The organism is Enterococcus canintestini, from assembly GCF_001885735.1.
In the GTDB taxonomy this organism is placed as follows: domain Bacteria; phylum Bacillota; class Bacilli; order Lactobacillales; family Enterococcaceae; genus Enterococcus_C; species Enterococcus_C canintestini.
The window spans coordinates 57,672-173,014 of sequence record NZ_JXKG01000003.1; the positions used below are offsets into that span (position 1 = coordinate 57,672).

The 115,343-nt window shown below is 36.1% G+C and carries 103 protein-coding genes (1 of these 103 only partly in view); 34 read left to right on the forward strand and 69 right to left on the reverse strand.

The genetic code is table 11. The annotated features are described in order from the left end of the window. Positions 1-344, reverse strand: partial view of an aldehyde dehydrogenase family protein gene (locus RU96_RS03115; protein ID WP_071864092.1) — the 5' end (the start) only. The gene continues 1,120 nt to the left of window position 1, outside the view; 344 of the gene's 1,464 nt are visible here — the first part of the coding sequence; the start codon lies at positions 342-344; its stop codon lies off the left edge, out of view. Positions 345-652: 308 nt separating this feature from the next. On the opposite strand from RU96_RS03115, the gene rsxC reads away from it, so the two are divergent. From rsxC to RU96_RS03130, 3 genes are read left to right on the forward strand one after another with little or no spacing between them, the layout of a single operon-like run. Next, positions 653-1,978, forward strand: a complete 1,326-nt coding sequence (gene rsxC / locus RU96_RS03120) for an electron transport complex subunit RsxC (protein WP_071864093.1) — start codon at positions 653-655, stop codon at positions 1,976-1,978. Then, positions 1,968-2,966 (forward strand): RnfABCDGE type electron transport complex subunit D, encoded by a 999-nt coding sequence (locus RU96_RS03125; protein WP_071864094.1) that lies wholly within the window; start codon positions 1,968-1,970, stop codon positions 2,964-2,966. Before rsxC ends, RU96_RS03125 begins: the two co-directional genes overlap by 11 nt. Positions 2,967-2,978: 12 nt before the next feature. Next, on the forward strand, positions 2,979-3,554 hold the full coding sequence (locus RU96_RS03130) for a hypothetical protein (RefSeq protein WP_071864095.1): 576 nt from the start codon (positions 2,979-2,981) through the stop codon (positions 3,552-3,554). Between the two features lie 317 nt (positions 3,555-3,871). Here the strand turns inward: RU96_RS03130 and RU96_RS03135 are convergent, their stop codons facing one another. Together RU96_RS03135 and RU96_RS03140 are read right to left on the reverse strand one after the other, a co-directional pair. Then, positions 3,872-4,426, reverse strand: coding sequence for a chromate transporter (locus RU96_RS03135; protein WP_071864096.1), 555 nt, complete (start codon positions 4,424-4,426; stop codon positions 3,872-3,874). Continuing rightward, a complete protein-coding gene (locus tag RU96_RS03140; RefSeq protein WP_071864097.1) occupies positions 4,427-4,981 on the reverse strand; it encodes a chromate transporter in 555 nt (184 codons plus the stop codon). 140 nt (positions 4,982-5,121) lie between these two features. On the opposite strand from RU96_RS03140, the gene RU96_RS03145 reads away from it, so the two are divergent. Then, positions 5,122-5,976 (forward strand): LysR family transcriptional regulator, encoded by an 855-nt coding sequence (locus tag RU96_RS03145; RefSeq protein ID WP_071864098.1) that lies wholly within the window; start codon positions 5,122-5,124, stop codon positions 5,974-5,976. A 53-nt stretch (positions 5,977-6,029) separates the two neighbouring features. Here the strand turns inward: RU96_RS03145 and RU96_RS03150 are convergent, their stop codons facing one another. The 7 genes from RU96_RS03150 to RU96_RS03180 form a co-directional block, all read right to left on the reverse strand. Beyond that, a complete protein-coding gene (locus tag RU96_RS03150; protein ID WP_016173456.1) occupies positions 6,030-6,878 on the reverse strand; it encodes a MurR/RpiR family transcriptional regulator in 849 nt (282 codons plus the stop codon). Positions 6,879-6,919: 41 nt separating this feature from the next. After that, the gene (locus RU96_RS03155; RefSeq protein WP_071864099.1) at positions 6,920-7,801 is read right to left on the reverse strand and encodes an ROK family protein; all 882 of its coding nucleotides are present in this window, start codon (positions 7,799-7,801) and stop codon (positions 6,920-6,922) included. Positions 7,802-7,868: 67 nt separating this feature from the next. After that, entirely contained in the window at positions 7,869-9,203 is a 1,335-nt protein-coding gene (locus RU96_RS03160; protein WP_071864100.1) for an ABC transporter substrate-binding protein, read from the reverse strand. Between the two features lie 26 nt (positions 9,204-9,229). Then, entirely contained in the window at positions 9,230-10,045 is an 816-nt protein-coding gene (locus tag RU96_RS03165; protein WP_071864197.1) for a carbohydrate ABC transporter permease, read from the reverse strand. A 33-nt stretch (positions 10,046-10,078) separates the two neighbouring features. Then, positions 10,079-10,975 carry a carbohydrate ABC transporter permease gene (locus RU96_RS03170; protein ID WP_051113729.1) on the reverse strand — a complete coding sequence of 299 codons (897 nt, stop codon included), beginning with the start codon at positions 10,973-10,975 and terminating at the stop codon, positions 10,079-10,081. Positions 10,976-11,052: 77 nt separating this feature from the next. Beyond that, positions 11,053-11,745, reverse strand: coding sequence for an N-acetylmannosamine-6-phosphate 2-epimerase (locus RU96_RS03175; protein ID WP_016173451.1), 693 nt, complete (start codon positions 11,743-11,745; stop codon positions 11,053-11,055). Positions 11,746-11,766: 21 nt separating this feature from the next. After that, positions 11,767-12,636 carry an N-acetylneuraminate lyase gene (locus RU96_RS03180; protein WP_071864101.1) on the reverse strand — a complete coding sequence of 290 codons (870 nt, stop codon included), beginning with the start codon at positions 12,634-12,636 and terminating at the stop codon, positions 11,767-11,769. Between the two features lie 253 nt (positions 12,637-12,889). Here RU96_RS03180 and RU96_RS03185 point away from each other — a divergent pair, with 253 nt between their 5' ends. From RU96_RS03185 to RU96_RS03200, 4 genes are all read left to right on the forward strand, one after another. Beyond that, positions 12,890-13,351 carry a NanQ anomerase/TabA/YiaL family protein gene (locus RU96_RS03185; RefSeq protein WP_071864102.1) on the forward strand — a complete coding sequence of 154 codons (462 nt, stop codon included), beginning with the start codon at positions 12,890-12,892 and terminating at the stop codon, positions 13,349-13,351. Positions 13,352-13,527: 176 nt separating this feature from the next. Beyond that, positions 13,528-14,022, forward strand: a complete 495-nt coding sequence (locus RU96_RS03190; RefSeq protein ID WP_071864103.1) for a GNAT family N-acetyltransferase — start codon at positions 13,528-13,530, stop codon at positions 14,020-14,022. Between the two features lie 25 nt (positions 14,023-14,047). Then, positions 14,048-14,596 (forward strand): GNAT family N-acetyltransferase, encoded by a 549-nt coding sequence (locus RU96_RS03195; RefSeq protein WP_159429694.1) that lies wholly within the window; start codon positions 14,048-14,050, stop codon positions 14,594-14,596. 289 nt (positions 14,597-14,885) lie between these two features. After that, entirely contained in the window at positions 14,886-16,502 is a 1,617-nt protein-coding gene (locus RU96_RS03200; RefSeq protein WP_071864104.1) for an FAD-dependent oxidoreductase, read from the forward strand. Positions 16,503-16,652: 150 nt separating this feature from the next. On the opposite strand, the gene RU96_RS03205 is transcribed toward RU96_RS03200, so the two are convergent. Next, positions 16,653-17,255, reverse strand: a complete 603-nt coding sequence (locus RU96_RS03205) for an ECF transporter S component (protein WP_071864105.1) — start codon at positions 17,253-17,255, stop codon at positions 16,653-16,655. A 96-nt stretch (positions 17,256-17,351) separates the two neighbouring features. Here RU96_RS03205 and RU96_RS03210 point away from each other — a divergent pair, with 96 nt between their 5' ends. Then, entirely contained in the window at positions 17,352-17,951 is a 600-nt protein-coding gene (locus tag RU96_RS03210) for a TetR/AcrR family transcriptional regulator (protein WP_071864106.1), read from the forward strand. A 149-nt stretch (positions 17,952-18,100) separates the two neighbouring features. Here the strand turns inward: RU96_RS03210 and RU96_RS03215 are convergent, their stop codons facing one another. Further along, complete coding sequence (locus RU96_RS03215) at positions 18,101-18,979, reverse strand: alpha/beta hydrolase fold domain-containing protein (protein ID WP_071864107.1); 879 nt, start codon at positions 18,977-18,979, stop codon at positions 18,101-18,103. Positions 18,980-19,041: 62 nt separating this feature from the next. Between RU96_RS03215 and RU96_RS03220 the strand changes: the two genes are divergently transcribed. Beyond that, the gene (locus RU96_RS03220) at positions 19,042-20,040 is read left to right on the forward strand and encodes an acyltransferase family protein (protein ID WP_071864108.1); all 999 of its coding nucleotides are present in this window, start codon (positions 19,042-19,044) and stop codon (positions 20,038-20,040) included. Positions 20,041-20,420: 380 nt separating this feature from the next. On the opposite strand, the gene RU96_RS03225 is transcribed toward RU96_RS03220, so the two are convergent. From RU96_RS03225 to RU96_RS03300, 16 genes are all read right to left on the reverse strand, one after another. Then, a complete protein-coding gene (locus RU96_RS03225; RefSeq protein WP_071864109.1) occupies positions 20,421-21,782 on the reverse strand; it encodes an MFS transporter in 1,362 nt (453 codons plus the stop codon). Positions 21,783-22,083: 301 nt separating this feature from the next. Beyond that, a complete protein-coding gene (locus tag RU96_RS03230; protein ID WP_071864110.1) occupies positions 22,084-22,380 on the reverse strand; it encodes a hypothetical protein in 297 nt (98 codons plus the stop codon). Between the two features lie 4 nt (positions 22,381-22,384). After that, a complete protein-coding gene (locus RU96_RS03235) occupies positions 22,385-22,972 on the reverse strand; it encodes a TMEM175 family protein (RefSeq protein ID WP_071864111.1) in 588 nt (195 codons plus the stop codon). A 13-nt stretch (positions 22,973-22,985) separates the two neighbouring features. Further along, positions 22,986-23,498 carry a GNAT family N-acetyltransferase gene (locus RU96_RS03240; protein ID WP_071864112.1) on the reverse strand — a complete coding sequence of 171 codons (513 nt, stop codon included), beginning with the start codon at positions 23,496-23,498 and terminating at the stop codon, positions 22,986-22,988. Further along, positions 23,488-23,715: a hypothetical protein gene (locus tag RU96_RS03245; RefSeq protein ID WP_245812993.1), complete on the reverse strand. Its 228-nt coding sequence runs from the start codon at positions 23,713-23,715 to the stop codon at positions 23,488-23,490. The genes RU96_RS03240 and RU96_RS03245 overlap by 11 nt, the downstream gene beginning before the upstream one ends. A 147-nt stretch (positions 23,716-23,862) precedes the next feature. Further along, complete coding sequence (locus RU96_RS03250) at positions 23,863-24,471, reverse strand: PepSY domain-containing protein (RefSeq protein ID WP_071864114.1); 609 nt, start codon at positions 24,469-24,471, stop codon at positions 23,863-23,865. Between the two features lie 142 nt (positions 24,472-24,613). Then, complete coding sequence (locus tag RU96_RS03255; protein ID WP_071864115.1) at positions 24,614-25,711, reverse strand: lactate oxidase; 1,098 nt, start codon at positions 25,709-25,711, stop codon at positions 24,614-24,616. Between the two features lie 474 nt (positions 25,712-26,185). Next, positions 26,186-27,733 carry a bifunctional metallophosphatase/5'-nucleotidase gene (locus tag RU96_RS03260; RefSeq protein WP_071864116.1) on the reverse strand — a complete coding sequence of 516 codons (1,548 nt, stop codon included), beginning with the start codon at positions 27,731-27,733 and terminating at the stop codon, positions 26,186-26,188. 225 nt (positions 27,734-27,958) lie between these two features. Next, the gene (locus RU96_RS03265; RefSeq protein ID WP_071864117.1) at positions 27,959-29,245 is read right to left on the reverse strand and encodes an ABC transporter substrate-binding protein; all 1,287 of its coding nucleotides are present in this window, start codon (positions 29,243-29,245) and stop codon (positions 27,959-27,961) included. A 3-nt stretch (positions 29,246-29,248) separates the two neighbouring features. Then, positions 29,249-30,550 (reverse strand): MBL fold metallo-hydrolase, encoded by a 1,302-nt coding sequence (locus tag RU96_RS03270; RefSeq protein ID WP_071864118.1) that lies wholly within the window; start codon positions 30,548-30,550, stop codon positions 29,249-29,251. Continuing rightward, entirely contained in the window at positions 30,534-31,352 is an 819-nt protein-coding gene (locus RU96_RS03275; protein ID WP_071864119.1) for a carbohydrate ABC transporter permease, read from the reverse strand. Before RU96_RS03275 ends, RU96_RS03270 begins: the two co-directional genes overlap by 17 nt. 1 nt (position 31,353) lies before the next feature. Beyond that, positions 31,354-32,238: a carbohydrate ABC transporter permease gene (locus RU96_RS03280; RefSeq protein WP_071864120.1), complete on the reverse strand. Its 885-nt coding sequence runs from the start codon at positions 32,236-32,238 to the stop codon at positions 31,354-31,356. Next, complete coding sequence (locus tag RU96_RS03285; RefSeq protein WP_071864121.1) at positions 32,238-33,311, reverse strand: ABC transporter ATP-binding protein; 1,074 nt, start codon at positions 33,309-33,311, stop codon at positions 32,238-32,240. Before RU96_RS03285 ends, RU96_RS03280 begins: the two co-directional genes overlap by 1 nt. A gap of 561 nt (positions 33,312-33,872) precedes the next feature. Further along, positions 33,873-34,583: a B3/B4 domain-containing protein gene (locus RU96_RS03290; RefSeq protein WP_071864122.1), complete on the reverse strand. Its 711-nt coding sequence runs from the start codon at positions 34,581-34,583 to the stop codon at positions 33,873-33,875. Position 34,584: 1 nt separating this feature from the next. After that, positions 34,585-35,124: a GNAT family N-acetyltransferase gene (locus RU96_RS03295; RefSeq protein ID WP_071864123.1), complete on the reverse strand. Its 540-nt coding sequence runs from the start codon at positions 35,122-35,124 to the stop codon at positions 34,585-34,587. Then, positions 35,108-35,572, reverse strand: a complete 465-nt coding sequence (locus tag RU96_RS03300; RefSeq protein WP_071864124.1) for a MarR family winged helix-turn-helix transcriptional regulator — start codon at positions 35,570-35,572, stop codon at positions 35,108-35,110. Before RU96_RS03300 ends, RU96_RS03295 begins: the two co-directional genes overlap by 17 nt. A 187-nt stretch (positions 35,573-35,759) precedes the next feature. Here RU96_RS03300 and RU96_RS03305 point away from each other — a divergent pair, with 187 nt between their 5' ends. Next, a complete protein-coding gene (locus RU96_RS03305; protein WP_071864125.1) occupies positions 35,760-36,170 on the forward strand; it encodes an Ohr family peroxiredoxin in 411 nt (136 codons plus the stop codon). Between the two features lie 215 nt (positions 36,171-36,385). On the opposite strand, the gene recQ is transcribed toward RU96_RS03305, so the two are convergent. Beyond that, on the reverse strand, positions 36,386-38,131 hold the full coding sequence (gene recQ, locus RU96_RS03310) for a DNA helicase RecQ (RefSeq protein ID WP_071864126.1): 1,746 nt from the start codon (positions 38,129-38,131) through the stop codon (positions 36,386-36,388). Positions 38,132-38,357: 226 nt separating this feature from the next. Between recQ and RU96_RS03315 the strand changes: the two genes are divergently transcribed. The 10 genes from RU96_RS03315 to RU96_RS03360 all read left to right on the forward strand — a co-directional run bounded on the left by RU96_RS03315 (position 38,358) and on the right by RU96_RS03360 (position 52,288). Further along, positions 38,358-39,389, forward strand: a complete 1,032-nt coding sequence (locus tag RU96_RS03315) for an ABC transporter ATP-binding protein (RefSeq protein ID WP_071864127.1) — start codon at positions 38,358-38,360, stop codon at positions 39,387-39,389. Positions 39,390-39,441: 52 nt separating this feature from the next. After that, the gene (locus RU96_RS03320; RefSeq protein ID WP_071864128.1) at positions 39,442-40,719 is read left to right on the forward strand and encodes an ABC transporter substrate-binding protein; all 1,278 of its coding nucleotides are present in this window, start codon (positions 39,442-39,444) and stop codon (positions 40,717-40,719) included. Then, positions 40,712-41,584 carry a carbohydrate ABC transporter permease gene (locus RU96_RS03325; protein WP_071864129.1) on the forward strand — a complete coding sequence of 291 codons (873 nt, stop codon included), beginning with the start codon at positions 40,712-40,714 and terminating at the stop codon, positions 41,582-41,584. The genes RU96_RS03320 and RU96_RS03325 overlap by 8 nt, the downstream gene beginning before the upstream one ends. Then, on the forward strand, positions 41,585-42,403 hold the full coding sequence (locus RU96_RS03330) for a carbohydrate ABC transporter permease (RefSeq protein ID WP_071864130.1): 819 nt from the start codon (positions 41,585-41,587) through the stop codon (positions 42,401-42,403). Continuing rightward, positions 42,400-43,347 (forward strand): prenyltransferase, encoded by a 948-nt coding sequence (locus RU96_RS03335; protein ID WP_071864131.1) that lies wholly within the window; start codon positions 42,400-42,402, stop codon positions 43,345-43,347. The genes RU96_RS03330 and RU96_RS03335 overlap by 4 nt, the downstream gene beginning before the upstream one ends. Then, a complete protein-coding gene (locus RU96_RS03340) occupies positions 43,347-44,177 on the forward strand; it encodes an ABC transporter substrate-binding protein (protein WP_071864132.1) in 831 nt (276 codons plus the stop codon). The genes RU96_RS03335 and RU96_RS03340 overlap by 1 nt, the downstream gene beginning before the upstream one ends. 697 nt (positions 44,178-44,874) lie before the next feature. Then, positions 44,875-45,279 (forward strand): (deoxy)nucleoside triphosphate pyrophosphohydrolase, encoded by a 405-nt coding sequence (locus tag RU96_RS03345; protein WP_071864133.1) that lies wholly within the window; start codon positions 44,875-44,877, stop codon positions 45,277-45,279. A 21-nt stretch (positions 45,280-45,300) separates the two neighbouring features. Beyond that, entirely contained in the window at positions 45,301-48,156 is a 2,856-nt protein-coding gene (locus RU96_RS03350; RefSeq protein ID WP_071864134.1) for a DEAD/DEAH box helicase, read from the forward strand. A 162-nt stretch (positions 48,157-48,318) separates the two neighbouring features. After that, a complete protein-coding gene (locus tag RU96_RS03355) occupies positions 48,319-49,989 on the forward strand; it encodes a DUF2075 domain-containing protein (protein WP_071864135.1) in 1,671 nt (556 codons plus the stop codon). Positions 49,990-50,533: 544 nt separating this feature from the next. Further along, positions 50,534-52,288 (forward strand): LTA synthase family protein, encoded by a 1,755-nt coding sequence (locus RU96_RS03360; protein WP_084035450.1) that lies wholly within the window; start codon positions 50,534-50,536, stop codon positions 52,286-52,288. Between the two features lie 168 nt (positions 52,289-52,456). Here RU96_RS03360 and RU96_RS03365 read toward each other — a convergent pair whose 3' ends face one another. The 5 genes from RU96_RS03365 to RU96_RS13170 form a co-directional block, all read right to left on the reverse strand. Continuing rightward, positions 52,457-52,873, reverse strand: a complete 417-nt coding sequence (locus tag RU96_RS03365; protein ID WP_071864137.1) for a DUF2871 domain-containing protein — start codon at positions 52,871-52,873, stop codon at positions 52,457-52,459. A gap of 4 nt (positions 52,874-52,877) precedes the next feature. Then, positions 52,878-53,297, reverse strand: coding sequence for a hypothetical protein (locus RU96_RS03370; RefSeq protein WP_071864138.1), 420 nt, complete (start codon positions 53,295-53,297; stop codon positions 52,878-52,880). Between the two features lie 87 nt (positions 53,298-53,384). After that, complete coding sequence (locus tag RU96_RS03375; protein ID WP_071864139.1) at positions 53,385-53,939, reverse strand: TetR/AcrR family transcriptional regulator; 555 nt, start codon at positions 53,937-53,939, stop codon at positions 53,385-53,387. Between the two features lie 631 nt (positions 53,940-54,570). Next, positions 54,571-55,539: a tRNA dihydrouridine synthase gene (locus RU96_RS03380; protein WP_071864140.1), complete on the reverse strand. Its 969-nt coding sequence runs from the start codon at positions 55,537-55,539 to the stop codon at positions 54,571-54,573. 157 nt (positions 55,540-55,696) lie between these two features. Then, positions 55,697-56,413, reverse strand: a complete 717-nt coding sequence (locus RU96_RS13170) for a DUF6287 domain-containing protein (protein ID WP_249024141.1) — start codon at positions 56,411-56,413, stop codon at positions 55,697-55,699. A 260-nt stretch (positions 56,414-56,673) separates the two neighbouring features. Between RU96_RS13170 and RU96_RS03390 the strand changes: the two genes are divergently transcribed. Continuing rightward, positions 56,674-57,267 (forward strand): NAD(P)H-dependent oxidoreductase, encoded by a 594-nt coding sequence (locus RU96_RS03390; RefSeq protein WP_379924312.1) that lies wholly within the window; start codon positions 56,674-56,676, stop codon positions 57,265-57,267. 378 nt (positions 57,268-57,645) lie between these two features. Here the strand turns inward: RU96_RS03390 and RU96_RS03395 are convergent, their stop codons facing one another. Beyond that, positions 57,646-58,737, reverse strand: coding sequence for an ABC transporter permease (locus RU96_RS03395; RefSeq protein WP_071864142.1), 1,092 nt, complete (start codon positions 58,735-58,737; stop codon positions 57,646-57,648). Further along, positions 58,734-59,462, reverse strand: coding sequence for an ABC transporter ATP-binding protein (locus RU96_RS03400; protein WP_071864143.1), 729 nt, complete (start codon positions 59,460-59,462; stop codon positions 58,734-58,736). The genes RU96_RS03395 and RU96_RS03400 overlap by 4 nt, the downstream gene beginning before the upstream one ends. 148 nt (positions 59,463-59,610) lie before the next feature. Between RU96_RS03400 and RU96_RS03405 the strand changes: the two genes are divergently transcribed. Beyond that, positions 59,611-60,174, forward strand: coding sequence for a TetR/AcrR family transcriptional regulator (locus RU96_RS03405; protein WP_071864144.1), 564 nt, complete (start codon positions 59,611-59,613; stop codon positions 60,172-60,174). 386 nt (positions 60,175-60,560) lie between these two features. Here RU96_RS03405 and RU96_RS03410 read toward each other — a convergent pair whose 3' ends face one another. From RU96_RS03410 to RU96_RS03435, 6 genes are all read right to left on the reverse strand, one after another. After that, complete coding sequence (locus RU96_RS03410) at positions 60,561-61,049, reverse strand: isochorismatase family protein (RefSeq protein WP_071864145.1); 489 nt, start codon at positions 61,047-61,049, stop codon at positions 60,561-60,563. A 10-nt stretch (positions 61,050-61,059) separates the two neighbouring features. Continuing rightward, complete coding sequence (locus tag RU96_RS03415; protein ID WP_071864146.1) at positions 61,060-61,305, reverse strand: GlsB/YeaQ/YmgE family stress response membrane protein; 246 nt, start codon at positions 61,303-61,305, stop codon at positions 61,060-61,062. 26 nt (positions 61,306-61,331) lie between these two features. Next, positions 61,332-61,937: an Asp23/Gls24 family envelope stress response protein gene (locus tag RU96_RS03420; RefSeq protein ID WP_071864147.1), complete on the reverse strand. Its 606-nt coding sequence runs from the start codon at positions 61,935-61,937 to the stop codon at positions 61,332-61,334. A 37-nt stretch (positions 61,938-61,974) separates the two neighbouring features. After that, on the reverse strand, positions 61,975-62,175 hold the full coding sequence (locus RU96_RS03425; protein ID WP_071864148.1) for a DUF2273 domain-containing protein: 201 nt from the start codon (positions 62,173-62,175) through the stop codon (positions 61,975-61,977). Positions 62,176-62,185: 10 nt separating this feature from the next. Then, positions 62,186-62,755: an alkaline shock response membrane anchor protein AmaP gene (amaP, locus tag RU96_RS03430; RefSeq protein ID WP_071864149.1), complete on the reverse strand. Its 570-nt coding sequence runs from the start codon at positions 62,753-62,755 to the stop codon at positions 62,186-62,188. A gap of 177 nt (positions 62,756-62,932) precedes the next feature. Beyond that, positions 62,933-63,826, reverse strand: coding sequence for an SDR family oxidoreductase (locus RU96_RS03435; protein WP_071864150.1), 894 nt, complete (start codon positions 63,824-63,826; stop codon positions 62,933-62,935). A 179-nt stretch (positions 63,827-64,005) separates the two neighbouring features. Here RU96_RS03435 and RU96_RS03440 point away from each other — a divergent pair, with 179 nt between their 5' ends. After that, a complete protein-coding gene (locus tag RU96_RS03440) occupies positions 64,006-64,950 on the forward strand; it encodes a magnesium transporter CorA family protein (protein ID WP_071864151.1) in 945 nt (314 codons plus the stop codon). Positions 64,951-65,102: 152 nt separating this feature from the next. On the opposite strand, the gene RU96_RS03445 is transcribed toward RU96_RS03440, so the two are convergent. After that, positions 65,103-67,256, reverse strand: coding sequence for a hypothetical protein (locus RU96_RS03445; RefSeq protein WP_071864152.1), 2,154 nt, complete (start codon positions 67,254-67,256; stop codon positions 65,103-65,105). Next, positions 67,246-70,734, reverse strand: coding sequence for a hypothetical protein (locus RU96_RS03450; RefSeq protein WP_071864153.1), 3,489 nt, complete (start codon positions 70,732-70,734; stop codon positions 67,246-67,248). The genes RU96_RS03445 and RU96_RS03450 overlap by 11 nt, the downstream gene beginning before the upstream one ends. 336 nt (positions 70,735-71,070) lie before the next feature. Here RU96_RS03450 and RU96_RS03455 point away from each other — a divergent pair, with 336 nt between their 5' ends. Then, complete coding sequence (locus RU96_RS03455) at positions 71,071-71,604, forward strand: putative immunity protein (protein ID WP_071864154.1); 534 nt, start codon at positions 71,071-71,073, stop codon at positions 71,602-71,604. A 359-nt stretch (positions 71,605-71,963) separates the two neighbouring features. On the opposite strand, the gene RU96_RS03460 is transcribed toward RU96_RS03455, so the two are convergent. The 4 genes from RU96_RS03460 to RU96_RS03475 all read right to left on the reverse strand — a co-directional run bounded on the left by RU96_RS03460 (position 71,964) and on the right by RU96_RS03475 (position 78,849). After that, positions 71,964-72,521 carry a GNAT family N-acetyltransferase gene (locus tag RU96_RS03460; RefSeq protein ID WP_169818339.1) on the reverse strand — a complete coding sequence of 186 codons (558 nt, stop codon included), beginning with the start codon at positions 72,519-72,521 and terminating at the stop codon, positions 71,964-71,966. A gap of 645 nt (positions 72,522-73,166) precedes the next feature. Next, positions 73,167-75,473: an ATP-binding protein gene (locus RU96_RS03465; protein ID WP_071864156.1), complete on the reverse strand. Its 2,307-nt coding sequence runs from the start codon at positions 75,471-75,473 to the stop codon at positions 73,167-73,169. A gap of 1 nt (position 75,474) precedes the next feature. Beyond that, complete coding sequence (locus tag RU96_RS03470) at positions 75,475-76,740, reverse strand: DNA methyltransferase (protein ID WP_084035451.1); 1,266 nt, start codon at positions 76,738-76,740, stop codon at positions 75,475-75,477. A 1,296-nt stretch (positions 76,741-78,036) separates the two neighbouring features. Further along, positions 78,037-78,849: a helix-turn-helix domain-containing protein gene (locus RU96_RS03475; protein ID WP_071864157.1), complete on the reverse strand. Its 813-nt coding sequence runs from the start codon at positions 78,847-78,849 to the stop codon at positions 78,037-78,039. Positions 78,850-79,010: 161 nt separating this feature from the next. Here RU96_RS03475 and RU96_RS03480 point away from each other — a divergent pair, with 161 nt between their 5' ends. The 3 genes from RU96_RS03480 (at position 79,011) to RU96_RS03490 (ending at position 81,706) form a co-directional block, all read left to right on the forward strand. Beyond that, positions 79,011-80,267, forward strand: coding sequence for a replication initiation factor domain-containing protein (locus tag RU96_RS03480; protein WP_071864158.1), 1,257 nt, complete (start codon positions 79,011-79,013; stop codon positions 80,265-80,267). 89 nt (positions 80,268-80,356) lie between these two features. After that, positions 80,357-80,554 (forward strand): DNA-binding protein, encoded by a 198-nt coding sequence (locus RU96_RS03485; protein WP_067626993.1) that lies wholly within the window; start codon positions 80,357-80,359, stop codon positions 80,552-80,554. Positions 80,555-80,659: 105 nt separating this feature from the next. Beyond that, positions 80,660-81,706, forward strand: coding sequence for a tyrosine-type recombinase/integrase (locus tag RU96_RS03490; protein ID WP_002406514.1), 1,047 nt, complete (start codon positions 80,660-80,662; stop codon positions 81,704-81,706). A gap of 59 nt (positions 81,707-81,765) precedes the next feature. Here the strand turns inward: RU96_RS03490 and rpsI are convergent, their stop codons facing one another. Continuing rightward, positions 81,766-82,158 (reverse strand): 30S ribosomal protein S9, encoded by a 393-nt coding sequence (gene rpsI, locus RU96_RS03495; protein ID WP_071864159.1) that lies wholly within the window; start codon positions 82,156-82,158, stop codon positions 81,766-81,768. Between the two features lie 15 nt (positions 82,159-82,173). Beyond that, positions 82,174-82,620 carry a 50S ribosomal protein L13 gene (gene rplM / locus RU96_RS03500; protein ID WP_308618381.1) on the reverse strand — a complete coding sequence of 149 codons (447 nt, stop codon included), beginning with the start codon at positions 82,618-82,620 and terminating at the stop codon, positions 82,174-82,176. 473 nt (positions 82,621-83,093) lie between these two features. On the opposite strand from rplM, the gene RU96_RS03505 reads away from it, so the two are divergent. Beyond that, positions 83,094-84,308 (forward strand): argininosuccinate synthase, encoded by a 1,215-nt coding sequence (locus RU96_RS03505; RefSeq protein ID WP_071864160.1) that lies wholly within the window; start codon positions 83,094-83,096, stop codon positions 84,306-84,308. A 192-nt stretch (positions 84,309-84,500) separates the two neighbouring features. Beyond that, positions 84,501-85,898, forward strand: coding sequence for an argininosuccinate lyase (gene argH / locus RU96_RS03510; protein ID WP_071864161.1), 1,398 nt, complete (start codon positions 84,501-84,503; stop codon positions 85,896-85,898). A 290-nt stretch (positions 85,899-86,188) separates the two neighbouring features. Here argH and RU96_RS03515 read toward each other — a convergent pair whose 3' ends face one another. The 14 genes from RU96_RS03515 to RU96_RS03580 all read right to left on the reverse strand — a co-directional run bounded on the left by RU96_RS03515 (position 86,189) and on the right by RU96_RS03580 (position 100,301). Further along, positions 86,189-86,941: a TIGR03915 family putative DNA repair protein gene (locus tag RU96_RS03515; protein WP_071864162.1), complete on the reverse strand. Its 753-nt coding sequence runs from the start codon at positions 86,939-86,941 to the stop codon at positions 86,189-86,191. Positions 86,942-86,977: 36 nt separating this feature from the next. Then, complete coding sequence (locus tag RU96_RS03520; protein ID WP_071864163.1) at positions 86,978-88,297, reverse strand: putative DNA modification/repair radical SAM protein; 1,320 nt, start codon at positions 88,295-88,297, stop codon at positions 86,978-86,980. A gap of 168 nt (positions 88,298-88,465) precedes the next feature. Then, positions 88,466-88,993: a GNAT family N-acetyltransferase gene (locus tag RU96_RS03525; protein ID WP_071864164.1), complete on the reverse strand. Its 528-nt coding sequence runs from the start codon at positions 88,991-88,993 to the stop codon at positions 88,466-88,468. A 139-nt stretch (positions 88,994-89,132) separates the two neighbouring features. Further along, complete coding sequence (locus RU96_RS03530) at positions 89,133-90,596, reverse strand: helix-turn-helix domain-containing protein (protein ID WP_249024142.1); 1,464 nt, start codon at positions 90,594-90,596, stop codon at positions 89,133-89,135. Further along, the gene (locus tag RU96_RS03535) at positions 90,586-91,176 is read right to left on the reverse strand and encodes a hypothetical protein (RefSeq protein ID WP_071864165.1); all 591 of its coding nucleotides are present in this window, start codon (positions 91,174-91,176) and stop codon (positions 90,586-90,588) included. Before RU96_RS03535 ends, RU96_RS03530 begins: the two co-directional genes overlap by 11 nt. Positions 91,177-91,187: 11 nt before the next feature. Further along, a complete protein-coding gene (locus RU96_RS03540; RefSeq protein ID WP_071864166.1) occupies positions 91,188-91,952 on the reverse strand; it encodes a class A sortase in 765 nt (254 codons plus the stop codon). Then, positions 91,927-93,021: a WxLIP family cell surface protein gene (locus tag RU96_RS03545; RefSeq protein ID WP_071864167.1), complete on the reverse strand. Its 1,095-nt coding sequence runs from the start codon at positions 93,019-93,021 to the stop codon at positions 91,927-91,929. The genes RU96_RS03540 and RU96_RS03545 overlap by 26 nt, the downstream gene beginning before the upstream one ends. A gap of 165 nt (positions 93,022-93,186) precedes the next feature. Further along, positions 93,187-93,924, reverse strand: coding sequence for a WxL domain-containing protein (locus RU96_RS03550; protein ID WP_071864168.1), 738 nt, complete (start codon positions 93,922-93,924; stop codon positions 93,187-93,189). 19 nt (positions 93,925-93,943) lie between these two features. Continuing rightward, entirely contained in the window at positions 93,944-94,726 is a 783-nt protein-coding gene (locus tag RU96_RS03555; RefSeq protein ID WP_071864169.1) for a WxL domain-containing protein, read from the reverse strand. Between the two features lie 47 nt (positions 94,727-94,773). After that, the gene (locus RU96_RS03560) at positions 94,774-95,448 is read right to left on the reverse strand and encodes a WxL domain-containing protein (RefSeq protein WP_071864170.1); all 675 of its coding nucleotides are present in this window, start codon (positions 95,446-95,448) and stop codon (positions 94,774-94,776) included. A 25-nt stretch (positions 95,449-95,473) separates the two neighbouring features. After that, on the reverse strand, positions 95,474-95,827 hold the full coding sequence (locus RU96_RS03565; RefSeq protein ID WP_071864171.1) for an EF2685/EF0750 family sortase-dependent surface protein: 354 nt from the start codon (positions 95,825-95,827) through the stop codon (positions 95,474-95,476). Positions 95,828-95,835: 8 nt separating this feature from the next. Beyond that, on the reverse strand, positions 95,836-98,490 hold the full coding sequence (locus RU96_RS03570; protein WP_071864202.1) for a pectate lyase-like adhesive domain-containing protein: 2,655 nt from the start codon (positions 98,488-98,490) through the stop codon (positions 95,836-95,838). A 446-nt stretch (positions 98,491-98,936) separates the two neighbouring features. Then, positions 98,937-99,404 carry a Dps family protein gene (locus tag RU96_RS03575; RefSeq protein ID WP_071864172.1) on the reverse strand — a complete coding sequence of 156 codons (468 nt, stop codon included), beginning with the start codon at positions 99,402-99,404 and terminating at the stop codon, positions 98,937-98,939. A gap of 189 nt (positions 99,405-99,593) precedes the next feature. Next, on the reverse strand, positions 99,594-100,301 hold the full coding sequence (locus RU96_RS03580; protein WP_071864173.1) for a DUF5105 domain-containing protein: 708 nt from the start codon (positions 100,299-100,301) through the stop codon (positions 99,594-99,596). A gap of 191 nt (positions 100,302-100,492) precedes the next feature. Between RU96_RS03580 and RU96_RS03585 the strand changes: the two genes are divergently transcribed. Continuing rightward, on the forward strand, positions 100,493-101,182 hold the full coding sequence (locus RU96_RS03585) for a prepilin peptidase (protein WP_071864174.1): 690 nt from the start codon (positions 100,493-100,495) through the stop codon (positions 101,180-101,182). A 124-nt stretch (positions 101,183-101,306) separates the two neighbouring features. Next, positions 101,307-101,720, forward strand: a complete 414-nt coding sequence (locus tag RU96_RS03590) for a helix-turn-helix domain-containing protein (RefSeq protein ID WP_071864175.1) — start codon at positions 101,307-101,309, stop codon at positions 101,718-101,720. Positions 101,721-101,893: 173 nt separating this feature from the next. Here the strand turns inward: RU96_RS03590 and RU96_RS03595 are convergent, their stop codons facing one another. From RU96_RS03595 to rpoB, 3 genes are all read right to left on the reverse strand, one after another. Continuing rightward, on the reverse strand, positions 101,894-102,607 hold the full coding sequence (locus RU96_RS03595; RefSeq protein WP_249024143.1) for a PTS sugar transporter subunit IIB: 714 nt from the start codon (positions 102,605-102,607) through the stop codon (positions 101,894-101,896). A gap of 180 nt (positions 102,608-102,787) precedes the next feature. After that, a complete protein-coding gene (gene rpoC / locus RU96_RS03600) occupies positions 102,788-106,438 on the reverse strand; it encodes a DNA-directed RNA polymerase subunit beta' (RefSeq protein ID WP_071864176.1) in 3,651 nt (1,216 codons plus the stop codon). Between the two features lie 121 nt (positions 106,439-106,559). Next, the gene (gene rpoB / locus RU96_RS03605) at positions 106,560-110,174 is read right to left on the reverse strand and encodes a DNA-directed RNA polymerase subunit beta (RefSeq protein ID WP_071864177.1); all 3,615 of its coding nucleotides are present in this window, start codon (positions 110,172-110,174) and stop codon (positions 106,560-106,562) included. Positions 110,175-110,790: 616 nt separating this feature from the next. On the opposite strand from rpoB, the gene RU96_RS03610 reads away from it, so the two are divergent. Both RU96_RS03610 and RU96_RS03615 read left to right on the forward strand, forming a co-directional pair. Continuing rightward, positions 110,791-111,045 (forward strand): hypothetical protein, encoded by a 255-nt coding sequence (locus RU96_RS03610; protein WP_071864178.1) that lies wholly within the window; start codon positions 110,791-110,793, stop codon positions 111,043-111,045. An 11-nt stretch (positions 111,046-111,056) separates the two neighbouring features. After that, positions 111,057-112,016: a biotin--[acetyl-CoA-carboxylase] ligase gene (locus RU96_RS03615; RefSeq protein WP_071864179.1), complete on the forward strand. Its 960-nt coding sequence runs from the start codon at positions 111,057-111,059 to the stop codon at positions 112,014-112,016. Between the two features lie 620 nt (positions 112,017-112,636). Here the strand turns inward: RU96_RS03615 and menA are convergent. Further along, a complete protein-coding gene (gene menA, locus RU96_RS03625; protein ID WP_071864181.1) occupies positions 112,637-113,593 on the reverse strand; it encodes a 1,4-dihydroxy-2-naphthoate polyprenyltransferase in 957 nt (318 codons plus the stop codon). Between the two features lie 249 nt (positions 113,594-113,842). After that, positions 113,843-114,925: an FAD:protein FMN transferase gene (locus RU96_RS03630; protein ID WP_071864182.1), complete on the reverse strand. Its 1,083-nt coding sequence runs from the start codon at positions 114,923-114,925 to the stop codon at positions 113,843-113,845. Positions 114,926-115,343: the final 418 nt, after the last annotated feature.

Sequence of the window (115,343 nt, forward strand, 5' to 3'; positions counted from 1 at the left end):
ATCACTAAAGGAATATCGGCATTTTTTGTTTCACGTAAGGGCTTGCCGTTATCATACGTTTCAACCCACGCTAATTTTTCAGCATTCTCTTCTAAAACATCGGCAATGTCTAAAAGAATTTGGCTGCGTTCTTCAACGCCAGTTTTACTCCACTCAGGAAAAGCAGCACTAGCAGCGGCTACCGCTTGGTCCACATCTTCTTCTTCAGCACTAATAAAAGTTGCTAAGGTTGTTCCATCACTTGGATTTTTAGAAGTTAATGTTTCGCCTTTAACCCCTTTGGTCCATTCACCATTAATGTACATCAAGTATTTTTCGTCTAGCAATTCTGCAGGTTTCTTCATCGAATTCCTCCTCATTTAATTGTTGTCGAAAAGTTACATTAAAACTTTGTTACATCTGTTAACTCCAGTATAAAGAAAAAAGATTGTTATCTTCAAACGTTATGTATCCGCTTTCTTTTTTAGCGTGGTATTCTTCTAATAATTTAAGTCCTGATCGTGGATTAACGTTCATTTTTCAAATTATTAAATTTTTATTAAGGGGATCTTCGAATCGTTAAAACTTGTCCTCCTTTCCCATATTTCTTTTGTGATTTTTTTCATTATGTTACGATAAAAATATAAACCGTTTGCAAAGGAGGGACAAAAAAATGCAAATACAACGATTTTCCGGCGGCTTCTTTTTTGATGACAGTAGCAATCGTTTAAAAGAATTGTTCAAAGTAAATCAAACAGAAGTTGTGCGTTTTGAACCTGAGTTTGTTGCTATTCCTTTTGATCAGCACATTGGCGCTCCCAATAAACTGGTGGTAGCAATAGGCGATCAAGTCCAAAAAGGCCAAATTATTGCTAAAAGTAGCGCCGATATTAGTGGTCATGTTCACTCTTCAATTACTGGAACAGTGGTGGAGGTATGTGAAGTTCCTGCGCTGGGTGAGAATACTCAGACGGCCGCAATCATAAGACGTAATCAAAGCAAAGATCATACCGAAAGTTTAATTGACGCAAATTTTTCTTATGAAAAAACCGTGCGGGCAGCAGGAATTGTCGGCTTGGGCGGTGCCACTTTTCCCACCCACGTTAAATTAAATCCCGCCGATCATATTGATGTTCAAACAATTATTCTAAACGGAGCTGAATGTGAGCCGTTTATTGCCTCTGATGATTTTTTAATGCAAAAAGAAAGCCGCAAAATTTTACGGGGTGGCGAAATCGCACGGGAGATTTTAGAAGCTAAAGAAATTTTAGTTGGCATTGAAAAAGACAAGCCAAAAGCCATTGCTGCGATGGAAAAAGCCGCAAACAAAGTTAAAAATTGTCGAATTGTCCCTTTACCAGTGAAATATCCCCAAGGTGGTGAAGGACAGCTTTTAGAAACCTTAATTGCCGCTGAATCTCCGCTTGATGGTCGTTCAGTGGAAACAGGTGCTTTTACGATTAATGTTGCAACGGCTTTTGCGATTGCCGAAAGTGTGGATGAACGCAAATCATTGACGCACCGCTATGTGACAATTACAGGAGATGTGAAAAAGCCACAAGTTATTTATTTTCCTTTAGGCACTAGAGTCAAAGACTTAATTGACGCTTGTGATGGATTTTACGGTACACCTTCTCGTATTATTCACGGCGGGCCGATGATGGGAAAAACGATTACGGATTTAGATTTTCCCTTAACTAAAGGCAGTAATGCCATTATCGTGTTTAATGAAGAACACGACGGCAAAGTAACGGAATCTCCTTGTATTCGCTGTAATCGCTGTGTTGAAGTTTGTCCGGTTCGTTTGGAACCGCAAAATATTGATCTGGCTTATCGCAACGATGACCTATTCACTTGTGATCAGCTGCTGGCAACGGCCTGTATTAATTGTGGCTGTTGTACCTATGTCTGTCCGGCCCGCCGTAATTTAGCAGCTAATATCACGAAAGCAGGCGCCGCTATTAAAAATGAGAAGGAGGCGTTAGAAGATGCAAAATAGTAATCTGTTAAAAACAGCCGACTCGCCCCATTTATTAGGAGATACGACTACTCGTAGTATTATGAAATGGGTCTTAATTACGCTATTGCCAATAATATTGGTAGCTGGTTACTTGTTTGGCTGGCGCATCTATCTGCTCTTTTTAATCGCGATCATCACCGCTCAGTTAGCTGAAATTATTTGGTTTAAATGCTTAAAAAAAGAATTAACTTGGGATTTAAGTGCGATTGTTACTGCGGTGTTAATGACCATGAACCTCCCTCCTTCTGCACCTTGGTATTTTCCTGTCATTGGCGCTATTTTTGCCATTATTGTCGTAAAAGAATTTTTTGGCGGGCTAGGCTATAATTTTTTAAATCCCGCATTAGGCGGAAGAGCATTATTAGTCGGTTTATTTTTCCAAGATATGTTTAAAATCAGTTGGCCAGCACCCCCTTTTGCAAGTATTGCCCCAGATGTTGTCACCAAAGCTACGCCACTGGCCCAAATGAAAACAGAAACCTTAAGTCAGAGCGAATTGTGGCAGACATTTATCGGTTTTACTGGTGGCCGAATTGGAGAAACGAGCAGTCTTTTGATTTTAATTGCCTTCTTTGTTTTATGGCGCAGAAAAATTATTAGTTTGCATATTCCCTTAATCATTTTAACCACAGTAGGTATTGGTGCTTGGATTTTCGCTGGTGACGGTACTTTTGCCCCTTGGCAAACGGTAGTTGGTCATTTATTAAGTGGCGGCTTATTATTAGGAGCGGTTTTTATGGCGACTGATTATGCTTCAAGCCCCTCCACTAAAGCAGGAGAAATATTCTATGCGCTTAGCATTGGCTGTTTAATTGTTGTCTTTCGTTTTTTTGGCCCAACTCAAGAAGGAGTCAGTTATGCCATTTTAACCATGAACTGTGCTACCCCTTTTATTGATCGTGTTTTACGGCGCCGCGTTCTAGGTGAAAAAAAGACACTGCCCTTTGATTTGAAATTCAGGAGATAGGAGGAAAAACAGATGAATTTAACGATGCGTTTAGTATGTTTTTTCACCATTTTACTCTTGCAAAGCGTAATCACACACATGCCAGTAAAAATTGGTCAAACAAAAACAACCCCCTTTTCAAGTCAAGTTCAATTAACTTGCCTAATTACTAGCGCCGCTTTAGGTGGTACAGCTTTATTTTGGGGAATTGAGCAGATTTTTGGAAACATTGGTGGTAACAAAGTCGTGCTGCTTCCATTTTTAGTCGGTTTGATGAGTTTTGTAGTGTCTTTTTCAGTCCTTCTTTTAGTCAAAAAAAGGTTAGCGTGCGCCTTACAATCTTGTTTATTACTAATGCCAATGCTATTAAATTTGGCCCTTGTTCCAGGACTTTTAGCAGACAGTAAAGCTGAATTTTGGTACACCTATCTCTTTAGCTTGCTTTTCTTTTTTGTCGTCAGTTTATTTTCTGCCGGTATTTTAGAACGATTAAAAATCGCCCCGATTCCACCACTCTTACAGGGATTTCCGATCCAATTAACCGTCTTAATGCTGATATTTTTGAGTTTATCCTTTTTCAAAGGTGTTTTCTTTGACGAATTATTTTAAAGAGATTTTTCAAACTGACCCAAAGAGTTATTGGCTATGATGGACCGCACGAAAAAGTTTTCCAAACTCGTCTAGTTCTCAAGCAAAAAGATGGAAGCTGTGGTCTAACGGCTTATTTCTAAAATCCTATAATTCCTTTACCTAACAAAAAAGAAGAAGATGTGACAAAAGTCTTGTTACATCTCCTTTTTTTCGAATAAACGGTGTGACAGAAGCAGCTTCTGTCACACCCTCAATATAATCCAAAAAAATTAGAGGGAAGAATCAGTCGTCACTGACTCTTCCCTCTAATCTTAGTATGTTTCTTTTAGCGATGCCTAAATATAAATAAAGCCACCAATCACGCCAGCTACAATCATCAATAAAATAGGATTTAGTTTCGTCTTACGCATCACAAAAAGGGAGGCAGCCATTAAAATTAATGCAATAAAATCCAAGTGGTCAATTTGAAAATTCGTTACATCACTACTATTAAAAAGCGTCAATAATAAAATGGTTAAGCCCGCAGACATGATTAATCCAACTGAAGATGCTTTTAAACCTGCTAATAACCCTTGGACAATTTTTGATTCTCTTTTCCGCTGAAAAAAAGCAGCTAAACCAAGCGAAATACTCACGCCACCAAAAATGCAGCCGACTGTCGCGACAATTGCTCCGGGAATACCAAACAACTGCATCCCAACAAACGTTGACGTATTGACAGCCAAAGGGCCGGGAGTCATTTGCGAAATCGTGATAATATCGGTAAATACTTTTTCTGAAAGCCAGTGGAGTTCATTGACAATTTGTTCTTGAATCAAGGGAATAATGGCATAGCCCCCACCAATACTCAAAAAACCGATAGTCAAAAATCGCCAAAATAGCTGCAACATTTAAATTTCCCCCTTTTGCCAAACCACTAGCATACATAAAACTGCCGTAATGCCTAAAATTACCAAAACATTCACTTGGAAAAAGGCATTGGCAATAAAACTAAAAGGAATAAGTAACGTCAATAGCAGTTGTTTTTCACTTACAATTAACTGCACCATATCGATTAACAAATCCACAATCATTGCCGCTACACAGGCTTGCATCCCTCTTAACACCGCCATCACTATCAGATTTTGGCTAAAAGCAACATAAAAGCTCGAAATGATTGCTAAAATTACAATTGGCGGAATAATCCCACAAATTGCGCTTAAAAGTGCACCAACATAGCCCCCCGCTTTTTTTCCAGCCAAGACACCCAGATTAATGGCAATCGCTCCTGGGGAAGATTGTGCAATTGCCGCCATTTCCATTAAATCATCTTTTGAAAAACACGCTTTTTCATCAACATAAAATTTACGAATCATCGGAACAACCACATAGCCCCCGCCAAAAGTAAACGCGCTGATATATAAATTTACCCGACAAATCCAAGCGTAAAACTTTAATTTTTCCATTGTATCATCCCTTACAACCTTATTTCGTTTACACCGTTTTTTTTCCTTTCCTTTAAGTATACGATTTGTTTTAACATGTGTGAAATGCTATTATTTGCTTAATAACATGCATAAAATTCATGTCAAAAAAGGAGATTATCATGCAATACCGGCAATGTTTCATTTTTTATACTGTCGCCAAAGAAAAAAGTTTTACTCAAGCAGCTACCAAACTTTTTATGACGCAATCGGCTATTTCCCATGCCATGAAAGATTTGGAAACAGAAGCTGGCGTAGCGTTGTTTGAACGTTTGCATCGTAAAATTGAACTAACAACCGCAGGTACTGCCCTCCTTGCGACTGTCACGCCGTTAGTAGAAAAATTTCAACAAGTCGAAATGCAGTTACAAAATTTAGAACAAGTAGCACCTTTACGTTTGGCTTCTTGTATCACGTATGGCGAAATTACGTTGCCTCAAGTTTTAGCGCAATTTAAAAGTCAATTTCCCCAGCAACAAATTAACGCCCAAATTTCCCCAGCAGAAGAGTGCTACAAAAAATTAGCCGCTGGAAAAGTGGATTTTGCCATTTTAGAAGGCCAGGTGCCAAAGGGAAATTATCAGCAAAAAGTAATCGCCAACTACCCACTAGCTTTTGTCGCCGCCCCTGATTTTTTACCTACTACCAAATTAACTTTAACAAAACTTTTGAGCCAACCGCTGCTTTTACGAGAAAGAGGTTCTGCGGTACGAGAAACCTTTGAAGCCTTCTTAACACTAAAAGGGCTACGCTGTTATCCAACGTGGGAAAGTACAGATTCGGCTAGTTTAATCGCCGCCACAAAAAACAAACTTGGCATCAGTTTATTACCACGACCCTTGGTTACTAAAGCTTTAGCTAAAAATGAATTGGTGGAACTTACCGTCACCCAGACAAAGCTGCATAACCAAATCACCGCCTTACGCCCGAATCGCAATAACCCATCTGCCTTAGAAAAATTGTGGACATTTTTGTAAAGTATTGACTTTGTACCTATAAAATAAGCAGGAAATCCTCTCGGATTTCCTGCTTATTTTATATTATAACTTTTCGACATAATATTATGCTTATCGTGTCTGTTGCGCTTAGTCATCATTTCATCTACTTCTTCATAGTTTTTTTCGTATTCTTCTTCGCCACTCATTAAAATAGTCGTAATAATATCTAATAAATAGATAATTGCAAACTGCGTATTCACAAACTTTTTTTCATCAGCAAAATTACTACTGAAAACAACGAGCGAAATATCGCTAATCTCAGAAATATAACTATCGGCAAACGAAGTAATAGAAATAATTCCTGCACCTTGTTCTTTACATATATCCAAAGTCTCCACAATTTCATCTGTTGCTCCAGAAGAAGAAATTGCAATAACTAAATCATCCTCTGTCAACGAACGACTACCAATTAGCATTAAATGCGTATTGGTCAAACAGCGTGCAGTCATTCCCATTTTTAAGAAGCGTAAATTTAATTCTTCGGCTGTAAAACCTGAACTACCCAATCCATAAATATAAATTCGTTTGGCAGTTTTTATTTTTTTTATAGCCTCATAAATAAGTTCTTTATCCAGGCTTTTATTTGTTCGATCAATAATTTTGTTGTAATAATAATAAATTTGATCAAAATAATCATCTTGTTTAACTTCAAATTGATTAGAAATGGAGTTAATTTTCATCTTCATATCGACATAAGAAGCAGCTCCCATTTTGCGACAAAAACGCGTAATTGTTGAAGTCGAGGCGCCAGTTACTTGGGAAAGACTGGTAATATTCATATTTTGCAAACTACTATCATTTTGTAGAACATAGTTTGCAATAGCTTTTTCTTTATCAGATAAGTCATTATATTTCTGCTGTATTGTTTGTAAAATATCCATGTTGCGCCCCCTTTTCTTATTGTCAATTTAACTTATAAAAATTAATTTTGCTGGGTTAAAAAGTGGTATAACGCCCCAACCATACCGGCTTTATTTCCAAGTTTTGCAAAATATAATTCACTTTTATCAAAAATTGGTGATATTAATTGTTCGGCAATTTTTGCTTCTAGGTGAGGCTTAATAAAATCAACTTGCTCCATAATACCACCTCCTAAAATAATCTGTTCAGGATTGAGTAAATACATAATAGTAGTAATCCCTTTAGCCAAATCTTGCAGCCAATCATCTAATACCTTTAAAACTTTAGGGTTTCCAGTTTCAGCTAATTCCATAATCTGATGGCCATTTAAATTTTGTTGCTGTAAAATTTCTTGCGCCCGCATGTTTAAAGCATTTGTTGAAGCAAGGTCTTGAAAATTTTTTCCCTCTACCTGTAAATAGCCCACTTCCCCTGCACAAAAATTCGTACCTCGCACAAGTGCACCATTTTGATAAACAGCACCACCCACGCCGGTACCCACAGCTAAACAGACAATATTTTTTTGGGTTAATAGCTTTCCCTGCCAGGCTTCAGCTAGTAACACGCAATTGACATCATTTTCTACCTCGCAAGGTAAATTAAAACTATCTTTAACGGCTTTTTTAAAATTTGTGCCCTGAAAATTAGGAATAGTGTAGCCTGCATAAACAACTTCTCCTTTTTCGGGGTCAATAACACCTGAACTAGAGATTGCAACACCGACTATGCTATATTCTACTGATATTCGTTGGATTAAGTCAAGAACTGTCTTTAAAATCATATTTTGCTTCTTAGTATTTTGACAAGGTGTTGTTTGACTGGGAGAAACAGCTTCTCCCATTTCATTATACACGCCACTTTTAATACTAGTACCGCCAATATCAATACAAAAATAATTGGACATTTAAAAAATTCCTTTCATAAAAGAGTATTATAAGCCGTAAGTCAACAGACTCGCGGCTTATAGCTTATTATTCCAAAGCTTTAGAGCGGCGCAATCCACGGTCTATAACTTTATTCCCAGTGTTTACAAAGTTATCTAAAGCGGCTTTTGGTGTTTTATCACCTGTCATTACAGCTTGTAGCTCTGGATATAAAGCATTACGTATTTCGGCATAGCCAGGACTATTATTAGAAAAATTTACAACATACTTATCATTATCTAAATAAGCAGCAAGATAAGGTAGATCTGCTTTATGTGCATCCGCTACACTCTTACGGATGGGAAGGAATTTAATACTTGCTTCTACTAATTCTTTATTCTCGGAATAAAATTTAACGAAATCTTGTGCCAAATCTTTGCGCTTTTCACCATTTGTATTAAATACCCCAGATCCCAATACATAAGTAAAGGAAACTGGCACTTTTTTCCCTGGCACATTTGCAAGTCTTGCATCAAAATTTTCTACTGTACCATCTTTCATAGCTCCTAACATACCATTAAACAACATTGCATTCGTAAAACTAACAGCTACTTGTTGATTTTGAAACATCGCATTAACATCGTTACTTACTAAAGACTCCGGACCTGAAGCCATCAATTGTTCTTCGTTTAATTTTTTCAAAAAACTTAACGCTTCTACACCAGATTTTTCATTAACATTCAACTCTCCGTTTTCATCAAAGAATTGATTACCAAACATCCGCAAATACATCATATTCCATGTATCACCTTGATTATTTTTACAAAAAAATCCTAAAGGTGCCGCTTTATTATTAGCTTCTTTTAGTTTTGTCAAAATTTTATAAAATTCATCAGTCGTCCAAGTTGCAATATCATGTTTACCACTAATATATTCTTCTAATCCTGCAGCTTTAAACATATCCGCATTGTACGCTAGCGTACCAGGATTTTGAGCAAAGGGATAAAAATATGTTTTATCATCAATTTGAACATTATTCCAAATTGCTTCTGAAATATCCCCTTCATTCTTACTATCAATGACTTCATTGAAAGGTTCCAATAAACCTTGATGAGCAAATGTGGATAAAACAAATGTGGAATCAAAAAACACATCTGGTAAAGTATTAGTTTGTGTTGCTACACTCATTTTACTATCTCGTTCATCACCAGGAACAACCTGTACATTAATTTTCACATCTGGATGTTCTTTTTCATACATGCTGGCAGCGGTTTTTAAAAAACTATCGTAATCTGCACCTTTTTCATCTGCGCTGAAAGTACCTTTCCATTGTGGAGTCAACCAAACATCAATTTCATTTTGTGCTTTTGCATTAGCTGATCCACAACCAGACACAGTGAAAAGGGTAACGCTCGCTAATAAACCTAAGAATAATTTTTTCATAATTATAGTCCTCTCTTTCACAGGTGCTATTCTTTAACCGCGCCTGCAGTAGCCCCTTTCGTAAAGTATCGTTGGAATAAAATGAAGATAATTAACATTGGCAAAGCAGCTATAGCAGCACCTGCAACGCGCAAGCCAATATTAGGATTAATATCTTGTTGCAAACTAGCCACCCCAATAGTTAGCGTTTTCATTTCTTTGCTGCGTGCCATTAACAATTGCCACAAATAATCATTCCAAGCAGTAACAAAATTCAAAATGAATAATGCTCCAATTCCAGGTTTTACAATTGGCAACATTAATTTACTAAAAATTGTCCACTCGTTGGCGCCATCCAACTTGGCAGATTCTCGCAGTGATTCTGGGATATCTTTAAAGAAGGAATATAGCATAAATGTACCAAAACCAGTCGCTAAGTTCGGGACAATCATTGATTGATATGTGTCAATCCAATTTAGCCCAATAATAACATCAAATAACGGGACAATAAATGTTTCTTTAGGCACCATAATGGAAGCAATCACTAAAACAAAGAGAACAGTTCTACCTTTGAAATGTAATTTGGCAAAACCATAAGCTGCTAAAGCCGAAATCAAAACACTGAATAAACCGGTCAGAAATGATACTACAAAACTATTCCAAATCCATTGAAAAGCTGGCTGACCCTGAAACAATTCCGATAAATTTCCCGTAAACCAATTTTTAGGCAAAATGTCTGGTGGCATTTTATAAATTTCCGGCGAAGTTTTAAAGGTATTGGTTAACAACCAAAACAGTGGTAGTAAGAAGCATAGTGCTAGGAAAAAGACGATAATATTAGTGACTAAGTCAAATTTTTCCATTCGTTTTAATTTAGCAAACACGAGATACCCTCCTTATTTATCTGATTTTAAAAATGTCTTTAATTGTGGCAAACTAAATAGCATTGCGATAATAAACATTAAAACTCCAATTGCAGAAGCAGCCCCTGTATTGTTGTAGATGAAAGCATTTTGATATAAGTAATACATCATTGTTACAGAAGCATTGTTGGGTCCCCCACCTGTTAATAATTGAATCACAACGAAAATTTTCAATACGGCAATAATATTAATAATTGTTAAATAAATCGTCGTAGGCCGCATCAAAGGAACTAAAATGTGACGAATTCTTTGCCATCTAGTTGCCCCATCCAACTGTGCTGCTTCAAATAAATCAGCTGGTAGCCCAATCATGGCTGCAATATATAAAATAATGGCTTGTCCCACATTTCCGACAAAGGTAACAAAGATAATCACTGGCATAACAGTTCGACTATCTCCCAATAAATTAACATTTTCAACGCCTATATTATTTAAAGCATAACTAATCAATCCATTAGAAGGATTTAGGAGAAAATTCCAGATAATACTCATAACTACCATGGAAACAATTACAGGCAAATAATAACTACCACGAATAAAGGAAACATATTTTGGATTTTTATCGTAAACTGTAGTTGCAACAAATAAAGCAAACACAATAGTAGCTACGACAATCGCAACAACAAAGAAAATTGTATTAAAAATTGATTTTACAAAGATAGGATCTTGGAACAAATCTATGAAATTCTGGAAACCAACAAAATATTTATCCATACCATAAACTTCGTAAAGACTCATCTTAAAACCTTTTAACACAGGATAGACAATGAAAACTAACATTAATAGAACTTGTGGTGCAATAAACAAATAACCAGAAATTGGATTTTCAATCCCACGAAATTTTTTCTTCGTTTGTGTATTTTTCCCAATATCTAAGCGTTGTGCTTTTTCCAATTTTTTTATCCTCCTTTAGTTAAAATCCGACGAAAAATCGTCGGATTTTATCATTAGCTTTCAAGGGCAGCAACAAATTTTTTCGTAATTAATTGTGGTCGTGTAATAGCACTCCCTACTACCACAGAAAAGACACCTTTTTTCATAACTTTGGCTAATTTTTCTGGGGTATCAATATTTCCTTCTACAATAATCGGCTTAGTGATTACTCTTAATAAGTCATCTACTAAAGAAAAATCATCATTTGCAATATCTTGTCCTTTTGTTTCAGCAGTGTAACCGTGAAGCGTAGTCGCAATGATATCAAAATCCAAATCTTGACAGTACAGTGCATCTTTTACAGTAGAGCAATCTGCCATTAACAAAATTTCAGGATATTCTTTTTTTATTTCTGCTACAATATCTGCTAACTCTTCACCATTTGGGCGTTTTCTTAGCGTACCATCCATAGCTACCACTTCACAGCCAATACTACAAAGTGCCCGTACCTCTTTTAAAGTCGGGGTAATAAAAACCGGGTTGTCGCCATATTCTTTTTTTATGATGCCAATCACAGCTGTGTCATTTACATCTTTGATACATTGAATATCTGCAATTGTATTCGCTCTAATAGCTTTAGCACCCGATTCTAAGGCTGCTTTAGCCATCCGACTCATAATGAAAGGGCTAAAAAGTGGTTCATCTGGTAAAGCTTGGCAGGATACAATTAAATTTCCTTTAACTTCTGACAAAAAATCTTTTTTCATTTCTTATTCCTCCAAAGCAGCTTACATGTAGTCTTTAACAAGTTTTTGGGCTACTTTCACTTGATTGTCGGTGTAATGTTTCATCGGCAAGTGGCAATATCCCATATCTACTCCTTTTTCAGTAAGCATAAGTTTTAAGGTATTGTATAAACCGTTATCTAATATTTTTTGAATTAAATCATTAGTTTCCGCTTGTAGTTTGCGCGCTGTTACAAAATCATTTTGTTCAACAGCTTCTAGAATTTGGCGTGCTCGTTTTGCATTGACATTAAAGGTCGAACCAATTGCTCCATCAATTCCCACAGCCGCCGCTGGTAAAAGCATTTCATCAAATCCGGAATACATCAATTTATTAGGAAAACGGCTACGTAAACGTTCCATTAAATAAAAGTCACCTGCAGTATATTTGACTCCAGTAATTTTAGGATTTGCAAATAGTTCTCCAAATTGATCTTCACTGAAGTTGACACCTGTTAGGGCTGGAATGGAATAGACAATCAGCTCAGTTTCAACATCCTTAACAATTTCAAAATAATAGTTTTTGATTTCTTCAAAGTCAAACTTATAATAAAAAGGTGTCACAGAAGAAATTTTAGAGTATCCTAGTTCATTCACAACGTACGCCGCTAATTCTTTTGCTTCATATATATTTAATGAACCTACTTGTGCAATCAATTCGACTCTATCTTCTGCAACCTCTTTAACAATTCGGAAAATATTTTTTTTCGTTGCTGTATCCAACATAAAATTTTCTCCAGTACTACCGCCAACATATAATCCATCTACGTTATTTTCTGAAATATTATATTCTACTATTTTTCTTAAGCTTTCTTCCATTAATTGACCACTCTTATCAAACGGAACTAATAATGCTGTTATTAAATTTACCATGATAACGCCTCCATATTTTTGATAAATCCAATATATCACGATAATTTTTTTCTTGTATTATTTTTTGATGAAAATATTTTTCTTTAAAGAACATTTATTAGCTATTTTTATATAAATTCTATTTAGATAAAAATTATGAAAATAATTTTATATAATAAAACAATTGATAAAATCATTTTCTTGCGGTACATTGAAAGCGATTTACATTTCTGGTTTTAATTAGAAAAATTTAATAATAATTGGAGGAATTTTTTTGTTACTCACAACTAGCAACGATGTTATGAAACTGAATGCAATACAACCGCAGTTAAAAACCATTAGCGACTTTATCAACAACTGGCAACAAGAGCCCTGGCAATTTAAAGAAGAACGTTTAAGTGATAAAGTTATAGTTCGGCTTTTGAGCTATAAAACTGATACTTTTACAAATAGAAGTTGGGAAGCCCACAATCAAGAGATTGATCTCCACTTCTTATTAGAGGGAAATGAACGTATCTACTTAGCAGATTCATCTCCTCTAAGTGCTGGTGAGTATCATGAAGAAGAAGATTATTACCTATTAGAAGGAACAAGCGCTCGCTATATTACTTTAAATAGCGAGTCCGGGAAAGAAAACTTTCTCTTACTTTGGACCCAAGAAGCACATAAAACTGGAGTTCAAGATATGCCTATTGCGAATACAGTCAAAAAAATGGTATTCAAAATTAGAAACTAATTATCTTTTAGAAAAAACGAATACTTTAAAAGTAAGTAATTTTATTTTCAAAAAATGTTTTCTCTTTGTTTTCTTTGTTATTTATAATTGTCAACATCCATGCTACAATGGAATGTATTGTTGGTTTTTTAAATTGAATTAATTTATTTTTATTCACTAAAGGAGTTTTATGAAACATGGATTACAAATTGAAAATTTTAACTGAACAAGATTTACCGATAATTGCCACGCTTTGTGAAGAAGCAAGTGATTATATGGTATTAGCCACTGGTGAAACCAATCCAAAAAAAGAAGCGCTGGATTTATTAACCTCATTTCCACCGCAAAAAAGACTAGAAGATAAAACACTTTATGGTATTTTTGATGCCCATAACAATTTAATTGGTGTGCTGGATCTTATCCGCAACTATCCGACTACCAAAGCGTGGATGATTGGCTTACTTTTATTGTCGCCAACTACGCGGGGACAACAAATCGGTGAGCAAGTTCATGCCCAAATTGTCACACAAATCAAATCAGAAGGTGGCACCGAAATTCGCTTAGGTATTTTGAAAAATAATCCCCGAGCGCAAGAATTTTGGCAACGTCTTGGTTATACTTTCCAAGAAGAAAAAATTGGAACTGTCGCTGGCGTTTTGATGCCTGTTTATGCATTTAAACTTTCTCTTTAATATCAAACTAAAACTAGGTGATAAAATGACACAAAAAAACGATGATTTATCCTTAGATACTTTATTAATAAGCCAAGATTTTTTACCAATTACTACTAAAGCAAATGATAATCTCAACTCTACATTTTATGTCATCCCTAAAAATAAGCGGACAAAGCAACTCCTTCAACAATTAACGCTACTATGGCATCAGAGTGTTCTTACCAGTCATGATTTTTTGACACCGACAGATATTGTGGCGATTAAACCAGAAGTCACACAAGGTTTAAGTCAAATTGAAACACTGATTCTTGCAATCAAAGATCACAAGCCACAAGCCTTTATGGGTATTGCAGAAAATAAAATTGAAATGCTTTTTATCGCACCTTCTTTTCAAGGTAAAGGACTAGGAAAAGCATTGCTAAATTTAGCTGAAACAAACTATCAGGTCCAATTTGTGGATGTAAATGAACAAAATAAATCCGCTGTCGCTTTTTATCACAAGATGGGCTTTCAAATTATGAATCGCTCACCTTTAGATGATGCATCGCGACCTTTTCCAATCTTACATTTAACAAACAAAACTTCATTTTAAGCAAAAGTGGTTGTGATAGAAGCGACTAGCTTTAAGAAATAAGAGGAAATTCCCTAAAATTGTTTTTCAAATTTTTGGGAGTTTCCTCTTATTTTCGAAGAAGCTGCTTTTGTCATTCCGTTTATTCAGAAACAGGAGGTGTGACAAGACGTCACACCTTCTTTTTAACAACAAATGAACAGACCATTCATCTCATTTTTTGCTTATTTTTGGTAAGTGTTTTTCTTTGCCCCCCTTTGTTAAAAAAGGTACTATACAAGTAAGTTAGAAAAAAAAGGAGCTGTTGTTTGTGAAAATTATCGTTGTTGGTGGCGTAGCCGGTGGCCCTTCTTTTGCCACGCGTTTACGTCGCTTGAATGAAACTCACGAAATCGTTTTATATGAACGAGGAGAAAATATTTCTTTTGCTAGTTGTGCGCTACCTTATTATTTGGGTGGTGTAATTAAAGATCGTGATAGTTTGATTGAACGGACCCCTGCCCAATTAAAAGAAAAAAATAATATCGATGTTTTTATTGAACACGAAGTTACCAGTATTGATCCTGTCAATAAAACAGTCAATGTCAAAAATTTGGCAGACGGAACGAATAAAACCGATCATTACGATCGTCTAATCCTTGCTTCAGGTGCTCGTCCAACTTTGCCACCAATTAAAGGGGCACAAGAAGCTAAAAATGGATTTATTTTACGTAATGTTACTCATGCAGACAAAATTATGAACTTCTTAGAGGCTGAAAATCCACAAAGTGTAACAGTTTTAGGCGCTGGTGTTATGGGCTTAGAATTAGCAGAAAACTTTAAAGAACGCGGTCTTGACGTGACATTAATTGATCAATTACCACAAGTTGCATTCCCATATGATACTGAAATTGCTGATTTAGTTTACGATCATTTAGTTGAACATGGTTTACATGTAATTTTAAATACAACCGTCACTGAAATTAGCGATAACGGCCACACTGTCCACTTATCAAATGGCGATACATTGAAAACCGATATGATTATTTTCGCCACCGGTGTTGCGCCAAATAATGAACTAGCGGCTTCTGCTGGGATTGATTTATCCAAATCTGGTCAAGTAAAAGTAGATAATCGCTTGCAAACAAACGTGGAAGATATTTACGCAATTGGTGATATTATCGAAACTACAAGTATTGTCACTGGTCTACCAACACCAAGTATGCTTTCCAGTGCCGCTAATCGCCAAGGCCATTTACTTGCGGATATTATTAATGGTGCGGACTTACATTACCGTGGCTATTTAGGTAGTGGTGTAGCGAAAATTTTTGACTATACTGCAAGTTATACTGGTTTGACTGAACATATGTTAAAAGCAGCTGGGATTACCAATTATAAAACAATTTTTATTACACCATTTGATCATGCCTATTTCTATCCTGGGGCGGAACGATTAAACTTGAAATTAATTTTTGACGGAGAAACTGGTAAAATTTTAGGAGCGCAAGCAGTTGGTAAAAAAGGCGTCGACAAACGAATTGGTCAATTATCAGTTGCCATCACCGGCAATTTGACTGTCTTTGATTTACCAGACCTTGAAATTCCTTATTCACCGCCTTATTCTTCTTCCCGAGATGTGGTGAATATCGCCGGTTACGTTGGAATTAACCAAGTAACGAAAGTCGCTGAAACAATTGATGTTGCTGAAATTCCAGCAGAAGACTTTAAAACTGCTTATTTCTTAGACGTTAGAGAAGCAGGCAAAGCCAAAAGCGGTAGTGTCGAAGCGACCGCCAATATTCCATTAAGTGAATTACGCGAACGTATCACTGAAATTCCCAAAGATAAAAAAGTCTATTTGACTTTCCGTAAAGGATTAAATACGTATACTGCTGCCCGTATTTTAGCTGGCTTTGGTATTAAAGCGATCATGATTGAAGAAAATTAAAATAACTTTTGGGGCTGTGGCATAAACTTGCTATAGCCCTTTTCATTAATACGTAGCTTTTGGTTATAAAAAAACAGTGGCTAAAAGGAAAACTCGCTCTTCTTACAGATGAGTAAATTTCCTTTTATACCACTGTTTTTATTCTATTAACTAACGATAAACCGGTTTTAAATGGGTAGCAGTAAAGATTGCTTTAACTAAAATCGGCGTTAAAATTACCGCCCCAATCACTTCACTTACCCCATTTGTTGCCACAATTGTTGCTAAAACTTTTAATAAACCAGAAGGATCAACACCATAAGCGGATGCGACTGGTCCTGTGTAAATCGTCCCCATAAAAGTTAAAACTAAAATTGTATTGGTTAGTGTACCACCAATCGCTGCTAAAATAGAAGCGACATAAAGATTTTCATTTTTCTTATACCACCAGTGGAACAAAAATCCTGCCACTAACCCCACTAAAACTCGAGGTACAACAGACACAATTGGATTAGTAAAAACCATTGTATCTAAAGGTGTGGTAGGTGAAGTGAAAGCACGAATAATCGTGCAAATTCCCCAAACTAATCCAACAAACATGCCGTCTTTTGTTCCTAAAACAATTGCAGCTACAATAACCGTAATATGAATAATCGTTAAGCTTGTAATCCCCAATGGAATAAAGCCTAAAAAAGGTACCATCGCTTGTAAAATAATAATAGCAATTAAAATGGCCCGAATGGCAATGCGATAACTTTTACTTTTCGTATTCATTTGAGTTCTCCTTTTGATTCTATTATAATGACACTAGTGTCATTGAAATGATTATACAAGAAAATGACACACGTGTCACTAATTTGAGGTGAGAAAATGAAAAATTTATCTAATGCCGAACGCAAACGGCAAAAAAGAGAAGCCATTTTAACTAGCGCCCGTCAAGTTTTTCGCCAAAAAGGCTTAATAGACGTGACGATGAAAGACATAATCGAAGCCACCGGTATCAGTCGGGGTGGCATTTATTTGTACTTTGATTCTGTGGATCAAATATTTATGGAAGTCATTAAACAGCGGTCCAATCGCAAATTTGATGACATTCGCCAAGCTATCACTAAAAATCCGCCCTTTGAAGAATTGTTAAATGACTATTTTACAAGTCATGAAGATCGGTTGTTAAATCAAATGGATAACAGTTTATTACGCTCCATGTATGAATATTATTTTACCCATAAAACAGCAGCTGATCATAAATTCCAACAAGAACAACTCGCCGCAACTAAAAAAACCATTCTGGCTATTTTGGAATTAGGAGTTACTCAAGGCGTTTTAAAAGATGAAAAAATCGCAGAAATTGCGGAAAATTTTATGTTTATGATTGAAGGCATGAGTGTGATGGCCCTCACTGGTGGTATCACCCAACAACAGTTAGATGAACAATTTGACTTGATGAAAAAAATGTTACCCAAAGTTTAATAAATTAGGAAAACAAGTTAAAAAGACCGATGACAAAACAAACATTTTAACGTATCACTAAAGGGCTTGCCTTCAAAAGATACTTTAAAACTTTTTTGTCATTGGTCTTTATTTGAAACTTTTATTTTTAGGCAACACTTTTCTGACTACTAATCAGCAGCAAAAAATTCGCCCATTTCATCCACATAAGGTAACGATTCTTTTAAAGGATACACGACAAAATCATGCATCATATCTGGAACAATGACTAAATTTAGCGTTGTACCTTTAACGTGGGCTACTTTTTCTTTTAAACGTAAAACATCGGGATATAAAATTTCGGCTGTGCCACTGATCACGAAAAGCTCCCCTAAGTCTTGAAATGTTCCATAAATAGGAGAAACAAGTGGATTATCTACCGCTAAATTGCCCGCATAAGTAGCGCCAGCTTGCATCAATAAATCTTTTTCCAACAAAACATCTTTTGCTTCTAATTCATCTGAACGAGGATCGCTCACTGAAACATCAAGCCAAGGAGAGGCTAAAGCTAATTTTTGCGGACGTCTTAGGGTACCTTCATCTCTTAGATGCTGTGCCAAACTAACGGCCAACCCCCCACCAGCAGAATCACCAAAGAGATATATTTCATCATCTGGGTATAATTGACGCAAATGATAAAAAGCAGCTTTAGTGGCAGATAGCGTTTTTTCTGCTGTCGCTTCTGGTGCTAGAGGATAGTCAAAGTAACTAACTTTCAAATTAAAACGGCTAACAAAACGTTCTTGAATTTGTTTATGAAAAGGAGACGCTTCTAAGGCATAACCTCCACCGTGTAAATACAGCACGTGTTTTTTAGTTACATGTGGGGGGAAAAGCGTAATCAATTCTCGCCCGCTAATTTGACTGCGTTTTTGCGGAATGTCGCTATTTTCTAATTGGCGAATGTTAATTTTACGTCGTTTTGGTGGCGTCACCATGGCGATACCCACAAGCTTTTTCATTTGAATTACTTTGAATACTTGTTTAACCAATTTGGCAGAATAACGCATCTCACCCCTCCTTTAAAAATGGTACAATAGTAATATCTCTAGCATAACTGACGGACTAGGAGGTGTCCATTATTTCAAAACAACGGGAATTACTTTTTGACAATTTAAGAGGTGTCCTAATCTTTTTAGTCGTTTTAGGTCACGCTTTAGAATATTTTCGCTTAACAAATCAAACAGCAGAATTTTTCTATGTCTTTATTTACCTGTTTCACATGCCGGTCTTTATTTTTATTTCTGGCTATTTTTCTAAACAGGTCCAAAAAGGACGGAAAACAGCGGTCAAAACATTTCTGATTCCGTATCTTATTTTAAACTTCATTTTAAGTATCATTTTGTTAATGATGGGTAAAATTGAAACTATCACGATTTTAAATCCCGGATGGACGCTGTGGTATTTGTATTGTATGTTCATCTGGCGCCTATTATTACCAGATTTAATTAAAGTACGGCACATTTTAATTTTTAGCTTTATCATCGGTATTTTTTCTGGTTTTTTAACTGAGTTTGGCACTTACATGGCGCTGGCTCGGACATTAGGTTTTTTGCCGTTCTTTTTAGCAGGTTACTATACTGATCGCAAAATGATTGAAAAATTACGCCACTTTCCTTTTGCGCGTTTACTGGGCTTTATGGTGATTATATTAGGTTTAGTAACTGCTTTTCTTTGGGTCAAAGCTCCTTTACCACCGGAAATTTTATGGGGAGATCGTGCTTATAATTTATTTGAAATCCCGCTGTGGCAAAATATTTTGGCTGATTTATACCTTTATGGGTTGGGATTTGCTTTTGTTTTCGCCTTTTTGGTGATGGCGACTGAAAAACGACACTTTTATACTGTTTGGGGACAAAATACATTAGCGATTTATCTTTTACACATTTATCTAATTGCGCCGATTGTCCAAATTGGCGAATTTGTAGTAAACCCCATCTTACATGCTTTAATTTTAATCGGCGGCTCCCTTTTAACCGTCTATATTTTATCTCGCCCGAAAGTGACACATCGTCTAAGTATCGTCTTAAAACAAATCAATCATTGGATTATGCCCGATAAGAAAAGCTAAATGAACTCGCACAACTCGCTAGCAATAAGATGGAATTTTAATAAATTGTTTCCCAAATTTCTTGAAATTTCAGCTTATTGTCGCAGCGAGTTAGTTCATTTTGCTAGACACCTAGAAAAGCTACGCAAACGCGCTTAACTCTTCAGCATTAAGGCGGAATGATACGAAATTGCTCCTCAAATTTCTTAGCATTTCGACTTAATGTCGCCAAGAGTTCGTTTGTGTGCTGGATCAAAAGAAAAGCTAAAGACAGTGGGTAACTCTTTTTTAATCCGAGCAAATTCACCCAATTGCTTATGATAATCAAATATCTCCATTATCAACTAAAAAACTGACACAAACTGCCAACTGAAAATTCAGTGCAACTTGTGTCAGTTTTTTTAATTTTGTTTAACCTTAAAGTAGCGTACACAACTAATTAATACCAGCAGTACTAAAACAAATAAGAACAATAATGCTATTTGTGAGCCAAATACTGTCCCGGCTTCATAATTAGACTGACTTTTTTGGGCCAAATTAATAATAGTCGCCACAATCGCAGTGGCTACAGCGCCAGAAAATTGTTGCAACGTGTTGAAAATGGCATTACCATCGGCAAACATTTCTGTTGGAATTTGGCTCATTCCTGTAGTCATCATATTACTATACGAAAAACCAATCCCAATCATGTAAAAGACGTGGGCGGCCACAAAACCGAATAAAATAGGTGCTTGTAACAGTAATGTTAAAGCTAGCCAACCAATCGTAACCAGACTTAGGCCAAATAAAATTGGTTTTTTCGCGCCGTGATTATCCAACACTCGACCTGAAATAGGCGCCAAAATAGCACCGACTGCAGCCCCCGGTAACATGACTAATCCTGCGATAAAAGCGTCTTTTCCCATCACAATTTGAACAAAATTTGGTAAGACAAAAGAAATTCCCAGCAATAAAAATTGGCAAACTAAAAAGCCTAATAAAAATAAGCGGAACCCTTTATTTTTTAAAACAGTTAGGCGAATTAACGGATCTTTGACACTAGTCGAACGATGATAAAAGAGACCTAAACCTGCTAGTCCCACAACAAGTGGAATCACACTCACAAGTGTTCCTACTTGATTTAAGAATAATAAAAAGCCACTGAACATTAAAACAATCCCCGCCATACTTGGAATGTCCAACTTGCCACCTTTTTTTACAGCCATGTTTGGAATCGCATATAGTCCTAATCCTAGCGAAAGGAACAATACCGGTACTAAAAATAGAAAAATATAGTGCCACGTTAAAGCAGAAGTCAATACACCCCCATAGGTTGGCCCAATTGCTGGTGCGATGGAAGTTGTTAAATTTCCAATCCCAATCATAGCGCCACGTCTATCAATCGGTGTATAAGTTAAAATAATATGAAACATTAACGGTAGTGCAATTCCTGTACTAATCCCTTGCAACAGGCGTCCTAATAACAAAATCAAAAAACTTGGTGACCAAAAATCAATTAATAATCCTGTCATAAATAAAAGATTAGAAGCCAAAAACAACGTCCGAATTTGAAAATTTTTCAATAAATACGTTGAAAAAGGCACAATAATAGCAATAACTAAAAGATAAATTGTTGTCACCCATTGAACCTGACCTGTCGTAATCCCAAACTCACTAATCAAAGTAGGAAAAGTGACATTCATCGCCGTTTCAATTAAAACCCCCGCAAATGACATCATACCAGTTGCCAATACGGCTAATAATAAGTGAATTTTTTTCTCCATCAAATTCCTCCTTGTTTTTCATCCCGTACAAAAACTTAGGCAAAAGACGTTACTCGCTAAAAGTTTACATCATTGCATTAATTGCCTCATTTTATTTACTTCAAGTAACTTTAGGCCTAAAAAAAGAGAAGCAGTTTCTATCGAAATAGAAACCGCCTCTCTCTCGACACGTCAAAGGACGTGTTATCTGTACGATTTGAAAATATTCACAAAAGATATTGTACCTATTTTTATTAAAAGGGTCAAGCATTCTGACTAGTTTAAGTGCTTTGATTTTTTCTTGTTTACTGGTGCAAAAAAATTATTCTTTTTCTCCAAAAGAAAAGCCATCAAAAGTTTCACCATCATAATATTTTAGTAGCTGCTCTGCACTTAGTAGCGAGGTTGTTTGCGCCTCTTCACTGCTTTGTTCTTCTAAACGTTGGCGATAGGCGGCATATTTTTCAGCCAATTCACGATATAACGCTTGGCGAGAGTGTCCTTGCCCCGCAATTTGTGGTAACTCTCGTAAAAAGCCACGATAAACCGGACGATTTTCTTCTAATTCCACTGGCATTTCTGTGACATGTAAATTTAATTCAGCAAAAATTTCAAACATAAAATCACTTTCTTTCGTTTGAACTTAGATGTTCAATCTTTTTCTCTGGAATAAACCACATGATTAACATTAACGCATTGACCACTAACACACTCATAGGATGAATCAACCAACCGGCTAATAAAGCAATCACATTTAAGATAAGTGTCAGCCTCATCTTAGGATAATGGGCAAAAAGTTTTCCCACCGGCGAATTTTTTCCATTAACTCGCACTAACGTATAACCTAAAAGGCAATAGGCTAAGTCCGTACCAAAAATTATTGCCCCATATAATAACTGCGGTGCCAATTCAACAGGATAATCCCCAATCCAAGCGGTAGCAAAAGGAAAGAGTGTCATCATTAAAATAAATAAATTATTGGCCCATAATACCCAACCGTCAACTTTTTTGACAATATTAAATAGATGATGATGATTATTCCAATAAACCGCTAATGAAATAAAACTGATTAAATAAATAGCAAATTGATGTTCTACTCCGGTAAAAGCTCGCCATGTACTGCCATTTGGCTCATGTAATTCTAAAACCAAAATAGTCATAACAATCGCAATTACCGCATCTGTAAATGCCTCAATTCTAGTTTTGGGCATTTTAACCACTTCCTTATTCTTTAATTTCCAATTCACCTTCAAGGTCTTCTAATACACCAGAAATTAATTCTTGACCTAAAATAAATTGATCCGGAATATCACTTTTGTTTTTCATACCAAAAGTAGCAATTTGGCGGAAACCATAGCGGGCATAATAATCTGGATTTCCCACTAAGAAGACAGCATGATGTTCCATTGCCACAGCTTTTTTAAAAGCTGCTTCCATTAAGGCACCGCCAATCCCTTGATTGCGGTAATCAAAAGAGACACTTAACGGAGCTAAAAGTAAAAAGTTACGCACACCGTCTTTTGCTTTAACTTCTTGCTCACTTAACATAACATGACCGACAATTTTTTCATCGGCTACCGCTACAAGTTCTAATTCGGGAATAAATGTTTCTTTTTGGCGTAAGGCAACCACAAAATCCTGTTCGTTTCCGTCTGAAACTTGCGCTGTTTTAAAAGCCTCTTTAACTACCTGATAAATTTCGTCGTAGTCATTAGGCGTTGCCACTCTAATTTTCATGATTATTTTCCTCTTTTTCTTCATCGTATTGATTCATTACTTTAGCCAAAACATCTTCTAAGATATCTTCTTTGGAAAGTACCGTCAATGCCTGAGCTAATAAAGTTTCATCTATTTTTACGATACTATCTGCTTTCAAATTGTTCTTGACTAAAAATTCTTCACTTAACGGTAACACAACTTGATTTTCCACTTGCATTAACCGTTTTTTTCGCATAATTGGCAACGGACTCCCCCCTTTTTTACGTATTATAACAAATATTTGCAAAAATTATGGCAATTTAGTTTAAACCCGCATTCTTATTAGGTTTTATCATTAAAAAAACAATGCTTAACATTACTATGCTAAACATTGTTTTTTTACTTAATCGTCAACATCTTTATTTAAAATTTTGCCACCTTGGGCATCTAAAGTTAATTCAATCTCTTGATTGGTGTGGAGTAGCTTGACTTCCCATTTTGTAACACCATCGTCTTTTTCTAATTCTGCTGAAGTAACAGATCCTTCAGTATCAGCTTGGGCTTTTTCAATCGCATCTAACAATGAAATAACAGCATCAGTTTTCACTTCATCTTCTTGCCAATTTTTATCGTCGTTCACTTCACTCGTATCTCCCAGTAATTTACCACTGGCGTCAAAAATCATCTGATATTCTTGACTACTATCTTTTCCTTCAATCTCAACTTGTCCATTTGGTCCTTGGGCTTCCCATTTAAAACTTGTGATAACTGCCTCTGTATGAGCGGACTGAAATTTTGTTATCGTTTCATCAAATAATTCTGCTTTTGGGACTGCAATCCCATTTTGATCAGTAACCTTTGAACTTGTTTCACTTGTTGTAGTGGCTGTTGTGGTGGTTGTAGTTGTATTAGTTGTCTGAGCTGTATTCCCATTTTGATTTTCGCTATTTTGCTGACAAGCGGCTAAAAGTAAGCTACTACCTAAAATGGTCATTAAGATTAATTTTTTCATCTTCTTTCCTCCTCGGCTTTAAAATATCAGTTAATTTTATGTTACCTGTTTTTAAGAGGAATTGCCACTAACAGAGCAGAGTAAAATTTTTTTGTGCAAAAAAGAGCCTGACTTTAACCGTCAGACTCTTAATAATTGAAAATTAATCAATTAATTTTGTTTTCTTTACATCCGCAATTGTTTTTGTTCCAGCCAATTGCATCGTAATGGATAACTCTTTGTTTAAGTGATCAAAGACAGATTTCACGCCTTCTGCGCCACCTAAGTTCAATCCGTAAATAACTGGGCGACCAATAGCAACTAAGTCAGCACCACTAGCTAAAGCTTTAAATACATGTTCACCACGGCGTACGCCAGAATCAAAGACGATTGGCACCCGTTTGTCGACAACTTCTGCAATTGCTGGTAAAACTTCAAAAGAAGCTGGACCACCATCTAATTGACGACCACCATGATTAGAAACCCAAATCCCATCTGCACCAGCTTTAATTGCAAGATCAGCGTCTTCTGGTGATTGAATTCCTTTAACAAAAACAGGTAAATGCGTTAAGTCTTTAATTTTTTTGATGTCTTCTGGAACTAAACCTTGTTTGGCAGCAGCGTAAATTTCAGCGATTCCTTTGCCTTCACCATCACCACTAGCGCTTTGAGCAGAATAAGCAGCTAAGTTAGGCATTGGTAGTGGAAATTGGAATTGATTAATTACGTCTTCTTCACGGTAACCACCTAATGTCGAATCGGCAGTTAAAATAATTGCTTTGGCACCGGCTTTAACAGCTTTATCCAAAATAAATTCGTTAAAACCGTCATCTTTACTCATATATAATTGGAAAAATTGCGGTGCATCTGGTGCAGCAGCGGCAGCATCTTCGATTGTAGTGTTGGCATAAGTACTAATGGAAAAAATTGAACCCGCAGCGGCAACACCTTTAGCTGTATCTGCTTCACCTTTTTCATGAGCTAAACCTTGTGCTGCAGAAGGAGCTTGAATAATCGGTGTTTTAAGTTCAATGTCCCATAATTTAGTTGATAAATCAGCATGATCAATTCCTTGTAAAATGCGGGGCATAATTTTTTTATTCATAAATGAAGTAGTATTTTCTTTCATTGTCCATTCATCTTCAGAACCACCACGAATGTAACCAAACGCGCCAGCTTCCATACGTTCTTTAACGCGGCCTTCTAAAGAGGCAATATTAACAATATCAATAGGATGTTCTTCATTGCTTGTATGATACATAAGACTTTCCTTCTCTCTTGTAATTTACATGCTCATTTTACATCGCTTATTAAAAGTAAGCAAACATTTGTACTCGAGGGTAATAGAAAAGTGGCAGAGGCCGGGCAGCTCTTTTAAAAAATCTCAGAAACTCGTCTACTGGTGTTCTGGACCAGTAGCTAGTTTTTGAATTTTTCTCAAAGAGTTGGCATCTGAAACTAGACAAAATAGGAAAGCTTTTTGAACTCGTTCAACTCTTTAGCAATCAGCTGAAATCTTTATAAATTGTTTTTCAAATTTCTTAAGATTTTAGCTGATTGACGCCAAGAGTTTGTCCAAAAAGCTAGACAAATAGGAAAAGTGAAAGAGTTCGGGTAGCTCTTTTAAATCAGACAAAATTTCTTAATTGTGATGGATTTCAAACAAAAAAACACGAGCCTTGTCATTTTTACCCTATCTACATAGGGTAAAAAACAAAACTCGTGGTTTTTATACTTATTTCACACTGAAGTTATGATTTACTTCAGCTTTTAAGACTGGATGGGCTTGCAAGTATTCCGCGATTACTTCTGTCATGTCCCGTGGAATTTCTTTGATGATTTTATCTGCGCTAAACATAGCGTAATTTCCGCCACCAACCGCACGATATTGATTCATGACAACTTCTAATTCTTGATCAGGTAAAATATCTGATCCTTCAAATTGGAGCTTCGTGATTTTTTCGCCATAAGGTTTGCTCAAATCAATCGCATAGTCAATACCTTCATACATATCGTAATTGTAATATTGTGGTTTTGGATCGATAAATTGCGGATTAAAGACGATTTGACCATCTTTTAACACTAAATAATTTGCGGTTTGCTCCAAGGCAGCTTTTAAATCTGCACCTGTAATTTTTAAAACAGCTAGTGTATTGGGATAAATATAATTGGTGATGACATCGCGCATGGTAATAATTTCACCAAACCCTTTACCTTCATTGTTAAATAAAGCTGTGCCGGAAATTTTAGCACCACTAGCCCACATTTGGACGCGATTGATAAATTCAATATATGGATGTTCGTGAATGCGGGCAGCCATCGGATCGATGATGTGCATGTCGCCTTCCACTTTTCCCACCGGTTGATCCAACCAATTTTCTAATTCATTGTCTAACTCTTGAATCAAACCCACAACTTCTAAATCAGCCTTTGCATCTTTTGTCGCGACAATTTCAGCAGTTGGATTACTTACTTGCCAAGTATTGCCAGTTTGATTTAACTCAAGCGTAATTTTACCGATATAATTTCCGCGAAAACCTGGTTGAATAACTGGAACACCGTTAATAACAGTCGCAATTTCACGATGTTGATGTCCGGTTACAAAGGCGTCAATACCACTGACAGTTTGCAATAATTCATAGCCTTCATTTTCTCCGGTTAACATTTCTGTTGCTTCTCCAGTTGTCAGGTCTTTTTCAAAACCGCCATGGTAAGAAACAATCACTACATCAGCTAACTCCCGTAATTTTGGCACGTATTCTTTAGCGGTTGCAACTAAGCTTTTAAAAGTTAGGTCTTTAACAGTTGCTGGTTGCTCCCAATGAGGGATATATTGTGTAACCACACCTAAAACAGCGATTTTAACACCTTCTTTTTCCAAAATAACGTAAGGTTCACCAAAATAAGGTTGGCCATCTTTCCCTAAAACATTGGCTGCTAAAATCGGATGTTGATAACTTTTAATTGCTTTTTCTAAATAAGGCAGACCATAATTAAATTCATGATTACCCAGTAAGCCAACATCATAGCCCATATGATTAATGACTTTGGTAATTTCAGCTGGATCTTGTTTTTGCTTGGCAGCATAATAACTTAAAGGAGATCCTTGAATAAAATCGCCATTTTCAATTTTAATAACTGGTCCATCTGCTTGGGCGGTTAATTCTTGCATTTTGGTCGCGACTTTGGCGGTACCAAATGGTAAATCAGCACCTTTTTCCGCATAATTGGTTGGTTGAATATAGCCGTGCATATCACTCGTTGCTAAAATAGTTAATTGCATTTTTCTCGTTCCTTTCCTGATTTTAAACGCTAATAACAACACTCACATTGTAATAGAATTTAAAACAATTTCCTTTGTCATCATACCATAAACCACGAATAGATTTGATTTTTGACAAATTTTTCCCTAAAAAATTTGGCCAATCCAATCTAATTTATTTGTCTGTCTTTTTAGATAAAAAAATCTCCTCTACCTTTTGGGATAGAGGAGATTTTTTACATCAAATTATTGATTCCAAGCATCTTGTAATTGTGGGACAGAATCTTTAATTAATTTGTTTGTATCTTTATTTGGGTTAGACAAAATGTTTTCCATGATTGCCCGTACTTCATTGTAGGCAGGATCAGCATTTTCTTTAACTGGAATAGAGAATAAGTCTTTTGTTGCTTCTTCTAAAATTGCTGGTACTTTTGTATTTGGTGATTTTTTGTATTCTTCACTTTCTAGAACAGATTGTAATACTGGCATGTAACCTGTTTGTTCAGCCCAATATAATTGCACGTCTGGTGAAGACAAGTATTTCAAGTACATGAAAGCTGCAGATTTTTGTTCTGCTGTAGCGCTGTTGAACATGTAAATGTCTGTACCTTGTTGTAAGTTAATTTTTTCCGGACGTGGTGCCACACCGTATTCAAATTTACCTTCTGTATCTTTTTTAACGTAACCTTCACCGGCAATTGAACCAATGAACATTGCTACTTTACCGTTTGCAAATGGGCCAGATAAATATTTGTCTGAACCGGCAATGCGGAAGTAACCGTCTTTTACGCCATCTAAATAGTAATCAATTACTTCTTTTGATTTTTCAGAATCAAATTTTAAATCTTTGGTGAATTCTTCCCCTTTATTTTCCATGCCAATAACATAGTAGTTGTTTAAAGAGTCAAAGCCCGCACCGACAACTTCATGATTTGATTTTTCATAAATTGTTTTCGAAGCTTCTTTTAATTCTTCTAATGTTTTAGGAACTGCAACACCATATTCTTTCAATAAATCAGCGTTGTAAACTAAAGCTTCAGTTGATTTATTAAATGGAATACCGTATTGTTTGCCTTCAATTTGCGCACCTTCTAATAATGGTTTGCGAATTTCTTCTTGGTCGCCCCAACCAATTGTTTTATTATCCATGTAAGGTTTTAAATCTACTAACATATCATCTTGTGCTGCATTCCATAACCAGCCTGGATATGCTTGGCTGATTGTTGGTAAATCCTTTGGAGAAGGTAGTGTTGAGTTGATTTTTGCTTGTAAGTCTGGGTATTGTGATTGGTTTTGTAATTCAATTTTGATTTTAGGATTTTCTTTCATAAAATCTTCAGTAATCTTCGTTAACGCTTCTTCTTGCGCTCCATTCATCGCATGCCAAAATGTAACAGTGGTGTCTTTGTCGATGGATGTAACGATTTTGTCGCTGTCGCCATTAGAACTTTCTTTTGAATCATTGCCACAAGCTGCTAATGCAAAAACTGCGGCGGTTGCCAATACTGCTGTACCCAATTTTTTGAACTTCATTTCTTACTCTCCTTTGAACTCAGTGATTTTTTCCCCACGGGTGGGAAGTATTCTTTTACCATACGGATTTTCCAGTTTTTCTGGTTTTAACGTATGGATTGGAACCAAAATTTTAGGCTCGATCATTGAAATAATCGCATCGAGATCTTGTGGAAAGGCATGTCCGGAACAAGCAAGACGGACAAATTCCACTTTCTTCAAGGCTAATAAATCCAAGAAGACTTGATATTTGGGATCAAAATCTCCCAAAGGTTGGGCGTCCATATGAAAATACATGCCGCCGCTTTGTAATTTTTCAAAATTTGCGACTGCTTGCCATAAATATTTATGGTTGTCAGCCAGCAATTCTTCATAAGAAATTTCTAGTTTTTCATCTAAGTCCGCAATTTTATGTTCGGTATTTAAAGGATAATAATACGGAACTGCGATATTAAAGATATCCTGCATTAAAGCTGCCATATTGGCTTCTAAGACGACTTTTCGCGGCGATTGTTTAATGATTTGTTCAAAGCGCTTCACATTAGCGGGATAACCATTAAACGTTAATTGTCGCTGAGGATTTTCGTTAATTTTTGCCACCAGTTGTGCAATTAAATCCGCTTCACTGAAGACTTTAACTTCTTCAGAATCTCTTTCATCAAAGCTGATACTAACGCCTTCCATCATTAGAAGATCTGTATGCTTGGCTTGTTGACAAAAATCTAGCGTATACTGGCGGTCATATCCGTGTAAACGCAAATCACCAGTGTAAGTCAAAAACGCATCTGGTGTATGAATCAATAATGCACACGCGCCATAAGCATCGTGATCAACTGGTACAAGTTCCACTTTAATTTGCCCCACTTCTACCACGTCATGGGCTTCTAAGCCAATCATTTCACGGGTAAAATTCGTTGCTTCAAAAGGGGAAGGAATTAAAAAATCACCGTTACGATTTAAACTACGCAAAATTTTTGCCGTTTCTTTTAACGTGTATAACGGAATTTGCGGATCCAAATAATTAATCATTTTGGAATGATCCAAATGCGCATGGGATAAAAAGACAGCCGTTTGACTATATTCTTGTTCATCTTCCCCGTGGTAAGTGTAATTTAACCGCGGATCATAGACACCTTTTAATTCTGGGATGAGACGATTTTTTAACAATGTACTTAAATCATCATCTTTTAGCCCCAATTCCGGGCGATATTCGGTCCCAAAATCAAAGAAAATATGCGCATCTTCATAACTGACTTCAATAATGGTACCGCCGATGGTCAAAATACCACTATGAAAAGTGATGTTGGTTTTACCCTTTGATACCATTTTTTGCCACTCCTCGAATAATTTCTTTTCTAAAGATCAAATAAATAATTAAGATGGGAATTACTGTCAATGTCGCTGCAGCCATTTGCAAGTGCACGTCGCTACCACTTTCAGTCGTAAAAGCAGCTAAACCGTTATTTAACAAACGGTATTTTTTCTCGTTGGTAACAAGTAAAGGCCATAAAAATGAATTCCAACTGGAGATGAAAGTCAAAATCCCCACAGTGACTAACGCTGGTCGTGACATTGGTACTAAGATACGCCAAATATATTCCAAGTCAGAAGCACCATCGATTTTAGCAGCTTTATAAAAGGTACTGGAAATTCCTTTTAAATAACTATTTAAATAATAAATATAGAAGATACTTGTTAAAAAGGGAATAATTAATGCCATGTAGCTATTTAATAAGCCCATTTTGGCGATTGTATTGTAGTTGGTAAAAATAATCGATTCATACGGTACCATTAGTAATGACACCATAATTCCGACAACTAAACCTTTAAATTTAAACTCTAAACTCGTTAAAGCAAATGAAGCTGAAACAGAAGTAATTAAAGTCGCAATCGTGGTCACCAAAGAAACGAAGACAGTATTAATAAAGTACTGTAAAAACGGCGCTTTGGAAAAGACGGCCGCATAGTTCGCCCATTGGAATTTTTCCGGCATAATAGTTGGTGGAATACTTGTCGCTTCACTATAAGTCATTAAACCGGCTAAAACCATATAGATAAATGGGAACAAGGTGATAATCCCTAGCACCACTAAAAAGACTAAAGCAATAATTGTTACTAGTTTTTTCACGCTAATCCCCCACTCTCTTCATGATTTGGCGTTGAATAAAAGTACAGAATAAAATAACTAAGAACAAAATCACAGTCGCTGCCATGGCAATTCCAGGACGTCCGGCAATGTGGAATTTGTCATAGATATAATACACTGCGGTTGTCGCACTTTTGGCAATCCCTGGTTGGCCTGCAAACAAGGCATAGACTTGCGTGTACACTTTAAAAGCGCCAATAATATTTACCGTTAATAAAAAGGCAATCGTTGGAACCAACTGTGGCAACGTAATACGGCGGAAAATTTCACCGTCTTTTGCGCCAAACATTTTGGCAATTTTATAATGCTCTGGATCGATATTGCGTAAGCCCGCTAGTAAAATAATGATATTAAACGCCAAACTCGTCCAAACCCCAAAAATAATTAAGGTCGTCATGCTCATGTCTACATTATCCAACCAATTAATCGGTGCGATACCTACTTTGCCTAGTAAGAAATTAATAATCCCGTAAGAGCCATTAAAGAAGTAACGAAACACAATCCCGATGGCAATCGTACTGGTTACATAAGGCATGAAAAATAACGTTTCAAAAAAACTTTTATGCTTTACTTTTTCAAAAATAATCCAAGCAATCGCCAGTCCAATAATTAACGCAATCGGCACTACCGTAAAAGCGTAAAGAGCTGTATTTTTTAACGCTTTAAAAAAGACTGGATCACTTAAAACTTTTTGATAGTTTTCAATACCCGCATATTCTTGGTTAATCAGCGTTCCTTTTTGGAAACTCATAAACAACGAACGAAATAACGGATAGATACTAAAAATCATAATGACAACTAAAGATGGCAGAAGGAAGAGCCATGCTTTTGGTTGATTTTCCGGATTGTAATGATTTTTCTTAAACATTAGTAAATCCGCGTCCCATCTTCTTTAAAGATAAAAGCTTTTTGGTAAGCAAAATCAAATGTCAGCTGCGCTCCTTCTTGAATATCTTCTTCGATGCTGACAATCGATTTTAAGTGATGGGTATCAATATCAAAGTTTAAAATACGTTCACGGCCAATTAATTCCACGCCAGAGATGACTGTTTGAAAAGCGCCAGCACCTTCAACTGGTAAAACATCTTCTGGGCGAATCCCGATAAAGTAATTACCATCTGGCATATTTTCTTTAAAGCGAGCTACCATAAAACGTTCAACCGGAACGCTAAAGGCATCGTGATGCATCATGCCGTCTTTTACTTCCACTGGCAAAATATTAATGATCGGGTTTCCGATAAATTTCGCCACAAACAAGTTATTTGGTTCTAAGTAAAGGTTTTGGGGATCATCGTTTTGTTGAATGACACCTTCGTTTAATAAAATAATTTTGTCTGAAATCGACAACGCTTCTTCTTGGTCATGGGTAACAAAAATCGTGGTAATCCCCACTTCCTTCACTAAGCGGCGAATCTCTTCGCGAATCTTTAAACGTAAACGCGCATCTAGATTAGATAACGGCTCATCTAATAACAAAACTTCAGGGTTTTGTACGAGTGCTCGCGTAATGGCTACCCGTTGTTGTTGCCCACCGGATAATGTACCGGGCTTTTTATTTTTTAACTCTTCAATATTGGTTAGCGCCATATATTTTTCCGCAATTTTCATCGCTTCATTTTTAGGCATTTTTTTATCCCCAACCGTTAAAGGAAACATTACGTTTTCAAAAACAGTCATGTGGGGATAGAGTGCATAGTTTTGAAAAACAAAACCAATATTCCGATCTTTGGGTTCGGTCTTAACCACAGAGTTACCAGCAAAGCGGATATCGCCAGCAGTTGGACTTAATAAACCGGCAATCAAATTTAAAATAGTTGATTTACCGCAACCACTTGGACCTAAAAGACAAACTAGGTCACCTTTTTCAATCGTGAAATTTACAGACTTTAACGCTTCAAAACCATTATCGAATACTTTTTTCAGATCGATAACTTCAATCATGGGAAATCCTCCCTTTTTTATTTTTACCTGCACTGCTAATTTTAGCATTTTTTATAACAATAAGTTTATAAAGTTTAATGAGAGATTTTCTTATTTTTTTCTCATTTAATTTTATAAGGCAAAGAGTGAAGCAATAGGGTAAGTACTTTTTTCACAATTTTTTCTATCTTATTTTGTTATCCCCAACGAGAAAAAAACAACGAAATTTTAGTTATTATTTCATACTTGAACCAGATAGCCGTTAGTAAAATTGAAAAGAAAGTAAAACAACCCTAAAAAATAGAATGAATCTGTTTCACTCCCACACAATAAGGTGAAAATTGGCGCAATGTTTCCGCTAATTTCTGCCAATTTCTACTTACTTAATTTGTCGTAGAAACATGAACAGGTAAAACCCACTTAGTAGAAAAGCGGAGCAGGCATATTTATTCCCCGAAAAGTTACTCTTGTCATTTCATTGATGCAAAAAAAGGAAGTGTGATCAGGCTTTTCTCACACCTCCTTTGTACAGCACTTATTAAACTGATAAAGCCCGCTTTTTTCGTTTTTGCAGTTCACTACTTATAATTTCTGCTCCGGTTTTGGTTTCGTTAAAATGCCACTGGATGTTTTCACTTCGAAATAAGTTTCTATTAATTGTTGTAATTCAAGCATTGCGGCATGGGCGCGCTGAGCTTGTTTATCATTAATGGCTTCAATAACTAAAACAGCAGAGGTTGTCGTTTCTTGTAACATTGTCCGTTTAGCTTCCCGCCAGTTAAAACAACGACACACTGCTCCTTTTTCATCATAATAAATTATTTCATCGGGTAAAGCCGGTGCATCTTCATCTGCTCCTAGAGGTTGAAAGCTTTCGCCACCTTTGGCTTTTCCTAAATGGAGATCGCCTGCAATCGTATCAATGTCTTCGCCACCACATGGAACCCCATATTTTAATGAGATACTATTGTAAATATCTACCAGCGGATTAATCGGATGAAAGATGCGATCTTGGCTGGCTCTTTTTAATAACGCTTCAATCGAAGAACGGGCACCTTTTTTTGTTTTAAATTGGCTAAAAGCTTGGCGCCATTCTTGGATAACTTCATTTTGACTAAACGTTTCAGCTGTCAAAAATTTTTGCGCTTCTTTTTTACCTTTGGCTAATAAATCTGCAAAATATGCCTCTTGGGCTTCATTGATATGATTATTAAGACCACTCGCTGTAACAATAAATAACTTGGCATCTGGAAAAAGTTTCCAAAAATTTTCATCAACTTTTATTTTTTTCATTTTAAAGACCTCCACTGTTTTTGTCGTTTATTCTTTTAGTCATTATCCAATCTGTTTGGTCATCACTACCAAGAGTAAAAATGTGTTCACCCGTTTTAACAAAGCCCATTTTTTTATAAAAAGTAATCGCCGGCAGATTATATTCCCATACGCCTAACCAAAGCTGGCGTTTATTTTGAGCTTGAGCTACTTTTTCAGCAAAAGCAATCAGCTCTTGCCCTAAGCCTTGCCGCTTAAAGGCCGCCAAGATGTAGATGCGTTCAATTTCTAAAGCATCGTTTACACCTGCTTCACTTTGCGCTTCATTAATATTCAATTTTAAATAGCCCGCTAACTCATTTTGCTGGTAAATAAAATAGAAAAAAGAGTTTTGATTGGCGAGTTCTTTTTCCAATTGGGCGTAGTTGTAATTTTGTGCTAAAAAAGCAGCCAAATCTGCTGGCGTATTGTCTTTAGCAAAAGTTTCTGTAAAGGCTATTTCACTGATGGCCTTTAACTTTTTTACTTCTGTTTGTTTCACCATTTCAATCTTCACTGCCATATGGACGCACGCCTCCTTTTTTCACCAGATCCCAATCTGTGGCAACATTTTCTTCCACCCGTGCTAGATAGGCAGCTAATTGTTGTCTTTCAGGTTCACTGAAACCTTTTAGCGCAACGTCATTGGAATATTTATTTTCCGCTTGAATAATTGGCGCAAGCTTGGCCCCTTTGTTTGTGACAAAAAGTGATTTATTTTTTTTATTATCGGCTTGGATTTGCTTTTCAATCAGACCATTTTTTTCTAACTTAGCAATCGCACGAGCAGCGGTAGTGCGGTCCACTTTAATCAATTCTGCTAACTTTTCTTGAATAATACCAGGATTTTCATAAATACGGACCAAATAAAGATACTGCCCGCGGGTCAAAGAAAATTCCTTAAATTCAATATTGGCAATCGAATCTAATGCACGGGCAATTTTGCCTAAATCACGTAAAATTTCGGTCATCTAATCCCTCATTCACTAATTTTTATTGGTAGTTGTATCTTAAAATATTTTTATTGTATTTGCAACATTTATCGTAAAGCACTTCATTTTGTTTTTATTTTGAATCGTGATACGGTTAATTTAAAGGTAATAAAAATCGTTTTGTCAGATGCAGTGTCAGCGTTGTTTTTGAAAGGAAGGAAAACAGATGAAAAAAATGTCAACTTCAACAGTGATTAATACCGGTGGTCGCGAAGGTGAAAGTAAGTCTGTCACAGGTTCTTTAGATGTCTTAACAACTGGCGTAAAAAAAGAGGGGTACACCAACCCTGAAGAATTATTTGCCGCAGGTCTTGCCGCTTGTTTTAATGGTGCCATGCAATTTCCGCTAGAACGAGATGGCCTAGGGGATAAAAAAAGAGAGATTCGAGCTGAAGTCAGCTTACTTGGGGATTTACCAGATTTCACGACATTACATTTGGAAGTTGTTTTAATTGGAAAAATTGAAGGCTTAAGTAAAGAAGATACCGTAAAATATATGACCGAAACCGAAAATATCTGTCCTTATACTAAAGCCATTAAAGGCAATGTCGCAGTAAAATTTGACGCTGAAGATTAGAGCAACAACTTTGGCATCGTTTCACTTCTAAGTATAAAAATAAAAAATCCGCTGACAAAACACATCATCGTGTAGTTATCAGCGGATTTTTTTGTAAGAAAAAGGTTATATGCTATTCACAAGGAATAAAATTTGTTGTCCTTCAGAAACCTTATTTTCAAAAGTTTTACAAGAGCATAACGCTTTTATGAAATTTAATCGGCAGACGTAAGCAGCTATTTTTGTAAGAGCTCTAAGAATGCTGCGCCATATTTTTGTAATTTATTTTCCCCTACCCCTTTAATTTGCAACATTTCTAAGGTCGTTTGTGGCTGAATCTCAGCTAGTTCATACAACGTTTTATCAGAAAAAATGACATAAGGCGGTAAATTTTGTTTCGTTGCCAGTTCCAAGCGCAACTGGCGCAGTTTTTCAAACAATTCATTATCCGGTGCCAATTTTTTCACTACTTGAGCTTTCCGCATCACTTTTTGTTGTCCCAGCAAGACTTTTTTACCACTGTTTGAAATTTTCAATAAAGGAAATTGTCCTTCGGTAGGAATTAAATAACCTGCTGCTGTCAAAAAATCAATTAACTGGCTAACATCTTTTTGACTCCAGTCTTTCATTAAGCCGTAAGTTGATAACTTTTCAAAATGCCATTGGCTAATTTTTTGATCTTTTGAACCTGTTAAAACTTTGCTGATCAGGGCTTTGCCAAACCGTTCTCCCATGCGCTTAACACAAGACAGCACTTTTTGGGCATCTAATGTGATTTCTTCAACTTCTCTTTCATCTAAGCAATTACTACAACGCCCACAATCAGGGCCATCTTCTCCAAAATAGCGCAAAATGTAGCGTTGCAAACACATTTCTGTATGAGCATACTGACTCATTTCCCGTAGTTTTAAATACTCTTTTTGCTTGTAGTCTAATTCCATCTCAGAATTATCAATAAAAAATTGCTGTACTTGTAAATCTTGCGGTGCATACATCAAAATGGATTCACTCGGTAGTCCATCGCGCCCTGCTCTACCGGCTTCTTGATAGTAAGATTCAATGTTTCCTGGCGTTTGAGCATGGATGACAAAGCGAACGTTACTTTTATTAATCCCCATTCCAAACGCGTTCGTTGCCACCATCACTTTAATTTCATCAAACAAAAAAGCTTCTTGCGCTGCTGAACGTTGTGCTTCGGTTAAACCGCCATGATAATAGCCAACTTCAATTTTTTTACTTTTTAAAAGATGGTATAAGCGCTCAACTTCTTTTCTGGTGCTGGCATAAATAATGCCTGCTTGTTGCTGATTGACCCGCAAATATTCTAATAAATAACTATCTTTGCCATCTTTTACAACTTGAAAAGCTAAATTTTCCCGTGCAAAACCGGTTTGGACTTTATTATTAACCGGAATTTCCAAACTGTTTTCAATATCTTTGGCAACTTGAGGGGTTGCAGTCGCCGTTAAGGCAATCACAGCTGGTCGTTTGGGTAACGCTTTGATTTCTTGGGCCAATTGCAAATAACTTGGCCGAAAATCATGGCCCCATTGCGAGATACAATGGGCTTCATCCACAGCAATTAAACTAATTTTTTCTTGCTGTAAAAGTTGCTTAAACGAAAACATTTCAAACCGTTCTGGCGCGACATAAACTAATTTATACTTACCAATGGCTGCATCTTTTAAGCGCATACTTACTTCTGCTTGAGATAAACTACTATTAACAAAAGTAGCTGCAATACCCATTTCATTTAATGCATCCACTTGATCTTTCATTAAAGAAATTAACGGTGAGACCACTAAAGTTAAACCGTCTAATAATAATGCCGGTAATTGATAACAAATCGACTTTCCGCCACCGGTTGGCATAATGCCTAAAACATTTTCATTACGCAACACTTTTTGAATCAACTCTAATTGACCCGGACGAAAACTTTCGTAACCAAACTTTTCTTTTAATAATTGGGTTAAAACATCCACGTACTATCCTCTTCTCACTGCTAAGTTCTTTTCAGGCCTTTTTTGTCTATTCATCTTAACATGGAAAACAGCTAGAAAAAAGTAGTCAATTTTTGGGCCGACTTTTAATCTAATGCACGTTTTTTTACATTATATTTAAATGATTTTTATCACAAATGGTTTTGACGTAAAACCAAAAAAAGTGTAAGCTTGGTGAGGCGAATTTAAGGACGCTGGAGGTTTATAAATGAGTTATTTATCTTTACAAGATATTAGCAAACACTATCCTGGCAAAAAGAAAAATGCGTTACAAGATTTTTCTTTAACGGTAGAAAAAGGTGAATTTATCGCAATCGTTGGTCCTAGTGGCAGTGGCAAGTCGACGCTTTTAAATATTTTGACAGGTTTTGAAGCACCGACAACTGGTAGCGTTATTTTAGCAGATCGAAATATCACTAAAGATGCCCCAAAAGATCGGGATATGGCGCTTGTTTTTCAAGAATACGCTTTGTTTCCCCATATGACGGTGGCACAAAATATTACCTTTGGAATGAAAATCCGTAAAACTGCTAAAAAAGAACGTCAGGAAAAATTGGATTGGGTTACAAAAGAACTTGGTTTAACAGAAGTCCTAGATGTTTTACCGAAAAACTTATCCGGTGGTCAACGGCAACGAGTTTCACTAGCCCGCGCGATCGTCCGCGATCCCAAATTATTTTTAATGGATGAACCTTTATCAAACTTAGATGCCAAATTGCGGGATCAAGTCGGGGATTTAATTTTAACCACGCATAAAAAATTACAGGCGACAACATTATTTGTCACCCATTCCCAAGAAGAAGCCATGTCTTTGGCTGATCGCATTATCGTGTTAAATGACGGCGTGATTCAACAAATCGGCACGCCTCAAGCAGTTTATGAAAAACCAAAAAACCGCTTTGTGGCCGAATTTATTGGTCGGCCTGCGATTAATATGTTCTCTTTTACTAATTTACCGCCTGCCTTACAGCAACAATTTTTACAGGAGAAAGACAAACTAGCCGCAATCCGTAGTGAGCATATCCACATTCGTGAAGAAAAACACAAAGAAAGCAACCAGTCCGATCCTGTTGAAACTGGAATTGTCACAGAAGTACGTTATTATGGTGGCAATAGCATTTTGCAGTTGGATTGGCAACAGACGAAATTATTCGTTCAAACTACACAAAACCCGCCTGCATTAGGCGCGACAGTTTTATTTACGTTTGATTCACAACATTTACTATTTTTTGATAAATAAATTTATAGTACCGCTATAAATTATTTTTAATATTTTACTGGAGGAAAGAAACATGAAAAAAATTTATTTAGGTTTGACAGTGGCAGCTGCAACACTATTTTTGGCTGCTTGTGGCAGCAACAATAAAGAGGCAACAAAAGAAAACGATCAAGTTAGTGGTGAATTAACTGTTGTAACCAATCGCACAGATGCTGATAAACTGTGTGACCAAATCGAAAAAGACTTCAAGAAAAAATATCCTGAAATTAAAGATATTAAATGGGAAGCAGCTGGTACAGACTACGACCAATATATCGCTAACCGCATGAACACAGAAGATTATGGGGATGTCGTATTTATTCCTTTTTCAATGGCCGGTAAACCAGAAGATTACAGCAAGTATTTTGAAGAATTAGGAACTGTAAAAGCGCTAGAAAAAGATTATCTTGATGTCACAGAAGCTGATTACGATGGCAAAGCTTACGGCTTACCAACCGTTTTAAACTCATTAGGTCTGGTTTACAACGAAGCAGTCTTCAAAAAAGCAGGAATTGATAAATTACCTCAATCCACTGAAGAATTAATCGCTGATGCAAAAACCATTAAAGAAAAAACAGGTGCTATTCCTTTTTACACTAACTACCAACGTTTAGCCGTTTGGGCAGGTGCATTATCTTCTTACGGTGGTGAAGACTTCAAAAAAGAAATGGTAGAAAGTAAATCCGCCTTTAAAGAAGGCCAACCAATTCGTGAAGTCATGGATCTTATTTATGAATTAGCCAAAGCCGGTTTAATTGAAAAAGATCCCGTTACCTTAGAAACCCAACAAGCACAACAACAATTAGCTGACGGTAAAATTGCGATGTTAATGAGTGGCTCACAAGATGTTGCGCCATTGCAAAAATTAAGCAAAGATACGATTAACATTATGCCATTTCCACATTTATTAGATGGTAAAACCAGTCTAGCCCTTGGTGCCCCATCTGTGATTGGTATTAACAAACATTCAAAAAACAAAGTTGCCGCAAAAGCATTCTTAGATTTCTTTATTGATCCTGCTTCTGGTTTTGCTAAAGATATGGGTGGAATGACACCAGTTAAAGCCAAATTAGATGATACTGAACAAAAAGCAATCAAAGATAATAACGTTATTTTAACTGCGCCTGCAACCGATCCTGCCATTGAAGCCAAATATACTGCAATTGCAAATGAAGTCGGTGTTGGTCGTTTAACTGATGTTTTACAAAAAACAGTTAACATTGCCTTGTATCCTGATCAAAATGAAAGTTACCAAGATTACGTGAATAGCCTTGAGAAAAAATGGGAGGCTGCAGCCAAAGCTCATGAATAAGCTCAGCCTAAAAAGAGAGGAAAAGCAGACCATTCTGCTTTTTCTCTCTTTACCGCTTTTATTGTTGCTTATTTTCGGATTGTTGCCAATTGGAACGCTAATTTATAACAGTTTTACGGACTGGGACGGCTTAGCCACGGAAAAGAATTTTGTCGGGTTAAAAAATTATCTCACCATTTGGCAAGATCCTGTCTACTTGCAAGCCTTTAAAACCAATCTATTTTATTTGGGATCCGGGCTTTTGCAAATCGTGATTGCCCTAACATTAGCCATTTTACTGGCGACAAAAACTTATGGTAAAAATATTTTTAAAGCGGTTATCGTTTTTCCGATTATGATTAGCGGCGTGGCGACCTCGTTAATTTTTCGGCTGTTTTTTGAACCAGATGGCTCATTTGACCAACTGCTTCATTTTTTCCATTTAAGTAAGTACATTCGCTTTTGGCTAGGAGATCCTACTGTCGCCAATTATACGCTGGCTTTTATTTCATTATGGCGCCACTTAGGCACGAGTTTTTTACTCTATTTTGCGGCCATTCAAGGTCTGCCTGCCGTCTATCAAAAAGCAGCCAGTTTAGAAGGGGCCAACTTGTGGCAACAAACCCGTTATATTATTTTGCCTAATATTCAAACAGTTTTAAAACTGAACTTTATTTTACTGACAATTGGAGCTGTTTCCGCTTTTGAGATTCCTCTAATTATGACTAATGGTTCCAATGGCACCGCCACTTTTTTAGTGCAAACAATGAAAGTTGCCTTTGAACAAAAATTAGTCGGCTTAGGGTCTGCTTTAGCAGTGATTATGTCGTTATTTGTAATTGGGTTAAGTTATGCCCAACATCGTTTTCAAAAGGAGGCTGATTAAATGCGGATTTTGGCAAAAGTTGGCAAATATAGCTTTTTAATTTTATGGTTTTTAATCTGCTGCTATCCTTTATTAACGGTGTTTTTTGGCTCATTTAAAACTTATGAAGAGTTTAACGCCACCCGTGGGATTACGCCACCTAGTACGTGGCATTTTGAAAATTATCGGATCGCTTTTACCACCGGTAACCTCCCCCAAGCTTTTATCAATACTTTTATTTTAGTTTTTTGTGGGGTTTGTGGCAGTGTGCTAATTGGTTCGATGGTCGCTTATGTTTTAAATCGTTTTGACTTTCCTTTTAAAAAATTGGTCATTGGCGCTTACTTTCTAATTTCGATGGTGCCAATGGTAGTCTCCCAAATTTCGACCTTTAAAATTATTACCGCTTTAGGCTTTTATGACCGCTTAATTGCGCCCATTGTTATCTACTTAGGCGCAGATGTGGTGATGATTTATGTCTATTTGCAAATGTATGAAAAAATTCCAGTTGAACTAGATAAAGCGGCCCTACTAGAAGGTGCTAGTTATTTTCAAATTTACCGAAAAATCTTATTTCCATTACTACGACCGGCAACTGGGACGGGAATTATTTTGAAAATGATTAGTATTTATAACGATTTTTATATTCCGTTTTTATATTTACCCGGCTCAGAGCACGGCACTGTCGCTACCGCACTTTATCGCTTTATGGGACCCAATCAAACCAACTGGCAGGTTATTTGTGCTTTGGTTATTTTAAGTATTATTCCAATGCTAATTGTCTTTTTAGCCTTACAAAAATACATCTATGAAAGTTTAGCAGGAGGTGTCAAAAGTTGATCTGGTCTTATTTGAAAGGATTTCCCAAACGTGCTTATACGGTCATGGAAGTTCGCACCGGCTTTGCGACCGGATTACCCGTTTTAAGCGGTAGTTTTTTTGGCGCCTATTTAACCGGTGAAATTCATTGGTTACGCCTCATTTTATTTTTTATCGCTGGCTTTTGTTTTAATATTGTCGCCAATACAGCCAATGAAATGCGAGCATATTTAGCCAAAGAAGAAAACGAAGACACTTTTACCCACCATAAAGGCAGTGAAGGCCTCGTTCGCGGCGATGCTAAATTTTTTGACGCTGTCTTAGTTTTACTGTTGATGATTGGTCTTGGTGGAAGTTGCGGTTTACTTTTAGTCTTTTTAACCAAAGATTTGGTGCTACTGGCTTGGGGACTGCTTGGTTTACTCGCTGCAATCACTTATTCCTTGGGGCCAAAACCTTACCTGCTTTATCCAGTCGGCGAAATTGTCTCAGGCTTTTTTGTTGGGGGGCTAGCATGTTTTCTAGCAGGGCGCGTGCAAATGGGGGTTGGCAATACTCAACTCTTAATTTATAGCGTGATTCCCATGATTTTGACTGTCTTTTTAATGTCCACCAATAACGTCGGCGATTATGAAAAAGACCGCGGTGTACGGGTAACACTGCCGCATGTCATCGGTTTTCGCAATGCCATTTTACTGGTCATCCCAGAATTTATCATCTTATTTAGTTGCTGGCTTTATCTTTTTCTTAGCCAAACAATTCCCTGGTGGCAATTTCTTATCGGATGCCTCATTTTTTACCGCCAAGGCTACATTCGTTGGTATAAAGATTACTTGAAAATTCCAGCAGTTTACCCCGAAATGGGACGTGAATATGGGCCACGACCATTGCTGTTAATTTATCATTTTAATACGTGGATGAGCCTTTTATTTTTCATCCAAATTATCGGAAGGAAGTACTTCTAATGGAAAAAATCCGTTTAGTTCAAAATAAAATTAATCCCCTTGTTTTACCGGTAATTTTTGCCGATAAATTAGGCTATTTTGAAAAATTTAATGTCCCGGTTGATTTAACCATTGCCGAAACATTCCAATTTGCTAAAAAAAGCAGTTTTGTAGCCGGTGATGTCGATGCGATGATGGGAGACTTAACTTTTTACTTTGACTATAGAGAACAAGGTAAAGATGCGGTGGTTACCACCGATTTAACCCGTACAATCCAGCTGTTAGCAAAAAAAGATGCCCCTAAAAACGGCATGCGGGTTGGAGTTGCCCGTAAAGGTTTATTTCCTTTCTTTATGGCTTATGATTTAAAAAACATTTTAACCAACCCTGAAATTGTCTGGGTGGATAATACTTATGAACGCATCAAAATGCTAGCTGCCGGTGAAATTGACGCCTTGGTGGCTATTGAACCTTTTATCACTGATATTTTAACCAACCAAACAGATACCGAAATTTTGTGGCACTCTAAAAATTCCGATAAAAACATGGTAATGTGGTGCTTTGACCGCAAATTTTACCAGAAAAATCCTGAAACAGTCGCCAATTTCCACCGTGCATTAGAAGCAGCCGCACAAGATTTTAACGCACTAAGCGGCGATGAAAAGGTCGCCCAAGCAATAAATGTTGCCCAATATACCAAAGAAGCAGCAGAAAACATCCGCCACTTTACCTTTGAAAAACAGCACAATTATTCAGACCAAGACTTCAACTTATTAGCTGACTTCTTGTGGCAAAGTGGAAAAATTAGTGAAAAGTATCAAGCAGCAGATTGTCTAAAGGCCGTGTTTTAAGTGATACAAGTAGCTAGGCTTGGGTTATCGCTGGTATTTTTAGTGAAAATTATCTTTTATGAACTAAAACAAAAGCCCGCAAGCATAATTAAAGTAAACAAAGCTGAAATATGAAAATTTAGACTTTTAAGTGGGCTTCCTTGGTTAGATTAGAAAATCTAACCAAGGGAGCCCACTTTACTTAATTTTGAGATAGCAGTTGTAAAACTAACTCAAAATTTCTAGTTTTTTCGCGTAAGCTAGCAAAAGAACATAATCTGTTTCCAACACAAATAAATTTTCAACCTCATTTGTCTCAATTGCCATTCCCCACAATTCACTAATCGCAATAAGACGCTGCCTTCTACTAAAAGATAATCAATCAAATTTCTTTCAAAATCACCCGCTGTTTCATAGTAAACAAATTACCGGCTACACTTTTGATTTATACAAAAATTTCTTTATTTTTTACTTCAAACGAAATAACCTTCTCTTCTTCGTATAACGCTTAGCCAAAATATAAAATTTGTGATCCAAACAATTCTTTCCAACTTAAATACGCTCCCCACTTTTTGTTTTGATGAGTTATTTAATTAAACTGAGTATACCTAATGAGATGTAGCTGGAAAAGGATAGAAATTATTACTCCTATAGCTGCAATAAAAGAAGACTTATCTTATAATAAAAGAGATACTAACAAAAAGAAGGTTATTCGGTTATGAAAAAAGTAATTAAAGTTGTCGGTGCAATTTTGATCGATCCAAAAAACAAAAAAATATTATGTGCTCAACGTGGCCCCGGGCGTTCATTAGCAAACCTCTGGGAATTCCCAGGAGGAAAGATTGAACCTGGAGAAACACCTCGTGAAGCTTTAAAAAGAGAATTATCAGAAGAACTTATAGTCGATGTCGATGTCGACAAAGAAATTTTTGAAATGACTAGCTATGAATATGATTTTGGCATTGTAGAATTAACTACTTATATTTGTCATTTAAAGTTAGGAACACCAAAGTTAACGGAACATATTGCAATAAAATGGTTACCAAATAATGAGTTAGATAGTTTGAACTGGGCGCCTGCTGATATTCCTGCCGTAAGAAAATTGATTCACCACAATATCTAATTCATATATTAGGAGAAGGTTATGAACGTAAACTATCCATTAGAACAGTCTTTAAAGCGAGGATTTATAGATTACAGGATTGAAGGTTCCTCTTATGATCCAAAATTGATCATTAACCGTCCAGAAAAACAAAATTTTCTGTTAAATATATTACAAGATGAAATTGATACTTGTGAAGAGTTTTTCTTTTCAGTTGCATTTATTACGCAGGATGGCTTAAATACATTAAAAACTCATTTAGCTGATTTGGCAACTAGAGGAAAAAAAGGGAAGCTAATCACTTCTACATACTTGGAATTTAATGATCCAGATATGTTCTCTTCTTTACTGCAAATACCGAATATTGAAGTGCGAGTATCTGAAAAACCTGGTTTTCATGCGAAGGGCTATTTGTTTTCACAGAAAAATTATCATTCGTTTATTATCGGTAGCTCGAATTTAACGATGCATGCTTTAAAAATTAACTATGAGTGGAATATTCGCCTAACTTCATATGATCATGGCGAAGTCATCCAACAAGCTAAATCACAATTTCAACACGAGTGGGAAAATAGTATCCCATTGACAAATGAGTGGTTAGAGCACTATCGTAAAGTTCGTCAACCAAATTTAAACCAAAGAGATTTAAAGATTACTCAGGAATTGTCCCAATCTACAGATACTTATATCGTTGCAAATAAAATGCAAAAGGTTGCCTTAAAAAATTTACAAGAACTACGTAAAAAGGGGGCAACACGAGGTATCATCATTTCAGCAACAGGAACCGGTAAGACCTATTTAGCCGCATTAGATGTTAAACAAGCAAAACCCAAGAGAACATTATTTATTGTCCACCGCGAACAAATTTTAAATGATGCTAAAAAATCTTTTAAAAAAGTTTTACGGGAACCTGAAGAGAATTTTGGAATTTTTACAGGTAATAAAAAAGAACTCCATGCAAAGTACCTCTTTGCAACAATCCAAACAATTTCAAATCCTACTTATCAACAACTATTTAATCCTGATGATTTTGACTATATCCTAATTGATGAGGTACACAAAGCTGGTGCATTGTCCTATCGTAATACGATTGATTACTTTCAGCCTAAATTTTTACTTGGCATGACCGCAACACCTGAAAGAACAGACGGTTTCAATATTTTTGAACTTTTCGATTATAATGTTGCGTATGAAATTCGTTTGCAAGAAGCTTTAGAAGAAGATCTTCTTTGTCCGTTTCATTACTTTGGTGTTACAGACTATGAAAAAGATGGTCAAATCATTTCAGAAAAAACAGATTTGAAATTTCTAACTGCTAAAGAACGTGTAAAATTTCTAATAAAAAAAATAAACTATTACGGTGTTTCTGGCAACATTCCCCGAGGATTAGTTTTTTGTAGTCGAAAAGAAGAAGCACGCCAGTTAGCTCAACAATTTATAAACGAGGGAATTCCTTCAGTTGCGCTCACAGGAGAAGATTCTATTACTACTAGAGAATCTAAAATTGAGGAGCTTGAAAATGGAAAAATACACTATATTTTTACTGTAGATATTTTCAACGAAGGAATCGACATCCCTAAAATAAACCAAGTTATTATGCTACGTAACACCCAATCTAGTATTATTTTTATTCAGCAATTAGGTCGCGGATTACGAAAAGATCCTTCAAAAAATTTTGTAACGATTATAGACTTTATTGGAAATTATGATAATAATTATATGATTCCAATGGCTCTTTCCGGTGATGTATCTCACAACAAAGATCTTTTACGAAAAGCCACCTTTGACACTAATTATATTACCGGACTTTCGGCTATCAATTTTGAAGAAATTGCAAAAGAACAAATTTTCAATTCGATTGATATCGCTTCTTTAGATTCTATGGTCGAATTAAAACGTATTTTTTTCGCTGTAAAGACCCGCTTGAATCGAGTTCCTTATCTATTTGACTTTATTGACCAAAATAGACTTGACCCTTTTCTTATTGCCAATAAATTCACATCATATTATACCTTTTTGACTAAAATAAAAGAAAATGAAGGTCTAATTACAGCGGAGGAAAATTTGTACTTGAGCTTTTTATCTCGTGAGATTTTATCGGGTATAAGAAAACACGAAATTATCTTAATTGAAAGATTACTTCACTTAGAATCTTTGCGTCTATCGGACTTACCCAAGCTATTTCAAACGAACAATCTTCTATGTGATACAAAAACTGTATACTCCGTTTTGCGTACTCTATCTCTCCAATTTTTCACAGGAGGATTAAAAAAGACTTATTTAGGTGCAGAGATCATTTCATATAATGATGAACAAGTAATATTAACACCAAATTTTAAAGCTGCGTTAAAAAATTCTTATTTCAAAAAACTCCTATTAGATTTGTTAAAGACAAGTTTTTACAAAGCTAAAGATTTTGATGATACCGCTTTTCTGACACGTTACGCAAAATATCGTCGTCGAGATGTTTTGCGCTCTTTAAATTGGAATGAGCAAATGGTTGATCAAAATATTGGAGGATACGTTCAAAAAGATGGCCAATTTATTATCTTTGTTACTTTAGAAAAAGGTGATAATTTTAAAGGGGCACAAATGTCATACGAAGATTCTCTGGTCAATGAGTCAACTCTTCGGTGGTTTACTAAATCTCCACGTACCTTAAATTCACCAGAAGTAAAAATACTACAAAATCCTCAAGGTTGGCATGTTCATCTATTTGTAAAAAAATCAAACGATGAGGGAATTGATTTTTATTATCTTGGTGAGGTTCAACCAATTCAAGAAACAATCAAAGAACTTAAAAAGACAACTCAAAAAGGAAAACAACAAAGTGTAGTTGAGATGGATTTACACTTGTTAACACCAATTAGTTATAAATTATATAAATACCTAACATAATAAAAAGCTTTTACTAAAAATCAAAAGAATATATAAATAATAAGGGCTTGATTTACTGGAAATCTAAGCCCTTATTTTTAAAACTAGATCATTTCTAAATCGCATGAAAATAATAAAAGGAAATCAGAATAATAATCACGTTTATATTGGAGACTTTATTTGATGGAAAATAATCTTATTCTAGAAGAACATGTTTTTGACTCAGGAGAACTTTCACAAATATCTACTGCTTATATTAATCAATATCCTATTGTCTACATATTGTTTAATAGAAATAAAAAGAAACGATCATTAGCGTATATTGGTCAAACTGTACAGATGAATAAACGTATGAAACAACATCTACAAGATTCCAAAAGAAAAGATATTAAACAAGTACTGCTCATAGGTCATAAAAAATTTAATCAATCTGCTACCTATAATATTGAGACTAACTTAATTAATCATTTTATTGGCGATGAACAATTCCAACTACAAAATGTAAGTCAAACCCGTCAAGTACAGACACATCAATACTACCAAAAAGATTTTTATGACGAAGTAATTTTCAAGGAGCTCTGGAGTGAGCTACAAAAACGAAATTTAGCAACTCACTCTCTTGATACAATTCGAAATAAAGATATTTATAAATTATCTCCTTTTAAAGAACTGACACCTGATCAACTGGAAATTAAACTAACTATTTTAGACTATTGTAAAAAAAATATTAATAGCGCTTCTAGTAAAAATAGTAAAAAAGTTTTCTTAATTAAAGGAGAAGCCGGTACAGGAAAAAGCGTAGTAGTCGCTTCACTATATAATACCTTGCAAGATTATTCTAAAAGTAACTCTAACTTAAAGAATACAGATAATTATCTTTTAGTGAATCATTCCGAAATGATAAAGACATATAAATCTATAGCTGAAAGCTTACCTAATCTAAAAAAGAATCATATACTCAAACCAACTTCTTTTATAAATAAAGTTGATAAAAATAATTTACATCCAGATATCGTTATCGTTGACGAAGCACATCTACTCTTATCTAAAAAAGATGCTTACAATAATTTTAATTTTGACAACCAACTTGAAGAGATTATTAAGCGTGCTAAGATTACAATTTGTATCTTTGATCCTAATCAAGTTTTAAAACTTAAGAGTTACTGGGATTCAGTTGGGTTAGAAAACTTCTTAAAAAAATATGAACCGATGTCTTTTAACTTAACTAATCAGCTCAGAATGCAGACTAGTGTAGAGATAAGTACTTGGGTTGATAATTTTATTCATAGAAAAGTTGATCCACTTCCCCAGTCAACAGAATCTTTTAAATTATCCATCGTTGAAAATCCAGATCTACTAAAAGAGAAAATTGTACAATTAGATAAAAATTTTGGTCTATCTAGAATACTAGCTACTTTTGACTATCCGCATAAAAAAGATGGTGGAAAATATTATGTCGATCCAGATGGCATTAATATGCCCTGGAATACAACAGATTCAAGAATTACTTGGGCTGAACGACCCGAAACTATTAATGAAGTAGGTTCTATCTATACTGCTCAAGGTTTTGATTTTAATTACGTAGGCTTAATAATAGGACCATCGATTGATTATGATCCCAAGACCGAACAATTGACTGTTAATATCGAAAAGTATCAAGATACAGGTGCATTTACCGGACGTGCGGATATGTCAGATGACCTCACCAACGAAAGAAAAGAAGAAATAATTCTTAATTCATTAAATATTTTAATGAAACGAGCAATCCATGGCTTATATATTTATCCTGTTAATCAAAATCTACGTAATAAATTACTAGATTTACAAAAAAACAAAAAATCGTCTAACAATTGATATATAAAAGATTGGATAATAAATAAAAATCTGTAAGCAACTTTCAATCTAAATTTCATGATTAATAAAGATCAGGCGTCCAAAAACGCTTGATCTTTATTAGATGATTTTTCAAATTCTATTATCTATATAGAATTTATTTTCTAATAATTCACTAGTAAACTATCACAACACATTGCCAATTTCCTCATTACCTATAAATCCTCCACTATCACCTCAAAAACATCGTTATTTAAACTAAAAATCGCATGAACTTGTTATCGCTATCATTTTTTAAAAAAGATAAAATAATTTTTGAGGATACTTCTAATTTTTTTCATATAAGGTATAATAAATACTTGTGAGAATTACATATTGAGATAACTTTGATTTAATTAATCAAATTATTCATCACTTTTGGAGGGGTTCATGTGATTTATTTATTAATCATTGGCTTGTTTTTTTATTGGGCCTTGCAATACTTACTGACGAAAAAAGTCCTTTCTCGTAAAAAAACAAATTGGAAAGTAATAACTTTTTTTAGCTTTTTTTACTGATAGCAGCAATGTATTTTCTAAATAAATTTCATATGCTCTCTGATTTCAAATCATTACTTGCTTTTCCTGATTTGTTCCATTTTACAAAGGGGTTCTTAATTGTTGAATCGGTTATGATTGTTATTTTAGGCTTATCTATATCGCTGTCTGACAACCGTAAACATTTAGATAAAACGCCAACAACTAGGACTAAAAGATTTAATCGCAGCTCCATCGGGACACGAGTTTCACTTTTAATCGTTTCTCTTTTTACTACCCTATCATTACTTTTTTACTTTTCATGTAATTGGGTGATGGAACGTTTTGGAAATATCAAAATCGATCAAATTATTTATACTATTAGCCAGCCTCTAGAAGGAACAGATGAAAGTCAAATTACTAGCTATCTCTTTGGCCCACTTACCTCAGCATTGTTTTTTGGTATGCTGATTACCTTAATTTTTCTTGTGGCAATGCGTTTATTTGAAAATTTCGCTCAAAACAAACATTTGCATCTTCCGCTTGTAATGCAAGCACTGCTACTTTTTGTCATTTCTGCTGGTGTTTTAAGCGCTGGTGTCTTCAGCGGTGTATCTAAAATTGGTTATGCCGATGTCAAAGCTTATTTCATTGATAAAAGTAAAATTTACGAAGAAGATTACGTTGATCCAAAAACTGCCAAACTAACCTTTCCTGAAAAAAAGCGCAATTTAATTTATATTTTCGCTGAGTCTCTAGAGTCTAGCTACATGTCTAAAGATAAAGGTGGCAGTCAAAAAGAAAACTTATTGCCCCAATTAACTAATCTACTAGACCAAGGGGATATTAACTTTTCAAATTCAGACTTGTACGGAGGTGCCGTTGCCACACCTGCAACTGGGTTTACTGTTGGTGGTCTGGTGGCTCAAACAGCAGGCGTACCAGTAAAAACGAGCTTGGAAAATAAAGCCGTCCCTTATCAAGGAAATGATGCGAATCGCTTTGGGAACACGGTTGAACAATTTTTGCCTGGCGCTTATTCTCTTGGCGACATACTCCAATCAGAAGGCTACAATCAAACATTTATGTTAGGTTCTGATGTTTCTTTTGCGGGGCGAGATAAATACTTTTCTCAGCATGGAAATTACAACATAGTTGATTATAATTCGGCTAAAGAGTTTAATTGGATTCCACAAGATTACAAAGTCTGGTGGGGATATGAAGATGAAAAACTTTTAGAACATGCCAAAGAAGTTACGACCGATCTGGCTGCCCAAAATGCGCCATTTAATTTTACTTTATTGACTGCTGACACTCATTTTGAAGATGGTCTAATGACCGACAAAACACCAAAAATTTTCGATGATAAATATAGTAACGTTATTCATTATTCTGATGAATTGATCACACGCTTTATTCAATGGGCCAAAGAGCAACCTTTTTATGAAAATACAACAATTATAGTCGCAGGCGATCACTTAACAATGGATAAAGACTTCTTCAATTCAACGCCAGACAGTTATGTCCGGACTGTTTTCAACCTTTTTGATAATTCTGCAATAAAAACGCAAAATACAAAAAATCGAAAATTCAATACAATGGATCTTTTCCCAACAACCCTAGCAAGTCTAGGTGTTAAAATTGAAGGAGATCGTTTAGGTTTAGGGACGAATTTGTTTTCAGACACACCAACTCTTATGGAAAAACTAGGCATTGAACAATTCAATCTTGAAGTTAGCAAACGCTCTTCTTATTACGATGATAAGATTAAAGTAGAAAAAATTGTGCAAGAAACTCCACAGTAACGAATACTTTAGTTGCAAATTTCTTATCCGATCATAAAATTAATAAAAAGCCAGCTTAAAGCCAAATAAATTAGTTATAAACTACTTATTTGAACTTTAAGTTGGCTTTTCTTTTTAGTAGAAAACTCACTTAGCTCTTAATAATCCACTTTCCTAACAATTACCTTACTACGCTTCACTCAATACCTTTTTCACTGCTAAAAGTAGCATAAATAACGCTACTGCCACGGTGATGTGCGATAAGCCTGCAATACCAGAAATCATACCATTCATCCCCCGGCTTAAATTTGTGCCCAAGACTTGAAATACACCGCGAACAGTCATCATAATAACCATTAAAGGCAAGCCGATATTGTATAAAAGGTAAAACCGACGATACAACTTATTTTCTGCCAAATTGCTGATTTTAAATAAGACTGCCACCAATAAAAAGACGCCAACTCCTAATGCTAAAAGATGTGTATGGATTACACCTAATGTGGACGTTGCGGTAAAATCATTGAATTTTGTGAACTCCCGATAAAAAACGCCCCCCACCATGGCTAAAATAAAATAGATTATGGCTGTATTCATTACTTTTTTCATTTTTTCACTTTCCTTTCTCTTTGATTGCTTTGAAAAAATTAATACCAAACAAAATACCAGCTAAAAATAAGGCTGCTCCTAATCCTGTATAAAAAAAGGCGATAAAACGATCTGGTAATAAATTAAAAGCGCGAATGGTCACACCACCAATAATCATCACCGCCATAATAATAAAGGATTTCACATCAAAAAATTTTAAGAAAAATTGTCTTTCTTCTTTATAATTCACAATCCGTGATGTATGCTTTGCAGCTAATTTAGAAAAAATCAGTAACCAAAAGACCAAAAATACCACCAAGGATAAAAATCCATTTAAAATGGTGACATAACCAGGATAAGTTTCAAGTCCAATTTTCAAAACATTAAAACCTGCTATCAGCCAGACTATGCTTGCTAATAATAATAAATAAAATTTTTTTACCATTTGTAAGGACTCCTTTGTCTAAAATGAACACGGTTCATTTTATTTTATAAAAAAGACACTTTGACCTACTCCAAATTTTCAACGTGGCTAGTAAAGTGAATTTTTTACCAATTGGACAATTCCCGCCGTCTTTTCTTCATGGGTTATGCCATATAAAAACAACTCAAAAATATAGTCGACATATTTTTCTACAGTTAACTCTTCATTGAATAAATTGGGACGAATTTTTTGATCCTTAACTAATGTTTGGCGCAGACTTTCCTTAATATGTTGCCAATAGTGATCCATCATTTTTTGTCCCATAATTTTATCGTCAAATGCTAAGACCAACGCATGACTGGTGAAAAAATGCGGATAATGTTTTTTTCCAATTGCGACACTTTGAAAAAGTGCCTCTAAACATGCAACAAAATCATCGAAGTCATACGATTCTTCTGAGAAATGAAAAATTTCTGACCAGATATTACCAATCGTCGCTGCCAATAATTGCCCTTTGGTGGGAAAATAATTATAAACTGCCCCAACAGAAATGTGACTGCGTTTAGCTACTTCGCGAATGCTTACAGCTTCAATACCTTTCTCCGCCACAATTTCTTTACAACAAGCAATGAGCTCCGCTCTTGAACTAACGGTATTATTCAAACTTTCTTCCCCCCTTTAAATTTTTATACGCCAACATGAACAGTGTTCACTTTAGATTTTACGTGATAATTTCGTTGTCGTCAAATAACTGGGGATTTAGAAAAGCAAAAGACAGCGGGTAGCTCTTTGGAAAAATCTCAGAAATTCGCTTTCTGGTGCTCTTGACCAGAAACTAATTTTTGAATTTTTCCCGAAGAGTTGCTGTCTGTGCTGGATCATAAGAAAAGCAAAATGAACTCGTTCAGCTCACTAGCAATAAGATGGAATGATACGAAATTGCTCCTCAAATTTCTTCAAATTTCAGCTTATTACCGTAGAGAGTTCGTTTGTGTGCTGGATCATAAGAAAAGCAAAATGAACTCGCACAACTCTCAAGCAATAAGACGAAATCTTGTTAAATTGTTTCTCAATTTCGCAAGATTTTACCTTATTGCCGTAGAGAGCTCGCCCCGATCTTTAGCACTAAAGTATGCTATTTGAATTTTATCTTTTGTAAAAATCACACAAGGACTTTATATAAAAAAATCACTGCAAAAAATTATACTGCGAAGCTTTCTTTTTGAGAAAACTTTTTTCGTACAATTTTTTACTGTGATTTTTCGTAATCATTCACTTACTTAACAACACTGCACTAGTTGAAGTGTTCTTGTTCAAATGCAGTTAAAATTTCTCTGACTTCTGTTATGGACTTAGTTTCCATTAAACGAATTCGCAAGTCATTAGCGCCGGGAAAGCCTTTAATATAAATTTTGAAAAAGCGATGTAGACCGACAATTGTGCGCGGAACTTCTTTGGCATATTGTTCTTGTAAGTCCAATTGCAAACGCAATAAGCCCATTAATTCTTGGGGCGTGTGTTCTTTTGGGTTCTTTTCAAAAGCATATGGATTTTTGAAGACACCTCGTCCAATCATAATGCCATCGACACCATATTTTTCAGCTAATTCTAATCCCATTTGACGATCCAAAATATCGCCGTTAATGGTAATCGTAGTTTGTGGGGCAATTTGATCACGCAATTTTACAATATTTGGGATCAAATCCCAATGAGCAGCAACTTTACTCATTTCTTTGCGGGTCCGCATGTGAACTGACAAATTGGCGATATCTTGTTTTAATAAATGACTAATCCACGCTTCCAATTCGTCAGGATCAGTAAAACCAATTCGTGTTTTCACACTCACTGGTAGTCCGCCACTTTTGGCTGCGGCAATTAATTCGGCCGCAACTTCTGGTCGTAAAATTAGACCACTGCCTTTGCCACGCTCCGCGACATTCGGCACAGGACAGCCCATATTAATGTCAATTCCTTTAAAACCCATTTTGGCTAAATCAATACTCATCTTATTAAAAAATGCGGGATTATCTCCCCAAATATGAGCTACCATCGGTTGTTCGTCTTCAGTGAAAACAAGTCGTCCCCGCACGCTTTCAATCCCATCTGGATGACAAAAACTATCAGAATTCGTAAACTCTGTAAAAAATACATCAGGAGCACCAGCTGTTTTTACGACGTGGCGAAAGGCAACGTCGGTCACATCTTCCATCGGTGCTAAAACAAAAAAGGGCTTGGGTAATTGGGCCCAGAAGTTGTTTGTCATTTCCTTTCCTCCTGTTACTACAAAATCCCTACAATTTTCAAAACAACGTTATTATACTAGGGAACAACAGAAGAAGCAAAAATCTGGGATTGCCTTAACGAAAGATCAAAACAGTTGTAGCTGTAAAATTTTCCAGTGAAAACTTTAGCTTTTTTATTTATTGCACTTTGTAATAGACATATTGAGCTGGAACAGAGGTCGCTGTATTTTGCGTGCCGATTGCTACAATACGTTCTTGTGTACTGTCTGCTCCTTGAATTTCGCCGGGTACATTTTTAGGTAAAAAGGAAATATAAAGTGTGGCACTGGGCATTCGACTGTACAAAGAAAAGTAACCGGGATTTTCTTCTGGCTCCATTTTTTTCGTGTAAGCTGGCATCATCAACCCATAAGCATTCTCCATTATAACCGAGCCATCTGCTTCATTTTTTTCAGGAATATCTAAAAGTTGACCGGTTAAAGTTACCGAAATATTTTCTGGATAAAGTGGTGAGACGATTAACGTATCACCTGTTATATGGATACTACTACCTACACCATTAACCCAATTACCTGCAATACTTGAATAATCACCAGTACGAATTTGAGTAAGATTCATCGTTACAATAGGCGGAGCTACTTCAGAATTCACTTCTACTGGAGCTGGTTCTTCACTTGTTTCAGTAAAAATTGCAACAGAGTCACTAGTGGTGGTACTTGACATTGCTGACTCTTTTAAACTTGAATTACTACTCACAGACGTAGCAGGACTACTGCTAGAACTTTGTACCTCACTACTAGTTGAACTATGCTGTACTTCACTTTTTTCTTCTTGGCGGCAACCAGCTAAACTTAAAATAGCTAACAGCGTAGTTCCTAGAATAATTTTTTTCATTTTCTTTCCCTCCTTTATACTAAGACACCTACAAAAATCATTTACAGTAACTTTTACTTCAAGCAAACTGCGGCAAAAAAGCACGCTTAATCAACGAGTTTTCTAATTAAATTTTAACATTTTTATTATTTAACAGCCAATCTAAGCCTGATTTTACTCAAGGAAGATTAGTTAGCTAAAGTACAAATCCTTTTCTATTTTTTTAGAAAGGCTATACTAAAACTAAACGAAATATGAAAGGAAGTTTTGGTATGGAAGCATTGATTGTTTTTGCGCATCCTCGTAAAGAAAGTTTTACTTACGCCCTTGTCAAACGCATTGAAGAAACATTAGTGAAAAAAGGCTATACTGTCACCTTGCGAGATCTTTATGAAATCGGCTTTGATCCTGTTTTAAAAGGAGAAGATGCCATTCATATTGAAGATGGTCAGTTTGTAAGAGAAGCTGCAACTTTTCCTGAAGATGTGCAAGTGGAAATGGATTACATAAAGAAAAGTGACTTATTAATTTACGTTTTTCCAAGTTGGTGGAATGGAATGCCCGCAATTTTAAAAGGCTACGTGGATCGGGTCTTTCAACATGGTTTTGCTTATAGCTTTACTTCAGATGAACCAAAAAAATTGTTTAGTCGCAAAAAAGCTCTCTTTTTTACTCCCACTGGTCAACCGCAAAATGAAGATGGCAGTGATACTCCCATTGATGCGGCAATGAAAATGTTGACTTCAGGATGGATGTTTAATAGTTCTGGTACTGAAGTAATCGACCATGTCTTTTACGGACGCGTCCCTTATTTAAGTCGCGCAGAATTGGAAAATTATCTCCACGATGCCCAAGAACGAATTGAGAACTTATAATTTCAATTGCCTCAGAAAAGCTAAAGACAGTGGGTAGCTCTTTGGAAAAATCTCAGAAATTCGTCTTCTGGTGCTCTTGACCAGAAACTAATTTTTGAATTTTTCCCAAAGAGTTGCTGTCTGTGCTAGATCAATAGAAAAGCTGAGCAAACGTGGTAACTCTCAAGTAATAAGATGGAATTTTAATAAATTGCTTTTCAAATTTCTTCAAATTTCAGCTTATTATCGCAGCGAGTTAGTTCATTTTGCTAAACACTTAGAAAAGCTAAATCCCCGTGAAAACTCTTTATAAAAATCATATAGCCCTTTTATCTCTAAAAAAAACAAACGCTAGTCGCAAAAATACTGCGACTAGCGTTTGTTTAAATTTCACTATGGTTAAACTTTACGGTAACGTTTTAGCCCCACGATATTTAAAATCGTAAAGCCGACGATAAAGACAACCAGTATTCCTAAATCTGGTGCGATATGTGAAAAGCCTTGGCCTTTAATCATAATATTAGTTAATGCCTCTCCGCCATAACTTAATGGGAAAATGTAGGCGATATTGCGCACCCAACCAGCCATTGAATCTAGCGGAATGAGCCCTGAGAAAAAGACTTGGGGGATAACAACCAATGGAATAAATTGCACCATTTGGAATTCCGAGTTGGCAAAAGTAGAAACAAAAATCCCCATTGATAATGCTGTTAGGGCAATTAAAATATTAGTCGCAATCACCCACCACAAGCTACCGATAATTTGGAGTTTTAAAATATAAATCGAGAAAAAGACAATAATCAATGTTTGGAAAATAGCAAAAAAGCCATAACCTGTTAGATAGCCCATTACAATTTCACTGCGTTTGACGGGTGTTGCTAGTAAACGTTCCAAAGTTCCTCTGGTTCTTTCCCGTAATAAAGCAATCCCTGAAATTAAAAAGACAAAGAAGAAAACAAAAAAGCCAATTAAAATAGGGAAAATTTTATCAAAGAATGAACTATCGGCACTGCCGTAAACATAAGCATTTTTAACAGTATAATTTTCAAACTGGACATTTTGGCCAGTTTCTTGGGCCATTTTTTGGACTGCCATCGTTAATTCTTTTAATTTATTACCTGTGAGGAGACTTTGCATCATCGCTTTTATTTGCGCAGTACTTGTGGGGTCCTCATTCTCATACGTAACATGGAATTTAGAACCGTCAAGCGTGATAAAAGCATCCAAATCGTTTTCTTGAATTTTATCTTTCACATTATCAGCATTGCTAAATTTTTTAACTTTAACCTCATCTTTGGGGAAGTTATCAGCAACCACACTTGGTACCGTGCTATCGACCCCAATTTTTACATGCGTTTCTGAGTTGGTATCAAAAACAACATTCATTAAACACAAAACAATGACAGGGGCAATCAACATCAATGCTAATGTACGTTTGTCTCGAACAAGTTCTTTAATGACACGAACTAAAATCGCTTTAAAACGAATCATTTTGCACTCACCTCGGCTTTCAAAAAGACTTCTTCAATACTTGAAGCATTAAATTTTTGTTTCAATTCTGCTGGTGTACCCAGTGCAAATAATTTTCCTTCAATAATTAAACCAACATAATCACATTTTTCAGCTTCATCCATTACGTGGGTTGTGACAATAATTGCTTTATTATCATCTGCTAAAGTGCGTAGTTGTTCCCAAATGGTCACCCGCAAACTAGGATCGATACCGACTGTCGGCTCATCCAAAACAATCAAATCGGGGTTAGCCAATAACGTAGTGGCTAAAGAAAGACGACGCTTCATCCCACCGGAAAAGGTTTTAACTGGTTTGTCGATAAACTCAGTCAAATTAACTAAAGCCATATTTTCCGTAATTGCTTTTTCCAAATCTGAACCAGTTAAGCCCATTAAATTACCAAAAAAGATTAAATTTTCGCGGGCACTTAAATCTTCATATAATGCATCGCTTTGGCCCATATAGCCAACTTCTCCTAAAACTTTGCGATTGGGCATGATATGACCAAAAATTTCCGCTGTTCCTTGGTCGAGTTTCTCCATTCCCAGTAAACATTTAATCGTGGTAGTTTTTCCAGCCCCACTTGGCCCAATTAAGCCTAAAATTGTACCTGTATCAATTGTAATATTGACATCATTTAATACTTTGCGTTTATCAAATGAAATTGAAGCATTTTCAATTTTAGCAATCGTTTCTTTTGCCATTTCAAGGACTCCTTTTATATAAATTTAATAGACAACGTGTTTATTATTTGTTACTCTTCGTAGTATAATTTTGTCCCAAAAAAGTGCAAGCTCTTTGCGACTTTAATAGACACTTTGAAAAAATTGATTATAAACAAAGGAGTTTGTTATGCAATCTGATAAAGATATCCGCTATTATCGCACTAAACAACGGATCACCGAAGCGATGATTCAATTATTAAAAGAGAAAAATTTCAATCAAATTACGGTCAAAAACATTTGTGACGCCGCTGGTATTAGCCGCAGTGGCTTTTATTTACACTACTTAGATAAGTACGACTTAGTTGAAAAATATCAAATTGAACTGATGCACCATATCAATCAGCTGATTGAAAATTTTCCCAAGACCAATATGACCCGTGATTCTCTTTTACTTTATATTTTAGACTACTTCAAAGATGAAGGACAATTATTAGCGCTACTCATTTCTGATCATGGTTCCACCGAAATTCAAAATCAAATTAAGGCTGTCCTCAAAAAAAATGCCCTGGATAATGTCTTATCTCATTTAACAATTCCAGTGACGTCAGATTTAGAAAAACAGTACCTAGTAGCTTTTTTTAGTAATGCATTATTTGGTGTCTTACAAGAATGGGTCAATCATGGTCAAAAAGAATCACCAGAATACATTGTCAATGTGATTAATAAAATTATTGCCTTTGATATTATTTAAAATAAAGTAAATAAACGTTGCACTTTTACCCATTACCCGCCCCGCCTCTTTTTTTGTCAGTTTTGGTACGTTATAATGAAGAAAATTTATTGAAATACTGGAGGTCTTCAAGGAATTAGATAGAAAAAAAGCTTGTAGGCACTTTCTTTCTAACAATATTGTCATGCTAAAAAATCCTTAATAATTTTTTGCTAGTATGAGCTATAGAAAAGGAAGTGATAGCATGTTGGAAGGCTTAAGCAATTTACTAGCAGCGCCATTTGAAATTTTTTCTGATTTTCTTTTTAATCTTTTTAATTAATCGTCATTACAATAAAAAATAAGCAAAAAGAACCCCCAAAAGTCAGATTGCTGGTCTAACTTTTGGGGGTCAGTCTATTAGGAGTTTATTTTTCTTTGATATTAAACTCTTGTAAAATTTTTAGTGCTTCTGCATTCCACTTATTACCAGTAACTAGTTGTGGATTCACATAAAAGTCCGCTGCTGGAAAAACACTCTGTAAAGCCAAAATATTGGCTAAGACACAAATACTAAGCTCGGCACCTACTACTTCAATTTCTTTTGGCAGCTTTTGTTTTTCCACTAATCGCCGAATTTCAAGTAACGTTTCTGGTGCTAAGGTGAAATAATTTTTCTTAAATACAAATTCATGATTCAAAGGCGCCAGCTCACGAATAATTTGTAGTTTTGTTATTTCTTCTGCTTGGTCTTTGTATTCAATTGGAATATCCCGCGTAAATAAAACGACTTCTGCTGATTTTCGGGCGTAATCCAATCTATTTTTCAGCTGAGGAAGTAGTGCTTTAGCACTAGGAATATAATTTTCATCCGCTGAATCCAAAATCCGATTTTGCATATCGACAATAACGAGCATTTTATTTTCCTTATTTACTTCGACTTAAGAAAAAAGAAACAATTAACACAAGGATAACAGCACCAATAATCGAAGGAACTAATGCCATGCCTGCTAATGAAGGTCCCCAATTACCAAATAATGCTTGTCCTAAAGCCGAACCTACTAAACCTGCCACAATATTTGCAATCCAGCCCATGCTATTGCCTTTGCCGGTAATCGCACCTGCAATAACACCAATGATTGCACCAACAATTAATGACCAAATGATTCCCATGATGATTCCTCCTTTATTTTAACTATTTATTTTACATGATCGTCTTTATTTTCATCTATTTTATTTTGAATTTTATCTGCCCCTTGATTGACTGCGTCTTTAGCTTTTTCCGCTTGTTTAGAAGCAAACTGTCCGGTTGTTTGGGCCGCATCTGTTACTTTATCTTGCACTGTTTCACTGTCTTCTTCATATTCTTGTTTGGTTTTCACATCCGCCACATGAATATTTACTTCCACAACTTCAAGATGGGTCATCTTCTTAACTTCTTCTTGAATAACTTGTTTGATATGATCAACAATTTCAGGAATATCCCGTCCGTATTCCACTACAATATCCATATCAACCGCCACTTGTTTTTTGCCAACTTCAGTATCAATACCAGTGGTAACATTATCTGTATTGACTAACTTTTCGGCAACGTTAGAGAAAAAGCCACCATCTACTGTCAATAAACCATCAATTTTTGCCACTGCGTTACCAATAATTTTTTGAATTACCTTATCATCATACGTTACATCCCCGGGTACATCTGCTTTAGATTTTTTCACATCATCTTTGTGCTCCGCAGTATTTTCCATGTTATTAGCACTTGGCATGCCCATTTTTTCTTTATTTTCAAATTGATTGTCCATTCAATCTCCTCCTATAATCCATTTTTAAATTTTAATGCTACGATTTATTTTGTTGCTTAAAAATCGCTGGTATTACACCATTTTTTTCCAAATAGTGCCCCAAAAAAGCACCTAAAGCCGTCAATAAAATAATTAATAACGTTTTAAAAAAACCAATTGAAACAAATAAAATTGCTAAAATTAGACCTAATCCCCCAAAAATTAAAGGGAGTTTGTATTGCGAAACAAATTCTTTCATGTACTCCCTCCTATTCTACTCTTGAGTTATTTTTCGTCTCATTATTTTCTTCATAGCCGTCGTATTTCACTTCGACTTTAACCTGTGCTTCACTACCTAAAATACTTTGCAATTCACTGCGAATCTCTTCTACTAGGGTTCCTGTTTTATCCACCAGCATCGAAGTTCGAGCCAATTGTCCAGCAACATACACTTTAATTTTATTTTTTGTTGCCCGTACTTTAACTTTGGGTGTTGAAACAAAGTCCACACTTGCTAATTTTGAGCGGACAAATCCTTCAATTGCTTTTTTATCCAACACTAAGCGGCCATGATCTTCTTGTAAGACAAATGTTTGCTTCGTTTTTGGATAGAAAATCAGTACTAAAATTACGATTAACAAAACAACCGCAAATACAATTGCAATCCAAAATAGCAACTGATTGAAAATTGTATTCGTTAAACTATTACGTAAAAATCCTACGCCTCTTATCCCGATAGGTAATTGTAGGTATACTGCAGAAATCAATGCCATCATTACTAATACAATTAACAATAATAAAGAAAGAATGATGCCAATTGCTTTTATACCCCGATTCATAAAGCACCTCTTTTTTAGCCAACTAAATTTTTATTGGCCGTATATTCTTTAAACTAAAATTTATTTTTTGGCAGCGGTCGCCTCTTTTTTACGTTTGATCAGCATAGGTACAAGACTAATCAACACAGGAATAGCAATTGACTTCAATACTTTTTTGGCATTCATACTATCATCCCCTTACAAATTAATTGCTTCGCCGCCGGTCACACCATAAATTTGCGCCGTCACATAACTGGAATCATTTGAAGCTAAGAAAACATAAACGGGTGCCAATTCAACCGGTTGTCCTGCTCTTTCTAACAGTGATTCTTGACCAAATTCTGGAATCGCCTCTTGTGGTTGGCCTTGATCCAATTGCAGTGGTGTCCAAATCGGGCCTGGTGCTACTCCGTTCACACGGATTCCCTTTTTAGCCAATTGTTTGGCTAATCCAACAGTAAAGTTTGCAATCGCAGCTTTGGTAGCTGCATAGTCCATCAAATTATCGCTTGGATTAAAAGCTTGCACCGAAGTTGTTGTAATAATGCTACTGCCAGCAGGTAAATGAGGCAGTGCCAATTGAACCAGTTCAAACATGGCGATAATATTAATCGTAAACGTATCTCTTACTTGTTGCATCGGTAGTTCTTCAATGGATTCTTGTGAGATTTGTTGCGCGGCATTTAACACTAAAGTATCAAGCCCGCCAAGTTTTGCTACAGTCTGGGTAATGATTTCTTTTGGTGCAGCCTCATCACGTAAATCAAAAGGAAGTAATACTGCTTTGCGACCAGCTTTTTCTATCCAATTTGCCACTTCTTTGGCATCTTTTTCTTCTCCCGGGAAAAATTGAATCGCCACATCAGCACCTTCTCGCGCAAAAGCAATGGCTGCAGCACGCCCAATACCTGAATCTCCGCCTGTAATTAACACGCGCCGATTTTCTAATTTGTGGTTGCCAACATAACTTTCTTCCCCACAGTCTGGATTTGGTTTCATGTTCGTTTGAAGGGCAGGCGTTTCTTGATCTTGTTTTTCAAACCCATCTGTGTAATACAACTTTCGTGGATCTTTCAATATAGGTTCCATCATATCGCTCTCCTTTCATTCTCATTTTATTGTAACGCAATTAGCAAATAAGCCAAAATAAACCGCTTTAAAAAAGCATAATTATTATTAATTTTGCATTTATTTGACATATTACATCTATTGGTGTACATCTTATGAGTAGGAAACGATTAAATATTAAAAAACGAAGAGAGGTCAAAGTCGTGATTAAACATTTTCAAATTGGAGGAAATGATGGAATCCAGCAAGTACCAGCAGCGGAAAGTAACTGGTTGGTTTTAGATAATCCCAGTGAAACAGAACGAAAAAACTTGATTGAAAAGTACAATTTGCCAGCAGAAATTTTTGTCGGTGCCCGTGCCGCCGAAGAAGTTTCCCACTTTGATGCTTTAGAAGAAACTTCTTTGACAAATGCCTATGTCCTCGTTTTGACCAATTTATCCGAAAAAAAAGCAGAGAAAATTGAAGACCGGTTAAAACCAATCATCTTTATTCTCTCAGACTCACTTTTAATCACTTACTTTGGGAACAAATCCTCTTTTTTAGACCATCTCTTGCAAAAATATAAAGATAAAATAACAACTTTTGAAGGACTAATTACGTATAGCGTGTTTATGTTATATAACCATTACATTCAGGAGTTACTAGCCATCAAAAAAGATATTGACGCTCTAGATCAAGCAGCTAGAAAAACCACTGAAAATAAAGAATTATTCAAATTAGCAGATACCAATCGCAAAGTGGTTTATCTCGATCATACCCTTGCCGGTCAAAAAAGCACCTTGGATAGTTTATGGCAAAAAGAGCAATTCATTGAAAAGCTCAATAATCCAAAAGTCCTATATGACATTCGTCTGCATCAAAAACATGCTGAAGAACTCATCAAGATTTATCGGGATTTATTGGAAACTGTGGGGGGACTGTTTTCAGATATGATGGATAATAATTTAAACCATCTAATGAAATATCTTGACTCCGCTGCTTTGATTATCTCCATTCCCGCTCTTATTTCCGGTATTTGGGGCATGAATACCGGTGGCTTGCCCGGTAAAGGTTCCAATACCGGCTTCTTTTTAGTCGTTGGTGCTTCGATCATCTTAGCAATTGTCTTTGGGATTCATTTAAAAAGAAAAGATTTCTCAAAATAAAGTAGAATTTTTTTTCAGTAGCTATTTTTTGCGCGGTTCACCTGATGAAAAATAACAGGAATTACGAAATGTGCAATATTAAAAAACATCGTCTTACGCCAAACACCTCCTTTCAAATGAATTATTGAAAGGAGGTGTTTATTTTATGCAGGTTAATTTTTACTTCTTTGTCGCCCTTTACGTTGCTCGTTTTTTAAGTATTCTCGCATCAATTTAAAAGGCATGGGATAAACTGTTAATGTCCCATTTTTGACAATATCAATATCAAATAACGCTTGAATCTCTTTAAAGCGAAACTCAGATTGCGTATCTGGAAAAACTAATTCGCGTATTCGCGTGGTTCTCGCAATTGGCGCTTGTTTTATTTGATGTTTCGGGATACCTACAAAATAATATTTGCGCTTTTGCTCATCACAAAATAGATTAATATCAAGTAAGTTACCATACATCTCTTCATACTCCTTAGTGCGAAGGGGCGGCCATATATAATAGCCTAGTTTTTCATGTACTGTTTCATTAATGTCTTTAAAAATAGCTGGATTACCCCTTAAAGTATAATCCCCCTTTATTTCACCGATCGTCGCAGTCTCATTGTCTTTTAGTAATTTTGTGAGTTGATTTAAAAATTCATACCCTTGCTGAATTTTAGGATGATTAGGATTTTGTTGTAAAAAATCTCCGACTACTTTCTGTAAATTTCCAAGTCTAATAGAATCTTCTTTTCTTTTCGTGTCCTCTAAAACCTGCTTAATATAGTTAAAATCAGAGATTGTACTCATCTGGGTTTCACAAATCATCGCAATCTGATCATCATTTTTAATAATAAAACCAGCAACTTGTTTAGGATTGCGGCTAGTGTTCTTTCGTTTCTTCCGCAAGCGTTCTAGCTTTTTTAAAATCGGTTCTGTTTGGAAGGATTCCGGAGAAAAATATTGGTAAGTTAATTTACCCGTTTTATCAATCTTCAACCAACAAAGACCATATTTATCTTTTTCTTCTTCAAAATACATGGCAAAATCACATCCACGCTGCTGTTTAAAATAGTTTAGTAACGTTAACTCGTTAAGTTGTCCTTTATAATTTACATCTTTTAAAATCAGCTCTTGAAATAATTTATAAATTGGTCCTCTAATAAAATTCCCCTCATCATCTGCATAGTTAAAGTCTTCCAAAGTAATGTGTTGAATAATTTTTCCTTGCTTCATAAAAAGATAAGGATCTTCTTGCTCTTTTTCCTTGGCTTTCTCACTATGATAAAACTCTTGATTATGAATTAAAACAACATTATACCCATTTTCAACCGCCGCTGTTTTTTGAAAATTTATCTGCGCAAAATCAGGAAAATTTGTTACTGCGTCATAAAGTTTTTGCATAAAAACTTGTGAGGTTGCAGTCTTTATCTGATCTACCAAGTAAATTGTTTTTCCGGCAAAATAGTCAATATACTCTTTGGTATGATCTTTTTTTACATATTTGGCCCTAAAATATTCAATGTCAGCCATCGTTACTAGTTCTAAAGTCACATATTGTGAGAAATGTGTTTTTATTTCCTGCATAAACAAATCTAAAATTCCCATCCTAGTCTGACTAAAATGCGTCTGAGAACGTAAATCCAAATAATTTACCTGGGCAGCTGTATGGGCAACGGCACAGTCAGTATAATAGGGCTGATTTTGCTCTTTTATTTGCGTCACCTGCTTTAAACAACTAGTATCTGCATCCCAACGAAAAAATTGACGAGCATTTTTTCGATTATCCTCATTTAATAGTGCAAATGTTTTCGCGCTGGTGCGAAAACGACCATCATTTTCTAAGATGATCCCTAAACCGATAATGCGATTTTTATAATGCCATTTCTTATTTTTCTTTGGCATAAAAAAATAACAATTCCCATCAATTTGTGTCATACCATGTCGCTTTGAATAAAGGGGAAGTAGCCCTAATTGCAAAGCAAGTAGTGGCCGATAATCAATGCTGTGTTTAAAACCATCGGAGGGAACATTTACACTTTTACTCGCAATTTTTTTTATTTGTACCTCGATGGGCGCAAAAAAATGACACAATGCGTCCAATCTTTCCGAATTAAAGGCGCCTTTTTTTGTCATCACAAATGACTGTTCCTCGTAACTACCACGATAACTATTACTAATTTCGGAAAAAGTAGCTCCTATTTTAACAAACTTTTGATAAAATTCTTTATTTTTCATCTCACAGTTAATCTGATAAAAATCAAAATCGCAATCCAACTTCTCAAAATTAAAATTTGGTTGCCATTTATTTTGGTAAAGCTGAATCTCACGTTTCATTTTCTTCCCTCCTAATTTTAGGATACCATTCTTTCAAAGCGCTATTTCCCTTATCATCAAGCAACCATGGGATTTCAATGATAGCTGGCATAATGCGAAAAGCAACCTCTTTATCTGGTTTGAATAAATTCAGTAACCACGCTTTTTGTCCCCCAACATCTTTTAATTTTTGCCTAATTTTTGCATACATTTTCTCGGCTGGAACTTTTGTCATTTCATGCCAATTTTTAAAATCATAATAATTATTTTGTTTATCATAAAAATCAAATAGCTCAAAAGCACTAGCTGTCTTAATTTCGAATAAAGAAATATCCAACTCCTGTTCGACGATAAAACGTCCGGCGACTTCGCCATATGCTCCTTTTAAAATTGCCTGATAGATTTTAGGATTGACAATATAGGGATTCATTTCAAATTCTGTTTTAAAATTATTTTCTATAAAATATTCTTTCAGACCGGGATATTTTAATAACGTCTGAAGGCGGACATTTTCTTGTGAGACCTCGTAAATCGTCGGTATTTCTCCTTTAAATTGTCGCTTCAAATCGGATTTACTCGTGCCAAAGTAATAAGTTTCCCACTCATCAACAGCATAAAAGTATTGATTATTAAAGCCATCAGGAGCTTCAATGTAAGCATCTGCTAATCCATCAGTTGGTAAAAATTTACAAGTAGGGGCCTGTAATAAGGCTAACCTTAGATTGCGCCAGTCTGCACGAGCTTTTTCACTAGTATGAATATTTGCTAAAAGTCGGTCCACGTATAAGCGACTATTTTTCAAATGAAAATTATTCCGTCGTCTGCGAGCTATCACTTGCGGATTTACTTTGTTTTGTTCTTTTTGCTTCAAGTTTAAAATAGCTCGCATCTCAGGCGTTAACATCTCAAGGTTCAACCCCTCACTTGTAATGGTATCTAAAAGTGTAGGTGAGATTAAAACCGTAATATTTTTTGTTTTATTTTCTGTGCGGGTTATTCTTCCCACTGCTTGAATAACTAATTTAGTAGCCTTTAGGCGTACGCTGGGCGTTTTAGCCAATACGCCAGTCTTTAACGGTTGATATTGCCTCGTTGCGTAAATTTTTAAAATATCACCTACTAAGTTATTTTTATATTCACGACTAATTTCGCCGTTGCCAAAAATATATTCAATCTCTAATAAAAATTTCAAAATCTGTCGATTCAATGCTTCATCGGCAATATTTTTCTGTAGATAAGACAGCAAATAGGTGATATTTCCTAGATAAATACCGTCAATATCTTTTAACATGCTCTTCATTTCTTCACTTAAATCCGACTGCAAACAAACAGTTTCGATCTCCTCACCAAAAGCATACTGTAAATTTTGACCGGCTCCAGTCGTAGCGTAAGAAGTTAAAATATAAATTTTTTCACCGCTACTTAATCTTTGCATTAATTCTTGTTTACGCTCCTCGTAACTTTCACTTTTTAAAATAAATATATCCGCCTTGACCTGATAATAGTTCGCTAACTTTTTAAAAGTTTTTTGGATAAATTCTGCCTCAAATTCGGCTTTTTTTATTTTTGGGAGTGTATTTTGCAAAGCCAAAAGAGATTGCTGTTTAGGCGAGGTTAAAAAAATACAAAAAGACTCTAGTAACTCCAAATAACGATTTTGATAAAAAGTAATATTTTCTTGATCAATTCTATCCATTAAATTATCAATGGCCACTTTAGTTTCACGGGCTAAATGCTCTGGTGTTTCACTGCAGTTTTCATTTTGATAATGGTAAATAATCTCACTCAGTTTTTTGTCGGTAAATGATAAATCATAAAATTGGTCAAAAGCATAAGTCTTAAAAGCAATCTGATTTTCTTTGTACAGCGTATGTGCTTTTTGATAATCATTTTTCGTTTGATGTGACAATAACGTTTCATCTTCTGTAGCCACATGATAGTCTTTTCCCAGCTGACTTTGAATTCTTCTTAAATCATAGTTACCAATAACGGTTGGAACTAAAGCCGTAGCTGATAGACCAATTACTCTGGCTCGCTTAGCTAAAGTAATAATGGTGGATTCGGGGATATCTTCTATGCGCATCATTTGAATCATCGTGTCGAAAAAATTATTGTCAGAATCAACATATTCATACCATTGCAATTGAATTTTAGTCTCATCCTTAATGTTACGTCTCAATTGAACGGGTCCCATTTTACGATTTACCAGTTTTTCAATTTCATCTGGTGAAAATTCAAAATGATTAAATAAAGATGTAATTGACTGATGTCTTGTCATGCGACTATCATTTATTCCCCGCATATTATTGGTTTCTGTGCGCAACTGATAGGCCCACTGTTCGACTGCTGCTTTGAATTTTTCAATAAAATAATACAATTCCGTAATCATCTCAATTGGTCTTAACTGTCTTTTTTCCAATACAGTTGCTTCATATTTTTCTTTACTCACAAAAGACAAGTCAACCCTATCCTCAGCTGTATTAACAACTGCCGAAGTATATATTTTTTTATCGTCGTAAGAAAAATGATTTTCACCATCAAAAAGCACAACTCTATTTGTATTAACCGTTGCATCATCTGTTCTGTAAGTTAAATCAATTCGATACTTATCATACAATTCTTTTGCTTCAAGAATTAGTCCAGGAAAATTTTCTCCTCGCTTTTCTAAAAAGCTTCGTTTCAACTTATCATCATATTTTTTTAATATTTTTTCATGACGTGGATTTGTTAACGCATGATAGACCCTGCGAAAGATTTTGAATAACTCAAAACGAGAGCTCAGTGCATAATCAATAATATCTGCTAAAATGACTTCTTTTGTTTCATCAAACTCATCAATTACAATCGTTGCGCCTTCTGTTAAATACGAATTTAAAAAGACAAAATTTTTATCAATAATTGGATCAATAACTTGAATAAATTTCTTGACCGTCAGGAAAAAAATTTTATAATTCCAAATTTTCGCAGTTGGATAAAGTTTACTTAACCACTGCCAATTTTTATCTTCATTAATTATCCTTTGCCGCTCTTCTAATTGTCGCGGTAAGTTATTGCCAATCATCTTTTTTAATTCACTCCGAAATTGCGGCTCTAAGTCCTCCCTAATAATTTGTTTTAATTCCCTTTTACGCTCTCCTTCTTCACCATGATATTCCAGCACAGCTTTAAAAGTTTTTTTATACAATTCCGTCTTATATTCTTCTGGATAATCGGTTAATGTCGTTAAATTACTTAACAAAAAATCGACATTCGCTTTGATATGTAATACTTCATTAGCAAATTCAGCTTCACGGTCATCTTTTTTATAAAACGCTTTTATTTCATTGGTAGACAAATTTTTTATATTATTAGTGATGAAGATTTGCTTATCTGTTCCTCTTTTAGCATTTTGATATAACAACTCTCTGGCTGCGTAGCTTTTTCCTTTGCCCGTTGGCGGATCATATAAAAAAAGACCCGTTCGCGCTTGCATCACACCTTTAATATCGCGATATTTCATTTTTTCACCTCTCTTTTAAAAATTTGAATTAATAAAATAATACCACTTAAATTTTATCACCTTGATTATTTATTTGCTATGGGCAGTGAGCAAAATCAGGCTGGGCGCATGAATATAAAAAAGGGAAAATTTTTTGCAACAAATAAATGCAGCCCTTTTAAAAAAGTGGGTGCATTTTTCACAGCTATTCATAAAAATCGTGAGCAATTTTTTAATCAAATTATATAGCAATTAGTTTTATAGATAACGGTTTTATAAAAAGCAAAGAACATTTCACTTTATTTGTGCCTTTGGTATAATGAAACAAATTTTGATTTATCAAGGAGTTTATCCATCATGAGTCCAGAAGAATATGCTTGGAACGAACACGAAAGACAATTGTATATTGCTAATAAAATAATTATCCCATCCCCATATAAAATAAAAATTATTGATAATTTAGCTAAGCGAAATGAATTAGAACATATTTTGAATAAATTACCGCAAAGAAACTTAGCTATTTGGGCCAGAAAGAACGCTGAGAGGTTCATTTCATATATAGATATTGGCGATGCAAAACAAAAAAATGAGATAATTTCTAAAACTACTGCTATCTTATATAAGCGAATTGATGCTCAAATAAATGCTTTTGAATTGCGCAATGCAGGATTTTTAGCTAACACACTTGCCAAAGAATCAGTCAATGAGATAAGTAAATTTTCTGCGCGAGTTTATGCACAAGCTATTGCAACTGGTCATATGAGAGGACATGCGATTGTGTCTTCTGACTATGCCATCAAGGTTATTAATCTCCTAAGAAATGATGTGGACGAAGCTATTAATGAACGAAACAAACAAATATTATTAGCACAGGCTATTTTGTTAAAGTAACTCTTGATATCAAGTGATGGTTAGAAGATAAGTCAATAATTTAATAGCTTATAAGTATTATCTAGCCGGAAAAATATAATATAGTTTAAGAGGTCTGATCAAAAATCAGATTTCTTTTTTTAGATATAAAACTGCTAAAATGGAGCCTCGATTATTTTAACGTTTTATACACGTGAAGCATCGTATTTTTTAATTTTGACCCAATTGTGTTAGCTATGCTTAGATGATGAAAAAACGTATTCTAAAATACGTTCCAAAGCAAAAGACACCTTCTCGCGCGGTGGAAAACAAATGGTGGCGGTGAAACAAATACTCTGCTATAAAATTTGATATTTACTGACCGATAAACTGAAATTTATCTAGATTTTTTTATATGTGTATACATCAACAGACACAATTTCTTTGCCTCCCCAATTCTTTTCTTGCGAAGTATAGTCTTCTTTTACAAATCCATTATTTAATAATATTTTTGCTGAATATAAATTTTCTGGCATGACAAATGCATTAAGCGTTGTAATACCAATTTTGTTTGTTAAATAGTTCACCATTAGTTTCAAAGTATTTGACGCAATTTTCCTATTCCAATAATCCTCATTTATTCGATAACCTATCGTTATTTTGTTTTCTTTCTTTTTGTAGTCGAACATTTCTGCTAAACCTACTAGTCTATTAGGTTTATCTTTCAAATAGATTCCTGCAATTATCATTTTTTTCTTCTCAAAATCTCTCCCGCTAAAATTTTTGATTGCAGTCTCTAATGTCTTAATATTTTTCTTATATAAAAACGGTGGTATATACTTATACACATTGTCATTATTGCTAATCTCTGACAACGCTACAACATCGCTTGATTCCATTTTCCTTATAATCACTTTTTCGTTTTCTAATTTGGGAAATACCTCAAATAACTCGATCATCATAACCTCCACAAATGCAATTTATTTAAGAATATTAGTAAAAAGAGTATATGTAAAGCACTGTATGGAGTAATTTATAAAGTATGCTACTAGAAAGTGAAAGTAGTAAATTAATAGTAAATGGGAAATAGTTGAGCGGTTTATCAAGGGATTAAAGTGCATAGGTATAGCTACCAATGGAGTATATTCCCATGTAAAGGTAGAAGGAACAGGGAAACTATCACAAAAAGAGGAGAGAGGAAATGTATAGAAGTAGCATTAAAGAAAGAACACATTTGATACACGATAAAGAAAAAAAGGCACTATAATTTATGGGCCTGATGGAAATATTCCATCGGTCCCATAAATTATAATGCCCAAAATCGTTGATATGAATGGCACTCGATTTCCGAGGAAGTCTCCGTCCCATACTGTATTCGTAAGCGAATAAATTCGCAACGACTGCAGTAATTAACGTTTTGAGAAAAGACAAGTGTATTTTTTGAGAATCCGAGTCTATAGAAATCCGTTTATATCAAGAATTCAGGAATAATTATCCTACGTTATAATTGATAAAAAATGATTACTATAGATAGGATTTGAACCAATTTGAACCACGCAATAGATGCTAGTTGAATATATCTTTCTTAGAACAATAGCGATTAATTATGAATTTAGAGCATTTAAATACTCTAACAGAACTCCTATCTCTCTTGTCTTATTCATAACTTCACTTTTCGAAATAATTCTGTTACTACCATGCGTACTCAAGTTAAGAAAAGCCAAAAAACTTTCTCTCTCATTCCTTGAGCCAATTGATTTGATTAGGCTATTAATTGTCTGTTTATCTTTATTATCAGTAATCAACTGAACAAAATAATCGTAATCTTTTACAACTAACTCATAGTTACTAGATAAATTCTCTTCTTTAAGAATTCCTCTATTATTTAGAATATCAATGACGAGTAATTCTACAAGTGTTCTAACCGAAGACACAAATGTATAGCTGAATTTATCATTTAACGCCAGTTCGTTAAGCTCTGTGACAAAGGCTTTAATGCCTATAGGTAAATTAAGGGCTTGTGATACAGGCATCTTAATAAAATTTTGCCTGTGGACTGTAGACTTAATTTCTTTCGACGGATCTATTACTCTAAAATATGCCTCTATCTCATGTTGTAAACCAGTTTTTTTATCGACGAGATTTGCTTTTAACTTGACTTCTCTTATAGAATCAAATGTTATCAATCCTCGGCTCTTTTGATTGTTTACATCCAATTCATCACAAATTATTTCTAACTTCACTCCTTTATCTTCTTCACCAAAGCTATTTATTACAGAAAAAAGATCATCATATTTATACTCATGGTGCAATTTTACATCACTAATTTTTACCTTGATTTGTGGAGGATCCGGTTCAATTATATTTATTGTAGTAGTGACAATCTCATCTTCCATTTCATCCTTAATAATCCATTGCCCACTCTTGCTTAAATCTATTTTATCGGTCTCAACTGTTCCATAAAAGATTTTTCTAGAAACATTTTTATCAAGCTTACTAACTTCAGACCGAAAGCTTTCATCAATTTTACCTAAATAAATTCTTTTTTCTATATTTCTTTCTTTCTTTTGTTTTTTTATTATTTCTACTGAAAAATTCCGATCAAATAGAGTATATTCAACTTTACCATTATTAATCTTCCATTTAATAAAGTCTTTTAGTAAAACATCTGGTCTCACTAAAGTCATTGCATCAAATCCATCAATAATTTGCGCTTCATCAATTTGTTTTGTTTTTAAAAAAACAGTTTTACCATTAAGTTCATTTTTTATTTTTGAACCTGTAGTTTGAATTTTTTTATTCAGTTCTTTGATAGAATTGGTAATATCATCAGTTAAACTATTTTGAGAAAATTGTGTTCTGTCAGAATTAAAACTAATTCTTGGATCTGAACTTACGACACTTACATATCCTATCATTTGCGATAAAACTAAGGAGGTCTTAATTGGCTTCATAACAGCAGTATCAAATATCGAGTAATTATTAAAGAGATTGTTGTTCACGTACAGTAACGGTGTGAGTTCAAGAGAAATTGGATTATAAAAAAGTTCATTGATTTTTTTCTTACCGTAAGATTCTAAAATGTAAGTTTGAATGTCTAAGCTTAATAAATATTCTTCATTTTGAGAATTAAAATCTTCCGAGTATACTAGTTGGTTCTTATAAAAATAATTTATTCTATTTTTAACAGTTGAAAATTTAACGCGTAGAAATTGATTTTTCTTATGCTGGAGAGCTAAATCTATTTGTGTATTTGTTGCATACTCATTCCCATCTATTACTAATTTAATAATGAAATTAGGATCCGGAATAATGTCATCATACTTTTGATTTTTTTGGGAAATAAAAGAATTAAGGATTTTAGTTAAATTAACTTTATCGGAAAGGTACTCCTTCAAATTACCTATATTATATTCATCAACCTCAACACTAATCTCCGTTCCTGCGGCTTCATCATCTTCTTTTTGAAAATGATTTATCACTAATGGATAATCAGATACATTGTATTCTTTAATAAGTTCATTGAAATCAACTGAAAATTCCAAAACCTCTCGTTTCGTAGTTTTCCATTTAACTTTTCGCCCAAATTTAAAAACAGATAGAAAACCTAATCCTTTTGACCCTTGGATTAATCTTTTATGCCCGTTTATTTCAATCTCATGACCATATTCTTTTTCGCTTGATGATATATGAAATAACTTATTAACATCATCAGTATCCATCCCTGTCCCACTATCTTTAATAGTAAGATTTTTCTTTTCAGAATCAAGTATTATTTTTACCCATGGTGAACCCGCATCGTAAGAATTTTTTATTAACTCGTTTAAAGCAATAATATTATTAGGAATTTTCTCAGATAATTCACTAATTATATTGCCGCTGACGGTTATCTGTGATTGTGTTGTTTCCACTCTATTCCCCCCTTTTTCTCATTATCAAAACATATTCCGTATTCATTGACTTCACGGCATGATTCTTCACATTTGAAACTTTTCTAGGCATTCGTTTCGTTGGGATATTTCTCATAACTTCTAATTCAAAAGTAAAATTTTGCTTTTCAAGAAATTCTCTAGTAATTTCAGTCAATGGTAGTACTTGATTATCTACTCTTCTATTTCCCAGGGTTAAAACCATATATTTTTCTGGTTTTAACTTAAATTTCAAATTGGAAAATACTTCCAAATAATCATTTACAAAACATCTAACTTTTTTCCGCTTTCGTTCATCTATTTTAGCTAAATAATCTTCAAGTATTTGAGATGAATAGTAAAAAGTATTATTTGAATTCTTTTTATTTCCTCCCAAACTAGCAGAATCAATGCTTGAATAATTCTCTATAAGACTTTCATCAAATATTCCCAAATCCCTTCTATCTATCCAATAAATAGGTAACATGGAATATTGACCATAAGTTACAGTAGTAGCATTATCACCATAAGGAGGTGACGTACAGATTATATCGATACTATTATCTTCAATTTTACTAATCAGATTTGCTGTATCTCCAATAAATAATGAAACCTGTCTCTCTCTAGAAAAATTAGGTAAGAATTTATATGACGTTTTAATATTATTTAAAAAATCAGAAATCACATTATTTTTTATTCCCTGAATGTTTTCATCCGTTTTAACATGTAATTTAAATGTAGAAGTTCGAGTATTACTGTACCTTTTTATACAATTTATTAAGCAAACCCAGTAATACTGTCTAATATTTTTATATTTCTCTAACTGAATTGCAGCACGAATCTTACTCAAGCTTTTAATAATATCATTTCTGAACCATTTATTAATATTAGTAAATTCATGTAGCGGAAATTCAAAGTCATCATTAATCAATATTTTTTCTATTTTATTAAGTGATGTCATCAAACTTTTTTTACTTACTCCTTGAAGTTTTACTCGAGTAATCAAATTGGCTAGTGGATTAATATCAAATCCGATAGGATTTAATCCTAAACTTGCCCCTTCTACTAAAGTTACTCCCGAGCCATGAAAGGGGTCTAATATATTTTTAATTGTATGATCTTCTTCCATAACTGATTTTATTAATTCTTTTTGCATATCGGGAACCATAGTAGCTGGATATGCACTTATTTTGTGTATCCCAATTGATTTTGAATCGGCAAAATCCCAGTAACCGATGCTTTTTCTTTCCAAAATATTTTTTAGAGTCAATTTTACACCTTCCAATTTTAAAACTTTCAAAGTAGTATACTGTAGAATAGATTTATTCAATATGTACGAACATAGTATTGATGCTTTTGAATATCAATAAGTCACATTTTCCTATAATTACTTAGTGCTTGATATAAAGAATTCTATCTTACTTTAGTATCTAAATCCAATGATTTTTATTATGAATACGAATACCGATTGATTGGAAGGATACAGTATAAAGTTCTACAATTTAATAAAAGAAAAGAACTTTTTTGTTTCATGTTAATCATGTTAAATATCATGTAATCTAAATAATTGTTTACCATTCATCAACTGGGCTAATTATCCAAGATTGACTTTCTACATTTTTAAATTCTATTATAATAACTACTCATTTATAGATTCGGAATATAACTAAGATAAGTCTGTGCCAAATTAGTTTTATTATTTTTTCTTATTAAAATAATTTCACCTCTTTCACGTGGTTAGCGGCATAATCATATAGTACTCCTCCACACAGAGGTATCAATTTTTTCTTTTCCGTGGTTACCCTCCCCATCCTATTAATATTTAACATATTTACTTTCTTGAAGGGTTAGAGTGTCAAAAATGCTTTTCTACATAGTAATTCTTTTAGGAAATAAATTTGGAATAAAAAGTGGATATTCCTATCAATTTAGTCCTTTTATCCTCCTTTATTAATCTTTTTGGTTAAAAAACAGGGGATTCAGTTTAGTATAAATTTCATTTTGTACTTTTGATATCTTAAAATTGATCAACTATAAAATGAAATAATCAATTAAAGATGTAATTATGGCTCAATTCTTAGTTTTATCTTTATAACAAACGTATCAGATTATAATCCCTAATTCTATAATCTAATCCTGACTTAATATCAAAAATACTCTTATTTGTATTATAATCGATAACTTTACATAGCAAATAGACAAATCAGATTGAATTAAATCGTACTCATTTTCTCAATCCGTAATATATATTTTTTCAAGCGAATGTTGCTAAGAGATATTTCAAACCATTAAACATTCAGCACGAACACACTATGACTTCCTTATTGTTTGGAAAAAATTCTGTTGATAAAAAGACAAACTCCATGTCGGGTTTCGCCACAAGCGAATTACCCGATCTGGAGTTTTGTCTATTGCAGGGAGGCGCAGCCGGACTGCAGAAATAAAGCCCCCGGTTCTAACAGGGGGCTAACAGGGGGCTAACAAAGAACAGGAAACTGTGACAACTACCCATTGGGGAGTGTCCTAGCGGTATTTTCTTTGTCACATGCTTGTAAATTCTGTCACCTTATTTTGATGATGGATATGCTGCGTTTAACAGACGTTCTTTCTCGACTTCCATCACGAATGGTAGATAAAGATATTGTTGTTCTAGTAGATATTGATTGTCCTCTGTGTACTGATAAGAAGCTGTTTCTGTTGAATAGACCAACGGGGCAATTCGAACATCTCCGGTCAATTGATTTATCGAGTATAGAAGGATGGCTTTTTCAACTAGCTTCTTGGGCAAATGCTTTCCAAAATAGGAATAATATTCTTGATTTGCTAAATAGACGAGTAAGCGATCCACACTAAAGTTGGAGAAGGTAAAGGGCATAATGTGCAGAATATGATTTTGATTATCATGTTGTAAATAGAGTTGGGCTTCTTTACCAAAATTGGTTGAACCAAGGTAAAGCTGCTTTTTCTCGTCGATACATTGGAAAGTAAACTGGTCTTGTTCAGTTGGTGGAATGAGGTTTGTAATAAAAAATTCAATCATCCGATCCATTTCTTTTTCACTAACAAGACCGGCTTGTTTCATTTCGTCTACTATCAGTCCTTCAATCTTAGGATCAAGCTTACCTGCCTTTTTTTGAAGCATTTCTAAAATGTATTGATTTTCTTGATCACCATACAAAAGATATTCGTTGGTGACATGACCCACCTCTGCAATTTGGTGAAGGGTTTCAGTTTTTGGAAGGTTAATTCCACGTTCCCAGTTATTGACTGTACTTCGCGGTAAATCACCAATTAGTTTGCCAAATTTCTCCATACTCAGCTTTAACTCCTGGCGAATCTGCCGAATTCGATTGCCTACTGCCTGCTTGTCTATCTCCATGAAAACTCCTCCTCAGGATGAATTCTTAAATTTAGTATACGTGCGTACTTAAAAAAAGTCAAAACATATTGACTTAAAATAAATACAGGCGTACAATTGGTTTGTGCTTAAAATAAGTCAATTAGTTCTTTGACAAGTAAATAGCAGAAGGAGGTTTGTCTATGAATCAAGTGAATCAACATGATTTCGGGGAATCGATTCGAGTTTCTCGAGAAGAAAGGGGGTGGACCCAGCGATATTTAGCAGAAAAAGTGGGAATTTCGAGATCGTTATTATCGAAAGTAGAAAAAGGAACGAGACGATTAAGTGAAGAAAAACTGAATCTTGTATTGGATAGTTTGCAAGAAGAGATTGTTCCAGTTAATCGTGTTTTGATTGATTATCTAACCATTCACTTTTTCTCGAATCAACATTTAAAGTTGATTGAAGAGATTATTGGCATGCCTATTGAACGCTTTGAGGAATTGGATTATGCACCAAAGGGCTATATTGGGCAATATGTTTGGAATCAAGTAATCACGATTCGGTATTCCATTGACGATACGGTTAAAGGAACCGTAATGGAGTTTTCAGGTCAAGGCTGTAAACATCTTGCCATGCGTTTGAAGACCGCAAAATCAAACTGGCAAGAGTTCTTTCGTAAGGTATTAGCTTATCAGGGAAATTTTACACGGATTGATTTTACTTTAGATGATTTTGTGGGGAGTCTCAGCATTCCAGAACTAAAGCGTAAAGTAACACTAGGCCATGTATGGACCACGTTTCAAGTGAGTGAATCTCATGGCGGGACGGATATCACAAATAATGAATCAAATGGCGAGACCTTGTATTTAGGCTCAAAGAAGAGTCAATGTCGCTTTTGTTTTTATCAGAAGGATTATGAACAACGAAAGCGAAGAGGAATACCACTTGAAGAGGCAGAAGTGAAAAATCGCTTTGAACTACGGTATCGAAAAGAGAAAGCACAAAGCTTGGCAAAGATTATTTCAAGATCCCATGATTTAACCAAACTGTTCTTTGAGTTACTTAATGGAGCAATTTGTTTTTATGACCGTGATCCAAATGATCCAGATGCAAAAGTCGATGCCAAATGGGCAGCCTTTATTGACAACCGTGGCGCAATCACCATTTCTTTAGAGACAATTCCTCAAAGCTTTGAAAAAAGTATGAATTGGTTAATTCACAGCGTTTCTCCCACCCTCGCATTTATTCAAGAGGTAGATAATCATTTTGATTCAAATTTGATTAACGAGATTATTAGCTGTGGGAAACTTAGTTCAAGGCAGCAAAAAATTTTAGAAAATTTGATTGCTGAGCCTGATTATTATCAGGAAGAAGTAGAATTTTATATCCAGTGTCTTCAAAATATGAAGACAGAAAAAATACACAAAAAAAGCAAAGCACAGCTTACACATTAAAATGTATAAACGTACTCCGCCCTAGACAAGTTGAGTATAGCACATTTCCTTGTGTCAGCCAAAAAACATTTTTGGAAAGGAAATAAACTATGAAAAATACAATAACTACTTATGAATTGCCCTATCTACTTACTAGAGAACAAGCTTCTCAGTTTTTAGGGATTGATCCAAAATCTTTTGATAAATTCGTTCGCGCAAACGATGAGTTAGAGCGTTTTATGATAGGAAGACAAGAGCGATACACTGTCACTTCCCTCATCAATTTTATTAAGACGCACTCTATCTAGCTAAAATATCGTAGGATGGTTGATTAGATGCTTTTCGCCATGTAGAATGGCGGTGTATTCAACTAGCATTTATCAACCATCTTTCAGTGAAAGGATTTGTTATAAATGCCTAGTATAATTAAACGTGGTAACTCATATAGAGCTCAGATCTCACTTTACAACCATGGTCAACATAAGAAATTGACAAAATCATTTAGCTCTAAAAAGGAAGCAACTCGTTGGGCTTTGGAAAATGAATTGGAGAAAGGAAATGGAAAACAATTAGCAGAGCGTACAACAACATTTGCTGACTTCTTTGAAAACTGGATTCATATCATAAAGAAAAATGATGTAAAAGAAACGACTTTTCAAAATTATCAAAGGACTTCTCAAGTGGTGAAGAAATTGTTTGGCGATATACAGTTAAAGGATTTGAACGATATTGTAGTACAACGAAAAATAGATAAGTATGCAGAGACTCATTCTCGTAAAACCACTCATGAAGTACTATTAAAAATCAAAACGGCATTACGAGATGCTTATGCTCGTGGCTATCTTGCTACCGATTTTGCAAATTTAGTCAAAACACGAGGGAAAGTTTTAGATAAGAGAAACCGTGCACTTTCTATTACCGAATTAAAGAAACTGCGTACTTATGTCATTAATCATCGAGAAAATGAGTTTAACATTCTTGTACTCCTTGCCTTAGAAACTGGTATGAGACGCGGAGAACTTTTAGGTATACGTCCCGAAGACCTCTTTGAATATGGTATCCATGTCAGACGTTCTCTTAGTCCAACTTCTGAAGATACTTCGTTAAAAACCAAAAATTCAAGACGAGATATTTCCATTAACCAAGAAGTCTACGATATTCTAAAATCTGTCCCGATTAAGGATAATGGATATTTTTTTGATCCTGACGGCTTTCAACAATCTGCTAAGCTCGCCAGATTACTGAAAAAACTAGATATTCCAAAAACCACCTTCCACGGCCTAAGAGATACTCATGCTTCTTTTCTATTTTCACAAGATATTGATATTGCCTATGTATCAAAACGCTTAGGTCATATCAATATTCAAACAACGCAGAACTATTATCTTGAATTGATGCCAGAAAAAAAGCACCAGCAAGATGCTGATGCTTTAAACCTCTTAAATTCTTTGTCAAATTGATAATTTGAACCAACTTGAACCAAAAAACTCTTGTAAACGTTGATACAATAAGGAATTGATTAACGTTTTGAGAATTGTGAAGCTTTACGAGCTTTCTTAAGACCTGGTTTTTTACGTTCAACCATACGAGCGTCACGTGTTAATAAACCAGCACGTTTTAATGCAAGACGGAAGTCAGGATCAACTTCTAATAATGCACGTGAAATGCCGTGGCGGATTGCGCCAGCTTGTCCAGCATAGCCCCCACCGTTTACGTTTACCATTACATCGTAAGCGCCAGTTGTTTCTGTTACGCCAAATGGTTGGTTGATAACTAAACGTAAATCAGCATGTGGGATATATTCTTCAATGTCTTTTTTGTTGATAGTAATTTTACCAGTACCTGGTACCAAACGTACGCGAGCTACTGCATTTTTACGACGGCCTGTGCCGCTATATTGAGCTTGTGCCAATGAAATTCCCTCCTATTAAATTAAGTTTGTGATGTCTAATACTTCTGGTTGTTGCGCTGCGTGTGGATGTTCAGCACCACCGTAAACATGCAATTTCATGCCTTGAGCACGGCCTAAAGTGTTTTTAGGTAACATGCCTTTTACAGAAGTTTCGATCAAACGACGAGAATTTTTAGCACGCAATTCACCAGCTGAAACTTGTTTCAAGCCGCCAGGATGATTTGAGTGACGGTAGTAAATTTTATCAGTTGCTTTTTTACCTGTTAATTTCACTTTGTCAGCGTTAATGACGATTACAAAATCACCTGTATCCACATGGGGGGTGAAAGTTGGTTTGTTTTTACCGCGTAAGATTGAAGCTACGACTGCTGAAAGGCGTCCCATTGGAACATCAGTAGCGTCTACTACATACCATTTACGTTCTACTTCGCCTGGTTTGGCCATATATGTTGTACGCAAGATTTTTTCCTCCAATTTCAATTTCGAATGTTTACAATCACTTGAGTTTCCGGGGCTCTTTGTGGGGTAAACAATACCATTTAACATAATAACGGTAAAATGGCGCAAAGTCAATCAAAAGTCGCGGCTTTTCAAAGTATTTTTAAACTTTATTTTTGAGATACATTTTTTTCAACTATAGTAAAAATTAACTTCTATCATTTCCATCTATTACAAAAATAATTTTTAACGTACTTTACAATGCGTTCCCCCTCTTTTATTTTCAGAAAACCACTTTTTGCCTTTCACCTTTCTCAGCCAACTTTTTATACACAAAAAAATTTATAAATCGCTTATTTATGTATATTTTATGTTTTTTAGAAATGTTTTTGTATAAATATTTATATTTTTCCTTGCGTTTTAATTTTCAATTTGATACGATAGCGTCAACACATTTTTACTCACATTAAAAAGCACAACAGAAAGGGCGTATTACGATGAAAGAAAAGGTTGTATTAGCATATTCAGGAGGACTAGATACCTCTGTATCCATTAAGTGGTTGACTGATGAAGGTTATGATGTCATCGCGTGTTGTTTAGATATTGGGGAAGGAAAAGATACGGCGTTTATTAAGGAAAAAGCTTTACAAGTAGGCGCAGTGGCTTCTTATGCCATTGATGCCAAAGACGAGTTTGCCAATGAGTATGCCTTAATTGCTTTACAAGGCCACACTTTTTACGAACAGTCTTATCCTTTAGTATCAGCTCTATCCCGACCGTTAATTGCGAAAAAATTAGTTGAACTAGCCCGATCAACTGGCGCTACAACGGTTGCACATGGTTGTACTGGTAAAGGAAATGACCAAGTGCGTTTTGAGGTTGCGATCAATTCTTTAGCGCCAGAATTAAAAGTGATTGCACCTGTCCGTGAGTGGAAATGGTCCCGTGAAGAAGAAATTGCCTATGCAGCTGAAAAAGGTGTCCCAATTCCCGCTGATTTGGATAATCCATATTCCATTGATCAAAATATTTGGGGACGTGCCTGTGAATGCGGCATTTTAGAAGATCCGTGGGCGACACCGCCTAAAGGAGCTTACGAAATTACGGCAGAACTAGAAGAAACACCTGATACGCCAGATATTGTGGAAATTACTTTTTCAAAAGGTATTCCAGTAGCGTTAAATGGTGAAACATATAATTTTGCCGATATTATTATGGAATTAAACTTATTAGCCGGTAAACACGGCATCGGTCGCATCGATCATGTAGAAAATCGTTTAGTCGGGATTAAATCCCGTGAAGTCTACGAGTGTCCTGGCGCAGTGACATTGATGACTGCCCACAAAGAGTTGGAAGATTTGACGTTTGTGCGAGAAGTGGCGCATTTTAAACCGCTAATTGAACAACAATTAAGCAACATCATCTATAACGCACTTTGGTTCAATCCTTTAACCGATGCGTTAATTGCCTTTTTAAAAGAAACGCAAAAATATGTTAATGGCGTTGTTCGCGTGAAATTATTTAAAGGAAACGTAATTGTCGAAGGTCGTAAATCAGAAAACAGTTTGTATTCTGAAAACTTGGCTACTTACACTTCTGCTGATACTTTTGATCAAGATGCAGCAGTTGGCTTCATTAAACTATGGGGGCTACCAAGTAAAGTCCATGCAGAAGTGCAAACACAACTCCAAGTAGAAAATTTGGTGAAATAAAGAAAAACAGGAACTTTATTTTATCTATCAACCTATGAAATAGGGCTGTGGTATATAAGTTAAACATCTACTTTGAATTGCTAAGTTAAGAATTTTAAATTAGTAAAAGTTCTTTTTTACAAAAAATAAGAACTTCAAAGCTTAGTCAAAACTTATGCCACAGCTTTTTTTAACGACAAACGAGGTGGAAAAATGGCAAAATTATGGGGTGGTCGTTTTGATGGTCAAAATGAAAGTTGGATTGACGCTTTTGGCGCATCCATTTCCTTTGATCAAAAAATGGCGGCACAAGATATTAAAGGTAGTTTAGCCCATGTGAGCATGTTAGCCCACACTGGTATTATTACAGCAGCTGAAGCTGAAAAAATTAGCGCGGGTTTAAACAGTTTACAAGAAAAACTGGCACAAAAAAAGCTAGAATTTACAGTTGAAAATGAAGATATTCATATGAATTTAGAGGCCTATTTGGCAGCAGAAATTGGCCCTACCGCTGGAAAGCTCCACACCGCCCGCAGTCGTAACGACCAAGTGGCGACGGATATGCATTTGTATTTAAAAGATGTCGTGGCTCAACTCATTCCAAAAATACAGCATTTTCGGGATGTCTTAGTGGAAAAAGCCAGCGAAAATGTGCACACTATTATGCCCGGCTATACTCACATGCAACATGCCCAACCGCTTTCGTTTGCCCATCACTTACTGGCGTATTACGAAATGCTCACCAGAGATCAAACACGTTTTACAGAAAACTTGCAACGCATTGACGTAATGCCTTTAGGTAGTGCTGCGTTAGCAGGTACTACCTTTCCTATTGACCGTTTTTTTACAGCGGAAAAATTAGGTTTTAGTCAAGTTTATAACAATAGTTTGGATGCGGTTAGCGATCGCGATTTTATTTTGGAATTTTTAAGCAATAGTGCCATTTTAATGATGCACTTGTCCCGCTTTTGTGAGGAGCTGATTTTATGGTGTTCCCATGAATTTCAGTTTGTCGAATTAACAGATAGTTTTTCCACCGGTAGCTCAATTATGCCGCAAAAGAAAAATCCTGATATGGCGGAACTGATTCGCGGCAAAACCGGACGGGTCTACGGCAATTTATTTGGTCTATTAACGGTGATGAAAGGTTTACCATTAGCCTACAACAAAGATTTTCAAGAAGATAAAGAAGGCATGTTTGATACTGCTGAAACGATTTTAACGAGTTTGGATATTATGGCGGGTATGATTGACACCATGAAAATCAACAAAGAACAGATGGCTAAAGCCACCGAATCTGATTTTTCTAACGCGACAGAACTCGCTGATTACCTAGCCAGCCACGGGGTTCCCTTTAGAGAAGCCCATGAAATCGTCGGAAAACTGGTATTGTCTTGTTTGAAACGAGGGATTTATTTACAAGACGTCTCACTTTCTGAATACCAGCAAATTCAAGACGTGATTGGCCCTGACATCTACGAAAAGCTGTCTTCTTACAATGCTGTTAAAAATCGTCATTCTTATGGTGGCACTGGTTTTTCACAAGTAGAAGAGCAAGTAAAAGCCGCTCAAGTCCAACTGCAAAAAGAAAAAGAGGCCGAAGACGAATAGTAGGAATTAGCAGAAAATTTCTAATTAAAGCTGCCGACTAAAATTCAGTAAAAATGCGCATTTCTATGTTTTGTTACTTATTACAGCAAAAAATTATCCCGTCTACTTCAAGGCTACCTATATATAATAGAAGAAAAATTTTCGCACCTAAACGCTAGCAAATGGATGTTGTAGCGCTGGGGTAAAACTTCTATTACTATAGGTAGTTTTTTGTTGCAAACAACGAAATTGTCCGTTCAGGCTTGATCCTTAGCTGTCACGGGGTGTATTTTACTTTCCGAGTTGGCTATTTACTGAAATTCGGTCATTTGAGAGCGAAAGCGTAATGGCAAATGATTGCGTTGGGCTTCTGGGTTAATCCGTTCTTTAATGGTTACACTTTCTAAAAAAGCCCGCCACTGTGCGCCAACAATATCGTTTCCTTGTAAAAACTTATCTGCAGGTAGCGTAATGTTTTCTAATAAACGGTAACCTCCATTTTCAATACAGGCGAGTAATTGATGCGTTTCATCGTAAATCATCACTTTTTCATGGGGATAGCGTTTGGCAAAGTGCGGACAGATGTACGGGAGACAATAATGCTTAGGGGTAATTTTAGCAAATAGCACATCTTCTACATACTCAAAACGGACAAATCCCTTGTATTGATGCGCTTCACCGTATAACGCCCGAATTGCCGTATCTAAAGCTAAAATTTCCGGTTTACCGATAAAATTTTGCAGATGATCTTTGGTATCAAGTGCAATATGCAACGCGTGCAACAAATATGTTTCCTTATTTTCTAGACTAGTGTTAAAACCATCATGTAAAAAAACATAATTATTAGGCGTCAAAACTTCTCGCAAGCGGCGACCAATTTTTTCCGCCTTTTTTTCATCGGTTTTAATCCACTCGGGAGGAAATAAATTATTTTCAGTTGTCACAGGATTTAAAACCACCGCCGGAAACTGATGACGGCGAAAAGATAAATCAATCACTGTATAAAAACCTGCCAATGTCCCGTCATATTCTAAAATATCGATGGTTTCTTTCATCCACACCATCTTCAATTCCTTCTTTCTGCTGCTAGTTCAAGTAAATTATTGTAGGGCAAATTGCTTTTGCTCACCTTTTTTTCGTTCCAAACTTTCCACATCAAACAAGCTCATCTGCTCTCCAAAACTTTGGGTATTAAGGGACTTCAATTGGTTAAACTGGCGCTTTGAAATTAGTGCTTCAATAATCCACTGAGGATCTTGCACAAGCCCCGCTACTTTTTCACCATTACAGGTAACAAAATATTGCGCGCGTTTAACCACGACCCCTAGTTTTTTCAAATCGCTTAAATGTAAATGATAATATTTACGTGCTCGTAAAATATTGCGAGCACTTTTAGGGCCAATTCCTGGCACCCGTAACAAAGTATCTAAATTAGCACTTTGTACGTCAACGGGAAAACGCTCCAAATTTTGAATCGCCCAATTGGCTTTGGGATCTAAATACAAATTAAAATTAGGCTGTTCCTTTTTTAAAATTTCATCGGGGGTAAAGTTATAAAAACGCATCAACCAGTCAGCCTGATATAAACGATGTTCTCGTAGTAACGGTGGCTTTTGTGTTACTGCTGGCAATAAAGAATCTTGATTCATCGGAATATAAGCCGAGTAATAGACGCGTTTTAATTGATATTTTTGATACAAATTTCCGGAGATTTTGACAATCGCCCGATCGGTTTCAGGGCTTGCACCAATAATCATCTGCGTGGATTGACCGGCGGGTACAAAGGGTGTCGCCTTTTGTCTGACAGCTGGTAATAAACTATCTTGCTCTTTTTTTAGCGCAATTTGTTTCATCGGTTTATAAAGTTCATAAGGATCTTTATCTGGTGCCAAAAGCTGTAAGCTATCTTTTGAAGGGAGCTCGACATTGACACTCATGCGATCAGCTAAATAGCCCAGGCGTTCAATTAGCAAACTATCGGCTCCTGGAATGGCTTTGACGTGAATATAACCACGAAATCCTTTTTCAAAACGCAAAATTTCCAACGTTTTAATCATCAACTCGCAGGTATAATCAGGAGATTTCATAATCGCTGAACTTAAAAATAAGCCTTCAATATAGTTGCGCAAATAAAAATCCATTACTAAATTTGCTAATTCTGCTGGTTTAAAGGTCGCCCGTGGGCGTAAATTGGAACGCCGATTGACGCAATAATGACAGTCAAAAATACAAGCATTACTAAATAAGACTTTTAATAACGAAACACAACGCCCGTCAGCAGTAAAAGAATGACAAATTCCCGCAGCAGCAGTGCTCCCAATCGTTCCACTACGACTTGTGTCACTAACTCCGCTACTGGAACAGGAAACATCGTACTTAGCGGCATCGGCTAAAATTTCAATTTTCTTCGTCAAATCCATCGCGTTCTCCTCCTTTTACAAAACCGAACGTATGTTTGTATTTTAACAAGAAAAAAGACGCCTGTCAAAAGACGTCTGTTGCAAAATAACGTGATGATAATTGGTAACTGCACTTATTTGAAAGTAACAATACGATTTAATAAAGAGCCTTAAAAATTAACTGATCGTTTACAAAATCAGTTCGTATAAATCACACGTATCTCTCCCACGATCATCAAAAGCACGTAACTCTTTTCTTTCCCGCCACTGATAGCCACACTTTTCGTATAAGCTTTTAGCAGGAAGGTTAGCGGCAAAAACATCTAAACGAATCGCCTGGCATTGTTTGGCTAAAGCGACTTCTTTGGCACAAGCAAGTAAACTTTTGCCTATTCCTTGTCCTTTGTAATTATGATCGGCTAGCAGCGTGTGAATTACTAAAAATTCAGTATCTGAAAGTGTCCGATCTTCCCAAGCGATTTCACTATATTCCGCTTCATGAGCATGATTCAAAATAACGCTTCCAACAATTTCATCAGCAATTGTTGCGAGATAGAGTTCCTCGTTTGTTAAAGCTTTTGTTACATCGGCAACCACAGGATAAACTGCCGGTATCCAACTAACTACGGGATAGTCAATTTGTGGCATCACTTTGTTAAAAAAAGCTACGACTGCCGCTTTTTCCTTTGCTGTTGCCAAATGTGTTTTGACTTCCATCTACTCACCTTCTTTTCAAATTTTTCTCACTAGTTTAAATCAACTATACCACGTCATTTCTTTTGATGACATAGCGCTTTATTCAAAAAGCTGAAAATAAATAATAGTAACAAATTTTCCCCACTGAAATTTGCTACTATTATTTGTTTTTAACTTGATTGGCGGCAAAATAATCCCCATTGTATTTTGCTTCTCTTTTTTGAATAACTTTTTGAGCCAAGTTCGCCCAATCTAACGGTCGTGGGGGCGCAAGCCAAACCACACAATCCTTCTGACAAATTGCCCCTAATTCTCGGGAATCCGTCAATAAAATATCCGCGGTATCAATATCTGTAGTAATTTTAGCTCCGACTTGTTGAAAAAAATCGAGGTTTTGGGTAATAAATTGGTTATACAAATGTCCATAAGAAAAATCAACGTACACGTTGACAGCTTTTAACAACAAATGCTTGGGAAATACAGCTAAAATCAAAAACAAATATTGAAGCAGCAAATTTTTCTTCTTTTGATATAACTCAGGAAATACATTTTGAATACTCGTCAGATAATCCCGACAAAATGCCAATACACCAGGATAGTTTTGCTGAAAGTAAATAATATTAATCTCTGGTTGAATACTTTCATAAGCGGCGCTTGTTTCCAATAATTGAAAATGCAAAAAATTACAACGGGCGATAAATTCAGCTTGACTGGCTTTATCTGCTTGTAACTTGGGAAAAGAGGCTAACAATTGCTGACTTAAATTTTGACTCCACTGCGTAATTTTAGCACTCTTTTCCAAATGAAATGACATCCCCACTTCTTTTAAAAATGTGCCGTAATAACAAATATAAGCCGCAGCTTCCGCGGTCCGCACGGCTGGTGGTAAACGGTAAAAAAAGGGTGTCGCTTCTTCTTTTTTTATAAGTTCAGTCGGTAGTAGTTCTATTTGCTGTTCTTCTACATAACGTTCTTGTTGGATACGCAGATTCGTCACATAAAGATAATGCATCAACTTAATTTTTTGATGAATTGTCATGTTGGCTTTTTCTAACGTGGCTAACTTGGTTTCAATGATGCTTTTATCGGCTGAAGTGTAACAATCTTGCAAATTTTTAAAAATACGGGCAAAAATTTCAGTTAAAAATAACCGCACATTCTTTTCACTGTTACCACTTAACCGAAATTTCTTATCAATCGTCATTCCAAATTTACTTAAATAACCATTTAATTTTTTATAATTACTATGGGCAATCGGATAACTAATCATCTTTTTTTCAGAAAGTTCATTCAAGGATTTGAATTGTCCTAAAGCAGAACCAGCCAGTATTTGAAAACTGATAGAAGCCGCGACATACTTTTCCAGCAAGCTCTCTGAACTAGCAGCACCGGTAATTTCCATCTGTAAGAAGGGTTCCTCAATAAAAATATGAATTTCTTCAGCTAATTGATAGTGCTCCAAGTCTAAGATAAGTTGATCAATCAAACTTTTTAACACATAATTTGATATTCCTAAGTCCTCCATCAACTCTTTTTTAGGGATGGCAAAATAAGGGCTACGTTCCAATTTTTTTAAGAACTGATATTTACGCCATTCTTCTTTTGCTAAAAATTCAGCCAGCAAATTCATTCCCCCTTGTTACCAATTGCAGGCTTTGATCGCCGTATAATACTAATCCCGATAATAAATAGGCGCTTTGCGCAATTTCAGTCCACTCATTTATGGCACTCCCAGCTTGAGGATTGCCTTCTGGTGGCAATGTTGGAATTGCCTTGGGCGCAAAAAACTCATCATCTAAAATTAAAACATTATTTTTCCCTTGGGCATGATAAGGTGGTATATACGCAGGGTTTTCTGCCCATTTGGGAGTTCTTTTACTTTTTAGTGTCGGATTTTGTAGCGTAGCATAACTACTATTTTCTGCTAGTACTTCTTTATTCTTTCCTGATTGTGACACTATTTTTTGGGGCGGGGATGTAACTGTTTGGTCTTTTTTATGTTCCAATTCCAGTTGTCCACTAGTTTTTTGGTCATTTTGCTGATCTTGATTATCTTCTTGCCGCGCTTCTTCATTTGCAATCGGCGTAATCGCATTTTTAGGATCTAATGGGTCATAAATCACTGTTTGCGCCAAAGCGTGTTCGGAAAACAAGAAAACCGACGCGCCCAATGCTAAAAATACAGAGTATGTCCTTTTTTTCATTCTATCCCCCCTCATTTGGAACTAATTCTTTTAATCGTGATAATCCCCAGTAAAAGACAAAGCAAAAGTGACAGAACTACAAAAAGTACATAACCTTGATTGTAACGCTGATTTTTTTGCACAATCGTTTTTTCCTGTTGCTTTATTTGCGTAAGATTTGACGTGCTTTTTTGTACTTGTTGTCCTCTTACGACAAAACGCCATTGCGTTTGTGTCGGTTTATCACAAGTGATTAGCGTAATTTCTGTTTGCTGGTGATCATCTAAAACTTGTAGTTCGGTTTGATGCACCAATTGAGTTTCTTTTACCACGTATTGATAAATTTCCCCTTCATAACGTAAATAAATCATATCGCCCACTTGAATTTGCAATAATTTACCAAATAATAAATTATCGCGACCTAAATGATGACCGATCAACACCATATTATGGTTTTGCGGCTGGCGTTCCGGAAATAGACTACCAGCACCAATTAGTAAATTTTGGTTTGTAATGCCATTAAAAATGGGGACACTCATTTCTAAAGCCGGAATGAGAATATTTCCTGTTGCCAAAAAAACAGTATCTTTTTTGAAAGTCAAAACATCAGCCAAATCCGGTGGCTGCACTGCTTCAAGGGAAACAGGACTTGCCAATTTCGTAACAGAAGTTGTGGTAACTGTAGTATTTTCTGTTTGATAAATCAGTAACGCTTGCTTTAAAAAGGGTAAAAAAAGCAAAAAAACCGCCACACAATACAATAAGATTAGACTAATCCGGATCTTTGGTTTCATCATCTTCTTTATTTTTCTTTCTGCGCCAAATCAAAACGATTAAAATGATCAGTAGTAATAGCAGTAAACCAATGAGAATATACAACCAAGTGTAGTCCTTTTTAATCGTAACGTCGGTGTCATTTAATTTTTTGGCTACTTCTGCTTTAATTTCAAAGTCTTTTGCTAATACCCAGTGATATTCATATTTGGTTTTGGCTTCGTCACCTTTCAACTGGTATTGCCCCTTTGGATTTTCTTGTCCGAAGGCTTCTATTTTCATCGTATATTGACCTGCTTTTAATGGCTCACCATTTAAAGCGACGCCTAAATTAAAATTAGAATTAGGGGCCATTTGCATTCCAACTTGTTCTGAGGTGAAAAGTACTTTGTCACTACCCTTTTTTGTAATAGTCGTTTTGGTTGCCAATTGATTTAAATAAGTAGGCTTTGGATTTTGCAAATTTCCTTCAATCACATTTCGAGCGTTACGCTGGTTAGCTGCTACTTGCGTTAATTTTAAATCTGGGGCGCCATTTTTCGTTGTTTGGCGCATCAAAAGTGCTACAACATACGAGTACTCATTTTTTATGGCTAAACCTTTATCTGCTTTTTTGGTTTCGTCCTTATTTTCATCCGCTACTTTTTCTTTAAAAGTAATCCCGCCAGCGATGACACCGGCAAACTTTTCATTGGGCATTTGGACTTTCACTTTATATTCCGCCGCAGAATGAGGCGCTAGTGTTATTTCGTTTGGTGCTTTTGTAAAGTCTTTTATATTATATTGAAGCGTTTGATCGGCTTTAATGGCATTTTGACTATATTCCACTACGCCATTACTGTTAGTTGTGGCACTATTAATTTGTGCTTCAACGACAACTTTTTGAGCCGTATCATTGCGTAAGGTCACGGTTAATTCGTCTGTTTGGTTTGGTGCTAACAACAAATCAAAGTATGTTTTATTTTTATCAATTTGATTAGCCGAAGCCTGTGGTGTAACAGCAAAATTAAATTCCGAAGCAAAACTTGTCTGAGGAAAGATGCCACAACAAAAAACGACGGCAATCAGTAAAATTAACTTTTTAAACTTCATTTCTTTTAATCCTTTCAGTAAAAAAGTGATAGATAACACAGAAGACCCGAACAAGGTAGAAGAAAGACACACCTTTAAACAAGTAAACTTCTTGTAGGCTTCATTTCATTCTCCCTTATTCGGGAATACTTATTCCATTGTGTTAGATATTACTTTTTAATGCTTTTAATTACCCGGTGCATCCGTTAAAACCCAAGTAAATGTTGTCGTATATTCTTTAGCGTATTTGGTAGTAGAACCAGGTACACTTAGTTCAATACTGTCAGCGGCAGTTGCGGCATCTGTACCCCAATCTAATAGATACGTTCCAGCCCCTTGACCTGCTTTAGCAGCCATAACATCTTGTAATGCTCCATCCGGATCTGCAACAATTGTCGCTTTTCCTGTCGGTTTAGCCGAATCAGAAGCCGTAACGACATTCCCGTTTTTAAACGTAATTTCCGCTCCTGTTAACACTTCATCATCGGCGGTTTTAAATTGGTGATTTTGTTTCATTTGAAGTGTCCAGCCAGCTTCTGTTCCGCGATTATCGGTCACTTGAACGAAGTTAGGGCCAGTTTTTTCTACACCGTCTTTATCCAAATATTTTTGAGCTTTTGCTTTATAGACTTCATTTTTTGAAGTGATTTTTTGAGAACCAAAATCTAAACTTGAAGCATAGTCAATCGATAACGGACCCGCTGTGCCGGGATTAGGACCGTTTGGATCAGTTGGATCGACGGGTTTAACTGGATTAGTTGGATCGATTGGATCAACCGGATCGGTAATATCATTATTAGGTGTAAAGGTAATAACACCGTTTGAATCATAATTTGCTCCATCTGCAGCAAAAGCAGTGACCCCGCTAACTGCCATTCCAGCTAAAATACTTGTTGTTAAAAATAAATAACCCATTTTTTTCATCATTGTATACTCCTTTTAATTAATTTGCAGGTACGTCTGATAAACTCCACGTCAATGTCGTACTATACTTCACAGCATCTTTTGGCGTGCTACCAGGAACTGATAACGTAATAGCTTTTGTCACTTCACTATCTACTTCATTACCATCTTTATCTTTTTCTTTCACTGTTTCAACTGTGCCCCAACGATCAACATAAGTTCCAGCACCTTCACCTGTTTTTGCTGCCATGACTAAACTTTCACTTCCATCTGGATTTAAAGTAATTTCACTAGCAGCCGTTGGATGAATTGCTGTTGAATTACTAGCGACAGTTGGTGCAACAAATTTTACAACCGAACCAGTTAAAGTGTCATTTAATGTACTACTAGCTTTGAACTGACCGTTTTGTTTTACTTTTAAAGTCCAGCCGGCATTATTCCCGCGATTATCTGAAATTTGAACATAGTTAGGCGTTGCACTACGGCCGTCTTTATATTGTTGTGCCCGAGCATAGTACACTTGATCACTGTTAGTGATTTTATTAACACCAAAATCTAAACTTGAAGCATAGTCAATCGACAATGGACCATCTGTGCCAGGATTAGGACCATTCGGATCGGTGGGATCCACCGGTTCAACTGGATTAGTTGGATCTGGATTAGTTGGATCCACGGGTTTGGTTGGATCTGGATTGGGGATAAATTCGACAACCCCATTTGAGTTATATTCAGCTGTCGTTGCTGCCTGAGAAGCGATGCCTCCCACTAAAGAAAGTGAAACTGCTGTAATTGCTGTAACAGTCATAAAACGAATATTTTTCATCATCATTACTCCTTTTTTAATTCCTTAATGCTAAATTTAACACTTCGTTATGGAACATTTTTCAACGTCCACGTCAATGCCGTTTGATATTGTTTAGCGTATTTAACTGTTTTACCCGGAACGTGTAATGAAATAGCTTTTGCGCCAGTTGTAGCATCACTACCAAAACGATAAAGCCATGTTCCCATTCCCTTTTCTGATTGAGCGGTGATAACATCTATCTCGCTGTTAATCGGTAAAGTAAAACTTAAAAGCGCAGTTGGTGCTAAATCAGCTGACAAATTTGAAACCAATTCCCCTTGTTGAAAAGAAAGTTCTGCACCTTTTAGTAATTGCCCATCTGTCGTCTGAAACTGGGTCGTTTGTTTAACTGCTAAACGCCAGCCACTACCAGTACCACGGATATCACTCACTTGAACGTAATTGGGACCAACTGCCTTTGTGCCATCAGAAGTAATATATTCTTGGGTCTTGGCGTAATATATTTCATCTGTTGTGGAAATGGCCTGCTGACCAAATTGAAAACTTGAAGCAAAATCTAACGAAAGACTGCCACCAGTTCCTGGTGCTGGACCACTTGGATCAGTAGGATCAATGGGTGCCACTGGTTTTGTTGGATCTGGTAACAGTGGATCTAGTGGTTTTATCAGCGTGCCGCCACTACTTTCATAATTCAAGTGGGTAGCTGTATCTGACGCTTCAGCCTTACTGCCACTAATCAAAATAAAAGTGATGAGACAAAGAAAACTAATGATTTGAAAATTTTTCAGTGTTCCCGCCTCCTTTTAATTTGAAAAAAATTAATACCAACAACCCTACTCCTATTCCTGAGGTAACGTAAGAGGAAGTATCCCCCGTCAACGGAATAATCACATCTTGCCCTTTATAAGTTGGCAAAGCACTGGCATAATTGGGAGCAGGCTTACTAGGTGTCAGATTTTCCGCTTGGTCTGGCTTTTTGGGCTCCTCATTTTGATATTCATATTGCCCATAAAACGAAGTGACACTATTACTATCGTAGTTAACCTCACTGGCAAAAACAGGTAAGGCAGCACAGAACCACCAAATTACGATTACGCTGCTAATTAGTATTTTTTTCATCTACTCACCTAATTTCCTGGAACATCTTCTAGCTGCCACGATAATTTTCCGCTATATTCCCCAATGCGTTGTTTTTCAACTGGAACGGTTAGTTCAAACCCTCTATCACCGGTCCAAGTTGCAGAAATTTCTTTACTGCCATCGCTTGTGAATTCACCGGATTCTACTATTTGGGTAGCTGTTGTAATTTGTTTTTTTCCCAGTGAAGAAGTGTAAGATAATGCGTCTTCTAATGATACCGTCCCGTTTTTTAACGTTTCTGCTTGATGTAAGGTTAAGCGCCAAGGTTTTTTGGCCCCGCCTCTTGTATCTGAAACAATCAGTTTGCCTACAACAGTCGGATGATAAAGCTGATTTTGATTGGAAACTTGGTTGGTACCAAATTCCAACTTATCAGGTACTGCTGCAAGGGATAGATAACCAACGACGGTAACTTTGGTGGCTGCTTTAAAAGTTGCATCCCGATAATTCATATCTGCAACAGGATTAATATTTCCAATCGCATTATTGGTACTTGGTCTTTCGGATTCACTAAGCTGTGTCACGGGACCACTTTGATCTTGTAAAAAAATTTGAATCACATCTCCCCGTGTAAGGTTGAGACTGGAAATGTCAATTTCCCATTTTCCCGTTTCATTTACTACCTGAGGGGGAATTGTTTGTGGCTGACCATTTACTGTTAGTGTTATAATACTGTTAGGCTCTCCAGTACCCGTTAATTTTGTCGTAATACTTTGGATGGCGTCCGAATTATCGACGTTAGCGGGTTCTGGTGGTGTAACATCTAAGACTGTCGTCGTGATGGCCGCAGGTGTTACCCACGGACCTCTTTTCGCAATACCCGTTATTTTTTCACCAGCTTTTTGAAATTGGGCGGGATTGCTCACGTCTGTATACGTAATATACCCTTCGGAATCTGTCATTAAATTTTCATGTACATTACCGTAAGTATCAGTTAACGTTACATTCGCTTGATTTTCTGAAGCATAAACTGGTATATAATGAATCTCCCCATTTACTAAACCGTTATTATCTGGTACTTCCCCTATGACCACCCGTCCTTTAATCGTACGATCGGCATCTGTGACTGGTGTCCACTCAATTTTAGGATTTTGATTCATCCCTGAAATGCGGCGATAGTTCGCTTGTTTGAACTGTTGTAACCCTGTATCTGAGGTGGTAACAACTTCCCTTGTTCCACTCCCCACAACATTTAGATTTTGGACTTTGGCATACGTTTCACTTGAAGGTCCTAAAACCGGTACCCCAACTTTCCACAGATCAATATCAGAATCCAAAATATTAAAGCTATTTTCACTGCGATTTAGATAAGCTACATTTACCGCACTTTGACTATTATTCAAATTACGCAAATCGTATTGCGCCGGACTATTCAAAGTAAAACTATTCCCCGAACGAATCACACTAGCCGTCCCTACACCGTTGGCTGATAAATTAATTAAAGGCTGACTACTCGTACCAATAACATAAAAATAACTTCCCGGTTCAGCCATTAAATACGTATTATCATTACTAAAGGCCACCACAGAACCCGATGCTTGTTTACTCGTTAAATTCACTATCGCTCCTTTTTTAATGGTCATCCCTGCGCCATTATCGTCAAAGCGCACTGCATTTCCTGGCATATCAACGTTAAAAACACTATTCTCTCCTACCGTTAGCGCTAAGTAATGGCTATAAACAGCGGGATAAGTTCGTCCTGACGTCTGCGTTTGGCCTGCTTCAACATGACAATTTTTGCCAATCGTAAATTCTCGTGAGGCACCTGTTGATGTACTGCTAGCAGTCACGTTGTACCAAAAAACAGAAAAGTTATAATAATTTACGTTTCCCTTATATTCCGTGCCATCTTCCATAATGAAGCTACCTAAATAAAAATTTTCCGCTCGTGTATCAATATCCATCTTGCCGTAAACACGAACTTCTGCATGAGAGGCTCGGGCTAAACGTTGCACACCGGGCTCAGTCGTGATATTACCAAAGCGATATTTCCATTTAGCACCATTGGTATAATTCAACCGAGTTCCAACAATATCTTCTGAAGAAGCCCCTCCGTATCGTTGATTTAAGATAATATCGTGCATATGAAAATTTCCAATCGTATTTTGTGGCGCACCTAATTGAATCGATGAATTTTTAAAATCGACGCGATAACCTTGACCATCAATTTCTAAATCGTTTTTACGGGAATAGCTAGATAAAGAACTATCCGATGAACTAGGATTATCAAAACTCGCTGTTAAAATGATTTTTGTAATGTTCTCATTCCGAATCCCGCTGACAAAATCTGCCCAATTATTCACTTCTGCTTCATTTGCCGCTAAGCGTGCTAACGTTTTAGGTTTTACTACCTTACTTTCACTGGTTTCACTTTCAGTAGAAGAAGTCGTTTTTTCAGTAGTTGGACTCGTAGTATCTATCGCGGAATTACCTTCTGAGGTGTTTGTCACATCTAACGCATCGGAACTTGTCGTTGTCTCATCGGTAAGATTACTAGACGTCGATACCTCTTTTTCACTAGTAGAAGCTGTAGTACTTGTTTTTGAATTTTGGGTGGTCGTTGCTGCCCAGCTAAGCGGAGTAATGCAGACATTAGAAATCAAAATAGAAAACAATAATAAAATTTTCATTTTCTTCCGCATCTTTTTCATTCACCTCCTTCACTTTCTAAATAATATCACAGGGATTCTTCTATATTTATATTTTTTTTTATTTAAAATGACATTTTTCTTATAACAAATGTTGAAATAGCTTAACTACAAAAAAACCAAAACTCGTTTTCTTTCAATTTAATCACTTTGATTACAAAAGTTATATTACTGCGATTTTAAAGATACAATCGTCAGATAGCTAGTCTATTTTTCTATTATTTTAAGAACGTTAAAAATAAAATAACAACAAAACAAACAGAATTTTATGGTAAAGTTCAGAAAATTCTAGCTATACCAAAATAAGATTAAATTTTTGTAAAAAAGATGAAAGAAATGCAATTTACACTGAAAAACAGCAGCGTTTTCTGTAAAAACAAAATTTCTTTACAAACAAAAAAAGGACTCAGCATAAATGCTGAGTCCTTTTTTATCCAATTTTACGCATCAATTTCAGGTGCTTTACCTAAATGAGCTTGAATCATCCAAATTCGTTTTTCTGTGGCTGTTTTAAATTCGATGAAAATATCTTGGGTTGGATCGTCGCCTTCTTCACCAGAAACTTCAATCCCTTTTTGATATAAATCCGCTAAATAGCGATAACCTTTTACTAAAGTAGTCAAACGTTCTTCCATTGTCCGATCCCAACGACCTACTTCATCTGGAATTTTAGTATTGTCAGCCATTTCTTTTAAAGTAGAGAATGGCGAGCCATCTAATGTGATTAAACGTTCAGAAATTTCATCTAATTGTGCGTTCACATCATCCATGAAATCATCCATCATTGGATGTAATGTTAAGAAACCAGGTCCTCGCATATACCAGTGTGTTTGATGAATAACCATAGACATTTGACTTAAATCTGCCACTAATTGGTTTAATACTTCTTTTGTTTTTGCAAATTTCATTTCGCATCCTCCTTCAAATTGTTTACATTAAAATGATAGTACGAAATTAAGAAAAAGTACAACAAAACACTTCAAGCGTTATTTCAAATAAAAGACGACTTTAGAAAAATAAGTGAATTTGCAGAATTTTACCTGAAAATCCTACGTTAAAAAAAGTGTTCCTTGTTTTTTTAACAAGGAACACTTTTTTTATTTCAACTCATCTTGGACTTCTTTTACTACCTCTGCCATCGCTTTGTTCCATTCATCTGTAAGAGCCTCTTGATCTTTAACCCCTGCTACGAAAGCAAAATATAAATTATTAATTTGTTCTCTTTGTCCCCTGACAATCGTCCATTTGTCTTTTTCTGGTTTCATTTCAAGCATAATCGGCACCGCTTCTTCTTTGGCTTTGGCTTTTTGAATATTTTCTTTTAATAAAGTAAGTGTTTCTTCGATTATTTTATTTTGATCGCTTGCTAGTTTATTGTCTGCAATCATTTTTTTCGTTATTCCTTTTGAAGTTTCTTTCATAATCGCAGCAAAATCCAAGCCTTTGACTTCATAAGTAACATTGGAAATTTTGCCAGCTTCTTTGATTTTTATGGTGTAGGAAGTCACTTCTTTAATTTGTTTATTCAATAAATCTGTTAACTCATCTGCCTTGTCTTCTGGTACCACATCTCCAACACTGATTAGACCTGCAGTAAAATTGTCTTTGAAATTTTTTTCATTTTCTTTAAAACCTTCATTTAGTTCTTCACCGTTAGCAAAATTTTCGGTAAATTTTTCGGTATCCTTATCGTACACTACACGATCAACAAATAATTTTCCTGCATCTTCTGCCGGAATAGCGCGACTACAACCACTTAAAATAAACGCCATTAAAACCATCAAAAAAATACTACGCTTTTTCATTTTCATCCACCTCTTTTTTTGATCCTTACAACAAGTTTTACAAATTTTTCTGCCCGTCACATAATCAATTCACTTTTACTATTCTTTGATAGAAAATTGTTTTACCAAATATTACGCTATCTCAGTTAATCTTCATCCTAATAAAATTGTGCCAATTTTTTTGCGTATCTGCTTTTGAAAGGAGAATTGCTATGACATTTATTATCGGATGTTGTTTTGGTTCATTTGGCTATCTTCTCATAACCCGGCATATGGCAGGAATTTCTTCGGCATGGCCGCCTTCTCATTGTACAGCTTGTAAAAGTAAGCTAACGTGGTACGAACTGATTCCCCTCTTCAGCTTTTTAATCCAAGCTGGACGCTGTCGCCATTGTCACGTCAAGTTTTCCAGCGCTTATTTTTGGGCAGAATTGAGTTGCGGGTTAGTATTTTTACTTTGTTTACCCGCTAAAATTCTGCCTACCTCTTTATTACTTGTGTTTTGGCTCTATACTGCCTGGCTGTTAAGCATCGTTGATATTTATACGCAAACATTAGATAGCAAAATCTTTTTTTGGACAACTTTACTGCTGTGGTGTGCTCAGTTTAGCTTACATTCAGTCTTTCATTGGGAAACGCTACTTTATTGTGGATTTTTCGCCTGCTTTTTTCTCCGTTATTATCAAAATAAAATGGGCGCTGGCGATTTATATTTATTACTTGCTTGGAGTCCTTGGCTTTCTTTTTACCAGTTCTGTTTACTGTTGCTAATTAGCAGCAGCTTGGGTTTGCTTTACTTTTTAGGTGCCAAAATAGTAAAAAAACATACCGATACGCTGCCCTTTATCCCTTTTTTAAGTGGGGGATTATTTGTGGTTTCATGTGTGCTTAAAAACTTTTGATTGTCTTTATTTTATCATGAGATGTAAATTGCTGCAGTTTTTGACTATCTTCTCATTTCTATTTTCTCGTCTTTTCATCTTGGCACCCTTAGGCTAAAATGATAGAGAAAGGACGTGAAAGCCTGTGATCGATTTGAATCAAGTCTTAACCTTCACAGAAGCAGCTCAAAAATGGGGATTAGCCAACGGCAGTACCATCCGACAAGCTGCCTTGCGGGGCAAATTTTTTGACGGTGAAGTTCGCAAAAGCGGCACCGTTTGGTTAACAACTTACGATGCGATGGTTCGCGTTTTTGGTTTTCCACCACAGGAAAATTTACGTTTGAGTTTAAACGCTTTAACCAAAGGACTGCAAGAAAATAAAGCAGACCAACTCAAAGTTATTCAAGCGGCTTTAAAATCTGGGAAACAACTTCAAATCACAGAATATATTTTAGGTAAAGAACGCATTTTATATCTTTTTCAACACGAAAAAGACTTTTTACAGTGGATACGTATAGCGAATCTTTTACCCCCAACTGATAATATTCAAAAATGATTTGCGCGGCTTTAATTGTACATTTTCATGTAACGCGACACTTTTTTGAGTTGCTGCGGCTGTGTATTGCTCTACTGTTAGTAAAAAGTCAGTCACCAAATCTTTTTCAAAGCTGTCTTTTACTTCTTCAAAAGAAGGGCTAAAAACAGGAATTTGATACTCCTCAAACCATTTTAATTTTTTTCAAAACCTAAATAAGCGGCTGGCATTAACCATACGCCATCAATTCGCCGCGTAATTTGCGCTATCTCTTCTTCTTTAATTTGGCCACCGTTGCAAAATAACAATCGCAAACAAACATCTTCTTGCGGTTGAAAATCATAAAGTCCGATCAGAGAAAAACGCTCGGTCGAAAATAGAATTTCTTGCTTTTCCCATTGGCTAAATTGTTTTTTAAAATAATTCTCCTGACTACTGCCTCCCACTACTAGTATTTCAATATCCTTATCCTGTGCTTTGGTAACTGTGACCATATCCGATTGATAAGCTCTTTTTTCATCTAAAAAAATTAATTCTTCTAAAAGTAAATCATAAGCATCATAAGCGTTCATTTTTCCAAAGATTTTCATAGGAATATCTTTCACAATAGTTGGAAAATTCTTTAACAACTTTTGGATTGATTCCGTTAAAAATCGTACTTGCGGCGCTACAAAAACCACATCAAATAATCGCCCAAAATCATCAACCGTATTTTGGGTAATCATACCGATACCCCCGTACACAAAGACTAGATCATAGGTATTGCCATATTCTCGCCGTTTTAAAAAAGCTGTTGTTGCATCGGTAAATACTGCACTCAAATTTCCTTGCTTGGCAATTTCTTTTACCATTTTTTGGCAAAACATACTGGAAGTACCGCCACCAGAACAGCCAACGTAAATAAACATCTCCACTCCACCTCTTTGTCACGAATTCGTTACAAAGAGTATAGCATAATTTGCTTTCTTTCGGCTAAATGTTCTTTTTTTGCGTTAAAAAGGAGAAACTCTTTAAAATTTTTGAGACAGCCACAAACTAACTTTTAACCAAATAAAAAGACCTCCTGTTTAAAACAGGAGGCCCTCAAATTAGTCTTGGTTATTTAATGCATCTTCAGCAGCCATTTGTGCTTCGATGTCAGAAATACTGTAGACATTTTCAGAAGCCACAGTGACTTCTTTTGGTTCCATATTGCGGTAACGAGCCATACCAGTACCAGCAGGAATAATTTTCCCGATGATAACATTTTCTTTTAGACCTAGTAATGGATCACGTTTGCCACGAATAGCAGCGTCTGTTAACACCCGTGTTGTTTCTTGGAATGACGCAGCAGATAAGAAACTGTTTGTTTCTAATGATGCTTTGGTAATCCCTAGTAACACTGGACGAGATGTTGCTGGTACGCCACCGGCAACCAATGTGTTGTAGTTTTGGTCTTTAAAGTCGGCAATATCTAATAATGTACCTGGTAAGATTTCGGTATCACCTGGGTCCATTACGCGAACTTTACGCAACATTTGACGAACCATAACTTCGATATGTTTATCGCCGATTTCTACCCCTTGCATACGGTAAACACGTTGTACTTCACGTAACAAGTAGTTTTCAACAGATAAAACATCGCGAACTTGTAACAATTGTTTAGGATCGATTGAACCTTCAGTTAGAGGTGCACCACGATGGATGTAATCTCCTTCTGCCACTTTCATACGGGCTGTATAAGGAACAGTATATGTCCGTGTGTCAGTCGTTCCTTTGATTGTAACTTCTTTACTGCGAGTTGCAGCATCTTCAGCGATTTCAATGACTTCACCAGTAACTTCAGTGATGACAGCTTGCCCTTTTGGATTACGGGCTTCAAAAATTTCTTGGACACGAGGAAGACCTTGAGTAATATCGTCTCCGGCAACCCCACCGGTATGGAATGTACGCATGGTTAACTGAGTACCTGGTTCACCGATTGATTGGGCAGCGATTGTACCAACTGCTTCACCAACTTCAACTTCAGCACCAGTTGCCAAGTTACGGCCATAACAATGTTTACATACACCATGTTTAGTATTACATGTGAAGACAGAACGAATTGAAACAGTTTCAATCCCGGCATCAACGATTTGACGTGCGATATCTTCTGTAATTAAATCATCAGAACCGATAATCATTTCGCCAGTTTCAGGATTTACAACTGATTTACGTGTGTAACGTCCCACCAAGCGTTCTTCTAGTGATTCAATAATTTCGTTACCTTCGCGAATTGCGCTGATATCTAAACCACGGTCTGTACCACAATCTTCTTCACGAATGATAACGTCTTGGGCTACGTCAACTAAACGACGTGTAAGATAACCAGAATCGGCAGTCTTCAAGGCGGTATCGGTCATCCCTTTACGGGCACCGTGAGTGGAGATGAACATTTCCAAGACCGATAATCCTTCACGGAAGTTTGAGATGATTGGCAATTCCATGATTCGTCCATTTGGCGCTGCCATCAATCCACGCATACCAGCAAGCTGTGTAAAGTTGGAGATGTTACCACGGGCACCAGAGTCACTCATCATGAAGATTGGGTTTTTAGCATCTAAGGATTCCATCAATTTTTGTTGAATTTCATCTTTAGCCGCATTCCAAACACCAATAACGCGTTCATAACGTTCATCATCTGTAATCAAACCACGACGGAATTGTTTGGTAATTGTTTCAACTTGTTTGTGGGCATTTTCAATGATGTCATGTTTTTCAGCTAATACCATGATATCGGCAATACCAACTGTAATACCAGCATGAGTTGAATGTTTGTAACCTAAGTCTTTCATGCGGTCTAACATTTTAGAAGTTTCCGTAACTTTGAAACGTTTGAAGACTTCCGCAATGATATTTCCTAAGTTTTTCTTCTTGAATGGTCCAACTAGTTCTTGTTCTTTAATGAAGGTTGGAATATCAGTTCCAGCTTCTACAAAGTATTTATCTGGCGTTTGGATTGTCAAGTTAAAATCAGTTGGTTCGTTTAGGTAAGGGAATTCTGGTGGCATAATCGAGTTAAAGATTACTTTACCAACTGTCGTTACCATCAAACGATTTTTTTGTTCTTCAGTGAATGGTTTGTCCCCTAGAGTTCTTGGGTTAACCGCAATTCGTGAATGTAAATGCACATAGCCATTACGCCATGCCGTTACAGCTTCATCCATATCGCGGAAGATCATACCTTCGCCTTCACGTCCATCTTCTTCCATCGTCAAGTAGTAGTTCCCTAAGACCATATCTTGAGAAGGGGTTACAACTGGTTTACCATCTTTTGGATTCAAGATGTTTTGTGCCGCTAACATTAACATCCGCGCTTCTGCTTGCGCTTCATCATTTAACGGTACGTGAACAGCCATTTGGTCACCATCGAAATCGGCATTGTAGGCTTCACACACTAATGGGTGCAAACGAATAGCGCGGCCTTCAACTAAGACTGGTTCAAAAGCTTGGATACCTAATCTGTGCAAAGTAGGTGCCCGGTTCAATAGAACTGGGTGTTCTTTGATTACGTCTTCTAAAACGTCCCAAACTTCTTCTTCCATCCGTTCGATTTTACGTTTGGCATTTTTGATATTTGAAGCAATTTCTCTTTGAACCAATTCTTTCATGACAAATGGTTTGAATAGTTCAATTGCCATTTCTTTTGGCAAACCACATTGATACATTTTCAAGAAAGGTCCAACGACGATAACAGAACGACCAGAGTAGTCAACACGTTTCCCTAATAAGTTTTGACGGAAACGACCTTGTTTCCCTTTCAACATATGAGAAAGTGATTTCAATGGGCGGTTACCAGGGCCTGTAACTGGACGGCCACGACGACCATTATCGATTAATGCATCAACAGCTTCTTGTAACATCCGTTTTTCGTTTTGCACGATAATAGAAGGTGCATTTAAATCTAATAAACGTTTTAAGCGGTTGTTACGGTTAATTACACGACGGTACAAGTCATTTAAGTCACTCGTTGCAAAACGGCCACCTTCTAATTGCACCATTGGGCGTAAATCTGGTGGGATAACAGGAATAACGTCCATTACCATCCAACTTGGTTTATTACCAGATTTGCGGAAAGCTTCTAAGATGTCTAAACGGCGGATTGCCCGTGTCCGTTTTTGACCAGAAGCAGTTTTTAATTCTTCTTTTAATTCAGCTGCTTCGCCATCTAAATCAACGCTGTCTAACAATTGTTTAATTGCTTCAGCACCCATAGCGGCAGTGAACGTTTGACCGTATTGATCCCGTTTTTCACGGTATTCTCTTTCAGTCAATAATTGTTTTTTCTCTAATGAAGTATCGCCTGGATCAATTACGACATAAGAAGCGAAGTAAATAACTTCTTCTAATGCCCGTGGACTCATGTCTAAAACTAAGCCCATCCGTGATGGGATACCTTTGAAATACCAAATATGTGAAACCGGAGCAGCTAATTCAATATGACCCATACGTTCACGACGTACTTTTGAGCGGGTTACTTCCACGCCACAACGGTCACAGACGATGCCTTTGTAACGGATCCGTTTGTATTTACCACAAGCACATTCCCAGTCTTTAGTAGGACCGAAGATGCGTTCGTCAAACAAACCTTCCCGTTCCGGTTTTAGCGTGCGGTAGTTGATGGTCTCAGGTTTTTTTACTTCCCCGTATGACCAGCTTCTGATTTTCTCAGGAGATGCCAGACCTATTTGCATGCTTTCGAATTTATTTACATCGATCAAAAGGGGTTCCCTCCATTTCATTTCTAGCGGGTTGCAACTGAATATAAACGTAAGCTTTTAAGGGAGTTTTGACACTTAGACGTTTGGTACGAAAAAGTGTCAAAGTCTCCGTTAAATGAAACTATTCAACGTCTTCGGCAGTTTCGATTTCTTGATTCAAATCTTCTTCTGCAGTTTTTTCTTCAGCGGCAGCTGCCTGTTCAACTTCTTTAGCAGATTGTTGTTCGGCGAATTTCGTCAAAGCATCTACTGTAATTAAATCATCATCGTCGTCATCCATATCACGAAGTTCAATTTCTTCGTCTTCAATATCAAGGACGCGCATATCTAAACCTAATGATTGTAATTCTTTCACTAATACGCGGAAGGATTCTGGTACACCAGGTTTTGGAATTGGTTCACCTTTAACGATTGCTTCGTAAGTTTTCACACGACCCACAACGTCATCTGATTTATACGTTAAGATTTCTTGTAAGGTATATGCTGCACCGTAAGCTTCCAGTGCCCAAACCTCCATTTCCCCGAAACGTTGTCCACCAAACTGCGCTTTACCACCCAATGGTTGTTGGGTAACAAGTGAGTATGGTCCAATTGAACGGGCATGCAATTTATCGTCAACCATGTGGGCTAGTTTAATCATGTACATAACCCCAACGGAGATACGACCATCAAATGGTTCACCAGTACGGCCATCGTAAAGGACAGTTTTGGCATCACTTGCCATTCCTGCTTCTTTAACAGTTGCCCAAACATCTTCATCGTTGGCACCATCAAATACTGGTGTTGCAACGTGAATACCTAATTGACGTGCAGCCATCCCTAAGTGTAATTCCAATACTTGTCCGATGTTCATCCGTGATGGCACCCCTAAAGGATTCAACATGATGTCAACCGGTGTGCCGTCTGGAAGATATGGCATATCTTCTTCTGGCATAATTCGAGATACAACCCCTTTATTACCGTGACGACCGGCCATTTTATCCCCTTCATGGATTTTACGTTTTTGCACGATATAAACGCGCACTAACATATTAACCCCTGGTGATAATTCATCGCCTGCTTCACGGGTAAAGATCTTCACGTCGTGGACAATACCGCCACCGCCATGAGGAACTCGTAGAGAAGTATCGCGAACTTCGCGAGCTTTTTCACCGAAGATTGCGTGTAATAAACGTTCTTCAGCTGATAATTCTGTCACACCTTTTGGCGTAACTTTACCAACTAATAAGTCACCGTCTTTAACTTCAGCACCAATGCGGATAATCCCCATTTCGTCTAAGTTCTTCAACGCGTCTTCCCCTACGTTTGGAATTTCGCGGGTAATTTCTTCAGGCCCTAATTTTGTATCACGAGCTTCTGATTCATATTCTTCAATATGGATAGAAGTATAAACATCATCTTTCACCAAACGACGGCTCATGATGATGGCATCTTCATAGTTGTAACCTTCCCAAGTCATGAAGGCAACTAAGACGTTTTGACCTAGCGCCATTTCGCCATTTTCCATTGAAGGTCCGTCTGCTAAGATATCGCCTTTTTCAACTTCTTCCCCTAGTTTAACTAGCGGACGTTGGTTGTAGCTGGTACCTGAGTTTGAACGACGGAATTTTGTTACAGCGTAAACATCTAATGCACCGTCTTCACGACGAACACGAATTTCAGATGCATCACAAAATTCAACAACACCTGGGTTTTTACATAATAAAGCAGCACCTGAGTCATGAGCTGATTTATATTCCATCCCAGTCCCAACCCATGGTGATTTAGGATTAATCAGCGGTACAGCTTGACGCTGCATGTTGGCACCCATCAAGGCACGGTTGGAGTCATCGTTTTCTAAGAAAGGAATACACGCAGTCGCAACAGCAACTACTTGTTTTGGTGATACGTCCATGTAATCAACTTTGTCGATTGTTACTTCTAAGTTTTCAGAAGTCGCACGGGCCATAACCAATTCTTCTTTAAACGTACCATCTTCATTTAATGGGCTATTTGCTTGGGCAACAACGTAATGGTCTTCAATATCGGCTGTTAAATAGTCGATTTGATCAGTTACGCGACCTGTCGCACGGTCAACCCGACGATATGGTGTTTCAATAAAGCCATATTTATTTACTTTAGCGTAAGATGCCAAGCTATTGATCAACCCGATGTTTGGACCTTCAGGCGTTTCAATTGGACACATACGACCATAGTGAGAATAGTGAACGTCTCGCACTTCATAACCGGCACGATCTCGGGTCAAACCACCAGGCCCTAAGGCTGATAGACGACGTTTATGCGTTAACTCACCTAATGGGTTTGTTTGGTCCATGAACTGTGACAACTGAGAAGAACCAAAGAATTCTTTGATACTTGCTACAACTGGACGAATATTAATTAATTGTTGTGGTGTTAATGTTTCGGTATCTTGAATTGACATCCGTTCACGTACCACACGTTCCATCCGGGCTAAACCAATCCGGAATTGGTTTTGTAACAATTCACCAACTGAACGAATACGACGGTTACCTAAGTGGTCGATATCATCCACATTGCCGATACCTTCCATTAAGTTAAAGAAGTAACTCATCGAAGCGATAATATCAGCCGGACGAACTGTTTTCACAGTCGCATCAGGATAGCCATTACCAATCACATTTACTTCCCGTTCTGGATCTTTTGGAGAAAAGACTTTAATCACTTGTACGGTCATTGGTTCTGTCACAACACCATCTTCTGAAGGATAGTAAGTTACAGCATTCAAGCCGTTTTCTAAGAACGGTGCTAATTTGTCCATTTCTTGGTGAGACAAAACAGTCCCTTTTTCAACGATGATTTCGCCTGTTTCAGGGTCAACCAATGTTTCTGCTAGGGTTAAGTTCAATAGACGTGTTTTAAGGTCTAATTTTTTGTTTACTTTGTAACGACCAACGTTGGCAAGGTCGTAACGTTTTGGATCAAAGAAGCGGGCATTTAAAAGGTTACGAGAACTGTCGGCTGTTTTTGGTTCGCCTGGACGTAGTCGTTCGTAAATATCTTTTAAGCCTTCTTCAGTACGAGAATCACTTGCATTTTTGTGTAAGTCTTTTTCAATTGTGTTGCGTAATGACAAGCTTTCGCCAAAAATTTCCAGAATAGTATCATCTGAGCCAAAACCTAAAGCACGGACTAAAACTGTTAATGGAATTTTGCGTGTGCGGTCAATCCGAACATAAGAAATGTCTTTAGCATCTGTTTCCATTTCCAACCATGCACCACGGTTAGGAATAACAGTTGAGCCAAAACCTTCTTTACCATTTTTATCTACTTTACCGTGGAAATAAACACCTGGTGAACGTACCAACTGAGATACGATAACCCGTTCAGCACCATTGATGATAAAAGTTCCTTGTTCAGTCATTAATGGGAAATCACCAAAGAAAACTTCTTGTGATTTGATTTCGCCTGTTTCACGGTTAGTCAAACGTAATGTAACGTGTAGTGGCGCAGAGTAGTTTGCATCATGCGCACGAGCTTCTTCAACTGTGTATTTTGGTTCCTTTAAGTCGTAATCAACAAATTCCAGTGACAAATTACCGTTAAAGTCATCAATTGGTAAGATGTCTTCAAACATCTCACGCAAACCTTCATCTAAAAACCATTGGTAAGAGTCGGTTTGAATTTCAATCAAATTCGGTAATTCCAATACTTCACTGATTCTAGCGTAACTTCTACGTTCGCGATGTTTCCCGTATTTTACTACGTGTCCAGCCAAGCTCTTCACCCCTCAAAAATTTCTTTCAAAAAGGCTATCCAACTTTCGTTACAAAAAGATTACAAATATTAAACTTTCGTAACAAAAAGCATTTTTTGCGGCTTTTGGGCATAAAAAAAACCAAAAGATAGAACGTTCAAATTGACCTTTCTACTTTTGTTTTCCTATGGCAAAGCCGAAACGGACAATAGATCGTTCCTGCTTCCTTCTTTTCATCAGATAGTTTTTGCTCTGTCGATTATACAGACGAAATGTTGTTTTGTCAATGGCTCTAAGCAAATCCAGCCGTTTTCCTTAATACTTTGTTAATAAAAAAGTTTTATCACATCTCACCTTGATAATTTGCGTCGAATATATCAAATTTTTCCTGTTTTTTAGTTAGTCGTCTTCATTTTCAGTAAGTGTTAAAAAGGTTGGAACTTTTTTAGTGAGAATACTCTTACTTATTTCTATTATTTCTAATTTAAAAAAGCTACATTTCCCATAAAAATGCAACCGTTTTAAACAAATTGCAATTCTTGTTCAATAATTAACAATTTTTTCGTGACATTTCATAAAAAATATTGTTCAATAGGGGTACTTTTATATTTGAATATTTTATTTGGAGTGTTTTTTTATGGAACGTATTAGCGGTCTTTTATTTTGGATTCCTGTTGCACTTTTTTTGATAATATCTGCCTTCTTTATTAAGTGGGATCGTCATAAAGCCATCTTAGCTTTTTTACTCGTACTGTTATTATTTTTCTTTCGCCAAGTACTACATCACCGTCATTTTGAATCGCCGACATTACTAGTAATTCGCATTGGCTGTCTTTTTGTTTCTTTTTTGGCGTTAATCCTTTATCTTTTATATGACCATAAAAATCGATAGGAGGTTTTTTAGTGACCACAAAAGATCAAGTTCTTCAACTTTTAAAACAAAGTCACGACACCTTATCAGGTGAAAAAATTGCCCAACATCTAGCAATTTCACGAACTGCCGTCTGGAAAGCCATCAAAGAGTTAGAAAAAAACGGCTATGTCTTTGAACACGCAAAAACAGGCTATCGCTACTTACCCCAAGATCACTTGGATGAAGAAAAGATTGCCCAAGGCCTGACGAATTTGACTGTCGTAACCAAAGCAACATCTGAATCTACTATGAAAGATGCGAAATTAGCACAAGTTAGTGGTGTTAAAGCACCTTTTCTGATTGTAGCGGATATGCAAACGGCCGCACATGGTCGTTTTAACCGTCCTTTTTTTGCCCAAAAAGGGGAAGGTATTTATATGAGTTTATTGCTAAACCCCAATCAATCATTTGCAGAACTGCCCCAGTATACTGTTTTAGCAGCCGTCGCAGTTTGTCAGGCAATTGAAAAATTGACAAATTATCAACCTGAAATCAAATGGGTCAACGATATTTATTTAGAGGGTCGCAAAATTTGTGGCATCCTATCAGAAGCACAAAGCGATTTTGAGTCTGGGGTGATTTCGCATGTCATCATTGGTATGGGCTTAAATTTTGCCATTGCGCAAAAAGATTTTCCAGCTGACTTACAAGCAAAAGCGACTTCCCTTTTTGCAGATGGCAATGCTTCTTTTGAACGAAATGTCCTCATTCATGAAATTTGGCACCAATTCTTTACTCTCCTGGCCGCTTTACCCAATCAAGACTTTTTAACGGAGTATCGTAAGCGTTCCTTTGTTTTAGGAAAAACGGTTAGCTTTAGCCAAAATGGCCAAACCTACAGCGGCGTAGCACAAGATATTACCGACGAAGGGCAATTGGTAGTGGAAACACCGCAACAAACTTTTACTTTAAATTCCGGTGAAATCAGCCTGAGCAAAATTGATCGATAGAAAAGCTGAACAAATGCGTTTAACTCTTTAGCATTAAGGCGGAATGATATGAAATTGCTCCTCAAATTTCTTAGCATTTCGACTTAATGTCGCCAAGAGTTCATTTGTGAAGCTAGACACCTAGAAAAGCATAATAAACATGGTTAGCTCTCAAGTAATAAGCCAAAATCTTGATAAATTGTTTCTCAAATTTCGCAAGATTTTGGCTTATTACCGTAGAGAGCTTGTTTATTATGCTGGATCAAAGAAAAGCAAAAGGAAGCGATTAGCTCTTTGGAAAAATCTCAAAAATTCGTTTGCTGGTGCTCTTGACCAGAAACTAACTTTTGAATTTTTCCCGAAGAGTTGCTTCCTGTGCTGGATCAAAGAAAAGCTAAATGAACTCGCACAGCTCGCTAGCAATAAGATAGAATTTTAATAAATTACTTTCCAAATTTCTTCAAATTTTAGCTTATTGTCGCAGCGAGTTAGTTCATTTTGCTAGACACTGAGAAAAGCTGAACAAATGCGTTTGACTCTTTAGCATTAAAGAAGAAATAATCAGTAAAAATCAATCATGTAATTAAAAAAGACTACGACAAAAGTTGTCGCAGTCTTTTTTTATTAATAAATCGTATTTTTTAGCGTAGCCATTGCCACACAAGGGATAAAGCTAAACAGATTACGTAAGCACTGTTAAAGAGCACCATATTTTTTAACGCATATACAAAGCTATGTGGGGCTGGCAATTCTTTTTTATGGGCCGCAAGATTTTGACGCACTTTTGGCAAGGTTAAAAAGACTAATAAAAGTGGCCAAGCAAACACTTGCAAAAGTACACCAGCTAAAATGGCAACATAGCTGGCATACATTAGATAAGAAAACAAGTGAATACCATTTTCTCGCCCAATATAATAAACCAAGGTATAGCGATGATTTTTAATATCTGTTTCCAAATCTCGCAAATTATTAGCCAACATAATATTGGCAATTGTACAAATCAGCGGTACCGCAGCTAAAACAAGAGCTGCTACTAACCAGAAATTACCGGTTAATGCAAATTTCCCACTGGCAATATCCAGATTTAAATACATCACATCGGGACTGGTTGTATTGATATAAACAACCATAGCGGTAATCCCTAAGCCCATTGTTACCCCACTAAAAACTTCTCCTAGCGGCATACGGGATAAAGGAATCGGACCATAAGTGTAAAACACACCAATAAAACAACAAACAAAACCTAAAACGAGTAGTAACCAACCCGTCAAGTAAGCCAAAATAAAACCTAAAACAGCCGCTACCAGTAGCATGCCCACAATCATTTGTCTAACCAAACGGGGGGAAACATTTTCTCTACCAATAACATTTTCTTGATACTTATACGTTTTGGAATGTGCTTTTTCAAAATCCATATAATTGTTAATCGCCGTTGTCGTCAAATCAAAAATCAGCATCGCGACAAAAAACAACAATGTATAACCCCAATGAAACGAATGATAAAAAGTAGCCGAAAAAAGTGCACCTACTAAAAAGGGAAAAACACTGGCGATTTTTGTTTTAATTTCTACAACTTCCAAAAAAACCTTTAAAGACATAAACCAAACTCCTTTTCATAAAAAAAACCAATTATGTTAAAAGTGAAAATAAAAAACACAGCTAAAGTCTAAGTAATTCACCATGATTTTAAGCATTACCAAACTTCATAAACCAAGTTAACTCTCCAGCAACAAGACGAGATCTTGATAAATTATTCTTAAAATTTCTCTAGATTTGGGCTTACTCCCCTACAGAGTTGATGATGTAAATATCTAAGAAAAGCTGCCAATCTCTTGGCAGCTTTTCTTTTATTTCAATTCGCTGCGATCACCCATGGTGTAGCCTGAATCTTTGCCAATTTTGAAATTGTCTGCAATTCCTTTTGTTACATAAATTTTATCATCTTTAGTCACAAAAATCGCGTCACTGCCCTTTTCGTGTTCTTCCACAAATTTCAGACCTTCTTTTACGCCCATTGCAAAGACTGAAGTCGATAATGCATCCCCGTCAATTGATTTGTCGGTGATAATTGAGACACCGGCAATATCATTTTCGTAGGGATAACCCGTTTTGGAATCAAAGATATGGTGATATTTTTTACCATCCACTTCTAAAAAGCGTTCATAAATTCCTGAAGTTACGATAGTGCGATTTTTTTCTTTAATGCTCCCCACAATCGAACCGCGACTCTTATTAGGATCTTGAATACCGACATTCCATGGATCACTTTCACCACGGTTACTATGACCTAAGACATAAACGTTGCCCCCTAAATCGACAATAGCAGACGTCACGCCTTTTTCTTTTAGGACTTTGACCACTTCATCTGTGATATACCCCTTAGCGATGGCGCCAAGGTCAATGATCATCCCTTTTTCTTCTAAATAAACTGTTTGTTCTTGGTCGTTAAATTTCACTTTATGATAATCAATTTTCTTTAGCGCGGCATCAATTTCACTTTGGTCCGGTTTTCTTGCATCATCAAAACCAATCCGCCACAATTGCGTAATCGCACCAATGGTCATATTAAAAGCTTCATTGGTTTCTTCGCTGTATTTATAAGCTTCTTTTAGTAAATAATACATATCACTGGTCACTTTAACTGGTTTTATGCCCGCTTGTGCATTAATTGCATCAATTTCTGAGCCTTTTTGGTTAATAGTGATTTTGTCTGCGAGTTCTTTGACACGATCAAACGCTGGTTTTAACGCATTTTCTTTCCCTTCATCATAAACGCGAATTCTAACATAGGTTCCCATCAAAAATTTTTCTTGATAATAGGGTTCTTCTCTTAATTTTGCCGTCTTTTTTTCGCTGTCACCTTTGCCACATGCGGCTAAAAAGAAAATACCGATGAAAGCGACTAGCAGAAGGCGCCAATATTTTTTCATGTTCTTTCCTCCTTCAAATCAACGTTTACATCATAGCCGTTTTTGACTTGTTTGCAAAGTCACAAGTTTATAAAAAAAGCGCTCACAACTAATTTTATGACTAATTTGAAATAACAAAGATAATAAAAAAAGACATTGTGCAAAATAACAATGGAAGCAATGAGTTGGTACAATCGGAATTTAGAATTTCTTCTTGGTTTTTTTCACAATAAAAAGAGTAAATTAGTAAAAAATGAAAGCTATTAGTTATTTCTAACCAAAAATGTGATTTTTGTTATTCCCCTCATTTTTAATCAAAGAAAATCAAAATTTCCACTTGCTCTTGATTTTATTTTTTTATAAAAAACTCTTCTTTACTTCCCATACGATTCAACTACGGCAGAGAGCGCCTAGTTGAAGTCGCAAAAACCCGACCACA

Bases quoted from the DNA above. Each gene is read 5' to 3' on its own strand.
- RU96_RS03145 (WP_071864098.1), top strand. From the start codon at position 5,122: ATGCAATACCGGCAATGTTTCATTTTTTATACTGTCGCCAAAGAAAAA.
- RU96_RS03550 (WP_071864168.1), bottom strand. From the start codon at position 93,924: ATGAAAAAAATGGGTTATTTATTTTTAACAACAAGTATTTTAGCTGGA.
- RU96_RS03305 (WP_071864125.1), top strand. From the start codon at position 35,760: ATGAAAAAAATGTCAACTTCAACAGTGATTAATACCGGTGGTCGCGAA.
- RU96_RS03265 (WP_071864117.1), bottom strand. From the start codon at position 29,245: ATGAAGTTCAAAAAATTGGGTACAGCAGTATTGGCAACCGCCGCAGTT.
- RU96_RS03555 (WP_071864169.1), bottom strand. From the start codon at position 94,726: ATGAAAAATATTCGTTTTATGACTGTTACAGCAATTACAGCAGTTTCA.
- RU96_RS03150 (WP_016173456.1), bottom strand. From the start codon at position 6,878: ATGGATATTTTACAAACAATACAGCAGAAATATAATGACTTATCTGAT.
- RU96_RS03570 (WP_071864202.1), bottom strand. From the start codon at position 98,490: ATGCGGAAGAAAATGAAAATTTTATTATTGTTTTCTATTTTGATTTCT.
- RU96_RS03545 (WP_071864167.1), bottom strand. From the start codon at position 93,021: ATGAAGTTTAAAAAGTTAATTTTACTGATTGCCGTCGTTTTTTGTTGT.
- RU96_RS03215 (WP_071864107.1), bottom strand. From the start codon at position 18,979: ATGCGTTATTCTGCCAAATTGGTTAAACAAGTATTCAAAGTAATTCAA.
- RU96_RS03295 (WP_071864123.1), bottom strand. From the start codon at position 35,124: ATGGCAGTGAAGATTGAAATGGTGAAACAAACAGAAGTAAAAAAGTTA.
- argH (WP_071864161.1), top strand. From the start codon at position 84,501: ATGGCAAAATTATGGGGTGGTCGTTTTGATGGTCAAAATGAAAGTTGG.
- RU96_RS03575 (WP_071864172.1), bottom strand. From the start codon at position 99,404: ATGAAATTTGCAAAAACAAAAGAAGTATTAAACCAATTAGTGGCAGAT.
- RU96_RS03290 (WP_071864122.1), bottom strand. From the start codon at position 34,583: ATGAAAAAAATAAAAGTTGATGAAAATTTTTGGAAACTTTTTCCAGAT.
- RU96_RS03490 (WP_002406514.1), top strand. From the start codon at position 80,660: ATGCCTAGTATAATTAAACGTGGTAACTCATATAGAGCTCAGATCTCA.
- RU96_RS03515 (WP_071864162.1), bottom strand. From the start codon at position 86,941: ATGGTGTGGATGAAAGAAACCATCGATATTTTAGAATATGACGGGACA.
- RU96_RS03475 (WP_071864157.1), bottom strand. From the start codon at position 78,849: ATGGAGATAGACAAGCAGGCAGTAGGCAATCGAATTCGGCAGATTCGC.
- RU96_RS03130 (WP_071864095.1), top strand. From the start codon at position 2,979: ATGAATTTAACGATGCGTTTAGTATGTTTTTTCACCATTTTACTCTTG.
- RU96_RS03410 (WP_071864145.1), bottom strand. From the start codon at position 61,049: ATGCTCGTTATTGTCGATATGCAAAATCGGATTTTGGATTCAGCGGAT.
- RU96_RS03315 (WP_071864127.1), top strand. From the start codon at position 38,358: ATGAGTTATTTATCTTTACAAGATATTAGCAAACACTATCCTGGCAAA.
- RU96_RS03205 (WP_071864105.1), bottom strand. From the start codon at position 17,255: ATGAATACGAAAAGTAAAAGTTATCGCATTGCCATTCGGGCCATTTTA.
- RU96_RS03270 (WP_071864118.1), bottom strand. From the start codon at position 30,550: ATGGTATCAAAGGGTAAAACCAACATCACTTTTCATAGTGGTATTTTG.
- RU96_RS03415 (WP_071864146.1), bottom strand. From the start codon at position 61,305: ATGGGAATCATTTGGTCATTAATTGTTGGTGCAATCATTGGTGTTATT.
- RU96_RS03355 (WP_071864135.1), top strand. From the start codon at position 48,319: ATGGAAAATAATCTTATTCTAGAAGAACATGTTTTTGACTCAGGAGAA.
- RU96_RS03280 (WP_071864120.1), bottom strand. From the start codon at position 32,238: ATGTTTAAGAAAAATCATTACAATCCGGAAAATCAACCAAAAGCATGG.
- RU96_RS03540 (WP_071864166.1), bottom strand. From the start codon at position 91,952: ATGATGAAACCAAAGATCCGGATTAGTCTAATCTTATTGTATTGTGTG.
- RU96_RS03125 (WP_071864094.1), top strand. From the start codon at position 1,968: ATGCAAAATAGTAATCTGTTAAAAACAGCCGACTCGCCCCATTTATTA.
- RU96_RS03535 (WP_071864165.1), bottom strand. From the start codon at position 91,176: ATGAAAAAAAGGACATACTCTGTATTTTTAGCATTGGGCGCGTCGGTT.
- RU96_RS03350 (WP_071864134.1), top strand. From the start codon at position 45,301: ATGAACGTAAACTATCCATTAGAACAGTCTTTAAAGCGAGGATTTATA.
- RU96_RS03480 (WP_071864158.1), top strand. From the start codon at position 79,011: ATGAATCAAGTGAATCAACATGATTTCGGGGAATCGATTCGAGTTTCT.
- RU96_RS03135 (WP_071864096.1), bottom strand. From the start codon at position 4,426: ATGTTGCAGCTATTTTGGCGATTTTTGACTATCGGTTTTTTGAGTATT.
- RU96_RS03345 (WP_071864133.1), top strand. From the start codon at position 44,875: ATGAAAAAAGTAATTAAAGTTGTCGGTGCAATTTTGATCGATCCAAAA.
- RU96_RS03190 (WP_071864103.1), top strand. From the start codon at position 13,528: ATGGATTACAAATTGAAAATTTTAACTGAACAAGATTTACCGATAATT.
- RU96_RS03565 (WP_071864171.1), bottom strand. From the start codon at position 95,827: ATGAAAAAAATACTAATTAGCAGCGTAATCGTAATTTGGTGGTTCTGT.
- RU96_RS03195 (WP_159429694.1), top strand. From the start codon at position 14,048: ATGACACAAAAAAACGATGATTTATCCTTAGATACTTTATTAATAAGC.
- RU96_RS03240 (WP_071864112.1), bottom strand. From the start codon at position 23,498: ATGAAAATTAGAGTGGCAACGCCTAATGACTACGACGAAATTTATCAG.
- RU96_RS03160 (WP_071864100.1), bottom strand. From the start codon at position 9,203: ATGAAAAAATTATTCTTAGGTTTATTAGCGAGCGTTACCCTTTTCACT.
- RU96_RS03165 (WP_071864197.1), bottom strand. From the start codon at position 10,045: ATGGAAAAATTTGACTTAGTCACTAATATTATCGTCTTTTTCCTAGCA.
- RU96_RS03340 (WP_071864132.1), top strand. From the start codon at position 43,347: ATGGAAAAAATCCGTTTAGTTCAAAATAAAATTAATCCCCTTGTTTTA.
- RU96_RS03485 (WP_067626993.1), top strand. From the start codon at position 80,357: ATGAAAAATACAATAACTACTTATGAATTGCCCTATCTACTTACTAGA.
- RU96_RS03580 (WP_071864173.1), bottom strand. From the start codon at position 100,301: ATGAAAAAGCGTAGTATTTTTTTGATGGTTTTAATGGCGTTTATTTTA.
- RU96_RS03460 (WP_169818339.1), bottom strand. From the start codon at position 72,521: ATGATCGAGTTATTTGAGGTATTTCCCAAATTAGAAAACGAAAAAGTG.
- RU96_RS03260 (WP_071864116.1), bottom strand. From the start codon at position 27,733: ATGCAATTAACTATTTTAGCAACGAGTGATATGCACGGCTATATTCAA.
- RU96_RS03370 (WP_071864138.1), bottom strand. From the start codon at position 53,297: ATGGTAAAAAAATTTTATTTATTATTATTAGCAAGCATAGTCTGGCTG.
- RU96_RS03360 (WP_084035450.1), top strand. From the start codon at position 50,534: ATGTATTTTCTAAATAAATTTCATATGCTCTCTGATTTCAAATCATTA.
- RU96_RS03610 (WP_071864178.1), top strand. From the start codon at position 110,791: ATGGAACGTATTAGCGGTCTTTTATTTTGGATTCCTGTTGCACTTTTT.
- RU96_RS03255 (WP_071864115.1), bottom strand. From the start codon at position 25,711: ATGTATCATACAAGCAATGAAGAACATCCTATTGATATTGTTAATATT.
- RU96_RS03585 (WP_071864174.1), top strand. From the start codon at position 100,493: ATGACATTTATTATCGGATGTTGTTTTGGTTCATTTGGCTATCTTCTC.
- RU96_RS03320 (WP_071864128.1), top strand. From the start codon at position 39,442: ATGAAAAAAATTTATTTAGGTTTGACAGTGGCAGCTGCAACACTATTT.
- RU96_RS03435 (WP_071864150.1), bottom strand. From the start codon at position 63,826: ATGATGGAACCTATATTGAAAGATCCACGAAAGTTGTATTACACAGAT.
- RU96_RS03630 (WP_071864182.1), bottom strand. From the start codon at position 114,925: ATGAAAAAATATTGGCGCCTTCTGCTAGTCGCTTTCATCGGTATTTTC.
- RU96_RS13170 (WP_249024141.1), bottom strand. From the start codon at position 56,413: ATGAAAAAAATTATTCTAGGAACTACGCTGTTAGCTATTTTAAGTTTA.
- RU96_RS03365 (WP_071864137.1), bottom strand. From the start codon at position 52,873: ATGAAAAAAGTAATGAATACAGCCATAATCTATTTTATTTTAGCCATG.
- RU96_RS03285 (WP_071864121.1), bottom strand. From the start codon at position 33,311: ATGATTGAAGTTATCGATCTGAAAAAAGTATTCGATAATGGTTTTGAA.
- RU96_RS03180 (WP_071864101.1), bottom strand. From the start codon at position 12,636: ATGGTAAATTTAATAACAGCATTATTAGTTCCGTTTGATAAGAGTGGT.
- RU96_RS03420 (WP_071864147.1), bottom strand. From the start codon at position 61,937: ATGGACAATCAATTTGAAAATAAAGAAAAAATGGGCATGCCAAGTGCT.
- RU96_RS03140 (WP_071864097.1), bottom strand. From the start codon at position 4,981: ATGGAAAAATTAAAGTTTTACGCTTGGATTTGTCGGGTAAATTTATAT.
- rsxC (WP_071864093.1), top strand. From the start codon at position 653: ATGCAAATACAACGATTTTCCGGCGGCTTCTTTTTTGATGACAGTAGC.
- RU96_RS03325 (WP_071864129.1), top strand. From the start codon at position 40,712: ATGAATAAGCTCAGCCTAAAAAGAGAGGAAAAGCAGACCATTCTGCTT.
- RU96_RS03520 (WP_071864163.1), bottom strand. From the start codon at position 88,297: ATGGATTTGACGAAGAAAATTGAAATTTTAGCCGATGCCGCTAAGTAC.
- RU96_RS03455 (WP_071864154.1), top strand. From the start codon at position 71,071: ATGAGTCCAGAAGAATATGCTTGGAACGAACACGAAAGACAATTGTAT.
- RU96_RS03400 (WP_071864143.1), bottom strand. From the start codon at position 59,462: ATGGCAAAAGAAACGATTGCTAAAATTGAAAATGCTTCAATTTCATTT.
- RU96_RS03155 (WP_071864099.1), bottom strand. From the start codon at position 7,801: ATGTCCAATTATTTTTGTATTGATATTGGCGGTACTAGTATTAAAAGT.
- RU96_RS03250 (WP_071864114.1), bottom strand. From the start codon at position 24,471: ATGAAAAAATTAATCTTAATGACCATTTTAGGTAGTAGCTTACTTTTA.
- RU96_RS03175 (WP_016173451.1), bottom strand. From the start codon at position 11,745: ATGAAAAAAGATTTTTTGTCAGAAGTTAAAGGAAATTTAATTGTATCC.
- RU96_RS03235 (WP_071864111.1), bottom strand. From the start codon at position 22,972: ATGCCCAAAACTAGAATTGAGGCATTTACAGATGCGGTAATTGCGATT.
- RU96_RS03405 (WP_071864144.1), top strand. From the start codon at position 59,611: ATGCAATCTGATAAAGATATCCGCTATTATCGCACTAAACAACGGATC.
- RU96_RS03210 (WP_071864106.1), top strand. From the start codon at position 17,352: ATGAAAAATTTATCTAATGCCGAACGCAAACGGCAAAAAAGAGAAGCC.
- RU96_RS03525 (WP_071864164.1), bottom strand. From the start codon at position 88,993: ATGGAAGTCAAAACACATTTGGCAACAGCAAAGGAAAAAGCGGCAGTC.
- RU96_RS03300 (WP_071864124.1), bottom strand. From the start codon at position 35,572: ATGACCGAAATTTTACGTGATTTAGGCAAAATTGCCCGTGCATTAGAT.
- RU96_RS03380 (WP_071864140.1), bottom strand. From the start codon at position 55,539: ATGACAAACAACTTCTGGGCCCAATTACCCAAGCCCTTTTTTGTTTTA.
- RU96_RS03595 (WP_249024143.1), bottom strand. From the start codon at position 102,607: ATGTTTATTTACGTTGGCTGTTCTGGTGGCGGTACTTCCAGTATGTTT.
- RU96_RS03450 (WP_071864153.1), bottom strand. From the start codon at position 70,734: ATGAAATATCGCGATATTAAAGGTGTGATGCAAGCGCGAACGGGTCTT.
- RU96_RS03245 (WP_245812993.1), bottom strand. From the start codon at position 23,715: ATGCGAAAAAAACGGTTAATGCAAGTGGAAAATCAAGTTGTGTTACCG.
- RU96_RS03425 (WP_071864148.1), bottom strand. From the start codon at position 62,175: ATGAAAGAATTTGTTTCGCAATACAAACTCCCTTTAATTTTTGGGGGA.
- RU96_RS03445 (WP_071864152.1), bottom strand. From the start codon at position 67,256: ATGAAACGTGAGATTCAGCTTTACCAAAATAAATGGCAACCAAATTTT.
- RU96_RS03225 (WP_071864109.1), bottom strand. From the start codon at position 21,782: ATGGAGAAAAAAATTCACTTATTATTAGCCGTATTGGCAACTGGTATG.
- RU96_RS03395 (WP_071864142.1), bottom strand. From the start codon at position 58,737: ATGATTCGTTTTAAAGCGATTTTAGTTCGTGTCATTAAAGAACTTGTT.
- RU96_RS03230 (WP_071864110.1), bottom strand. From the start codon at position 22,380: ATGTTTGAAATTTTTGCTGAATTAAATTTACATGTCACAGAAATGCCA.
- RU96_RS03330 (WP_071864130.1), top strand. From the start codon at position 41,585: ATGCGGATTTTGGCAAAAGTTGGCAAATATAGCTTTTTAATTTTATGG.
- menA (WP_071864181.1), bottom strand. From the start codon at position 113,593: ATGTCTTTAAAGGTTTTTTTGGAAGTTGTAGAAATTAAAACAAAAATC.
- RU96_RS03505 (WP_071864160.1), top strand. From the start codon at position 83,094: ATGAAAGAAAAGGTTGTATTAGCATATTCAGGAGGACTAGATACCTCT.
- amaP (WP_071864149.1), bottom strand. From the start codon at position 62,755: ATGAATCGGGGTATAAAAGCAATTGGCATCATTCTTTCTTTATTATTG.